Origin of the sequence: Variovorax stachyos, assembly GCF_051400855.1 — a bacterium.
In the GTDB taxonomy this organism is placed as follows: domain Bacteria; phylum Pseudomonadota; class Gammaproteobacteria; order Burkholderiales; family Burkholderiaceae_C; genus Variovorax.
Genome location: NZ_JBLFFN010000003.1, coordinates 220,428 through 332,859, shown reverse-complemented (window position 1 = coordinate 332,859; position 112,432 = coordinate 220,428). Strand labels below are relative to the sequence as shown.

The 112,432-nt window shown below is 68.2% G+C and carries 101 protein-coding genes (2 of these 101 only partly in view); 62 read left to right on the top strand and 39 right to left on the bottom strand.

Annotation, left to right across the window (positions count from 1 at the left end; genetic code table 11):
- Positions 1-282, bottom strand: the 5' portion of a protein-coding gene (gene tsaE / locus ACMGEZ_RS07675) for a tRNA (adenosine(37)-N6)-threonylcarbamoyltransferase complex ATPase subunit type 1 TsaE (RefSeq protein WP_436821666.1). Its footprint begins 216 nt before the window's first position; only the first 282 of its 498 coding nucleotides appear in the window; its start codon is at positions 280-282; the stop codon falls past the left edge of the window.
- On the opposite strand from tsaE, the gene queG reads away from it, so the two are divergent.
- Positions 268-1,335: a tRNA epoxyqueuosine(34) reductase QueG gene (gene queG / locus ACMGEZ_RS07670; protein ID WP_436821665.1), complete on the top strand. Its 1,068-nt coding sequence runs from the start codon at positions 268-270 to the stop codon at positions 1,333-1,335. The two genes, tsaE and queG, sit on opposite strands and share 15 nt — an antisense overlap.
- Before the next feature lie 3 nt (positions 1,336-1,338).
- Here queG and ACMGEZ_RS07665 read toward each other — a convergent pair whose 3' ends face one another.
- Together ACMGEZ_RS07665 and ACMGEZ_RS07660 are read right to left on the bottom strand one after the other, a co-directional pair.
- Positions 1,339-1,779, bottom strand: coding sequence for a hypothetical protein (locus ACMGEZ_RS07665; protein ID WP_436821664.1), 441 nt, complete (start codon positions 1,777-1,779; stop codon positions 1,339-1,341).
- Positions 1,776-2,687, bottom strand: a complete 912-nt coding sequence (locus tag ACMGEZ_RS07660; protein ID WP_436821663.1) for an AEC family transporter — start codon at positions 2,685-2,687, stop codon at positions 1,776-1,778. Before ACMGEZ_RS07660 ends, ACMGEZ_RS07665 begins: the two co-directional genes overlap by 4 nt.
- Before the next feature lie 106 nt (positions 2,688-2,793).
- Here ACMGEZ_RS07660 and ACMGEZ_RS07655 point away from each other — a divergent pair, with 106 nt between their 5' ends.
- The 4 genes from ACMGEZ_RS07655 to ACMGEZ_RS07640 all read left to right on the top strand — a co-directional run bounded on the left by ACMGEZ_RS07655 (position 2,794) and on the right by ACMGEZ_RS07640 (position 6,493).
- Entirely contained in the window at positions 2,794-3,765 is a 972-nt protein-coding gene (locus ACMGEZ_RS07655) for a tripartite tricarboxylate transporter substrate binding protein BugE (protein ID WP_436821662.1), read from the top strand.
- 64 nt (positions 3,766-3,829) lie between these two features.
- On the top strand, positions 3,830-4,744 hold the full coding sequence (xerD, locus tag ACMGEZ_RS07650; RefSeq protein ID WP_436821661.1) for a site-specific tyrosine recombinase XerD: 915 nt from the start codon (positions 3,830-3,832) through the stop codon (positions 4,742-4,744).
- Positions 4,719-5,516 carry a DUF72 domain-containing protein gene (locus tag ACMGEZ_RS07645; RefSeq protein ID WP_436821660.1) on the top strand — a complete coding sequence of 266 codons (798 nt, stop codon included), beginning with the start codon at positions 4,719-4,721 and terminating at the stop codon, positions 5,514-5,516. The genes xerD and ACMGEZ_RS07645 overlap by 26 nt, the downstream gene beginning before the upstream one ends.
- Entirely contained in the window at positions 5,513-6,493 is a 981-nt protein-coding gene (locus ACMGEZ_RS07640; RefSeq protein WP_436821659.1) for a Bug family tripartite tricarboxylate transporter substrate binding protein, read from the top strand. The genes ACMGEZ_RS07645 and ACMGEZ_RS07640 overlap by 4 nt, the downstream gene beginning before the upstream one ends.
- Before the next feature lie 100 nt (positions 6,494-6,593).
- On the opposite strand, the gene ACMGEZ_RS07635 is transcribed toward ACMGEZ_RS07640, so the two are convergent.
- A complete protein-coding gene (locus tag ACMGEZ_RS07635) occupies positions 6,594-7,004 on the bottom strand; it encodes a hypothetical protein (RefSeq protein WP_436821658.1) in 411 nt (136 codons plus the stop codon).
- A 161-nt stretch (positions 7,005-7,165) separates the two neighbouring features.
- Positions 7,166-7,972 (bottom strand): ferritin-like domain-containing protein, encoded by an 807-nt coding sequence (locus tag ACMGEZ_RS07630; protein WP_436821657.1) that lies wholly within the window; start codon positions 7,970-7,972, stop codon positions 7,166-7,168.
- A 37-nt stretch (positions 7,973-8,009) separates the two neighbouring features.
- Between ACMGEZ_RS07630 and ACMGEZ_RS07625 the strand changes: the two genes are divergently transcribed.
- A complete protein-coding gene (locus ACMGEZ_RS07625; protein ID WP_436821656.1) occupies positions 8,010-8,534 on the top strand; it encodes a gamma carbonic anhydrase family protein in 525 nt (174 codons plus the stop codon).
- Positions 8,535-8,555: 21 nt separating this feature from the next.
- Complete coding sequence (gene hslO / locus ACMGEZ_RS07620) at positions 8,556-9,554, top strand: Hsp33 family molecular chaperone HslO (RefSeq protein WP_436821655.1); 999 nt, start codon at positions 8,556-8,558, stop codon at positions 9,552-9,554.
- A 7-nt stretch (positions 9,555-9,561) separates the two neighbouring features.
- On the opposite strand, the gene ACMGEZ_RS07615 is transcribed toward hslO, so the two are convergent.
- The 6 genes from ACMGEZ_RS07615 to pyrG all read right to left on the bottom strand — a co-directional run bounded on the left by ACMGEZ_RS07615 (position 9,562) and on the right by pyrG (position 15,342).
- The gene (locus ACMGEZ_RS07615; protein WP_436821654.1) at positions 9,562-10,518 is read right to left on the bottom strand and encodes a hypothetical protein; all 957 of its coding nucleotides are present in this window, start codon (positions 10,516-10,518) and stop codon (positions 9,562-9,564) included.
- A 28-nt stretch (positions 10,519-10,546) separates the two neighbouring features.
- Positions 10,547-11,011 carry a hypothetical protein gene (locus ACMGEZ_RS07610; protein WP_436821653.1) on the bottom strand — a complete coding sequence of 155 codons (465 nt, stop codon included), beginning with the start codon at positions 11,009-11,011 and terminating at the stop codon, positions 10,547-10,549.
- A 93-nt stretch (positions 11,012-11,104) separates the two neighbouring features.
- Positions 11,105-11,380 (bottom strand): cell division protein FtsB, encoded by a 276-nt coding sequence (gene ftsB / locus ACMGEZ_RS07605; RefSeq protein ID WP_436821652.1) that lies wholly within the window; start codon positions 11,378-11,380, stop codon positions 11,105-11,107.
- A gap of 18 nt (positions 11,381-11,398) precedes the next feature.
- On the bottom strand, positions 11,399-12,682 hold the full coding sequence (gene eno / locus ACMGEZ_RS07600; RefSeq protein ID WP_436821651.1) for a phosphopyruvate hydratase: 1,284 nt from the start codon (positions 12,680-12,682) through the stop codon (positions 11,399-11,401).
- A gap of 55 nt (positions 12,683-12,737) precedes the next feature.
- A complete protein-coding gene (gene kdsA, locus ACMGEZ_RS07595) occupies positions 12,738-13,592 on the bottom strand; it encodes a 3-deoxy-8-phosphooctulonate synthase (protein ID WP_436821650.1) in 855 nt (284 codons plus the stop codon).
- Positions 13,593-13,671: 79 nt separating this feature from the next.
- A complete protein-coding gene (gene pyrG, locus ACMGEZ_RS07590; protein WP_436821649.1) occupies positions 13,672-15,342 on the bottom strand; it encodes a CTP synthase in 1,671 nt (556 codons plus the stop codon).
- Positions 15,343-15,537: 195 nt separating this feature from the next.
- Between pyrG and coaBC the strand changes: the two genes are divergently transcribed.
- The 4 genes from coaBC (at position 15,538) to ACMGEZ_RS07570 (ending at position 18,314) form a co-directional block, all read left to right on the top strand.
- Positions 15,538-16,761, top strand: a complete 1,224-nt coding sequence (gene coaBC / locus ACMGEZ_RS07585) for a bifunctional phosphopantothenoylcysteine decarboxylase/phosphopantothenate--cysteine ligase CoaBC (RefSeq protein ID WP_436821779.1) — start codon at positions 15,538-15,540, stop codon at positions 16,759-16,761.
- Positions 16,761-17,198: a hypothetical protein gene (locus ACMGEZ_RS07580; protein WP_436821648.1), complete on the top strand. Its 438-nt coding sequence runs from the start codon at positions 16,761-16,763 to the stop codon at positions 17,196-17,198. The genes coaBC and ACMGEZ_RS07580 overlap by 1 nt, the downstream gene beginning before the upstream one ends.
- Complete coding sequence (gene dut, locus ACMGEZ_RS07575; RefSeq protein WP_106554307.1) at positions 17,195-17,641, top strand: dUTP diphosphatase; 447 nt, start codon at positions 17,195-17,197, stop codon at positions 17,639-17,641. The genes ACMGEZ_RS07580 and dut overlap by 4 nt, the downstream gene beginning before the upstream one ends.
- Positions 17,642-17,822: 181 nt before the next feature.
- On the top strand, positions 17,823-18,314 hold the full coding sequence (locus ACMGEZ_RS07570) for a glycine zipper 2TM domain-containing protein (protein ID WP_436821647.1): 492 nt from the start codon (positions 17,823-17,825) through the stop codon (positions 18,312-18,314).
- A 56-nt stretch (positions 18,315-18,370) separates the two neighbouring features.
- Here ACMGEZ_RS07570 and ACMGEZ_RS07565 read toward each other — a convergent pair whose 3' ends face one another.
- Positions 18,371-18,895: an FKBP-type peptidyl-prolyl cis-trans isomerase gene (locus ACMGEZ_RS07565; protein WP_436821646.1), complete on the bottom strand. Its 525-nt coding sequence runs from the start codon at positions 18,893-18,895 to the stop codon at positions 18,371-18,373.
- 14 nt (positions 18,896-18,909) lie between these two features.
- Between ACMGEZ_RS07565 and ACMGEZ_RS07560 the strand changes: the two genes are divergently transcribed.
- The 3 genes from ACMGEZ_RS07560 (at position 18,910) to ACMGEZ_RS07550 (ending at position 20,931) form a co-directional block, all read left to right on the top strand.
- Positions 18,910-20,052: a JmjC domain-containing protein gene (locus ACMGEZ_RS07560; RefSeq protein WP_436821645.1), complete on the top strand. Its 1,143-nt coding sequence runs from the start codon at positions 18,910-18,912 to the stop codon at positions 20,050-20,052.
- Positions 20,039-20,548: a hypothetical protein gene (locus ACMGEZ_RS07555; RefSeq protein WP_436821644.1), complete on the top strand. Its 510-nt coding sequence runs from the start codon at positions 20,039-20,041 to the stop codon at positions 20,546-20,548. The genes ACMGEZ_RS07560 and ACMGEZ_RS07555 overlap by 14 nt, the downstream gene beginning before the upstream one ends.
- Positions 20,549-20,640: 92 nt before the next feature.
- Positions 20,641-20,931 carry a hypothetical protein gene (locus tag ACMGEZ_RS07550; protein WP_436821643.1) on the top strand — a complete coding sequence of 97 codons (291 nt, stop codon included), beginning with the start codon at positions 20,641-20,643 and terminating at the stop codon, positions 20,929-20,931.
- A 132-nt stretch (positions 20,932-21,063) separates the two neighbouring features.
- On the opposite strand, the gene ACMGEZ_RS07545 is transcribed toward ACMGEZ_RS07550, so the two are convergent.
- From ACMGEZ_RS07545 to ACMGEZ_RS07520, 6 genes are all read right to left on the bottom strand, one after another.
- A complete protein-coding gene (locus ACMGEZ_RS07545) occupies positions 21,064-21,846 on the bottom strand; it encodes an MBL fold metallo-hydrolase (protein WP_436821642.1) in 783 nt (260 codons plus the stop codon).
- Positions 21,847-21,858: 12 nt separating this feature from the next.
- Positions 21,859-22,944 (bottom strand): NlpB/DapX family lipoprotein, encoded by a 1,086-nt coding sequence (gene bamC / locus ACMGEZ_RS07540; protein ID WP_436821641.1) that lies wholly within the window; start codon positions 22,942-22,944, stop codon positions 21,859-21,861.
- A 108-nt stretch (positions 22,945-23,052) separates the two neighbouring features.
- Entirely contained in the window at positions 23,053-23,943 is an 891-nt protein-coding gene (gene dapA, locus ACMGEZ_RS07535) for a 4-hydroxy-tetrahydrodipicolinate synthase (protein WP_436821640.1), read from the bottom strand.
- Between the two features lie 60 nt (positions 23,944-24,003).
- Positions 24,004-24,513, bottom strand: a complete 510-nt coding sequence (locus ACMGEZ_RS07530; protein ID WP_436821639.1) for a class I SAM-dependent methyltransferase — start codon at positions 24,511-24,513, stop codon at positions 24,004-24,006.
- A 29-nt stretch (positions 24,514-24,542) separates the two neighbouring features.
- The gene (locus ACMGEZ_RS07525) at positions 24,543-24,683 is read right to left on the bottom strand and encodes a hypothetical protein (RefSeq protein ID WP_436821638.1); all 141 of its coding nucleotides are present in this window, start codon (positions 24,681-24,683) and stop codon (positions 24,543-24,545) included.
- A gap of 7 nt (positions 24,684-24,690) precedes the next feature.
- Positions 24,691-25,908: an MFS transporter gene (locus ACMGEZ_RS07520; protein WP_436821637.1), complete on the bottom strand. Its 1,218-nt coding sequence runs from the start codon at positions 25,906-25,908 to the stop codon at positions 24,691-24,693.
- 153 nt (positions 25,909-26,061) lie between these two features.
- Between ACMGEZ_RS07520 and ACMGEZ_RS07515 the strand changes: the two genes are divergently transcribed.
- On the top strand, positions 26,062-28,038 hold the full coding sequence (locus ACMGEZ_RS07515; protein ID WP_436821636.1) for a DNA topoisomerase IV subunit B: 1,977 nt from the start codon (positions 26,062-26,064) through the stop codon (positions 28,036-28,038).
- 24 nt (positions 28,039-28,062) lie between these two features.
- Here ACMGEZ_RS07515 and ACMGEZ_RS07510 read toward each other — a convergent pair whose 3' ends face one another.
- Positions 28,063-28,632, bottom strand: coding sequence for a ferritin-like domain-containing protein (locus tag ACMGEZ_RS07510; RefSeq protein WP_436821635.1), 570 nt, complete (start codon positions 28,630-28,632; stop codon positions 28,063-28,065).
- A gap of 40 nt (positions 28,633-28,672) precedes the next feature.
- Positions 28,673-29,389 carry an RNA polymerase sigma factor gene (locus tag ACMGEZ_RS07505; protein ID WP_436821634.1) on the bottom strand — a complete coding sequence of 239 codons (717 nt, stop codon included), beginning with the start codon at positions 29,387-29,389 and terminating at the stop codon, positions 28,673-28,675.
- A gap of 92 nt (positions 29,390-29,481) precedes the next feature.
- On the opposite strand from ACMGEZ_RS07505, the gene ACMGEZ_RS07500 reads away from it, so the two are divergent.
- From ACMGEZ_RS07500 to ACMGEZ_RS07485, 4 genes are all read left to right on the top strand, one after another.
- The gene (locus ACMGEZ_RS07500) at positions 29,482-30,405 is read left to right on the top strand and encodes a lytic transglycosylase domain-containing protein (RefSeq protein ID WP_436821633.1); all 924 of its coding nucleotides are present in this window, start codon (positions 29,482-29,484) and stop codon (positions 30,403-30,405) included.
- 152 nt (positions 30,406-30,557) lie between these two features.
- A complete protein-coding gene (locus ACMGEZ_RS07495; protein WP_436821632.1) occupies positions 30,558-31,319 on the top strand; it encodes a sulfite exporter TauE/SafE family protein in 762 nt (253 codons plus the stop codon).
- A 51-nt stretch (positions 31,320-31,370) separates the two neighbouring features.
- Complete coding sequence (gene parC, locus ACMGEZ_RS07490; protein WP_436821631.1) at positions 31,371-33,755, top strand: DNA topoisomerase IV subunit A; 2,385 nt, start codon at positions 31,371-31,373, stop codon at positions 33,753-33,755.
- Between the two features lie 12 nt (positions 33,756-33,767).
- The gene (locus tag ACMGEZ_RS07485; RefSeq protein ID WP_436821630.1) at positions 33,768-33,953 is read left to right on the top strand and encodes a hypothetical protein; all 186 of its coding nucleotides are present in this window, start codon (positions 33,768-33,770) and stop codon (positions 33,951-33,953) included.
- Positions 33,954-34,047: 94 nt separating this feature from the next.
- Here ACMGEZ_RS07485 and ACMGEZ_RS07480 read toward each other — a convergent pair whose 3' ends face one another.
- Both ACMGEZ_RS07480 and ACMGEZ_RS07475 read right to left on the bottom strand, forming a co-directional pair.
- Positions 34,048-36,120, bottom strand: coding sequence for a pentapeptide repeat-containing protein (locus ACMGEZ_RS07480; RefSeq protein ID WP_436821629.1), 2,073 nt, complete (start codon positions 36,118-36,120; stop codon positions 34,048-34,050).
- A 332-nt stretch (positions 36,121-36,452) separates the two neighbouring features.
- A complete protein-coding gene (locus ACMGEZ_RS07475; protein WP_436821628.1) occupies positions 36,453-37,547 on the bottom strand; it encodes an MBL fold metallo-hydrolase in 1,095 nt (364 codons plus the stop codon).
- A gap of 124 nt (positions 37,548-37,671) precedes the next feature.
- On the opposite strand from ACMGEZ_RS07475, the gene ACMGEZ_RS07470 reads away from it, so the two are divergent.
- Together ACMGEZ_RS07470 and ACMGEZ_RS07465 are read left to right on the top strand one after the other, a co-directional pair.
- Positions 37,672-41,238 (top strand): patatin-like phospholipase family protein, encoded by a 3,567-nt coding sequence (locus ACMGEZ_RS07470; protein WP_436821627.1) that lies wholly within the window; start codon positions 37,672-37,674, stop codon positions 41,236-41,238.
- 40 nt (positions 41,239-41,278) lie between these two features.
- On the top strand, positions 41,279-42,142 hold the full coding sequence (locus ACMGEZ_RS07465) for an SGNH/GDSL hydrolase family protein (protein WP_436821626.1): 864 nt from the start codon (positions 41,279-41,281) through the stop codon (positions 42,140-42,142).
- Here ACMGEZ_RS07465 and ACMGEZ_RS07460 read toward each other — a convergent pair.
- From ACMGEZ_RS07460 to ACMGEZ_RS07450, 3 genes are all read right to left on the bottom strand, one after another.
- Complete coding sequence (locus ACMGEZ_RS07460) at positions 42,085-43,335, bottom strand: acetate/propionate family kinase (protein WP_436821625.1); 1,251 nt, start codon at positions 43,333-43,335, stop codon at positions 42,085-42,087. The two genes, ACMGEZ_RS07465 and ACMGEZ_RS07460, sit on opposite strands and share 58 nt — an antisense overlap.
- Before the next feature lie 22 nt (positions 43,336-43,357).
- The gene (locus ACMGEZ_RS07455) at positions 43,358-44,770 is read right to left on the bottom strand and encodes a bifunctional enoyl-CoA hydratase/phosphate acetyltransferase (RefSeq protein WP_436821624.1); all 1,413 of its coding nucleotides are present in this window, start codon (positions 44,768-44,770) and stop codon (positions 43,358-43,360) included.
- 87 nt (positions 44,771-44,857) lie between these two features.
- Complete coding sequence (locus ACMGEZ_RS07450) at positions 44,858-46,561, bottom strand: magnesium transporter CorA family protein (RefSeq protein WP_436821623.1); 1,704 nt, start codon at positions 46,559-46,561, stop codon at positions 44,858-44,860.
- Between the two features lie 166 nt (positions 46,562-46,727).
- Here ACMGEZ_RS07450 and ACMGEZ_RS07445 point away from each other — a divergent pair, with 166 nt between their 5' ends.
- The 11 genes from ACMGEZ_RS07445 (at position 46,728) to ACMGEZ_RS07395 (ending at position 57,949) form a co-directional block, all read left to right on the top strand.
- Positions 46,728-47,399 (top strand): amino acid ABC transporter permease, encoded by a 672-nt coding sequence (locus tag ACMGEZ_RS07445; RefSeq protein WP_436821622.1) that lies wholly within the window; start codon positions 46,728-46,730, stop codon positions 47,397-47,399.
- A 5-nt stretch (positions 47,400-47,404) separates the two neighbouring features.
- On the top strand, positions 47,405-48,058 hold the full coding sequence (locus tag ACMGEZ_RS07440) for an amino acid ABC transporter permease (RefSeq protein WP_436821621.1): 654 nt from the start codon (positions 47,405-47,407) through the stop codon (positions 48,056-48,058).
- A 42-nt stretch (positions 48,059-48,100) separates the two neighbouring features.
- A complete protein-coding gene (locus ACMGEZ_RS07435) occupies positions 48,101-48,898 on the top strand; it encodes a transporter substrate-binding domain-containing protein (protein WP_436821620.1) in 798 nt (265 codons plus the stop codon).
- A gap of 46 nt (positions 48,899-48,944) precedes the next feature.
- On the top strand, positions 48,945-49,721 hold the full coding sequence (locus tag ACMGEZ_RS07430; RefSeq protein ID WP_436821619.1) for an amino acid ABC transporter ATP-binding protein: 777 nt from the start codon (positions 48,945-48,947) through the stop codon (positions 49,719-49,721).
- A gap of 190 nt (positions 49,722-49,911) precedes the next feature.
- Complete coding sequence (locus ACMGEZ_RS07425) at positions 49,912-50,652, top strand: glutamine ABC transporter ATP-binding protein (RefSeq protein ID WP_436821618.1); 741 nt, start codon at positions 49,912-49,914, stop codon at positions 50,650-50,652.
- Between the two features lie 10 nt (positions 50,653-50,662).
- Positions 50,663-51,613 carry a sugar kinase gene (locus tag ACMGEZ_RS07420; RefSeq protein WP_436821617.1) on the top strand — a complete coding sequence of 317 codons (951 nt, stop codon included), beginning with the start codon at positions 50,663-50,665 and terminating at the stop codon, positions 51,611-51,613.
- Positions 51,613-52,602 carry a 2-hydroxyacid dehydrogenase gene (locus tag ACMGEZ_RS07415; protein WP_436821616.1) on the top strand — a complete coding sequence of 330 codons (990 nt, stop codon included), beginning with the start codon at positions 51,613-51,615 and terminating at the stop codon, positions 52,600-52,602. Before ACMGEZ_RS07420 ends, ACMGEZ_RS07415 begins: the two co-directional genes overlap by 1 nt.
- Positions 52,603-52,633: 31 nt before the next feature.
- A complete protein-coding gene (locus ACMGEZ_RS07410) occupies positions 52,634-53,665 on the top strand; it encodes a LacI family DNA-binding transcriptional regulator (RefSeq protein ID WP_436821615.1) in 1,032 nt (343 codons plus the stop codon).
- A 137-nt stretch (positions 53,666-53,802) separates the two neighbouring features.
- A complete protein-coding gene (locus tag ACMGEZ_RS07405) occupies positions 53,803-55,014 on the top strand; it encodes a saccharopine dehydrogenase family protein (protein WP_436821614.1) in 1,212 nt (403 codons plus the stop codon).
- The gene (gene amaB, locus ACMGEZ_RS07400; RefSeq protein WP_436821613.1) at positions 55,011-56,522 is read left to right on the top strand and encodes an L-piperidine-6-carboxylate dehydrogenase; all 1,512 of its coding nucleotides are present in this window, start codon (positions 55,011-55,013) and stop codon (positions 56,520-56,522) included. Before ACMGEZ_RS07405 ends, amaB begins: the two co-directional genes overlap by 4 nt.
- A gap of 194 nt (positions 56,523-56,716) precedes the next feature.
- Positions 56,717-57,949: an MFS transporter gene (locus tag ACMGEZ_RS07395; RefSeq protein WP_436821612.1), complete on the top strand. Its 1,233-nt coding sequence runs from the start codon at positions 56,717-56,719 to the stop codon at positions 57,947-57,949.
- Between the two features lie 46 nt (positions 57,950-57,995).
- Here the strand turns inward: ACMGEZ_RS07395 and ACMGEZ_RS07390 are convergent, their stop codons facing one another.
- The 4 genes from ACMGEZ_RS07390 to ACMGEZ_RS07375 are packed head-to-tail and all read right to left on the bottom strand — an operon-like array spanning position 57,996 to position 62,619.
- On the bottom strand, positions 57,996-58,454 hold the full coding sequence (locus ACMGEZ_RS07390; RefSeq protein WP_436821611.1) for an Lrp/AsnC family transcriptional regulator: 459 nt from the start codon (positions 58,452-58,454) through the stop codon (positions 57,996-57,998).
- 18 nt (positions 58,455-58,472) lie between these two features.
- Positions 58,473-58,931, bottom strand: a complete 459-nt coding sequence (locus tag ACMGEZ_RS07385; protein ID WP_436821610.1) for a RidA family protein — start codon at positions 58,929-58,931, stop codon at positions 58,473-58,475.
- Positions 58,928-59,917, bottom strand: a complete 990-nt coding sequence (locus ACMGEZ_RS07380; RefSeq protein ID WP_436821609.1) for a transglutaminase family protein — start codon at positions 59,915-59,917, stop codon at positions 58,928-58,930. Before ACMGEZ_RS07380 ends, ACMGEZ_RS07385 begins: the two co-directional genes overlap by 4 nt.
- Positions 59,918-59,919: 2 nt before the next feature.
- On the bottom strand, positions 59,920-62,619 hold the full coding sequence (locus ACMGEZ_RS07375; protein WP_436821608.1) for a circularly permuted type 2 ATP-grasp protein: 2,700 nt from the start codon (positions 62,617-62,619) through the stop codon (positions 59,920-59,922).
- A 168-nt stretch (positions 62,620-62,787) separates the two neighbouring features.
- Here ACMGEZ_RS07375 and ACMGEZ_RS07370 point away from each other — a divergent pair, with 168 nt between their 5' ends.
- Genes ACMGEZ_RS07370 through ACMGEZ_RS07360 form a run of 3 tightly spaced genes read left to right on the top strand, consistent with a single transcriptional unit; the run spans position 62,788 to position 63,519 of the window.
- Positions 62,788-62,934: a hypothetical protein gene (locus tag ACMGEZ_RS07370; RefSeq protein WP_436821607.1), complete on the top strand. Its 147-nt coding sequence runs from the start codon at positions 62,788-62,790 to the stop codon at positions 62,932-62,934.
- Positions 62,931-63,275: a BrnT family toxin gene (locus ACMGEZ_RS07365; protein ID WP_436821606.1), complete on the top strand. Its 345-nt coding sequence runs from the start codon at positions 62,931-62,933 to the stop codon at positions 63,273-63,275. The genes ACMGEZ_RS07370 and ACMGEZ_RS07365 overlap by 4 nt, the downstream gene beginning before the upstream one ends.
- A 10-nt stretch (positions 63,276-63,285) precedes the next feature.
- Positions 63,286-63,519: a hypothetical protein gene (locus tag ACMGEZ_RS07360; RefSeq protein WP_436821605.1), complete on the top strand. Its 234-nt coding sequence runs from the start codon at positions 63,286-63,288 to the stop codon at positions 63,517-63,519.
- A gap of 45 nt (positions 63,520-63,564) precedes the next feature.
- On the opposite strand, the gene ACMGEZ_RS07355 is transcribed toward ACMGEZ_RS07360, so the two are convergent.
- Positions 63,565-67,062: a transglutaminase family protein gene (locus ACMGEZ_RS07355; protein ID WP_436821604.1), complete on the bottom strand. Its 3,498-nt coding sequence runs from the start codon at positions 67,060-67,062 to the stop codon at positions 63,565-63,567.
- 167 nt (positions 67,063-67,229) lie between these two features.
- Here ACMGEZ_RS07355 and ACMGEZ_RS07350 point away from each other — a divergent pair, with 167 nt between their 5' ends.
- The 8 genes from ACMGEZ_RS07350 (at position 67,230) to ACMGEZ_RS07315 (ending at position 76,928) form a co-directional block, all read left to right on the top strand.
- Positions 67,230-69,623: a DNA internalization-related competence protein ComEC/Rec2 gene (locus ACMGEZ_RS07350; RefSeq protein WP_436821778.1), complete on the top strand. Its 2,394-nt coding sequence runs from the start codon at positions 67,230-67,232 to the stop codon at positions 69,621-69,623.
- Positions 69,624-69,712: 89 nt separating this feature from the next.
- The gene (locus ACMGEZ_RS07345) at positions 69,713-71,239 is read left to right on the top strand and encodes a circularly permuted type 2 ATP-grasp protein (protein WP_436821603.1); all 1,527 of its coding nucleotides are present in this window, start codon (positions 69,713-69,715) and stop codon (positions 71,237-71,239) included.
- A 17-nt stretch (positions 71,240-71,256) separates the two neighbouring features.
- On the top strand, positions 71,257-72,213 hold the full coding sequence (locus ACMGEZ_RS07340) for an alpha-E domain-containing protein (protein ID WP_436821602.1): 957 nt from the start codon (positions 71,257-71,259) through the stop codon (positions 72,211-72,213).
- 156 nt (positions 72,214-72,369) lie between these two features.
- Positions 72,370-74,598 (top strand): type I secretion system permease/ATPase, encoded by a 2,229-nt coding sequence (locus tag ACMGEZ_RS07335; RefSeq protein ID WP_436821601.1) that lies wholly within the window; start codon positions 72,370-72,372, stop codon positions 74,596-74,598.
- Positions 74,595-76,037 carry an HlyD family type I secretion periplasmic adaptor subunit gene (locus ACMGEZ_RS07330; RefSeq protein ID WP_436821600.1) on the top strand — a complete coding sequence of 481 codons (1,443 nt, stop codon included), beginning with the start codon at positions 74,595-74,597 and terminating at the stop codon, positions 76,035-76,037. Before ACMGEZ_RS07335 ends, ACMGEZ_RS07330 begins: the two co-directional genes overlap by 4 nt.
- 32 nt (positions 76,038-76,069) lie before the next feature.
- Entirely contained in the window at positions 76,070-76,294 is a 225-nt protein-coding gene (locus ACMGEZ_RS07325) for a hypothetical protein (RefSeq protein WP_436821599.1), read from the top strand.
- Entirely contained in the window at positions 76,276-76,506 is a 231-nt protein-coding gene (locus ACMGEZ_RS07320; protein WP_436821598.1) for a response regulator transcription factor, read from the top strand. Before ACMGEZ_RS07325 ends, ACMGEZ_RS07320 begins: the two co-directional genes overlap by 19 nt.
- 131 nt (positions 76,507-76,637) lie before the next feature.
- Positions 76,638-76,928, top strand: a complete 291-nt coding sequence (locus tag ACMGEZ_RS07315) for a hypothetical protein (protein ID WP_436821597.1) — start codon at positions 76,638-76,640, stop codon at positions 76,926-76,928.
- 110 nt (positions 76,929-77,038) lie between these two features.
- Here the strand turns inward: ACMGEZ_RS07315 and ACMGEZ_RS07310 are convergent, their stop codons facing one another.
- Positions 77,039-77,998 carry an IS5 family transposase gene (locus ACMGEZ_RS07310; RefSeq protein ID WP_436821596.1) on the bottom strand — a complete coding sequence of 320 codons (960 nt, stop codon included), beginning with the start codon at positions 77,996-77,998 and terminating at the stop codon, positions 77,039-77,041.
- Positions 77,999-78,035: 37 nt separating this feature from the next.
- Between ACMGEZ_RS07310 and ACMGEZ_RS07305 the strand changes: the two genes are divergently transcribed.
- From ACMGEZ_RS07305 to ACMGEZ_RS07290, 4 genes are all read left to right on the top strand, one after another.
- Positions 78,036-78,719 carry a hypothetical protein gene (locus tag ACMGEZ_RS07305; RefSeq protein ID WP_436821595.1) on the top strand — a complete coding sequence of 228 codons (684 nt, stop codon included), beginning with the start codon at positions 78,036-78,038 and terminating at the stop codon, positions 78,717-78,719.
- 139 nt (positions 78,720-78,858) lie between these two features.
- Positions 78,859-79,707 carry a hypothetical protein gene (locus tag ACMGEZ_RS07300; protein ID WP_436821594.1) on the top strand — a complete coding sequence of 283 codons (849 nt, stop codon included), beginning with the start codon at positions 78,859-78,861 and terminating at the stop codon, positions 79,705-79,707.
- Between the two features lie 15 nt (positions 79,708-79,722).
- Positions 79,723-86,340 carry a calcium-binding protein gene (locus tag ACMGEZ_RS07295; RefSeq protein ID WP_436821593.1) on the top strand — a complete coding sequence of 2,206 codons (6,618 nt, stop codon included), beginning with the start codon at positions 79,723-79,725 and terminating at the stop codon, positions 86,338-86,340.
- Positions 86,337-87,281, top strand: coding sequence for a calcium-binding protein (locus ACMGEZ_RS07290; protein ID WP_436821592.1), 945 nt, complete (start codon positions 86,337-86,339; stop codon positions 87,279-87,281). The genes ACMGEZ_RS07295 and ACMGEZ_RS07290 overlap by 4 nt, the downstream gene beginning before the upstream one ends.
- A gap of 41 nt (positions 87,282-87,322) precedes the next feature.
- Here ACMGEZ_RS07290 and glpK read toward each other — a convergent pair whose 3' ends face one another.
- Positions 87,323-88,819, bottom strand: coding sequence for a glycerol kinase GlpK (glpK, locus tag ACMGEZ_RS07285; RefSeq protein ID WP_436821591.1), 1,497 nt, complete (start codon positions 88,817-88,819; stop codon positions 87,323-87,325).
- Between the two features lie 38 nt (positions 88,820-88,857).
- Entirely contained in the window at positions 88,858-89,628 is a 771-nt protein-coding gene (locus ACMGEZ_RS07280; RefSeq protein WP_436821590.1) for a DeoR/GlpR family DNA-binding transcription regulator, read from the bottom strand.
- Between the two features lie 99 nt (positions 89,629-89,727).
- Between ACMGEZ_RS07280 and glpD the strand changes: the two genes are divergently transcribed.
- From glpD to ACMGEZ_RS07240, 8 genes are all read left to right on the top strand, one after another.
- Complete coding sequence (glpD, locus tag ACMGEZ_RS07275; RefSeq protein ID WP_436821589.1) at positions 89,728-91,377, top strand: glycerol-3-phosphate dehydrogenase; 1,650 nt, start codon at positions 89,728-89,730, stop codon at positions 91,375-91,377.
- Positions 91,368-92,444, top strand: coding sequence for an ABC transporter ATP-binding protein (locus ACMGEZ_RS07270; RefSeq protein ID WP_436821588.1), 1,077 nt, complete (start codon positions 91,368-91,370; stop codon positions 92,442-92,444). The genes glpD and ACMGEZ_RS07270 overlap by 10 nt, the downstream gene beginning before the upstream one ends.
- 2 nt (positions 92,445-92,446) lie before the next feature.
- The gene (locus tag ACMGEZ_RS07265; RefSeq protein WP_436821587.1) at positions 92,447-93,517 is read left to right on the top strand and encodes an ABC transporter ATP-binding protein; all 1,071 of its coding nucleotides are present in this window, start codon (positions 92,447-92,449) and stop codon (positions 93,515-93,517) included.
- Positions 93,514-94,404, top strand: a complete 891-nt coding sequence (locus ACMGEZ_RS07260; RefSeq protein ID WP_436821586.1) for a carbohydrate ABC transporter permease — start codon at positions 93,514-93,516, stop codon at positions 94,402-94,404. Before ACMGEZ_RS07265 ends, ACMGEZ_RS07260 begins: the two co-directional genes overlap by 4 nt.
- Positions 94,401-95,213, top strand: coding sequence for a carbohydrate ABC transporter permease (locus ACMGEZ_RS07255; protein WP_068684468.1), 813 nt, complete (start codon positions 94,401-94,403; stop codon positions 95,211-95,213). The genes ACMGEZ_RS07260 and ACMGEZ_RS07255 overlap by 4 nt, the downstream gene beginning before the upstream one ends.
- Before the next feature lie 12 nt (positions 95,214-95,225).
- Positions 95,226-95,534 carry a DUF2160 domain-containing protein gene (locus tag ACMGEZ_RS07250; RefSeq protein ID WP_436821585.1) on the top strand — a complete coding sequence of 103 codons (309 nt, stop codon included), beginning with the start codon at positions 95,226-95,228 and terminating at the stop codon, positions 95,532-95,534.
- 87 nt (positions 95,535-95,621) lie between these two features.
- The gene (locus tag ACMGEZ_RS07245; RefSeq protein WP_436821584.1) at positions 95,622-97,352 is read left to right on the top strand and encodes an ABC transporter substrate-binding protein; all 1,731 of its coding nucleotides are present in this window, start codon (positions 95,622-95,624) and stop codon (positions 97,350-97,352) included.
- A gap of 88 nt (positions 97,353-97,440) precedes the next feature.
- Entirely contained in the window at positions 97,441-97,998 is a 558-nt protein-coding gene (locus ACMGEZ_RS07240; RefSeq protein WP_436821583.1) for a histidine phosphatase family protein, read from the top strand.
- Here ACMGEZ_RS07240 and ACMGEZ_RS07235 read toward each other — a convergent pair whose 3' ends face one another.
- Genes ACMGEZ_RS07235 through ACMGEZ_RS07215 form a run of 5 tightly spaced genes read right to left on the bottom strand, consistent with a single transcriptional unit; the run spans position 97,999 to position 103,623 of the window.
- Positions 97,999-98,613 (bottom strand): HD domain-containing protein, encoded by a 615-nt coding sequence (locus ACMGEZ_RS07235; RefSeq protein ID WP_436821582.1) that lies wholly within the window; start codon positions 98,611-98,613, stop codon positions 97,999-98,001.
- Entirely contained in the window at positions 98,613-99,671 is a 1,059-nt protein-coding gene (gene mltB / locus ACMGEZ_RS07230; protein ID WP_436821581.1) for a lytic murein transglycosylase B, read from the bottom strand. Before mltB ends, ACMGEZ_RS07235 begins: the two co-directional genes overlap by 1 nt.
- A gap of 25 nt (positions 99,672-99,696) precedes the next feature.
- A complete protein-coding gene (locus ACMGEZ_RS07225) occupies positions 99,697-101,715 on the bottom strand; it encodes a transglutaminase TgpA family protein (protein WP_436821580.1) in 2,019 nt (672 codons plus the stop codon).
- Positions 101,716-101,719: 4 nt separating this feature from the next.
- Positions 101,720-102,706 carry a DUF58 domain-containing protein gene (locus tag ACMGEZ_RS07220; protein WP_436821579.1) on the bottom strand — a complete coding sequence of 329 codons (987 nt, stop codon included), beginning with the start codon at positions 102,704-102,706 and terminating at the stop codon, positions 101,720-101,722.
- Complete coding sequence (locus tag ACMGEZ_RS07215) at positions 102,703-103,623, bottom strand: AAA family ATPase (protein WP_436821578.1); 921 nt, start codon at positions 103,621-103,623, stop codon at positions 102,703-102,705. The genes ACMGEZ_RS07220 and ACMGEZ_RS07215 overlap by 4 nt, the downstream gene beginning before the upstream one ends.
- Before the next feature lie 74 nt (positions 103,624-103,697).
- On the opposite strand from ACMGEZ_RS07215, the gene ACMGEZ_RS07210 reads away from it, so the two are divergent.
- The 7 genes from ACMGEZ_RS07210 to ACMGEZ_RS07180 all read left to right on the top strand — a co-directional run bounded on the left by ACMGEZ_RS07210 (position 103,698) and on the right by ACMGEZ_RS07180 (position 111,805).
- Entirely contained in the window at positions 103,698-104,651 is a 954-nt protein-coding gene (locus tag ACMGEZ_RS07210; protein WP_436821577.1) for a histone deacetylase family protein, read from the top strand.
- 4 nt (positions 104,652-104,655) lie between these two features.
- The gene (locus tag ACMGEZ_RS07205; protein WP_436821576.1) at positions 104,656-105,936 is read left to right on the top strand and encodes a mechanosensitive ion channel family protein; all 1,281 of its coding nucleotides are present in this window, start codon (positions 104,656-104,658) and stop codon (positions 105,934-105,936) included.
- Between the two features lie 136 nt (positions 105,937-106,072).
- The gene (locus ACMGEZ_RS07200) at positions 106,073-106,822 is read left to right on the top strand and encodes an electron transfer flavoprotein subunit beta/FixA family protein (RefSeq protein WP_436821575.1); all 750 of its coding nucleotides are present in this window, start codon (positions 106,073-106,075) and stop codon (positions 106,820-106,822) included.
- 12 nt (positions 106,823-106,834) lie between these two features.
- A complete protein-coding gene (locus tag ACMGEZ_RS07195; protein WP_436821574.1) occupies positions 106,835-107,770 on the top strand; it encodes an electron transfer flavoprotein subunit alpha/FixB family protein in 936 nt (311 codons plus the stop codon).
- An 82-nt stretch (positions 107,771-107,852) separates the two neighbouring features.
- On the top strand, positions 107,853-109,643 hold the full coding sequence (locus ACMGEZ_RS07190) for an acyl-CoA dehydrogenase (protein ID WP_436821573.1): 1,791 nt from the start codon (positions 107,853-107,855) through the stop codon (positions 109,641-109,643).
- Between the two features lie 58 nt (positions 109,644-109,701).
- On the top strand, positions 109,702-110,664 hold the full coding sequence (locus tag ACMGEZ_RS07185) for an NAD(P)H-dependent flavin oxidoreductase (protein ID WP_436821572.1): 963 nt from the start codon (positions 109,702-109,704) through the stop codon (positions 110,662-110,664).
- A 46-nt stretch (positions 110,665-110,710) separates the two neighbouring features.
- The gene (locus tag ACMGEZ_RS07180; RefSeq protein WP_436821777.1) at positions 110,711-111,805 is read left to right on the top strand and encodes an acyltransferase family protein; all 1,095 of its coding nucleotides are present in this window, start codon (positions 110,711-110,713) and stop codon (positions 111,803-111,805) included.
- Positions 111,806-111,811: 6 nt separating this feature from the next.
- On the opposite strand, the gene ACMGEZ_RS07175 is transcribed toward ACMGEZ_RS07180, so the two are convergent.
- Positions 111,812-112,432 carry the 3' portion of a glycosyltransferase family 4 protein gene (locus ACMGEZ_RS07175; protein WP_436821571.1) on the bottom strand. The gene runs 486 nt beyond the window's last position, so only the last 621 of its 1,107 coding nucleotides appear in the window; its start codon lies beyond the right edge, outside the window — the gene reads right to left on this strand; it ends in the stop codon at positions 111,812-111,814.

Sequence of the window (112,432 nt, the reverse complement as noted above, 5' to 3'; positions counted from 1 at the left end):
GTAGAAGTCGAAATGGAAGATGGCGAGCCCGCCGGGTGCCTCGTGCGGCTCGACCACTGCGTAGGTCGGGCTCTTGATGCGCGAGCCGATCCCCAGCGCCCGCAACAGGTGGCGAACGAAGGTGGTCTTGCCGGCGCCGAGGTCTCCATGCAATGCGATGAACGCGTCGCCCAGTGCTTGCGATGACGCGAGCTTGACCGCGAGCGCGTCGCAGTCGTCCTCGCTCAGCCAGCGCTGCACCAGGGTTCGCGTTTCTACAATCGGCAGGTGATCGGCAGCCATCAACTCGTGAGTCGGATTCGGGCAGAGGCCCGGGAGCTCGGATTCTCCCAAATCGGGATCGCGGGCGTCGATCTGTCGAGCGCGGAGGAAGGACTCGCGCAATGGCTGGCGCAGGGCTTCCACGGCGAAATGCACTACATGGCCGCGCACGGCACGCGGCGCGCGCGCCCGGCCGAGCTGGTGCCGGGCACGGTGTCGGTGATCACCGCGCGCATGGACTATCTGCCGCGCGGCACATCCGAGGACTGGCAGGCCGTCGAGTTCGACCGGCTGCGGCGTCCGGGCGAAGCCATTGTCTCCGTCTACGCCCGCGGTCGCGACTACCACAAGGTGATGCGCGGGCGCCTGCAGCGGCTGGCCGACCGCATCGCCGCGGCAGTGGGGCCCTTCGGCCACCGCGTGTTCACCGACTCGGCGCCGGTGCTCGAGGCCGAGCTCGCCTCGCGCAGCGGACAAGGCTGGCGCGGCAAGCACACGCTGGTGCTCGACCGCGAGGCGGGCTCGATGTTCTTCCTCGGCGAGATCTACGTCGACATGGCCCTGCCGGCGAGCGCGCCGGTCAGCGCCCATTGCGGCAGCTGCAGCGCCTGCATCGAGGTCTGCCCCACGCGCGCCATCGTGGCGCCCTACCGGCTCGATGCGCGGCGCTGCATCTCCTACCTGACGATCGAGCATGCCGGGCCGATCCCGCTCGAGCTGCGGCCATTGATCGGCAACCGCATCTACGGCTGCGACGACTGCCAGCTGATCTGCCCCTGGAACAAGTTCGCGAAGAAGAGCGCCTTGCCGGATTTCGATGCCCGCGACGGGTTGAGCGGGCGCCAGCTCGGCGAGCTCTTCGCGTGGTGCGAGGAGGACTTCCTTCGCTTCACCGAGGGCAGCGCGATCCGCCGCATCGGCCACGAGCGGTGGCTGCGCAACATCGCGGTGGCGCTGGGCAACGCGCTGCGCGCCGGCCACCGGGAGGCGCGCAGCGCGTTGGCCACGCGGCGCGACGATCCCAGCGCGCTGGTGCGCGAGCATGTGGCCTGGGCGCTGGCCCAGGGCGAGTGAGGCTCAGCGCCGCAGGATCGCCGAGACCTGGGCGGTGCCGGCATCGAGCGAGCGCATCGAGCTCAGCCGCAGCGAGGCGTACTTGAGGACCGGGTTGTTGATCAGCTTGCCGGCGAAGTGGCCGTTGAAGCGGATGTCCTTGCAGCCGCTCACGTCGAGCTCGAGCGAGGCGTTGGCCGGCGAGACGAAGTCGCTGCTGGAGCCGATCAGGGTGCAGGCCGCGTCGGGCAAGTGGCCGCGCACGCTGCCGTCGTCGGCGATCTGCAGGCTGCCGTCGTAGACCGCCGGAGGACCCTGCGCGCCGGTGTCCTGCTGCGTCACGTACAGCAGGAACGGCCCTCGCCACCCGCCGTGGTAGCGGGTGTATTCCTGCGCGTGCGCCAACGGGGCGAGCGATGCCGCGGCGAGAACCAGCAGGGTGCGCATCGGCGAGATGGTAGTCATCCCTGGCGGGTCAGGGAAAGAGCGAAGGGAAGGCTGGCAACGCCCAGCAGGGTGGAAAGCGTCACCAGCCCCGCGACGTAGGCGCCGTTGTAGCCCATCCGCGCCGCCAGCACGTAGGCGCTGGAAGCGGTGGGCACGGCAGAGAAGGTCATCAGCACGGCCGCCTGGGCTGCATCGAGCTGCAGGGCCATCGCCAGGCCCCAGGCGATCAGCGGCAGCACCAGGTGCCGGATCGCCAGCACCGAGACAGCCAGCGCCTTGCCGCGCGCCAGCGTGGCGAACTGCATGCCCGCGCCCGCGGCCATCAGGCCCAGCGCCAGCGAGGCGGCACCGATGCGCGTGAGCGTGGGCTCCAGCCAGCTCGGCACGCCGAAGCCCAGCAGATTGGCCACCAGCCCGCTCAGCGTCGCGATGATCAGCGGATTGCGCAGCAGCTGCCGCGCGAAACCGCTCTGCGCATGCCGCGCCATCGGCCAGACCGCGGCGATGTTGAAGAGCGGCACGCACACGCCGATCAGCACCGCGATCATCAGCAGGCCGGCCGGCCCCGCCATGCGGTCGGCCAGCGCCAGGCAGATGAAGGAGTTGAAGCGGAAGGCGATCTGCGCGCTGGCTGCATGATCGCTGCGGTCGATGTGCGTGCGCAGCCACGGAAGGAAGGGCAGGGCGTAGGCCAGCGCGATGCCGGAGAGTCCGACGCCCACGCCGGCGGTCAGCAGATGCGATGTGGCGCCGAAGTCGAGCGGGCTGCGCACGATCGAGTGGAACAGCAGCACCGGGAAGAGAAAGTAGTAGACCAGGCTCTCGACCTGGTCCCAGACGCGCCGGTCCAGCGGGGTGTAGCGGCACAACAGCCAGCCGCAGGCAATGAGGGAGAAATCAGGGAAGAGCAGCTGGGCATAGTTCACCGGCCGAGGATAAACGGCGCCTTCCCATGGGTTATCCACCAACTGGCGGGCGGGCCGAGCCGTTAGCATCCTGATTTCGATTCTCAGATTTTCAGGAGCCCCCTACATGCAACGTCGTCATTGGAACGCACTCGCCGGCGCCGCGCTGGCGCTGGTCGCCGCCCCGGTCTTGGCGCAGAGCTATCCGAACAAGCCCATCGAGCTGCAGGTGCCTTTCGCGCCCGGCGGCACCACTGACATCGTCGCCCGCGTGATCGCCGATCCGCTGGGCAAGCAATTGGGCCAGAGCGTGGTGGTGATCAACAAGGCGGGCGGCGGCGGCATCGTGGGCGCGGCCGAGACCGCGCGCGCCGCGCCGGACGGCTACAAGCTCGGCGTGGCCACCGTCTCGAGCACGGCCGCCAACCCGGCGATCAACCCGAAGGTGCCCTACGACCCCGTCAACGACTTCACGCCCATCGTCAACATCGCGGCCACGCCCAACCTGATCGCGGTGCACCCGAGCTTCCCGGCCAAGAACTACGCCGAGTTCGTGGCCGAGATCAAGAAGAACCCGGGCAAGTACTCCTACGCGTCGTCGGGGACCGGCGGTATCGGCCATCTGCTGATGGAGCTCTACAAGAGCCTGAGCAATACATTCGTGACCCACATCCCCTATCGGGGTGCTGGCCCGGCGCTCAACGATGTGGTGGGCGGCCAGGTGCCGATCATTTTCGACAACATTCCTTCCGCGCTTCCCTTCATCAAGAACAAGCAGCTGGTGCCGATCGTCGTCGCAGCTCCGCAGCGCCTGAAGGACCTGCCCAACGTGCCGACCTTCAAGGAGGTGGGCCTGGAGCCCGTCAACCGCATGGCCTACTACGGCATCCTGGGGCCCAAGGGCCTGCCGAAGGAAGTGGTCGACAAGATCAATGCGGGCGTGAAGAAAGCGGTCGAGGACCCGGCGGTGCGCAAGCGCATCGAGGACACGGGCTCGCTGATCGTCGCCAACTCGCCGGAGCAGTTCGCCGAGCAGATCAAGGCCGAGTTCGCGGTCTACAAGCAGGTGGTGGCCAAGCAGAAACTCACGCTGGAATAAGCGGCGCTTTCCGGTTCCAGGCCGCCCGCTACGGGCGGCCTTTCTTTTTGCTATCTTGCCTCCCATGACTGCGGCCCTCGACACGCTCACCGCCACGCCGGAGATCGACGAGTTCATCGACGCGCTCTGGCTCGAGGACGGGCTGTCGAAGAACACGCTGGCGGCCTACCGGCGCGATCTCGCGCTGTTCGCGCAATGGCTCCATGCGCAGTGCGGCCGGGCGCTGGACGCCGCGCGCGAAAGCGATCTGCAGGCCTACATGGGCGCGCGGCTCACTGCCCGGGGCAAGGCGACCTCGGCCAACCGCCGGCTCACGGTGTTCAAGCGCTATTTCCGCTGGGCGGTGCGCGAGCGGCGCATCGGCGCCGATCCGAGCCTCCGGCTGGTGCCTGCCCGACAGGCGCCGCGCGCGATCAAGACGCTGTCGGAGAAGCAGGTGGACGACCTGCTCTCTGCCCCGGACGTCGACACGCCGCTGGGCCTGCGCGACCGCGCGATGCTCGAGCTGATGTACGCGAGCGGGCTGCGCGTGAGCGAGCTGGTGGCGCTCAGGGTTTTCGAGCTGAGCCTCAACGACGGCGTGCTGCGCGTGCTGGGCAAGGGCAGCAAGGAGCGGCTGGTCCCCTTCGGCGGCGAGGCGCGGCGCTGGATCGAGCGGTACATGCACGAGTCCCGGCCGGCCATCCTCGACGGCCAGCAGACGCCCGACCTGTTCGTCACCGCGCGCGGTGCGGGGATGACGCGGGTGATGTTCTGGATCATCGTCAAGAAGCATGCACAGGCGGCCGGCATCGATGTGCCGCTGTCGCCCCACACGCTGCGCCACGCCTTCGCCACGCACCTGCTCAACCACGGCGCCGACCTGCGGGCGGTCCAGCTGCTGCTGGGCCATGCGGATATCTCGACCACCACCATCTACACGCATGTGGCGCGCGAGCGGCTGAAGCAACTGCATGCGAAGCACCATCCCCGTGGCTGAAAGCCTGCCGACCGCGCTGCATGTGGGCTGCGCCGGCTGGAGCCTGCCGCGCGCGGAATGGCCGCACTTTCCGGCCCAGGGCTCGCACCTGGAGCGCTATGCGGCGCGCTTCGACATCGCGGAGATCAATTCGTCCTTCTACCGGCCTCACCAGCGCGAGACCTATGCGCGCTGGGCTGCAGGGACGCCGGCGCATTTCCGCTTCTCGGCCAAGCTGCCGAAGAGCATCACCCACGAGAAGCGGCTGGTCGGCGCCATGCCGGAGCTCGAGGCCTTTCTCACGCAGGTGAAAGGCCTCGGCGACAAGCTGGGCTGCCTGGTCGTGCAGCTGCCGCCCAGCCTGCAATTCGACGAGCCCACGGTGTCGCGCTTCCTCCGGGCGATGCGTCGGCGCCATCAGGGCCCGGTCGCGCTGGAGCCTCGGCATCCGAGCTGGTTCGGGCAAGAGGCCGAGCGGCTTCTCGCGCGTTTCCGGACCGCGCGGGTGCTCGCCGATCCGGTGCTCCACGACGATGCGGCAGCGCCGGGCGGATGGCCCGGGCTGGTCTACCTGCGGCTGCACGGTTCGCCACGGCGCTATTGGTCTTCGTACTCCGACGCCGTGCTGCAGCAGCTCGCCCAGCGCCTGGCCCAAGCGCGGGAGGAGGGCGCGCAGTGCTGGTGCGTGTTCGACAACACCGCCAGCGGCGCGGCAGTCGCCAATGCCCTGACGCTCGCGGTGCTGATCGATGCCGCGCCAGAATGGCAGGGTCGCAAGGAAGCACGCCGATGAACTGGAAATCCTGCTTTGCTGCCCGAGCCGTGGCGCTGACCCTGGCCTGCTGCGCTCTCATTCCCGTCGCCCATGCACAGGTCGTGCCCAAGACCATCCGCCTCATCGTGGCCTACCCGGCGGGCGGCGTCAGCGATGTCGTGGCCCGCGCGCTGGCGGACAAGCTGGCCGCGCAGCTGGGCAGCACGGTGGTGGTCGAGAACAAGGCCGGCGCCAGTGGCACCATCGGCATGGACGCGGTCGCCAAGGCCGCGCCGGACGGCGCCACGCTGGGTTTCGCGGCCATCAGCCCGCTGGTGCTGAACCCGCACCTCGGCAGGTCGCCCTTCGACCCCTTGAAGGACATCGCGCCGGTGGCCAGCGTCATGTACTCGCCGGTGCTGCTGCTGGCCACCGAGGCCACGGGCACGCGCGATTTCCGCACGCTGATGGAGGATGCCCGGGCCCGGCCGGGGGCAGTGCGCTGGGCCACCTCGGGCCAGGCCTCGCTGGGCCACATCGTGCTGGAGCAATTGCGCAACGCGGCGCGGGTGGACATCACCCATGTGCCCTACCGGGGCGGCGCGCAGCAGATGAACGATGCGCTGGGCGCCCAGTTCGAGATCCTGTCGATCAACGCCGGCCCCGCAGTTGCGCCGCACATCCGGTCGGGCAAGCTGCGCCCGCTCGCGGTGGGCGCGCCGGAGCGGCTGCAGAGCCTGCCGAAGGTGCCGACGCTGGCCGAGCTGGGCTTTCCGTCGGCCAACCTGAGCTCCCTCTTCGGCGTGTTCGCGCCCGGCAAGACGCCCGAGATCCTGATCGCCAAGTACAACGTCGAGATCAACAAGGCGCTGGCGAGCCCGGACCTGCGTGCACGGCTGTTGGCCACCGACAACGTGCCCACGGGCGGCGGGGTGGAGGCCTTTGCCGACGAGATCGAGGCCGAGTACGAGAGCAATGCGCGCATCGTGAAGGCGGCGGGGATCAAGTCGGATTGACAGGGCAGCGCCACCCTGATCGAGGCATCGCATCGGCGTGTTGACGCGCCGGGGCTCATGATGCATCCCGCTCGACGCGCAGGCGCTCGCAGCGATTTGCTCATGAGAGCTTCTCCAGTTCGGCGAAGATCTTGCGGTAGTGCGCTTCGCGTTTCATCTTTCCCTCTGGCGTTCCTTCACGATCAATCACGTGCTTCGCCGCAGCCACCGTGGCGGGGAGCAAGTTCTTGTAGCAGGCCGGATGCCGCGATTTCCACCTTATGCACAATTCGATTGCTCTATCGGCGTGAGCCTCGGCGTCGATGTCTTGTCCGGAACGCTCGTCGACATAGGGAGACTCTTGCTTCAAGGCTCTGGCAAGGGCCTCGGCGAGGTATTGGGCCAGCTCAGGGGTCGCTTCCTTCGCGTCCCTCGGCGTAGTGGTTGCGTTTAATGCCAACCCGCTCGCAGCTTGCCATTCGTCGTGCCAGAAGGATGATGACAGCCGCTCCTGTGCAAACTTGTTGAGCAATGCGTGGGCAAGGCGGCGAGGGCGAGGTGAGACGGATCTACATAGTCGACAACCGCTTCGTAACCCGCAGGAACTCGCGGTTCCTGGGGCGAGCAGTCATGCCACGACGAACCGGCCGTCGTGCAGTGCCGCGCCGAAGCTCGGGAGCAGCCGGAGTGAAGCTACTCTTTCCGCAGATCGTCGATTTCTTCGTTCGTGAAGCCCGCGTGCGTTCGCGCCTCCAGGTTGAAGGGTGGGCGCAAGCGCGGCGCCTCGTGGCGCCGGTATAGAACGCGGTAGTGCGCGATCGGGTCCAGGCCCTCACGTTCGCACAGCCATCGGTACCAGCGGTTGCCAATCGCCACGTGGCCGATCTCGTCGCGCAGGATGATGTCCAGGATCTCGCAAGCCTTGTTCGCGTCCGGCGTGTTCACGCGCCGCAGCTTGGCCTGGATCAACGGGGTGGCGTCGAGGCCGCGCGCCTCCAGCGTGCGCGGCACCAGCGCCATGCGCGCCAGCACGTCGTGCCGGGTCTTCTCGCACATGGCCCACAAGCCGTCGTGGCCGGTGAAGTCGCCGTAGCGCCAGCCCATGCCGCGCAGGTGCTCGTGCAACAGGGTGAAGTGCAGTGCCTCCTCGTCGGCCACGCGCAGCCAGTCGCGGTAGTAGTCCTCGGGCATGCCGTCGAAGCGCCAGGCTGCGTCGAGGGCGAGGTTGATGGCGTTGAATTCGATGTGACAGATCGAGTGGATCAGCGCTGCCCGGCCTTCGGGCGTGACGGGCGATCGCTTTTCAACCGCTGTGGCCGCCACGCGCAATGGCCGTTCCGGACGGCCGGGCACCCCGGCTTCATCGCCTTCGATGCGTACCGCCGCGGCGGGCGCCGGATGCGCCCGCATCCGCGCCGCGGCGGCATGCGTCGCGGCCACCTTCTGCTCGGGGTCGGTGAGGCGCAGCGCGGCCAGGGCGTCGAGGCGGGGGTGCTGCATCCCTACAATTCTAGTTTTGCACTCTGGAGACTCGGCGATGGCCCTCTACGAACTCGACGGCGTGGCGCCGCAACTGGGGCAGGGCGCTTACGTCGCAGACAGCGCGCAGGCCATCGGCCGCGTCGTCATGGGCGATAACGCCAGCCTCTGGTTCGGCGTGGTGGCGCGGGGCGACAGCGACACCCTGACCATCGGCCGCAACAGCAACATCCAGGACCTCTCGATGCTGCATGCCGATGCCGGCGTGCCGCTGACGATCGGCGAGAACGTGACCGTGGGCCACCACGTCGTACTGCACGGCTGCACCGTGGGCGACAACTCGCTGATCGGCATCGGCGCGGTGGTCTTGAATAACGCGAAGATCGGCCGCAATTGCATCGTCGGCGCCGGTAGCGTCGTGACCGAGGGCAAGGAGTTTCCGGACAACTCGCTGATCATCGGCGCGCCGGCCAAGGTGGTGCGCACGCTCGACGAGGCTGCCGCCGAGCGCCTTCGGAAGAATGCCGATCACTATGTGGAAAACGCCCGCCGCTTCGCGAAGGGCCTGAAGAAGATCGGCTGAAACCCGATCGGAGAGACTGCCTTGAGCGAGTTGCACAAGTTCCTGTTCGACGGTTTGCCCGTGCGCGGCATGATCGTGCGCCTGACCGATGCCTGGCAGGAGATCCTGTCCCGTCGCGCCTCGAACACCGCCACCGGCGCCTATCCCGTGCCGGTGACCGAGCTGCTCGGCGAGATGACCGCGGCGGCCACGCTGATGCAGGCCAACATCAAGTTCAACGGCGCGTTGATTTTGCAGATCTTCGGTGATGGCCCCCTGAAGGTCGTCGTGGCCGAGGTCAAGCCCGACCTCAGCCTTCGTGCCACCGCCAAGGTGCTGGGCGAGCTCGATGCCGATGCGCATCTTTCCGACATGGTCAACGCGAACGGCAAGGGCCGTTGCGCGATCACGCTCGATCCCAGGGACAAGCTCCCGGGCCAGCAGCCCTACCAGGGCGTGGTGCCGCTGGTCGACCCGGACGGCCGCAAGCTCGATCGCCTCAGCGATGTGCTGCAGCACTACATGCTGCAGAGCGAGCAGCTCGACACCACGCTGGTGCTCGCCGCCGATGAGCAGGTGGCGGCCGGGCTGCTGATCCAGCGCCTGCCCGCCAAGGGCGAGGCCAACCTGGAGGGCACCGGACGCGGCGCGAGCGATCCGATCAACGTGGACCAGATCGGCCACAACGAGGACTACAACCGCATCGCCATCCTCGCGGCGAGCCTGACGCGCGAGGAACTGCTCACGCTGGATGTCGAAACCATCCTGCGCCGTCTGTTCTGGGAAGAGAAGCTGCTGCGCTTCGAGCCGCAGACCGGCATGCTGGGTCCGCACTTCGCCTGCACCTGCGGGCGGGAGCGCGTGGCGCAGATGATCCGCGGGCTCGGTCGGGAAGAGGCCGAGTCCATCCTCGCGGAGCGCGGCGACATCGAGGTGGGCTGCGATTTCTGCGGCAAGCAGTACCGATTCGACGCGGTCGATACGGCGCAGATCTTCACCTCGCCCGGCGACCAGTTGCCGGCGAGCCCGGTGGTGCAGTAACGCGCCTTCAGCGCACGCCGGTTTGGAAGCCGCCGAAGCGGATGTCCGGTGCGCTGGTGTTGTGGCGTGAAGGGATGCTGCGGCCGAAGCGCACGTCGGCCGCCTGCAGCGTCCTGATCTCGGGCAACGGTCTGCGCTGCTCGGCGCCGCCTGGCGTGGCTCGCCACGCCACCTCGCTCATGTCCGCGTTGTCCGGCGCCACGTACATCGAGCGCAGCACCGCGAAGCGCGGCCCCTGCCTGCGACCCGGCTTCAGGGCCACATCGAGCCTGGTGCGCGCCTCGCTGATCTCGCGCACGTCGACCTTCGCCTCGCCGCCGTTCGCAAAGCGGAGCTTGAAGGCGAGCGGCCGGGTCTCGATGGCGATCGACGCGATGCGGGCCACCGGGCGACCCGCCTGCTCGACCGGGCCCATCACGAAGGAGGAGCCGTACACGCCGTCGCCGAAGCGGGCCGGGGGCAGCGGCTTGATGCGCCAGTAGCCGTCGGACGGATACATCACCAGCGCCTCGAGCGGCTTGGCGCCGGTCTTGGCGAAGACCTGGATCATGTGGAAGCCGCGGTCGGGCCGGCCATCCACGCGCACCGGCACGCGTTCGGGCCGCCAGAAGGAGGGGAGGGTGATACCCACGATCTGCCATCGCGGACCGTCGTGCAGCACCGCGCGCCGCTCCTTGAAGGTGTAGCGCGGATCGGTCGGGTGCGCGCTGCCGTCGAAGTTGCAGCCCGAGAAATCGGGCGCCGTGCGGTCCTGCTCGATGGTGGCCAGGTAGGCGGGCGGCAGCGCCTCGACGCGGAAGCGGCGGATGCCGGCGCCGTCGAGGTTGAGCGACACGTTGTCTTCCTCGGCACAGGCGGTCGCATGGGTGTCGTTGCTCACGGTGGCTTGCGCCGGCGCGGCCGAGACCGCTGCCGAAGACAGCAGGGCGGACAGCAGGGCGGCCGCACGGAATGTGAAATGCATTTCTTGGGATCCTTTCCTCTAGGACGATCTAGGACGAGCGCCTGGCAACGAGGTCGGTGAACATCCTGTGTTCGCATGCAGGGTCGGAGCACTTCTCGCATGCCCAGGACCACGCGGCGGTGCCTGCCGGCGCGGCGGGACGGCGGTCGCCGGCATCCGCTGCGGCATTGATCGCGTTCCACGCGTTGGCCAATTGCTCATCGCCTTCGCCGTGTACCACCGCAAAGCTCAGCTTCGCGTCCATCAGCGCCTTGCGCAGCATGTCATCGATGGGAGTCGGGGAGGCGGATGCGATGAACAGGATGAGGGCGTCGCGGTGCAATTCGAGTGTGCCTGGATCGATCGAGCGGCCGGGCAGAGACTCGACCACGAGGGAGGCGGCGATGCCGCGTGCCCCAAGCCGTTGCGCGAGCGCTTCGGCGAGCCTGGTGTTGCCGCTGTCATCTGCGCCGATCAGCGCAATCGCGCAACCCGCCGGACGGACAGGCGTCATGAGACAAGGCCCCCACGCTCCCTCACTTCGTGTGGTCGCTGCCCCCCGAGGGGGCGTTTTTCATCTTGGGGCGGCCCGGCGATGAAAACACCTTCAGCGCGTGATCTGCACGAACACTTCGTTGGGCTTGACCATGCCGAGCTCCTGGCGGGCGCGCTCCTCGACCATCTCCAGCCCTTCCTTCAGGTCATTGACCTCGGAGTTGAGCCGCTCGTTGGCGAGCGCGGCCTTCGCGTTGTGCTCCTTCTGCTCGGCCAGCTTGTCCTTGAGCTGTGCCACGTCGCGCACGCTGCCGCGCCCGGTCCAGAGCTGCCACTGGAGGACCAGCAGCAGAAGGACCAGGATGACCGGAACGATGCGCGAGCGCATGGTGCCCCGTCCCGCGGGTCAGCGCAGGTTGTAGAAAGCCGCGCGGCCGGGATAGCTCGCGACGTCGCCGAGGTCTTCCTCGATGCGCAGCAGCTGGTTGTACTTGGCGATGCGGTCCGAGCGAGACAGCGAGCCGGTCTTGATCTGGCCGGCGTTGGTGCCCACCGCGATGTCGGCGATGGTGGAGTCCTCGGTCTCGCCCGAGCGGTGGCTGATCACGGCGGTGTAGCCGGCGCGCTTGGCCATTTCGATCGCGGCGAAGGTCTCGGTCAGCGTGCCGATCTGGTTGATCTTGATCAGGATCGAGTTGGCGATGCCCTTCTCGATGCCTTCCTGCAGGATCTTCGTGTTGGTGACGAACAGGTCGTCGCCCACCAGCTGCACGCGCTTGCCGAGGCGATCGGTCAGCAGCTTCCAGCCGTCCCAGTCGCCTTCGTGCATGCCGTCCTCGATGCTGATGATCGGGTACTTGTCGACCCAGGTCGCCAGCATGTCGGCCCAGTTGCCGGCCGACAGCGTGAGGTTCTCGCCGGCCAGCACGTACTGGCCGTCCTTGTAGAACTCGCTGGCGGCGCAGTCCAGGCCCAGCGCGATCTGGGTGCCGGCGGCATAGCCGGCCTTGTCGATGGCTTCGAGGATGAGCTGGATCGCGGCCTCGTGGTTCTCGACGCTGGGGGCGAAGCCGCCCTCGTCGCCCACGGCCGTGCTGATGCCGCGGTCGTTCAGGATCTTCTTGAGTGCGTGGAAGACCTCGGCGCCGTAGCGCACCGCCTCGCGCAGGCTGGATGCGCCCACGGGGATGATCATGAACTCCTGCAGGTCCAGGCTGTTGTTGGCGTGCGCGCCGCCGTTGATGACGTTCATCATCGGCACCGGCAGCTGCATGCCGCCCATGCCGCCGAAGTAGCGGTACAGGGGCAGGCCCGACTCCTCGGCCGCGGCGCGGGCCACGGCCATGGAGACGGCCAGGGTCGCGTTGGCGCCCAGGCGGGCCTTGTTCTCGGTGCCGTCGAGGTCGTTGAGCGTGCGGTCCAGGAAGGCCTGCTCGCTGGCATCGAGGCCCAGCACGGCTTCCGAGATCTCGGTGTTGATGTTCTCGACCGCCTTCAGCACGCCCTTGCCCAGGTAGCGGCCCTTGTCGCCGTCGCGCAGCTCGATTGCCTCGCGCGAACCGGTGGACGCGCCCGATGGGACCGCGGCGCGGCCCATGGTGCCCGACTCGAGCAGCACGTCGCATTCGACGGTGGGGTTGCCGCGGCTGTCGAGGATCTCGCGCCCGACGATGTCAACGATTGCACTCATTCAATTTCCTTCTGCAGGTTCTGGATCTTTGGGGTGGTGTCATTCGGGTGCGCGCTCATTGAAAAGAGTTCTCCAGGAACGCGCTCTTCTTGGTCACGCGGTCGAGCGCCAGCAGCGTCTCGAGCAGCGCCTTCATGTGCTTGAGCGGCACGGCATTGGGGCCGTCGCTCAGGGCATTGGCCGGGTCGGGGTGGGTCTCCATGAAGAGGCCCGCCACGCCCACCGCCACCGCAGCGCGCGACAGCACCGGCACCATCTCGCGCTGGCCCCCCGAGCTGGTGCCCTGGCCGCCGGGCAGCTGCACCGAGTGCGTGGCGTCGAACACCACTGGCGAGCCGGTCTCGCGCATGATCGCCAGCGAGCGCATGTCCGACACCAGGTTGTTGTAGCCGAAGCTGGCACCGCGCTCGCAGGCCATGAAGCTGTCTTCCGGCAGGCCCTTTTCCTTGGCGGCGGCGCGCGCCTTGTCGATCACGTTCTTCATGTCGTGCGGCGCGAGGAACTGGCCCTTCTTGATGTTGACCGGCTTGCCCGACTGCGCCGCCGCGCGGATGAAGTCGGTCTGGCGGCACAGGAAGGCCGGTGTCTGCAGCACGTCGACCACCAGGGCGGCAGCCGTGATGTCCTCTTCGGTGTGCACGTCGGTCAGCACCGGCAGGCCCAGCTCGCGCTTGACCTTGGCCAGGATCTCCAGGCCCTTGTCGCGCCCCGGGCCGCGGAAGCTGGTGCCTGATGATCGGTTGGCCTTGTCGAAGCTGCTCTTGAAGATGAAGGGGATGCCGAGCGAGCCGGTGATTTCCTTCAGCGTGCCGGCGGTGTCCATCTGCAGTTGCTCGGACTCGACCACGCATGGTCCCGCGATCAGGAAGAACGGCTTGTCGAGCCCGATGTCGAATCCGCAAAGCTTCATAGATCCCCCCACGCTTGCCACTGCGTGTGCTGCGCTGCCCCCCAGGGGGCCTTCGCGGCTTGGAGCGGTCCGGCGCCGCTCATGCAACCACCTTCAACGCCTGCTTGTCGGCGACCTGATGCTCCAGCGCCGCCTTGATGAAGGCGTTGAACAAGGGGTGACCGCTCCACGGCGTGGACTTGAACTCGGGGTGGAACTGCACCCCGATGTACCAGGGGTGCACGTCCCTCGGCAGCTCGACGATTTCGGTCAGGTGCTCGCGCTGCGTCAGGGCCGAAATCACCAAGCCGGCGCGGCGCAGCTCGTCGAGGTAGTTGACGTTGGCTTCGTAGCGGTGGCGATGGCGCTCGGTCACCACGTCGCCGTAGATGCTGTGGGCCAGCGTGCCGGGCGCCACGTCGGAACTCTGCGCGCCCAGGCGCATGGTGCCGCCGAGGTCGGACTTCTCGTCGCGCAGCTTGATGGTGCCGTCGCGGTCTTTCCACTCGGTGATCAGCGCGATCACGGGGCAGCTGGTGTCGGGGTCGAACTCGGTGCTGTTGGCGTTCTTCAGGCCGGCCACGTTGCGCGCGTACTCGATGGTCGCGACCTGCATGCCCAGGCAGATGCCGAGGTAGGGGATCTTGGTCTCGCGGGCGAAGCGCGCCGCGGCGATCTTGCCCTCGACGCCGCGTTGGCCGAAGCCGCCGGGCACCAGGATGGCGTCGTACTTGCCGAGCCGGGCCACGTCCTGCGGCGAGATGGTCTCGGAGTCGATGTAGTCGATCTTCACCCGTGCATGGTTCTTCAGGCCGGCGTGGCGCAGCGCCTCGTTGAGCGACTTGTAGCTGTCGGACAGGTCGACGTACTTGCCGACCATCGCGATGCTCACTTCCTTCTGCGGATGCTCGACCTCGTAGACCAGGTCGTCCCAGCGCTTGAGCTTGGCTGGCGGCGTGTTGATGCGCAGCTTGTCGCAGATCAGGCCGTCGAGGCCCTGCTCGTGCAGCATGCGCGGGACCTTGTAGATGGTGTCCACGTCCCACATCGAGATCACGCCCCACTCGGGCACGTTGGAGAAGAGCGAGATCTTCGCGCGCTCGTCGTCGGGAATGGGGCGGTCGGCGCGGCACAGCAGGGCATCGGCCTGGATGCCGATGGCGCGCAGTTCCTTGGCCGTGTGCTGGGTCGGCTTGGTCTTGAGCTCGCCGGCCGCCGCGATCCACGGCACATAGCTCAGGTGCACGAAGGCCGAGTTGTTGGGGCCCATGCGCAGGCTCATCTGGCGCACGGCCTCGAGGAAGGGGAGGGACTCGATGTCGCCCACGGTGCCGCCGATCTCGACGATCGCCACGTCGACCTCGTGCGGCGTGCCGATGCCGGCGCCGCGCTTGACGTACTCCTGGATCTCGTTGGTGATGTGCGGAATCACCTGCACCGTCTTGCCGAGGTAGTCGCCCCGGCGCTCCTTCTCGAGCACGGACTTGTAGATCTGGCCGGTGGTGAAGTTGTTGGCCTTGCGCATGCGCGTCGTGATGAAGCGCTCGTAGTGGCCGAGGTCGAGGTCGGTTTCGGCCCCGTCGTCGGTGACGAAGACCTCACCGTGCTGGAAGGGCGACATCGTGCCGGGGTCGACGTTGATGTAGGGGTCCAGCTTGATGAGGGTGACTTTGAGGCCGCGGGACTCGAGGAGCGCGGCGAGCGAGGCGGAGGCGATTCCCTTGCCGAGGGAAGACACCACACCACCGGTGACGAAGACGAATTTGGTCATGCCAGTTCCGAACGTGCAGGTCCGGGCAGTGGGAAATGCAGATTATAGGTGCCGCCTCATGAGCCGCACGGCCGCTCCGAAGGCGAATAGCACCGCAGCCGAAGGCGAAGGTGCTCCAGTTGCGCCTCGAAGGCGAAGGGGCAGCGCGTGAACGCGCGCGTAGTGGGGCTGCTACATTGCCGGCATATGCAAGATCTGCAAGACCTCGCCGGCAAACACATCGTCCTCGGCCTCACGGGGGGCATCGCCTGCTACAAGTCGGCGGAGCTGTGCAGGCTGCTGGTCAAGGCGGGCGCCACCGTGCAGGTGGTGATGACCGAGGCCGCGACCCAGTTCATGACGCCGGTCACGATGCAGGCGTTGTCGGGGCGGCCGGTCTACACCTCGCAGTGGGACGCTCGCGAGCCCAACAACATGCCGCACATCAACCTGAGCCGCGAGGCCGATGCGATCGTGCTGGCGCCCGCCAGCGCAGACTTCATCGCGCGGCTGGTGCAGGGGCGTTCGGACGAGCTGCTGAGCCTCCTGTGCCTCGCGCGCCCCGCGGATCGCGTGCCGCTGCTGATCGCGCCCGCCATGAACCGCGAGATGTGGGTCCATCCGGCGACCCAGCGCAACCTGCGCCAGGTCGATGCCGACGGCGCCCGCGTGCTGGGCGTGGGCAACGGCTGGCAGGCCTGCGGCGAGACCGGCGACGGCCGCATGCTCGAGCCCCTGCAGCTGTTCGAAGAGATCGTGTCGCAGTTCCAGCCGAAGGTGCTGGCGGGGCGGCAGGTGGTGGTCACGGCGGGGCCGACCTTCGAGGCGCTCGATCCGATCCGCGGCATCACCAACCACTCCTCGGGCAAGATGGGCTTCGCGATCGCGCAGGCCGCGCGCGAGGCGGGCGCCCAGGTCACGCTGGTGGCGGGCCCGGTGCATCTGCCCACGCCGCGCGGCGTTGCGCGCATCGACGTCACATCCGCCCGGGAGATGCTGGAGGCCAGCCGACAGGCCACGCAGCAAGCGTCGGTGTTCGTCGCCACAGCGGCGGTGGCCGACTGGCGGCCGGCGTCCCACAGCGAGCACAAGATCAAGAAGGACGGCAGCGGCAGCGCGCCGACCCTGCAGTTCGTCGAAAACCCGGACATCCTGCTGACCATCGCGCAGGGCGAGCGGGCCAGGGCCGGCAAGCTCTTCTGCGTGGGCTTCGCGGCCGAGAGCGAGAACCTGGTCGCGCATGCCAAGGCCAAGCGCGAGCGCAAGGGGATTCCGCTGCTGGTGGGCAACATCGGCCCGCTGACCTTCGGACAGGACCACAACAGCCTGCTGCTGGTCGACGACAAGGGCGTTCGGGAGCTGCCGCGTGCGCCCAAGCTTGCGCTGGCGCGCGAGCTGGTGGCCGAGATCGCGGCACGCCTGCCGCCGGGGAGTCCGTGATGAATCCGCAATGGAACACGCCGCCCAACGGCGATTTCGCAAGCTACGTCGAGCGCCTGGCGGAGCAGGCACTGCAGCCGGCGCGTCCGCCCCAAGAGGGCGAGCACGGGCTCGATGTCGGCATGACCCAGCGATCCGACGCGCAGCCGGCCCATCGGCCGCAGGCGGAGGCACGCCCGGCCGGCGCAGGCACAGGCCCGGGCCGCAACCTGCTCAAGGGGCTGGGCATCGCCTGGCTGCTGGCCCTCATGGTGCTGCTGGCGGCCGACGCGCCCTTGGGCATCGTCCTGGGCCTGTTCGCAGCCGGCCTGTGGCTGGGCTACAAGCTCAAGCACCTCGTGTTGCCGCCCGGCGTGGAGAACTGGAAGGAATGGCTTGAAGAAGCCGCCAAGAGACAACAGCACCTGCAGCAGCAACGAAAGCGCAATTCCAAGTGAACGTCGACGTCCGAATCCTCGATCCCCGCATGCAGGACCAACTGCCTGCCTACGCCACCCCCGGCAGCGCCGGGCTGGACCTGCGCGCCTGCCTGGATGCCCCCATCACCCTGGCGCCCAACGCCTGGCAGCTGGTGGGCACCGGCATCGCGATCCACCTGGCCGACCCCGGCTATGCCGCGCTGATCCTGCCGCGCTCGGGGCTGGGCCACAAGCATGGCATCGTGCTGGGCAACCTGGTGGGCCTGATCGACAGCGACTACCAGGGCGAGCTCAAGATCAGCGCCTGGAATCGCAGCGACACGGCCTTCGTCCTGCAGCCGATGGAGCGGCTGGCGCAGCTGGTGATCGTGCCGGTCGTGCAGGCGCAGTTTCGGGTGGTGGCGGAGTTCCCGCCCAGCGAGCGCGGCGAAGGTGGCTACGGATCGACCGGCAAGCATTGAGCGCGGGTTTGTAGGCCGGCGCCTGCGAGGCCGGGGCCGAGTGGCTCACAGGTAAAGAACGGAACCGGCGATATAGCCGTCGCATCGAAGTTTCAACATGTGTTCACGTCATCGTGCCGCGGCGCGATGCGTTTGGACCATGGAGAGCGCATCGCGCCGACCTGTTCGAGGAGTACACATCATGAAAACCCCAACTCGCCTTCTCTCTGTCACCGCTTCCGTGCTTGCGCTGGCCGCGCTGACCGCGTGTGTAGCGCCACAGCCCATCTACGAGACCTCGCGCTACCCTTACCAGCCGACCTACCCGGCAGCCCCATCGGCCTACGTCGAGTACGGCCGCGTTGCCAACATCGAGGTGATCCGCAGCCAGACGTCCGGCGCCGGCACGAGCGGCGGCGGTGCCGTGGCGGGCGGGGTCCTCGGCGGCGTGGTGGGTAACCAGTTCGGCCATGGCAGCGGCCGTGCCGCGGCCACCGCACTGGGCGTCATTGGCGGGGCCCTGCTGGGCAACAGCGTCGAAGCCAATGCGAACGCACCGAGGGTCTACGAGAGCTACCGCATCTCGATCCAGACCGAGCACGGCGCCTATCGTTCCTTCGACGTGCCGAGTCCGGGCGACCTGCGCATCGGCGACCGCGTGCGCATCGAGGGCGGGCAGATCTCGCGCGTCTGAGCGGATGAAACAAAAAGGCCGGGCAGTGCCCGGCTTTTTTTTCGTTTGTCGAACCGTCAGTGCAGCGTGTCGCTGCCCGGCGCGATCGGCGACACCTTGAAGAAGCCGGTACCGGCCGTCCCGCGGCCGATCTCCTCCTCGGTGGCTTCCCGCACCGAGCGCACGGTCAGGTCGAGCCGCAGCGCGATGCCCGCGAGCGGGTGGTTGCCGTCGAGCACGAGGTGCTCGGGGTAGATCTCGCTCACGGTGTAGATCGCGTCCCTGGGGATGTCGGGATTCACGCCGGCCGGCAACGCGGCGCCATCGAAGGTCATGCCTTCCTCGATGCCTTCGGGAAAGAGGGTGCGGGGCTCGAGGAAGAGCAACTGGTCGTTGAAGTCGCCGAAGGCCTGCTCGGGTTCGAGCTGCAGCTGCACGCGCGCCCCGGGCTCATGCCCGAGCAGCGCGGACTCGATCACGGCGAAGAGGTCGTCGCCGCCGACCAGGAACTCCACCGGTTCCTCGAGCACGTCCAGCACGTCGCCGAGGGTGTCCTTCAGCGTCCAGGTCAGGCCGACCACGCATTGTTCAGAGATTTCCATTGCAGAATTCTCCCATGGAGATTGAACGACCCCTGGCCCTGCTCGGAGGCCTCAGCGCCTCGCAATTCATGCGGCGCCATTGGCAGAAAAAGCCCTTGCTCGTGCGCCAGGCAATCCCCGGCATGGTGCCACTGATCGAGCGCGAGGCGCTGTTTTCGCTGGCCGGCCGCGAGGAGGTCGAGTCGCGGCTGATCCGCCACGGCAAGAGCGGCTGGGCGCTCAAGCACGGCCCTTTCGCGCGCCGCGCGCTGCCTTCGCCGAAGCAGGCAGCGTGGACGCTCCTGGTCCAGGGCGTGGACCAGCATGACCAAGCCGTGCATCAACTGTTGCAGCAGTTTCGTTTCGTTCCCGACGCGCGGCTCGACGACCTGATGATCAGCTATGCGAGCGACACCGGCGGCGTCGGCGCGCATTTCGACAGCTACGACGTGTTCCTGCTGCAGGCGCACGGACGCCGTCGCTGGTCCATCGGCAGGCAGCGCGACCTGCGCCTCGAGCCCGGCCTGCCGCTCAAGATCCTGGCGCATTTCGAACCCGAGCAGAGCTTCGTGCTCGAGCCCGGCGACATGCTCTACCTGCCGCCGCGCTATGCGCACGAAGGCGTGGCCGAGGGCGGCGACTGCATGACCTATTCCATCGGGCTGCGCGCACCCGCGGCCGCGCCGCTGGGCGCCGACCTCCTGGCCCGCATTGCGGAGGCGCACGCCGAGCTGCTGCAAGACGCGCCTGCCGGATCTGCCGTCCACTACAAGGACCCGTCGCAGCCCGCGGTGCCCACGCCGGCCGAGATGCCGTCCGCACTGCAGGCTTTCGCGCGCGAGGCTGTGCTCGCTGCCCTGCGCGATCCCGATGCCGTCGACCGTGCGCTCGGCGAATCGATGACCGAGCCCAAGCCCACCGTGTGGTTCGAACAAGGCGAGCCGCCGGCCGCGTTGACCGGCGTGTCGCTCGACCGGCGCACGCGCATGCTCTACGACGCGCGCCATCTCTACATCAACGGCGAGAGCTTCCGTGCCTCCGGCCGCGATGCCCGGCTCATGCGTCGCCTGGCCGACCAGCGCGTGCTTGGGCCGCGCGATCTTGCGACGGCGAGCGAGGACGCGCGCGCATTGCTGGAAGACTGGTGCGAAGCGGGGTGGCTGCATGCCGACGAATGAAATGCCCAGCGACAACGCGTTGCCCGAGGGCGCCTTCGATGGCCGCCGTGCGTTCGAGGCGCACCTGCACGCAGCGCTGGCCGCCGCCGCACGCGAGAACTGGCGCGAGATCGTGTTCGCCGATCCGTCCTTCATCGACTGGCCGCTCGGCGAACGTGCCATGGCCGAGGCCCTGCAAGCATGGTCGGCCGCGGGGCGCAGCTTCGTGATGCTGGCGCAGCGCTTCGACGTGTTCGAGCGCGAGCATGCGCGCTTCGTGACATGGCGGCGCATGTGGAGCCACATCATCGATTGCCGTGCCTGCGACGGACCCGGCCTGCCGCAGGTGCCGAGCGGCATCTGGACGCCGGGCTGGTTCCTGGCGCGCATCGACGTGGAGCGCGTGCGCGGCGTCTGCGGCCGCGATCCCGAGCGTAGGCGCGCCTTGCGCGAGCGCATGGACGAATGCTTGCGCCATGCGAAACCTTCGTTTCCGGCCACGACGCTGGGCTTGTAAGCCAATGCCGCGAATCGTGGCGCAACAGGCGGTCCACAGAGGGTACAGGTCTAGAATTTTTCTTCGAGACCACCATCCAAAGGAGCCCTGTAATGAGAAAGTCCGCCCTGCTCGCCTCGTTGACCGTCGCGGTGGCCCTTGCCGCCTGCGGCAAGAAAGAGGAGTCCGCGCCGGCCGTCGTGACCCCACCGCCTGCCGCAACAACGCCGGCGCCAACCCCAACGCCGACGCCTGCACCGGCGCCTGCACCCGACACTTCTTCGTCTTCGTCGTCAACGCCTTCTGCCACGCCAGCACCGTCGCCGGGTGCGTCATCGGCTCTCGACGCAGCCAATGCAGCTACCGACGCAGCCAAGAAGAAGGAAGAAGCACCCAAGCAGTGATGCTGTGATGCAGCTTCGCTAGGAGGCCGCCCGAGGGCGGCCTTTTCTTTTCATCGCCGGGCCGCCCCGAGATGAAAAGCGCCCCCTCGGGGGGCAGCGATCACACGAAGTGAGGGAGCGTGGGGGCTTGTTTCATGCGCGGAGCTCCAGCCAGCCCGAGCCTTCGGCGGCGTTGGCCGTCAGCATCTCGTGCTCGCTCGCGCCGAGCGCCCCGGCCATCGCGCGTCGCACGAGTTCGGGCCGGTTGTTCTGCTCGCTGAGGTGCGCGCCCAGGATGTACTGCAGGCCGTCATGACGCAGCGCCTGCGCGATGGCTGCTGCGGCGGCATTGGACAGGTGGCCGTAGTTGCCGCCCACGCGCAGCTTGAGGAAGGGTGGATAGGCCGAGCGCGCCAGCATGTCGCTGTCGTGGTTGAACTCGAGCATCAGGGCGTCGATTCCCGCCAGGCGCGCGAGCACATGGGGCGTCGCATGCCCCAGGTCGGTCAGCACGCCGAGGCTGCGCGCGCCATCGCTGCAGCGCAGTTGCAGCGGCTCGCGCGCATCGTGCGGCACCGTGAAGGGCTGGACCAGGAGGTCGCCGATCGTTATGTCGGTGCCGTCCCGCGCAAGGTGCAGGCGCCCCTCGAAATCGTGCCCGCCGGATGCGAGCCAGGTCCCCTCGCTCATCCAGACGGGAATGCGCTCGCGCCTTGACAGCGCACGGGCGCAGCCGATGTGATCCCCGTGCTCGTGGGTGATGAAGATCGCGTCGATGTCACAGGCCGCGAGGCCGGCACGCGCCAGGCGTACATCGAGGTGCTTGAGCCCGAAGCCGCAATCGATCAGCAGCCTCGAGCGGCGCCCGCCGCTGGTCGCCTCGACCAGCGTGGCATTGCCTGTGCTGCCGCTGCCCAGGCTGCGGAAGCGCAGCATGCGGGGCCCGGCTTACTTGAGATCGTCGGCGATGACCTGGACGATGCGCTGCGCGTTGGCCGAGGTTTCAGCGGCGCCGCTGTCGCTCTGCACCGATACCGTGCTCGTCTCGCCCTGACCCTTGACCAGGATGCGGAACTTGAGAGGCGCCTCGGTCTTGCCCGAGCTGAAGATCTTGGAGAAGAAGCCCGGCTCCTTCTTGTCGGGGTTCGGCGGAACGTAGCGCACGAAGTACACGCCCGCGGCGCGGTCGCGGTCTTCGACGGTGAAGCCGGTGCGGTCCAACGCGAGGCCGACGCGGCGCCAGGCGCGGTCGAAGTTCTCGTTGATCTGCACGACGGGCTGGCCGCCGACATGGGACACGCTTGCCGTCCGTGCCGGCGTGCTGGTTTGCGCAACGAGCTTCGCCTGCTCCTGCGACACGCCCAGCTTCACCATCAGGCGGCGCAGGAATTCGGTCTCGAGTTCGGGGTCGCTGGGGCGCGGCTGCCAGACGGTCTGGTCCTGGCGAACGTTGGTGTAGACCTCCTGCATGCCGCGGTGGCTGACGAAGATCTCGGTGGTGCCGTTGGCGCCGCGTTCGATGCGGGTGCGGAAGCGGTCGAGCTCGCCGGTGGAGTAGATCGCGTCGACCAGCTTGCCCAGCGTGCCGCGGATCACGTCCTGCGGCAGCTTGGCGCGGTTCTCCGCCCAGTCGGTTTCCATGATGCCGAGGTTGCGCTGCTCGGTCGTCAACAGGAAGCCGCTCTCCTGCCAGAAGTCCTTGATCGGGTCCCAGAGCTGGTCGGCCGGGCGGTTGACCACGATCCAGCGCTGCGTGCCCGAGCGCTCCATGCGCACGTCGCCGAGGTTCGAGACCGCTGTCGGAATGCTGGGCGCGTTGGCGGCGCCGGCCTGGTAGGCATTGGCCGAAACCGCATTGCCGGGCACCGCGTAGCGGTTCTCGCGCGACAGTTGCGTGAGGTCCGGCGGCACTTCGAGCGACGGGGCCTTGCCGGCGCTCTTGTAGTCGATCTTGTCGCTCTCGAGGACCGAGCAGGCGGCGAGGCTGGCCACCAGGGCCAGCAGTGCGAATCGCGAAAGGGTATTCAACGTCATCTTCCTTGTGGAATGTTTAGCGCAATCGTCAGGCTGCAGCGCCGCTGTGTGAGAGCGCCGGCCCTGCAAAAGGTTGCCGGCGTCGAGCTGCGGCAGGTAAAGATGGAATCAGTCCTTGAGGAGGCCGGTGGCACGCAGCGCGGATTCGACGACGGGCCGGGCGGGCTCGGCGAGTTCCGTCAGTGGCAGGCGCAGCGCACCGCCGCACAGGCCGAGCCGCGCCATGGCCCACTTCAGCGGAATCGGGTTCGGCTCGACGAACAGATGGCGGTGCAGCGGCAGCAGCTCGAGCTGGATCTGCATCGCGCGCTTCGCGTCGCCGGCGATGGCCGCCACGCACAGCTCGTGCATCTTGCGCGGGGCCACGTTGGCCGTCACGCTGATGTTGCCCTGGCCGCCGCACAGCATCAGCGCGACGGCGGTCGGGTCGTCGCCCGAGTACACGGCGAAGTGCTTGGGCACCTCGCGGATCAGCCACTGCGCACGCTCGATGTTGCCGGTAGCTTCCTTGATGCCCACGATGCCGGGCACCTGCGCCAGGCGCAGCACGGTGTCGTGCGCCATATCGGCGACCGTGCGGCCGGGCACGTTGTAAAGCACGACGGGGAGGTCGCCGACGGCCTCTGCGATGGCCTTGAAGTGCCGGTACTGGCCTTCCTGCGTCGGCTTGTTGTAGTAGGGCACCACCTGCAGCTGCGAATCGGCGCCGACGCCCTTGGCGAAGCGGGCGAGCTCGATTGCCTCCTGCGTGGAATTGGCGCCGCAGCCGGCCATCACGGGCACGCGGCCCCGGGCCTGCTCGACGGACACCCGGATGATCTCGCAGTGTTCCTCGACGTTCACCGTCGGCGACTCGCCGGTGGTGCCGACCACGCCCAGGCAATCGGTGCCTTCGTCGATGTGCCAGTCGATCAGCCGGCGCAAGGCGGGATAGTCGACGCTGCCGTCGTCATGCATCGGCGTGACGAGCGCGACGATGCTGCCTGTCAGTTGCTCCAAGGGGGTCTCTTTGTCGGTTGCGGAAAGGCAGCCATTCTACTGACTGGCTTGACGGGCCACTCAGAGGGGGTAGCGCAAAGGGTTGCGAGCCGGGCCTTCCGGCGGCCGGACGGCCGCGATCCGCTGCACGAAGCGTTCCGGGTCGGCGAGAAATCCGTCTTCGTAGGCGACCACCCGCAGCCCGGCGCAGGCGGCCAGCAGCTCGCCCGGCTGCAGCAGGAAATCGGGCCGCGAGGGCTTGCCGACGGTCTCATTGCCGGCGGCGAAGGTCTCGTAGAGCAGCACGCCGCCGGGCGCCACTGCCGCCACGATGTCGGGCAGCCGCGAGCGCCAGAGATAGTTCGTCACGACCACCGCGCCGAAGAGCTGGCCCGCGAAGGGCCAGGGCCCGTCCTCGATGTCGGCCAGCAGGGCCCGGCCGAAGCGGGCCGCCGACGCGATCGCCTCCACGGAGCGATCGACGCCCGTGACCGCATGCCCGCGTTGCGCGAACCAGCCCATGTGCCGGCCGGCGCCGCAGGCGACGTCGAGCACGGTGGCGCCCGGGGCAAGCAGGTGCGACCAGCGCACGACCCAGGGGGAGGGCGGGAGATCGTGGCTCAGAAGCAGGCCCAGAGCTGGTCGACCAGCGTCACCAGGAACGCAGGGCGCGTGTAGAGGCCGAACACCGCCACGAGCGCCAGCACCGCGGCCGACAGCCAGCCGGCGTGCACGAGGTGATGGCGAGTGCTCGGTCGCATGGCGGCCTCAGGCAGGCTGGGCGGTGGGGCGCACGATCGCGTTTTCCTTGACCGGCAGGTTGACCACCGCCGCGAACAGGCCCAGCGCGATCGCGATGTACCAGACGACGTCGTAGCTGCCGGTGCTGTCGTAGAGATAGCCGCCCAGCCACACGCCGAGGAAGGAGCCGACCTGGTGGCTGAGGAACACGAAGCCGCCCAGCATCGACAGGTGCGCCACGCCGAAGATCTGCGCCACGATGCCGCTGGTCAGCGGCACGGTCGAGAGCCAGAGGAAGCCCATCACGCTCGCGAACACATACACCGACAGCGGGGAGATCGGCGCCACCAGGAAGACCGCGATGGCGACTGCCCGGCCGAGGTAGATTGCCGCCAGCAGCTTGCGCTTGGCCAGCCGCGCGCCGAGGGCGCCCGCGATGTAGGTGCCGAACACGTTGAAGAGCCCGACCAATGCCAGCGCGTAGCTGGCGACCTCGGGCGAGAGCCCCTGGTCGCGCAGGTAGCTGGGCAGATGCACGCCAATGAACACCACCTGGAAGCCGCAGACGAAATAGCCGGCCGTCAGCAACACGAAGCTGGGATAGCGGAAAGCCTCGCGCACCGCCTGCATGATGGTCTGGTCGCGGTGCGCGAGCGTGCCCGTGCCATGGCGCGGCTCGCGCAATCCGATGGCGAGCGGCACGATCAGCAGCACCAGCGCGGCCAGCACGAGAAGTGCGGTGTGCCAGCCCAGGCCCGCGATCAGCTGCCCCTCCACCGGCACCATCAGGAACTGGCCGAAGGAGCCCGCCGCGGCCGCGACGCCCATGGCCCAGGATCGCCGCTCGACCGGGATCTGCCGTCCGATCACGCCGTAGATCACGGCGTAGGTGGTGCCGGCCTGCGCCGCGCCGATCAGCACGCCGGCCGTCAGCGCGAACATGAGCGGCGTCGGCGACAGCGCCATCCCAGCCAGGCCCAATGCGTAGAGCACGGCGCCGGCCACGAGCACGCGGAAGGCGCCGAGCTTGTCGGCCAGCATGCCCGCGAAGACGCCGATCACACCCCAGGCGAGGTTCTGGATGGCGAGTGCCAGCGAGAAGCTCTGGCGCGACCAGCCCTGCTCCTGCGTGATCGGCTGGAGCCACAGCCCGAAGCCGTGGCGGATTCCCATCGAGAGAGTGACGATCATCGCGCCGCAGAAGAGGACCTGCTTGAGCGAGAGCGGCTGGGATTGAGCGTGCATCCGGCGACTGTATCCAAAAGCGAGGGAACGCACAGGCAACCGCTGCGACACGGATTGTTGATATTTCGGGCTGCGTTGATGCGGCGGACGCATCAACGCAGCTCTGTATGCGCATACAGGTTTTCAGAAGTGCCACGCATACAATCCGCCCCCATGGCGACCCTCACCAAGACTCCCCCGGCCTATTCCGAAGGCTCCATTCGCGTCCTCAAGGGCCTCGAGCCCGTCAAGCAGCGTCCGGGCATGTACACCCGCACCGACAACCCGCTGCACATCATCCAGGAAGTGCTGGACAACGCCGCCGACGAGGCGCTGGCCGGCTACGGCAAGAAGATCAAGGTCACGCTGCACGCCGACGCCTCGGTCAGCGTCGAGGACGATGGCCGCGGCGTCCCCTTCGGCCTGCATCCCGAGGAGAAGGCGCCTGTGATCGAGCTGGTTTACACCCGCCTGCACGCGGGCGGCAAGTTCGACAAGGGCGCGGGCGGCGCCTACAGCTTCTCCGGCGGCCTGCACGGGGTGGGCGTGTCGGTGACCAATGCGCTGTCGAAGCGGCTCGAGGTCCAGTCCTTCCGCGAAGGCTCCGCCGCGCGCATCGTGTTCGCGGGCGGTGATGTGGTCGAGCCGCTCCAGGTTCGTCCGATCGAGACCGGCGAGCGCCGCCAGGGCACCACGGTGCGCGCCTGGCCCGACCCCAAGTACTTCGAGTCCGGCACGCTGCCGGTCAACGAGTTGACCCATCTCCTGCGCAGCAAGGCCGTGCTGATGCCCGGCGTGACCGTCACGCTGGTGATCGAGAAGACCAAGGAGACCCAGCAGTGGCTCTACAAGGGCGGCCTGCGCGACTACCTCATGCAGACGCTCAACGCCGACCCGGTGATCCCGCTGTTCGAAGGCGCCGGCCATGCCGACAAGAACGCCGACAACTTCGCCGAAGGCGAAGGCGCCGAGTGGTGCGTGGCCTTCACCGAGGACGGCCAGCCGGTGCGCGAGAGCTACGTCAACCTGATCCCCACCAGCGCCGGCGGCACCCACGAGAGCGGCCTGCGCGACGGCCTGTTCAACGCGGTCAAGAGCTTCGTCGACCTGCATTCGCTCCTGCCCAAGGGCGTGAAGCTGCTGCCCGAGGACGTGTTCGCGCGCGCCTCGTACGTGCTCTCGGCCAAGGTGCTGGACCCGCAGTTCCAGGGCCAGATCAAGGAGCGGCTCAATTCGCGCGACGCGGTGCGGCTGGTCTCCAGCTTCGTGCGCCCGGCGCTGGAGCTCTGGCTCAACCAGCACGTCGACTACGGCAGGAAGCTCGCCGAACTGGCCATCAAGGCCGCGCAGACGCGCCAGCGCGCCGGCCAGAAGGTCGAGAAGCGCAAGGGCTCGGGCGTGGCGGTGCTGCCGGGCAAGCTGACCGATTGCGAGAGCAAGGACATCGCGCACAACGAGGTCTTCCTGGTCGAAGGCGATTCGGCCGGCGGCAGCGCGAAGATGGGCCGCGACAAGGAAAGCCAGGCCATCCTGCCGCTGCGTGGCAAGGTGCTCAACACCTGGGAGGTGGAGCGCGACCGCCTGTTCGCCAACACCGAGATCCACGACATCTCGGTCGCCATCGGCGTCGACCCGCACGGGCCGGAAGACACGCCCGATCTCTCCGGCCTGCGCTACGGCAAGATCTGCATCCTGTCGGACGCCGACGTCGACGGCTCGCACATCCAGGTGCTGCTGCTCACGCTCTTCTTCCGGCACTTCCCCAAGCTCATCGACACGGGCCATGTGTACGTGGCCAAGCCGCCGCTGTTTCGCGTCGATGCGCCGGCGCGCGGCAAGAAGCCCGCGTCCAAGGTGTATGCGCTCGACGAGGGCGAGCTCACCGCCATCCTCGACAAGCTGCGCAAGGACGGCGTGCGCGAGAACGCCTGGAGCATCAGCCGCTTCAAGGGCCTTGGCGAGATGAGCGCCGAGCAGCTGTGGGAGACCACCCTCAACCCCGACACCCGCCGCCTGCTTCAGGTGCGCCTGGGCCGTTTCGACCTGCTGGGCACGCAGGGCGAGATCACCAAGCTGATGGGCAAGGGCGAGGCCGCCGCGCGGCGCGAGCTCATGGAGCTGCGCGCCGACGACGTCGAAGTCGACGTCTGAGAAAGGTCGGGCGCGCCGGTCCGTTCAGGACACGAAGGCCGCAGGCACCGGGGCCTCGCCCAGCGCGTGGCGCAGCACCGCCCAGTGCATCGCCTCGTCCCCGAGGATGCTCGCCGCGGCCTTGGACAGTGCACGGTCGTCGAACATCGGCACCGCGCCCAGGTAGGCGCTGACGGCGCCTTGCTCCAGCTTGGCGGCAAAGCGCAGCACGTCGGCCTGCGTCTTCAGCTGCGAGGTCGGAAAGTCGTACTTCGCCTTGGCGCTCACGGCCTTGCCGCCGAGCTTCTCGACCGTCGCCGCGAGCAGCGCGGCATGGGCCCGGTGATGGCCCTGGAAGGTCAGGGCCAGGTCGAGGACGGGCTTGTCGAGCAGCTTGCTCTCGGCCCCGACCTGGTAGGCCGCGATGGCCTCGAGCTCCGAGCCGAGCGCGGTGTTGAGGATCTGCACGTCGCCGGGCCCGTCGCCCCCGGTCTTGGCCGCCAGCGCGTCCTGGCCCGCAAGCAGGGCGATCGCCGTGCCCGAGAGCAGGAGGCCGGAACGGCCGAGGAAGAGGCGTCGCGCGGCGACGGGCGTGGGCATCCGAAGGAAGGACATGGAAGTCTCCTCAATCAAGGTTGGGGGTGGTTGGAAAGGATCAGGCGGGCCGGCCCGGCGGCGCTCCGTCGACGACGGACATCACGCGCGCGACGATCCGGTCGCAGCGTGCGCCGTCGAAGCAGAAGGCATCGCCGATCGCGACATCGATCTCGCGCGACAGGGCTTCGCGCAGCAGGCCGCGCGCGCGGAAGAAGCGGGTGCGAACGGTGGCCTCGGGGATGTCCAGCGCGGCAGCCACTTCCTCGATGCTCATGTCCTCGACCGCGCGAAGGACGAAGACCGTGCGAAACACCTCCGGCAGCGCGTCGATGCCCGCCTCGATCAGCTTGCGCGTCTCGCCACGCATCGCATGGCCCTCGGGTTGCTCTGCAGACTCCGTGTGCATCGACGTTCCCTCCTGGGCACTGCCCGTTTCAACGGCCGTGTCGAAGGGGATGACCTGCGCGCCTGCCCGCCGCCGCAGCCGCCCGAGGGCTTCGTTGGCCACGATGCGCACCAGCCAGGTCGAGAGCCGGGCCTCGGCACGAAAGGTGCCCAGCGCGCGCCACGCGCGCAGATAGGCGTCCTGCAAGACGTCCTGTGCGTCGTCGTCGTTCTTCAGGATGCTGCGGCCGGTGCGAAAGAGCAGCCGGTTGTGGCGCCGCATGATGAGCTGGAAGGCGAGGGCGTCGCCTTGCGCGGCTCGCGCGGCGAGCTCGGTGTCGGTCGGCGCCGAAGGATCGCCGGCGTCCTGGAAGTGTTCGAGCTTCTGCATGGTGATGTCGTCGTGTTGTCCATTGGATGGAGGGGGATGCATTCCTGTTCCCAGACGTAACTCGGCGGGCATGCACGACAATCCGCCCGGCGATGAACTTCCGACATGCTCCCGGCCGCTGGTGGCGGCTCCCGCTCCTGCTGCTGGCACTGTGCGCATGGCAGCCGCTCGTGCATGCGTCCGACATCTTCGGCTACGTCGACGACAAGGGCGTGGCCCACTTCGCCTCCGAGAAGATCGACGAGCGCTACCAGCTCTTCTTTCGCGGCGGCCAGGCCTTCGATACGGCCCAGGGCGTCGGTCCGCTCGCGCGTGGCCGCGCGGGCCGCATCGACGGCAAGGTGCCCCGCGCGTCGCAATCGCTGCTCGCGCTGTTCGAGGCCTCGCCGCACTACAAGCCCGCACAGAAGGCGCTGCGCGAAGCGGCTCGGCGCCATGACATCGACTACGAGCTGCTCCAGGCGCTCGTCGCCACCGAGTCCGGCTTCGATGCGCAGGCCGTCTCACCCAAGGGCGCGCGCGGCCTGATGCAGCTCATGCCGGCGACCGCGCAGCGCTACGGCGTCGGGGCCGACAAGCGCGGCTCGATCGAGAAGAAGCTCTTCGATCCGCAGATCAACATCGCCGCAGGCGCGCGCTACCTGCGCGACCTGATCGCGATGTTCCCCGGCGACATCGAGCTCGCGCTCGCGGCCTACAACGCGGGCGAGGGTGCGGTGCAGCGCGCGGGCAACAAGATCCCGAACTACCGCGAGACGCAGAACTACGTGAAGACCGTGCTGCAGCTCTATGCCTACCTCAAGCCCTCGACGGCTGCCGGCCGGGGCAACCCGCCGGGCCGCGTGCGCATGGAGCTGGCGGCACCGCGCGGCGGTGCGCTGGGGCGCGGGAACATGCCCCCGCCATCGGGCGCGATGCCGGTGTTGCCGACTGTGGCCGAGGCGCCGGACGCGGCCGAGGCGGATGCGGGTGCCGTGCCGCTGAAACTGTCGGACCGCATCTCGAAGAAGCCCTGAGGTCAGCCTTCACGCTGGGCTGAGGTCTCAGGCACCGCCTGAGGCAGGGTTTGCAACTTCCGCATTTCCTGCGGTCATGGCTTTGGAGAGACTGGGCGCATGCCCAAGTCCTTTTCCTTGCCTGCGCCCCCTGGTCGTTGCCGGAGGTGCTCATGAGCGCGCTGCCCTCGGACAGCGCCGCCGTCTGGGCGGCCGTCGCTGCCGTCTTCATCCTGGCCGGTGCGGTCAAGGGCGTCATCGGGCTCGGTCTCCCGACCCTGTCGATGGCACTGCTGGCGGTGTGGATGTCGCCGGCGACCGCCGCGGCGCTGCTGATCGTGCCCTCGCTCGTCACCAACGTGTGGCAGTTGCAGCCGTGGGGCGGCCTGGCCAGCCTGGCGCGCCGGCTCGGCGGCATGCAGCTGGGCATCGTCGCCGGCACCTTGCTGGGTGCCTGGTTGTTCGGCGCGCCGGACGGCGCAGGCGCGAGGATGGCACTCGGCATTGCGCTCGTCGCATATGCCGCGTGGCTGCTGCTGGCGCCGCCGCTGGCGCTCGATGCGCGGCACGAGCGCTGGCTGGGGCCGCTGGTGGGCGCGGTCACCGGCGCGATCACGGCGCTGACCGGCGTGTTCGTGCTGCCGGCCGTCGTGTACCTGCAGTCCTTGTCGCTGTCGCGCGACGGGCTGATCCAGGCGATGGGCCTCTCGTTCACCACCTCGACCCTTGCGCTGGCCATGGCCTTGGCCGGTCGCGACAGCTATTCGACGCCGCTGTTCGGCGCGTCGCTGGCGATGCTGCTGCCGGCACTCGCGGGAATGGCCTTCGGCCAGTGGATTCGCGTGCGCATGCCGCTGCCGGTGTTCAGGCGATGCTTCCTTGCCGGGCTGGCGCTGCTGGGGGTCTACATGGTCGCGCGGGAGTTGACCCGATGAGGGGGCGGGCACGGCCACTACACTTGCCGCTCTCACAAAGTCTCTCTCGCAATGGATTCCCAACCGCCCCTCGATTTCCAGAACCCCGAAGACGACGGAGCCCTCACGCTGGCCGATTACGCGCAGACCGCGTACCTCGAATACGCGCTTTCGGTCGTCAAGGGCCGCGCGCTGCCCGATGTCAGCGACGGCCAGAAGCCGGTGCAGCGACGCATCCTCTATTCGATGTCGCGCATGGGCCTCGGCTTCGGCGGCGCCAACGGCACCGTGGGCGCCAAGCCGGTCAAGAGCGCCCGCGTGGTGGGCGACGTGCTGGGCCGCTTCCACCCGCATGGCGACCAGGCTGCCTACGACGCGCTGGTGCGCATGGCGCAGGACTTCTCGCAGCGCTACCCGCTGGTCGACGGCCAGGGCAACTTCGGCAGCCGCGACGGTGATGGCGCCGCGGCCATGCGCTACACCGAGGCGCGGCTGTCGCGCATCACCAGCCTGCTGCTCGACGAAATCGACGAGGGCACGGTCGACTTCATCCCCAACTACGACGGCTCCACCGAGGAGCCGCGCCTGCTGCCCGCGCGGCTGCCCTTCACGCTGCTCAACGGCGCCAGCGGCATCGCGGTCGGCCTCGCCACCGAGATCCCCAGCCACAACCTGCGCGAGATCGCCGACGCCTGCGTGGCGCTGATCAAGTCCAACGGCAAGCTTTCGGACGAGGAGTTGCTCGCGCTGGTGCCCGGCCCCGACTATCCGGGCGGCGCGCAGATCATCAGCGGCCCGGCCGAGATCGCCGAGGCCTACCGCACCGGCCGCGGCTCGCTCAAGGTGCGCGCGCGCTGGAAGATCGAGGAGCTCGCGCGCGGCCAGTGGCAACTGGTGGTCAACGAGCTGCCCCCGGGCGTCAGCACGCAGAAGGTGCTGGAGGAGATCGAGGAGCTCACCAACCCCAAGGTTCGCGCCGGCAAGAAGGCGCTGACGGCCGAGCAGACGCAGCTCAAGGCGGCCGTGCTTTCGGTGCTGGACGTGGTGCGCGACGAGTCCAGCAAGGACGCGCCGGTGCGCCTGGTCTTCGAGCCCAAGACCTCGCGCATCAGCCAGGAGGAGTTCATCACGACGCTGCTGGCGCAGACCTCGCTGGAGAACTCCGCGCCCATCAACCTCACGATGGTGGGCATCGACGGCAAGCCGACACAGAAGTCGCTGCGCCAGATGCTCAACGAGTGGATCGCCTTCCGCGAGATCACCGTCGAGCGCCGTTCGCGGCACCGGCTCGGCAAGGTACAGGACCGCATCCACATCCTCGAGGGCCGGCAGCTGGTGCTGCTCAATATCGACGAGGTGATCGCGATCATCCGCGCTGCCGAAGACCCGAAGGCCGCGCTGATCGCGCGCTTCGACCTCAGCGAGCGGCAGGCCGAGGACATCCTCGAGATCCGGCTGCGCCAGCTGGCGCGGCTGGAGGCGATCAAGATCGAGCAGGAGCTCAAGGGCCTGCGCGAGGAGCAGAAGAAGCTCGAGGACATCCTCGCCAGCCCGGCCGCACTGCGCCGTCTGCTGGTCAAGGAAATCGAGGCCGATGCGAAGAGCTTCGAGGACCCGCGCCGCACGCTGATCCAGGCCGACAAGCGCGCCGTGGCCGAGGTACGCGTCATCGACGAGCCGGTGACGGTGATCGTCTCGCAGAAGGGCTGGGTGCGCACGCAGAAGGGCTGGGCCAGCGAGCGCGCCGCGGGCGCCGCCGCACCCGAGTACAGCTTCAAGTCCGGCGATGCGCTCTACGGCGCCTTCGAGTGCCGCTCGGTCGACACGCTGCTGGTCTTCGGCACCGCCAAGGACAAGAGCGTGCGCGTCTACAGCGTGCCCGTCGCTTCGCTGCCGGGTGGGCGCGGCGACGGCCAGCCGGTCACCACGCTGATCGACCTCGAGAGCGGCACGCACGTCGCGCACTACTTCGCAGGGCCGTCGGGTGCGGCGCTGCTGCTGTCCAACACGGGCGGCTATGGCTTCATCGCCTCGGTCGAGAACATGATCTCGCGGCAGCGCGGCGGCAAGGCCTTCATCGACGTGGGCGAGGGCGAGCAGCTGTGCCGGCCCTCGCTGGTCGGCGGCGCGAGCGGCGCGGAGCCGATGCCGCCCGCGACCCACGTGGCCTGCGCCTCGACGGGCGGGCGCATCCTGACCTTCGAGATCCTCGAGATGAAGGCGCTGCCCAAGGGCGGCCGCGGGCTCACGCTGATCGACCTCGACCCCAAGGACACGCTGGCGGGCGCCGCGGCCTATACGCGCAGCGTGCGGATCGTGGGCATCGGCCGCGGCGGCAAGGAACGCGAGGAGACGCTGGAGATCCGCACGCTCAACAACGCACGCGCCAGCCGCGCGCGCAAAGGCAAGGCAGCGGACCTGGGCTTCAAGCCGACCGACGTCGTGCGCGTGCTCTGAGGAAGACGGCGCATGATGGATTTCGGGCCGGTCGGCATCTTCGTCCTGGTCGTGACCAGCGCCGCGAGCTTTCTGCTTGCGCGCTGGCTGTCGAAGCGGCGGCGCGATTCGAAGCGCGAGCGCGAGCGGCAGGCCCGGGAGGCGTCGGACAGCCGGCAGGTGCGGCGCGCGCGCGAGCGGCGGCGCGCGGGGCGGTAGTGCGCTAGAACTAGCGGGCGGTTTGCGCCTGCCCATTCCGCGCCCATCGCGAGCCCGCCCACGGTTTTCCGTCGGGCGGATTTCTCAAAGAGCCTCAAATAAATTGGGGCTGATGGTCGAGCATCGGATAGAGGTTCTTCTGGGTGAGGCACCGCAGGCCGCCTAAGTACCGGTCGATAAAGTCTGCAGGCGACGGTACGTCGCCAGTCCAATGTTCATCGGCCATGAACTCGACATGGTGAATGCCCTGACCGGCGAGCACTTCGCAAAAGTACTGTTTGTGCGTCGTCATGCCCTTTGCGCCGAGGGTGACGTAGGTCCTCTCACCATCGTTGTCCTCGATCATCAAGCCGTTGCCAAGCAGGGAGCTCAGCTGACCGAGACCCTGTTGCCAGTTGGGCCCCTTGATAGGGCCAGCCAGCAATGACAGAGCCGCCTTGGTCGCCTTCAAGCCGGCCGCTTCCATTCGACGGATGGTTTCGTCGACCAGTCGTTCCTCGCCGGCTGCCTCCACCTGCGCCCGAGCCGTGGCAAAGGCATTGGCAAATTGCGTCTCGCCGAACTGGCGGACCATCTCCTCCCGATTCGCCCTCAAGTACGCCAGCAGCGCGGTTGCGTCGTCGACACTGGCCTCGTCTTGGCGGGCGTCGATGACCGACTGAGCTTTTTGGCAGGCTCGTTCGTAGCCTTGCTCGCCGAACTCGGTGGTGAACGCCGCTTGGTTCTCCTTCAGCAGCCTCAGCGTCTCCGAAAAACTGTTGACCAGGAACCGGCTTCCTCCGGTGTAGGTCACCTGCAGATCGTGGTGGAAGAGATATTGTGGAATGATCACAAGCTTGCGCGCACCCAGAACCTTTTGTACACGCGCGGTCTCGTGCACTCCCGCGGTCCACAAGGCGATTGCCTTGCCTGGGTCAACGCCGGGGTACAAGTTCACGACGAGGCGCAACTGCTCTTCGTCCACCGGACCTTCCGGTTCTTTCCGGCCGTGCCGGATCTCGTCATGCCCAACGACTGCCACTCCATCCGACGTGATGGTGATGTTGCCGCCTTCCAGGAAGTGCCCCTCGACGGCGCGCATCCTTTTGAGCCTGTCGTCCTTGATGTCAGCTTTGTCCCGAACTCTGTAGTGGCCCTCGAATTCGGCTGGAGGGTCGAGACTGAGGTGCGGGCGCGAGAGTGGGTTGCGCTGGAAGGAGTCCACATGCGCTCCGGCAAGCGAGCTGAACTTTGGCCGGTCAATGTCGTCTGTCGGGGCAATGAAGACGGCCTGGGGCGGATGCGCCGCGCGAAAATAGGCGTCGCGTGTCCACAGGTCGAAGCTCACTTCTTCATAGCGCAGCCCCTTGGCTACGCACATCTCCCTGATGACATGCTTGTACTTGCAAGTCGCATTGACGAACAAGGAGTCACCCGGCCGAAGAATGTCATCCGACTTCAGCTTTGAAGTCAACGAGGCAGGCAGTTCCGCGTTCAGGATCGGGCATCGTACGAAGCGCGCAGATTCGGCGTTCCTCATCGAGCCAGCCTGCACGTCGACCAACTCCGTGCAGTTCCAATGCGACCCGGCAACGTCGCAATCGTCGAGCTTGGAGCGGCTAAGGTCGACTTGGTCGAACGATGCTTGTTCGAGCAGCGCCCCTCGCAGGTCCGTGCCAACCAAGCGCGTCGATCGGAAGCTCGCGCCCGACAGATTGGCGTTGCGCAAGTCCAGCCTGGGACAGGAGGCCAGATCGTGCCACCTGCTGTCGGAGAAGTCAGAACCGGAGAAGTCGACTTGCTCAAGGCCACCGAATCGAGGGAGTTCCTCTGCCATATCCACCCCCGGCCAGGACATTGCGTGTGCCTGCAGCGTTTTCAGCCACAACTCGGACGTCCAAGGCGGGAGGTCGTCCATTCCGTCCGGCAGGATAAGGTCGAATACGATGTTGTTGTGCCGCTTGCACAGCTGGTGGAAATCCCTCACCAGGTAGGCGTCGAGGTTCGATACCGTGGCTCGGTTGCACTTGCTCAGATCCAAGATCGGATTGCGATGATCCAGGTGTCGGACCAGCGCCTCAGCGGCGTCTGAGGAGGAGGCACTCAGACACTTCCGACGGAACGATTCGAATGGATCGTTGGCGCCGTCATTGAGGCGCAGGGACGGCTGGGAGCTGATGTGATGCATGGGTACCACCTTTGGGCCGAATCAGTCGGACCAAAACGTTTTTTGTGTACTCCCCGAAGGCTGAGTAACAGCGTATTGCCGGTGGTTCCTGGGGCTCAAATCATGTGCCCCCGGCCTCGACTGGGGCGGCTGGAGGCGCAACGACCTCGACGCCAAGGACGCCCTGACGAGTGCGACGGCCTACACGCGCAGTGTGAAGTTCCCGCACGCACGCATCCTCTTCACGCAGGCTGGTCTTACTCCCTCCCCTTCCGGGGGAGGGCTGGGGGCACCGGGCCTCGGAGGTGCACACAACGCCCGCACCGCTTGCCGGGCGTGCATCCAACGGCGCCTTACCTCAGGCCCTCCCACCAAAGCGCATTGCTCCGCGGCCGCCCGATCGTCAGCACTTCCCCGATCATCGGCGTCGCCAGCTCGATCTTCTTCGCCCGCGCCAGCTTCGCGATGCGGTCCAGCGGATCGCGCCACGTGTGGAAGGCAAGGTCGAAGGTGCTGTTGTGCACCACGTACAGCACCTTGCCCCGCAGGTCCTCGAAGGCGCGCACGCTCTCTTCGGGCGTCATGTGCACCGAGGGCCAGTAGGTGTCGTAGGCGCCGTTCTCCATCAGCGCCAGGTCGAAGCCGCCGAAGCGCTCGCCGATCTGCTTGAAGCCTGCGAAGTAGCCCGAATCGCCGCTGTAGAAGATGCGCTTGCCGCCACTCTCGACGATCCACGATGCCCACAGCGTCTTGTTGCGGTCGGTCAGCGTGCGGCCCGAGAAATGCTGGGAAGGCGCGGCCGTGAGCCGCACGCCGTCGTGCTCGGTGGCCTGCCACCAGTCGAACTCGGCCACGCGCTCGGGCGGCACGCCCATCTCCAGCAGCCGGGCGCGCACGCCCAGCGGGACGAAGTAGCGCTGCACGCGCTGCGCCAGGTACTCGATGGTCGGGACGTCGAGGTGGTCGTAGTGGTCGTGCGAGAGGATCAGGCCCTCGATGGGCGGCAACTGCTCGAGCCGCAGCGGCGGCTTGTGGAAGCGCTTCGGCCCGATGAACGAGAAGGGCGAGGCGCGGTCGCCGAACACAGGGTCGATCAGCCAGTACTTGCCGCGCAGCTTGAGCAGGTGCGAGGAATGGCCGAGGCGGATCACATGATTGGCGTCGCGGTCCAGCGCATCGAGCTGGGCCGCGTCGAGCTCCTGCACGGGGATGGGATCGACCGGCACCGTCCCGGTCTTGGTGGCGGTGAGAAAGCGCGACCAGATCTTCCATGAGCTGGCCGAGGGCAGGGCCTGCGGGTTCGGCAGGTTCTGGAAGTTGCAGTCCTTGAACTGCGGGGAGGCCGCGTAGGCCGTTTCGCAGGCGCTGCTCGCGGTGCTGGCGCAGCCGGCGACCAGGCCGAAGGACGCGGCCAGGATGAGGCTCTTGCAGAGGAGGGCGGTGGTCATCGGTGGCAGGGAGGGAGGGCTGTTGCGGCGCGCCGAGCTTACCTGCGATCCGGCATAGGCCGTTCGCGGCATTGCCGCCCCCTGCCAAGCGTGAAATATTCCGTGCGGAACGACGAGGAGCCGCATGGACGAAGCGATCCGCAAGCTGGTCACGGCCCGCCGCGAGGCGCTCTCGGGCGCCGATGACGGCCGTCGGCCCTGGGGCCTGGCGCTGTCGGGCGGCGGCATCCGCAGCGCGACCTTCTGCCTGGGCCTGCTCAAGTCGCTGGCCGCGCGCCGGCAACTGCTCGCCTTCGACCTGGTCTCCACCGTCTCGGGCGGCGGCTATGTCGGCGCCACGCTGGGGCGGCTGTGCTCCAACGCGAAATCGGCCGACGAGGTGCGCGAGATCGAGCGCGCCTTCGGCGACGTCGACCGCGCGCGCTTCGGCTGGTGGCTGCGCGGCAACGGCCGCTACCTGATTCCGGGCGGCCTGCGCGACACCCTGTTCGCGGGCGCGCTCTACCTGCGCAACCTGCTGGGCACGCACATCGAGATCGCGATCGCCGCCAGCCTGATCGGCATGGTGCTGGCCGCCATCAACCTGCTGCTGTGGGACTCGGTGTTCCGCGCGGTCGATCTCAACAGCGTGCCGCCCGATTCGGTGGTCGGCGTCAGCGACCTGGGCAGCGTGCATTCGCTGCGCCTGCTGGTCCAGTGGGCGACGCAATGGCCCACGCTGTGGTTCACGCTGGTGGGGCCCTTCATCGCCTCGGTGGTGTTGGCCTGCGCGTATTGGTCGGTGCGCGACAGGAAGTCCATCGGCTCGATGCTGCTGCAGCTTGCGATGTGGTGCGCGCTTGCCGTCGGCGCTTGCTGGGTCGGGCCTCAGCTGGTGCGCCACTACAGCGGGCCGCTGTGGCTGGCGCCGGCCTTCGTCGGCTTCGCGCTGTGCTGGGTGGTGGCGCTGCTGTGGGTGCTGTGGCGCAGCCGGAAGCGCTCGCCCGCGCAGTTGCGCAACGACCTGACCGACGGGCTCGCCTCCGTGATCAACGCCGCGCTGCTGATCGTGATGCTGGGCCTGCTCGACCGCGTCGGCTGGTGGATCGCGGCCGAAAGCCAGGACCTGCGCGCCTCGTACGGCGCCGCGCTGCTGGTGGTGGCGGCGGGGCTGCGCGGCGTGCTGCCGATGCTGCTGTCGCAGAAAAGCCAGGCACCCGGCATCGGCAAGACGCTGATGCTCAGCGTCGCCAGCCTGGCAGGCCTGCTGCTGGCCTTCTGCCTCGCGGCCTGGTGGGTGGGCGTGGTGTATGCGGCGACGCTGCTGCCGGTGTTCACGCCGGCAGGGCTGGACTTCTCGCGCGGCTGGGTCTGGCTGGGCACCATCTTCGTCATCGTCTTCAGCTACGCGCTGGTGACCGGGCGCAACTTCGGCTTCCTCAACGTCTCCTCGCTGCACATGTTCTACAAGGCGCGGATCGTGCGCGGCTACCTGGGCGCGGCCAATGCGCGCCGCCTGGGCGCCAGCCCGACCGAGCAGGTCTCGGGGCTGGAGCCGCCCCAGGTGCCGGTCGGGGAGGTCGACCCGCAGGACGACGTTTCCCAGCTGCACTACGCGCCGCACGTGCACGGCGGGCCGGTGCACCTGGTCAACGTCTGCATCAACCAGACGCACGACACGAAGCAGAAGCTCTTCAACCGCGACCGGCGCAGCCTGCCGCTCACCATCGGACCGCTGGGCTGGATGCAGGCCGGCGGAGCCGGCTGGGCGCAGGCGCACGGCGATGGCGCGCTCACCCTGGGCGCATGGTCCGCGATCTCGGGCGCCGCCTTCGCGCCCGGCCTCGGCCGCCTGACCAAGCGCGGCATCGCGGCGCTGTCGGTCTTCGCGGGCCTGCGCCTGGGCTACTGGTGGAACAGCGCCGAGGCCGGCATCGTGCAGAGCGGCGCCGCGGTGCACGGCAGCCCGCTGCTGATGAAGACGCGCTTCATGCTGCTCGAATGCTTCGGCGTCTTTCCCGGCAGCAGCTCCGCCAACTGGTACCTGAGCGACGGCGGGCACTTCGAGAACACCGGCGCCTACGCGCTGCTGCGCCAGGAGGCCGCGCTGATCGTGATCGCCGATTGCGGCGCCGACCCGGACTACCGCTTCTGCGACCTCGAGGTCCTGATCCGCCGCGCGCGCATCGACCTCAACGCCGAGATCACCTTCATGAAGCCGCGGCCCGGCGCCGACTGGGCGCACCTGGGCGCCTTCGGTTCGCTCAACGACCTGGCCTCGACCCACAGCCAGGCCTGCCTGGCGCTGGCGCAGGTGCGCTACGCCAGCGGCGCGACCGGGCAGATCGTGCTGGTCAAGCCCAATGTGTCGGCGGCGCTGCCGGTGGACCTGGTGAACTTCAAGGCCGCCAATCCGCTCTTTCCGCAGCAGCCCACCACCGACCAGTTCTTCGACGAGGCGCAGTGGGAGAGCTATTTCCGCCTGGGCGCCGAGATCGGCACGCGACTGGAAGGCGACATGCTGGCGCAGGTGGCGATGGGCGCCCCCGGCATGTTCGTGCCGGACGACGGCCAGACGCACGCGGCTGCGAAGCCCGCGGTGCAGCGCGACGCCGAGGCGGCGGACAAAGACAGCGCCGCCGCCGCTGCCGCCGTGGGCTCGATGAGCCGCCTGCAGGCGCGCGTGATGCGGGCGGGCGCGGTCACTGCCTCGGTGGGCATCGGCACTGCCGCGACCTTCGCGGTCGCGGCCTGGCAGGGCATCGACAGCTGGCGCGCGCAGCGCGTCGAGACGGAGAAGGCCGAAAACAGCTCCTTCAAGGAACTGACCGAGCGCTGGGCCCGCCTGCAGGCGAGCGCATCGAGCGGCGAGGCTTCCGCCCAACTGGCCGCCGAGCTGCTGCGCACCGGCGACCTGCTGTGCCGCGACGGCCGCGAGAACTTCATGGCGAAGTTCCGGCTGTCCGTGCGCATCGTGGACGATGCCAAGCAGGCCTGCGCCAGGGAGCCCGCCGAGCAGCGCGCGCCGGCCTGCGCGCGCCTGCTCGATGCCGGCAACGGCATCGACTGCCTGCAGCCCGCGCAGGCACGGCCCTGCGCGCCGCGCTACTGGGCGCGCGACTACACCGGCCAGGTCGGCTCCAAGCAGAACTGCAGCGGGACCCTGCCGGCGCCATGGCCCGCGGTGGTGTGGCTGCGCGACCGCATCCAGGACCTGCGCCCCGGCGAGGTGGACGTGGCGTCGTTCCCCTCGCCAGTGGGGAGGCCGGCACCGCCGTCCTATCCGGTGCCGGCGCCCGGGCCGGGCGTCGTGCCGTCGAACGGGATCGAGGCGCCCCGGCCGCCGCCGCCGCCCGCAGCCGATGTCTGCGACGGCACGGTGGTCTACATCCAGCTCTACGGCCCCGCGCTGCGCGACCGGGCGCGCAGCTGGCGCGGCCCCTGGCGCACGCTGGGCGCCTCGGTGCCGCCCATCGAGGACGTGCTGAGCACTTCCCGCCGGGCCGGACGCTCGCCGCCGGTGGGCCATCCGGAGCCCACCGTGATCATCCGCGACGAGAAGACCCGCCCCTGTGCCGAGGCCCTGATCCAGACCGCCCCCTCGCCCACCGGCCAGCCCTGGGCCATCAAGCTGCGGCCGCAGGGCGGCGCCGAGACGAAGAACAACATCGAAGTCTGGTTGCCGCGCACCGGCGGGCCGCTGGCGAACTGAAGAGGGTGGGAGTGCTGGTCTCCCAACAAGGAGAAGAACCATGGCGACCCTCGGCAAGCCCGTCGTGATCGTGCGTCCGGAGCAACTCGGCTTCGGCGAGCGCAGCGTGAGCCCCTCGGACTTCGGCTGGCACATGCTGGCCGAAGGAGACTCGTGGTTCTCCTTCGGCGCGCTCCTGGGCAACAACCTGCTCAACAAGCTGGCCTTCACGCGCAGCACGCTGGTCACGAACACGGCGCGCCCGAGCGACTCGCTGGCCCACGTGGCCGACTGGTGGCGCGACCCCGCCTTCGCGACCCTGATCACGGGCGGCCGGCGCGGCCGCCAGGGCTGGGCCTTCGATGCGATCCTGCTGAGCGGCGGCGGCAACGACCTGATCGATGCGATCAACGATCGCCTGGTAGACCAGCAGCTACTGCGTCGGCTACCGCCCGGCAGTGACCCGGCTTCGCCCGTCGACTGCATTCATCCAGAAGCCTGGGCGGCCTTCGAGACCTACCTGCGCACCAACTTTGCGATGGTGTCGCAGCTGGCCGCGGGGAGTGCGCAGAACGCCGCCACGCCGATCTTCGTCCACACCTACGACTACCCCACGCCCAACGATGCACCCGCTGCGCCGGGCCGTGGGCCGTGGCTGCTGCCGGCCCTGGAGGCGCACCGAATTCCCGAGCCGATGCACCAGCCCTTGGCCGATCACCTGATCGACCGCCTGGCCGGCGTCGTGCGCACGCTGGCCCACCCGAACGTGCATGTGATCGACACCCTCGGCACGCTGACCCGCGCGGCCGCCGGCGCCAAGGGCGACAGCAACGACTGGCTCAACGAGATCCACCCCAATTCGCAGGGCTACGGCAAGCTGGCGTCGGTATGGCGCGCTGCGATCGAGGGCGTGATTGCTCCCTGAGCACCCGCGCGGACCACGCGCAGCGCGTGGCGGGCGATCATCGCTTCCTCATCGGTCGCGATCACCCAGGCGCTGGCTTGCGAGCCGGGGGCCGAGATCACGCGGTCCTCGCGGCCCTCGGGCTGCGCGTCGCGATCGAAGGCGATGCCGAGCCACTCCAACCCTGCCAGCACTTCGGCGCGCACCCGGGCCGAGTTCTCGCCGATGCCGCCGGTGAAGACCAGCGCATCGAGACCGCCGAGCGATGCTGCGAGCGCACCGACCTCGCGCCGGATGCGGGCGCAGAAATACGCGATGGCCTCGGCGGCGTGCGGGTCCTCCGAGGTCTCCAGCTCGCGCATGTCGTGCGAGATGCCCGACAGGCCCTTGAGGCCCGACTCCTTGTAAAGCAGGTCGGACAGCCGCGCCGCGTCGTAGCCGTGCGTCTCGATCAGGTGCAGCAGCACGCCCGGGTCGATCGCGCCGCAGCGCGTGCCCATCGGCAGGCCGTCGAGCGCGCTGAAGCCCATCGTCGTGTCGATCGATCGCCCGCCGCGCAGCGCGCACATCGAGGCGCCGTTGCCGAGGTGCGCGACGATCACCCGCCCCGCCGCCTCGCGTGGCGCCAGCTCGGCCAGGCGCCCGGCGATGTACTCGTAGGAAAGGCCATGGAAGCCGTAGCGGCGGATGCCCGCGTCGAAGTAGTCGCGCGGCAGCGCGTAGGCATCTGCCAGGAAGCCGCCGCCGCGGTGGAAGGCGGTGTCGAAGCAGGCCACCTGCGGCACGCGGGGGAAGGCGCGGCGCGTGGTTTCGATGCCGGCGATGTTGCTCGGCAGGTGCAGTGGCGCCAGCGGTATCAGGGCGTGCAGCGCTGCCAGCATTGCATCGTCGATCAAGGTCGCGGTACTGAAGCGGGAGGCACCGTGCACCACGCGGTGGCCGATGGCCGCGAAGCGCAGCTGCGGGAACTCGGCTTGCACCAGCTCGAGAATCGAGGCGAGAGCGTCGCCATCGTTGCGCAGCTTGCCCGCGGGCAGGGCTGCGTCATGCAGCATGCGGCCATCCGCGGCCTTGGCCTTGAGCCGCGCGTCGCCGCCGAGCCCATCGACCTGGCCCGCGGCCGTCCGTTGCAGCAATCCGTTGTCGCCGACCGAGAACAGCGCGAACTTGATCGACGAGGAGCCGGCGTTGAAGGTGATGATGTGGTCGGACATGAGGCTTGCTCGTTGGGGCCTGTCAACCGGCCTTCGCGGCGCTCTCGCCGTGCCGCATCCAGTGATCGTGGAGCAGCGCCAAGGCGCACGAGGCCAGGCGGGCCCTGTCGTTGTCGGCGCGGCTGGTCAGGATCACCGGGACTTTTCCGCCCACCACCAGCCCGGCTGCTTCTGCCCGCGTGACGAAGGTGAACTGCTTGGCCAGCATGTTGCCCGCCTCGATGTTGGGCACCACCAGCACGTCGGCCCGGCCGGCGACCGAGGACACGATGCCCTTGGTGCGCGCCGCCTCGAGGTCCATGGCGTTGTCCATGGCGAGCGGGCCGTCGACGATGCCGCCGCGGATCTGGCCGCGGTCGGCCATCTTGGCGAGCACCGCGGCGTCGAGCGTCGAGGGGATGTTCGGGTTCACCGTCTCCACCGCAGAGAGCACGCCCACGCGCGGCTGAACGACGCCGCAGGCGCGCGCGAGCTCGATCGCGTTCTGCACGATGTCGACCTTGGCCGCCAGGTCGGGCGCGATGTTGATCGCCGCGTCGGTGATGAAGACCAGGTTCTGCAGCGTCGGTGCGTCCATCGCGAAGACATGGCTCAACCGGCGCCTGGCGCGCAGGCCGCCGTCCTTCTTCACCACTTCGGCGAGCAGCTCGTCGGAATGCAGGTTGCCTTTCATCACCGCGCCGGCCTTGCCCTGGTGGACGAGGGCGACCGCGTGGGCCGCTGCGTCGTGCGGCTGCGGCATGTCGATCAGCGGGTACGCGCCGATGTCGGCGGCCAACGCTTCGGCGGCCGCGCGGATCTTCTTCGCGTCGCCGATCAGCAGCGGCTGGATCAGGCCGCGCTGCGCCGACAGCAGCGCGCCGGCGAGCGAGTTGCGGTCGTCGGGGCAGACCACGGCCGTGGCCAGCGCGGGCAGGGTGGCGGCGCTCTCGATCAGGCGCCCGAAGTGGTCGTGCTGGTCGAGGATCAGGCTGGGGAGGTCGCGCGCCTCGGTGTGTCGCACCTCGGTCGGCGCCAGCACTTCGGCGCTGCCGCTGCACACCACCGTGCCGTCGCGCCGGTTGACCATGGTCTCGAAGCTCGCGAGCGGCGCTTCGCCCTTGCCGGTGCAGCGCACCGACACCCGCAGCGACTCGCCCAGATGCACGCGCTCATCCTCGAAGCGCAGGGTCTGGCTGCGGTACAGCGTGCCCGAGCCGGGCAGCAGGTTGCCGAGCACCGCGGAGATCAGCGAGGCGACCCACATCGAAGGCGCGACCACGGCGGAGGCGTCGCGCCCGTCGAAGTCGGGCAGCGTCAGCGGGTTGGTGTTGCCGGACGCGTAGGCGAACAGGAACAGGTCCTGCTCCGTGCAGACGCGTTCGATGGCGGCACTCTGCCCGGGCTCGAGCTCGCTCCAGGTGACGTTGCGGATGGTGGCGTTGCTGTTGTGCATTCGATGAAGGAAGAAGGGGCCTGCACAGGGTAGGTGCGCCGCATGGCGGCAGCGCGACGTGACATGGCGCGGCGCTGGGGCCTGGCTTCAGTCCGACCCCGGCCTCCACACCCGCCCCAGCACCGCGAGCCGGCTCCTGAAGCTGTGCCTTTCGTCCGAGAGCGCGTCGATGAAATCCGAGAGCCGCTTGGACTTGATCATGGTGTAGAAGGTCAGCCACGTCGTGAAGGCGCCCACCACGCCGAACCATAGGAGTTTCTCCCAAAGCGGCGAGTCTGCCTCGGCCAGCAGGTTCATGCCGAGGAAGCCGGTCGTGACGGTGCCGATCAGACCGAAGAGGGTGACCACCGTGAGGCGCACCACCGTGTTGGCTTGCCGCCGCAGGCTGTCCGCATCGAGGTAGGTGTTCATGTCCGCGATGCGTTCCTTGACCTCGTCGTACAGCGGATCGAGCCCCAGGTGCGTGGTGCACAGGCGCGACAGCGCGCGCACCTGCGCCTGCTCCGAGATCTCGTGGAACCAGTAGCGGTGCGTGAAGCGCAGGAAGCCCTCGAAGCTCGCGCGGATGGCGCGCTTGAAGAGCTTGACGCTGGCCACGTCGTGCACGTCGAGCCGGCGCAGGGCCTCGACCAGGCGGTCGGAGAACATCAGCAGCGCCGCCTTCTGGAAGTGCGCGATGAGGAACACCAGGAAGTGCTGGTGCCGGAACTGCGCGAGCACGCCGCGGTCGCGGCAGCAGAAGAACTCGGAATGCGCCGTGCCGACCACCACCATCGAGCGTCCGCTGCAAAGGTAGCGCGTGTTCGGTGCGCTGCCGGCATCGACCCAGAAGCGGTCGTAGCAGTAGCGCTGCTCGAAGTCCGTGAGGTGCTCCTCGGCGAAGGGCAGGGGGCCGCTGCCGCCGACCGCGGGCTCGGCGGCGCCCGTGACGAGCGCCAGGCGGATGAAGTCGTTGCGCGAGAGACGGCGCGGATCGTCGAGCGCGAGATAGGCCATCAGCGGCATGCGGTAGTACTCGAGCTGCCGGAAGCGCAGCGCGCCGGCCTCGCCCGAATGGTCGCTCACCAGGGGCTGCATCAGCCAGGCCCAGTGCGCGGCCATGCGCGGCGCCCGGTGCTCGGCCACGTGCGCGAGGAAGAGGTCGCGCTGCTGCGCGTCGGAGCTCGCGAGCACGCGCCCGCCGGCGTCCAGCCACTCGACGCTGGCCATGCAGTGGAGCGCCGCGCCCTGCGCATCCCAGCCGCCGGGGTAGGCACGGCCGAAGCGGTAGAGCACCTCCTGCGCCTGCGACAGGCTCAGGTCGTCCACGCCGACCTCCATGTTGAGCATCACCACGTCGACGTCGAAGAAGAAGTAGAGGTCCGTGTGAACGACCTTCAGCGTGATGGGCGCATCGCCCGGCCGCGCGACCACGCGCACGGCCGCAAGGTCGCGACGCCGGAAGACGCGCATCGGCGACTCTCCGCCCGTGCCCCCGGCCTCGCGGCCGCGGCGGCCTTCGCCGTAGAGGAAGCGCTGCACGTAGGGCAGGAAGCTCACGAACTCGTTGTAGTGGCGCTCGTGGAAGCCTTCGTTGCTGCCGGTGTATTCGTCGACCTCTTCGCGCCAGGGCGAGGCATCGCCCATCTCCTTCAGCAGTTGCCAGGGACTGCGCCGGTGTTGGTGCTGTCCCTGCACCGGCATCAGGCGCAGCGGCCACAGCAGCGTGGCGCGCAAATGGCGCACGGCGGGCGCCGTGCCAGCGTTCGCCGCCTGCGCCGCAGCTTCTAACGTCGGAGTGATCTGCTGCATGCCGCGAGTGTAGGCATGCGTATGCCCGCGAGGAACCGGGCAGGGGTGTCTAGGGAAATCCCTGATTGGTTCTGAAACCGGTTTCAGTACACTGACGCAAGCCTGTCAAAAAGCCAACCTGGTGCCATCGCAACGGCGAATGCACCAGCCCCGAACCCTCATCCCCGTGAACTATCAATTCCAGTTCGACGCTGTCTTCGCCGCCTGGCCGCTGCTGCTGAAGGGCACCTGGATCACCATCCAGCTCTCGCTCGTGGCCACGCTGCTGGGCCTGGTGGTGGCGATCTTCTGCGCCTGGGGCAAGACCTCCGGGCCGGGCTGGCTGCGCTTCATTGTCAATGCCTACATCGAGGTGATCCGCAACACGCCCTTCCTGGTGCAGCTGTTCTTCTTTTTCTTCGCGCTGCCGGCCATCGGACTGCGCTGGTCTCCCTACACGGCCGCGCTCACCGCCATGGTGGTGAACCTCGGCGCCTACGCCACCGAGATCATCCGCGCCGGCATCGAATCCATTCCCAAGGGGCAGATCGAGGCCGGCCGCGCGCTCAACCTCAAGCCGTGGGAGATCTTCCGCTTCGTGATCATCAAGCCCGCGCTGAAGGCCATCTATCCGGCGCTCACCAGCCAGTTCATCCTGCTGATGCTGAGCTCGGCCGTGGTGTCGGTGATCTCGGCCGACGACCTCACTTCGGTCGCAGCCAACCTGCAGTCGCAGACCTTCCGCAGCTTCGAGATCTACATCGTCGTGGCCGGCATCTACCTGGCGCTGGCGATGTCGTTCTCGGCGCTGTTCAAGCTGATCTACCGGCGCACGCTCAACTACCCCGACCGGCGCTGAACACCATGCGTACCTTCGGCTTTCCCGATTTCCTCTTCATCCTCGAGGCCGCCAGGTGGACCCTGGCGCTGTCGCTGATCGCCTTCATCGGCGGCGCAATCCTGGGCCTTGTGATCGCGCTGGCGCGCACGTCCGAGAGCAGGACCGCCCGGCTGCTGTCGACGGGCTTCATCCAGATCTTCCAGGGCACGCCGCTGCTGCTGCAGCTGTTCCTGATCTTCTTCGGCGCGCCGGTCGTCGGCTTCGACATCAACCCGTGGGTCGCCGCCGGCGTGGCGCTGGTGCTCAACAGCGCGGCCTTCCTCGGCGAGATCTGGCGCGGCTGCATCGAGGCCATCCCGCGCGGCCAGACCGAGGCCGCGCACGCGCTCAACCTGGGCTACGCGAGCCGCATGCGTGACGTGGTGCTGCCGCAGGCCTTCAAGATCGCGCTGCCGCCGACCGTGGGCTACGTGGTGCAGATCATCAAGGGCACCTCGCTGGCCGCGATCATCGGTTTCACCGAGGTCACGCGCGCCGGGCAGATCATCAACAACGCCACCTTCCAGCCCTTGTACGTGTTCACCACCGTGGCGGCGATCTATTTCGCCATCTGCTGGCCGCTCTCGTTGATGGCCGCGCACATGGAGCGCAAGCGCGCCCGGGCATTGGCGCGCTGAGCCTGCTTCCTTCTTTTCCATCCAATCCAAGGAGACCCTTCCATGAACTTCTTCACCACCCGCCGCGCCGCCATCGCCGCGCTCGGCCTCGGCGCCGCGCTCACCGCCTTCGCACCGCTCGCCTCGGCCCAGACCCTGGCCGACATCAAGAAGAAGGGCGAAGTCACGATCGGCATGCTGGTCGACTTCCCGCCCTACGGCACCACCAATGCGCAGAACCAGCCCGACGGCTACGACGCCGACGTGGCCAAGCTGCTGGCCAGGGACTGGGGCGTCAAGGCCAACATCGTGCCGGTCACCGGTCCCAACCGCATCCCCTTCCTGCTGACCAACAAGGTCGACCTGCTGGTGGCATCGTTGGCGGTGACGCCCGAGCGCGCGAAGCAGGTGCAGTTCTCGCAGCCCTATGCCGCGGCCACCATCGTTCTCTACGGCAAGAAGGGCAGCAACATCAAGAGCGCGGCCGACCTGAAGGGCGTGCGCGTGGGCGTGGCCCGTGCCAGCACCCAGGACGTGGCCGTGACCAAGGCGGCGCCCGAGGGCACCGAGATCCGCCGCTTCGACGACGACGCCTCGGCGATGCAGGCGCTCATCTCGGGCCAGGTCGACGCCATCGGCTGCTCCGTCACCGTGGCCGCGCAGATCGCCAAGCGCGTGCCCGCCGACACCTTCGAGAACAAGTTCACCCTGGTGCAGCAGGCCATGGCCATCGCCATGCGCCCGGGCCAGGACGACCTGCTGAAGAACGTCAACGAGTTCGTGTCGAAGAACACGGCCAACGGCGAGCTCAACAAGCTGTACAACAAGTGGCTGCAGACGGACCTGCCGAAGCTGCAGTAAGCCCTGGCCGGGTGTCCGACTTCCTGATTCAACGAAGCAAACTCCAATGAGCGAACCCGTCGCAACCCACGCCGGCGCCGAATCGATCATCCGCATGGAAGGGGTGAACAAGTGGTTCGGCACTTTCCAGGTGCTGACCGACATCGACCTGTCGGTGCGCACCGGCGAGCGCATCGTGATCTGCGGGCCCTCGGGCTCGGGCAAGTCCACGCTGATCCGCTGCATCAACCGGCTCGAGACGGTGCAGAAGGGCAAGATCGTGGTCGACGGCATCGAGCTCACGGCCGGCGGGAAGAACGTCGACGCGGTGCGCGCCGAGGTCGGCATGGTGTTCCAGCAGTTCAACCTGTTCCCGCACCTGACTATCCTGCAGAACTGCACCCTGGCGCCGATGCGTTCGCGCGGCATGTCGAAGGAGCAGGCGGAGGAGGTCGCGATGAAGTACCTCACGCGGGTGCGCATCCCGGAGCAGGCCCACAAGTACCCGAGCCAGCTCTCCGGCGGCCAGCAGCAGCGCGTCGCCATCGCGCGGGCGCTGTGCATGTCGCCCAAGATCATGCTGTTCGACGAGCCCACCTCCGCGCTCGACCCCGAGATGGTCAAGGAAGTGCTGGATACCATGATCGGCCTTGCCGAGGACGGCATGACCATGCTGTGCGTGACGCACGAGATGGGCTTCGCGCGCAGCGTGGCCGACCGCGTGATCTTCATGGCCGATGGCAAGATCGTCGAGCAGGCGCCGCCGGCGGAGTTCTTCGGCAGCCCGAAGCACGAGAAGACGCGGCAGTTCCTGGGGCAAATTCTCAGTTCGCATCAGGCATGACCAGCTCTCCCCCAGGTTGGCCCACTTCGTGTGGCCGCCCAGCGTGCTGCGGCCAGAGGCCTTGCTCTTCAGGCCGTCCAAGCCTGCGCAGGCAGGCTTGGAGCCGCGGCCCTCAGCCCCCTCACCGGGAGCAACACCAGTGGCCCGGCGGAGCCGGTTCCGCGGTGTTCCCCGAAGGAGAGGTATCGATATGAACGTCCTCATTTCCCTGTCGTCGTTCGGCGCGGCCGAAGTGGGGCGGCATGGGCAGCTGTGGTGTACGCGACTGGCGCTCGAGGCAGGGGCGGACAGCGTGGAGGTGCGCGGGGAACTGTTGCGTGACGCGGCGGCCGAGTTGCCTGCATTGGCCGGGCTGGCGTCGGTCTACTCGAGTCCCGAGGGGCTGTGGGCGGACGACGGTTCCCTGGACGAAGGGGCGCTCGCGCGCGGCCTGGCTGCGGCGAGCGTCTTGCGCGCGCCTCGGCTGAAGATGTCGATCGGCGGCTACGGTGCGGGCTCGCAGGGCTCGCTGGCGCGGCTCAAGGCACTGCTCGATGACCGGGCGTTCGAGGTCGAGCTGTTGATCGAGAACGACCAGACTGCGAAGGCCGGCACGCTGCCCGCGCTGCAGGCCTTCTTCGGCGCGGCCGATGCGGCCGGGCTCGACCTGGGCATGACCTTCGACATGGGCAACTGGCACTGGCTGGGCGAATGCCCGCTCGCGGCGGCCGAGGCGCTGGCGCCGCGGGTGCGCTATGTGCACTGCAAGGGTGTGCAGCGCCTGCCGGCCAAGTGGGTGGCGGTGCCGCTGGCCGAATCGCTGGCGCCCTGGCGCGCGGTGCTGCGGGCCTTGCCCGCGGACGTGCCGCACGCCATCGAATACCCCCTGGTCGGGGACGACCTGCTTGCCGTCACGCGCGAGCAGGTCGCGCAGATCCGTTCCGTTCACTGAAAGCCGCGCGATGACGCATCCAGCCTTCGATGTCGCGCTCTTCGGCGAAGCCATGCTGCTGCTGGTGGCCGACCAGCCCGGCCCGATCGAGAACGCGACCGGCTTCCACAAGCGCACCGCCGGCGCCGAGACCAACGTCGCGATCGGCCTCTCGCGGCTGGGCCTCAAGGTCGGCTGGGCCAGCCGGCTCGGCACCGACTCGATGGGCCGCTCGCTGCTGGCCACCATGCAGGCCGAGGGCATCGACTGCTCGCACGTGATCAGCGATCCGACGCAGCGCACCGGCTTCCAGTTCAAGGGCCGCGTGACCGACGGCAGCGACCCCCCGGTCGAGTACCACCGCAAGGGCTCGGCCGCGAGCCACATGGGGCCGGCCGATGTCGACGAGGCCTGGCTGCGCTCGGCGCGGCACCTGCATGCGACCGGCGTTTTCGCCGCCATCTCCGACACCAGCCTGCAGGCTGCGCTGAAGAGCATGGACGTGATGCGCGCGGCCGGCCGCACGATCTCCTTCGACCCCAATCTGCGGCCCACGCTGTGGTCCTCGACCGAGACCATGCGCCACTGGATCAACGAGCTCGCCTCGCGCGCCGACTGGGTGCTGCCCGGCATGGAAGAGGGCCTGCTGCTCACCGGCCAGACCACGCCCGAAGGCGTGGCGCGCTTCTACCGCGAGCGCGGTGCGAAGCTGGTGGTGGTCAAGCTCGGCGCGCAGGGTGCCTACTACGACAGCGATTCGGCGGGCACCGGCCGTGTCGACGGTTTTCCCGTGGCGCAGGTGGTCGACACCGTCGGCGCCGGCGACGGCTTCGCGGTGGGCGTGATCAGCGCGCTGCTCGAAGGCAAGCCGGTGCCCGAGGCCGTGCGCCGCGGCGCCTGGATCGGCGCCCGCGCCGTGCAGGTGCTGGGCGACACCGAAGGCCTGCCGACGCGGGCCCAACTCGACGAAGCGAGGTTGTGATGCGCAAGAAAAAAGTCCTGGTGTTTCGCGAGCTGCCCGATGACCAGCTGGCGCGCCTGCAGGCCGCGCACGAGGTCACGGTCGCCAACCCGCGCATCGCCGCGCAGCTCGGCGCCTTCGAGGCCGCGCTGCCCGAGGCCCAGGGCCTGATCGGCTCCAGCTTTCCGGTCGACGAGGCGCTGCTCGCGCGCGCGCCCAGGCTGGAGGTGATCTCCAGCGTTTCGGTCGGCGTGGACAACTATGCGCTGGCAGCCCTGCACGCGCGCGGCATCCTGCTGTGCCACACGCCCGGCGTGCTCGACGAGACGGTGGCCGACACCGTCTTCGCGTTGCTGATGGCGACCAGCCGCCGCGTGGTCGAGTTGTCGAACCTGGTGCGCGAAGGCCGCTGGACGAAGAACATCGACGAGGCGCTGTTCGGCTACGACGTGCACGGCAAGACGCTGGGCCTGCTCGGCTTCGGACGCATCGGCCAGGCCATCGCCCGGCGTGCGGCCCTGGGCTTCGGCATGCCGGTGCTCTACCACGCGCGGCGCGCTGTCGACCTGACAGCGCAGGCGCCCGAGCTGCTGGGCCGGGCCGCGCACACGCCGCTCGACGAACTGCTGGCGCGCGCCGACATCGTGGTCGCGATGCTGCCGCTGTCGGACAGCACGCGCGGCATGATCGATGCGCGCGTGTTCGGCCGCATGAAGCCTGGGGCGATCTTCATCAACGGCGGCCGCGGCGCCACCGTGCAGGAGCCCGCGCTGCTGGCCGCGCTCGATCGAGGTACGCTGCGGGCGGCCGGCCTCGATGTGTTCGCCACCGAGCCGCTGCCCGCTGATTCGCCGTTGCGCACGCATCCGCGCGTGACGCCGCTGCCGCACATCGGCTCGGCCACTTTCGAGACGCGGCATGCGATGGCCGAGCTGGCGACCACCAACCTGCTGAAGGCGCTTGCTGGCGAGCGGCCGCTGGCGGTTTATGACACTGCGGGCGTTGCGTGAGCTGCCGTTTGATTGGTTTGGCACAGTACAAATGAGCCCCAGGAAGCCTGTTCGACCGACCATCGCCGACGTGGCAAAGGAAGCCGGCGTCTCCAAGGCCACCGTCTCCCGCTTCCTCAACCACCGCGACCGCCTGCTGAGCGCCGACATAGCAACCCGCGTCGAGGCCGCCGTCGCCAAGCTGGCCTACACGCCGAGCCCGATGGCGCAGGCCCTGAGCCATGGCCGCTCGCGCCTGATCGGCCTGATCGTGGCCGACATCACCAACCCGTACTCGGTGGCCGTGCTGCGCGGCGCCGAGAAGGCCTGCCAGGAGGCCGGCTACCTGGTGATGCTGTTCAACCTCGGCAACGACGTCGACCGCGAGCGCGAGGCCATCGATGCGCTCGCCGGCTACCAGGTCGACGGCTTCATCCTCAACACGCTGGGCCGCGGCGCCGGGCTGGTCGATGCCGACGCGCTGCATGGCAAGCCCGCCGTGCTGGTCGACCGCCGGCATGCCGGCATGCACACCGACTTCGTCTCGCTCGACAACCCGGCCGCGATGAAGGCCGCCTGCGGCCACCTGGTCGATGGCGGCTATCGCGAGCTGCTCTACATCACCGAGCCGCAGAAAGGCGTGAGCTCGCGGCGGGAACGGACCGCGGCCTTCGGCGACTGCGTCGCGGCGCACCAGGCGCGCGTGGCCGGCGAGGTGTTCGAAAGCAACGGCGAGGACAACGATGCGCTCGACGCCGCCTTGCGGGCCCTGCGCAAGCGTGCCAGGGGCGCGCGCCGCGCTGCCGTGCTGTCCGGCAATGCCGTCGTGACCCTGCGCGTGGCCTCGGCGATGGCGCGCCTGGGCTGGCACTTCGGCGTCGAGCTCGGCTTCGTGGGCTTCGACGATCCCGAATGGGCGCCGCTGATCGGCCCGGGCCTCAGCGCCATCGCCCAACCCACCGATGCCATCGGCCGCACTGCAGCGACCTGCCTGATCGAGCGCCTGCGCGGGCTCGAAGGGCCGCCGCGGCAGATGCTGCTGCCGGGGGAACTGGTGGTGCGCGGGTCCTCCACCGGGCCGTGAGCCAGGCCAACGCCGGACGATTCGACGCGCGCGGCCCAACGTTCCGACTGGCTCGACGCGCTTTCCTGACGCATTGGCGGCTTCCGCCTGCCAGCGCTCCCTTCTAAAGTTTCCGCACGACTGCAAAGGAGTGCGCGATGACCCCGATCGAGAACGAGAACGACAGGATCCGCAGGGTCCTGGTGCTGGGCGCCGGCAAGGTGGGCAGCACGGTGGCCGACATGGTGGCCGAGTACCACCACCTGCCCGTGACACTGGCGGACCGCACGCTCCCGCCCGCGGAGCCCGGCGACCGCGGGGTCGCGCGCATCGTGCTCGACGTGGAGGAGGGCGCCGCGCTGGCGGCGGCGATGGCCGGTCATCAGGTCGTGATCAATGCCTTGCCCTTCCACCTGGCCGCGCATGTCGCCGCCGCTGCCTGTGCGCAGGGCCTGCACTACTTCGACCTGACGGAGGACGTGACCGCCACCGCCGCCATCCGCGCACTCGCGCAGAACGCCGCCACGGTGCTGATGCCGCAATGCGGCCTGGCGCCGGGCGTGATCGGCATGCTCGGCATGCAGCTGGCCGGCCGCTTCGACACGCTGCGCGACCTGCAGCTGCGCGTGGGGGCACTGCCGCGGCATGCGACCAACCGCCTGCGCTACGCCTTCACCTGGAGCATCGACGGCCTCATCAACGAGTACTGCAATCCCTGCGCCGCCATCGAGCAAGGCCTGCCGATGTCGGTGCAGCCGCTGGAAGGGCTGGAGACGCTGCTGCTCGAAGGCGAGGCGTATGAAGCCTTCCACACCTCCGGCGGCCTGGGCACGCTCGCGGAGACGCTGGCGGGCCACGTGCGCAACCTCGACTACAAGACGCTGCGCTACCCCGGTCATCGCGACGCAATGGATTTCTTGCTGCACGACCTGCGGCTGGTCGAGCGGCGCGAGCTGCTGCGCCAGGTGCTCGAGCATGCGGTGCCCCACAGCCGCGACGATGTCGTGGTTGTCTTCGCCTCCGCGACCGGCGAGCGCCATGGCCGCTTCGAACAGCTGACGCGCATGGCGCGCATCCACGGCGGCCGGCTGCGCGGCGTGGACCGCACCGCCATCGAGCTCGCGACTGCCGCCGGCGTGGTCGGGGTCTTCGAGCTGCTGCGCACCGGACGCCTGCCGGCGCGCGGCTTCGTGGGGCAGGAACAGGTGAGGCTGGAAGCCTTCCTGAGCACGCGCGTGGGCAACTGCTTTGCGGCGCTGGGCGAGGCGGTGTCGACGACGTCGCAGCCGGTCTCGCGCCAGGGCCATGCGTCCGTCCATACTTGGCCATCGCCGATCCGGCATCGCAGACCGAAGGAGGCCCGCCCATGAAAGACGAAGAACGCTCGGCCCTGTTCGAGCGCTGCGGCATCGCCGCCGCACAGCGATCGGGCGGCAGCCTGCGCGTGCGCTCGCCCATCGACGGCGCAGAGATCGCCCGCCTGCACGAGACGCCGATGGCCTCGATGCCATCGATCATCGAACAGGCGCAGGCGGCCTTCCGGCAATGGCGCGAGGTGCCCGCACCGGCGCGCGGCGAGCTGGTGCGGCTCTGGGGCGAGGAGCTGCGCGAGGCCAAGGCGTCGATCGGCCGCGTGATCTCCATCGAGGCCGGCAAGATCGCGCAGGAAGGCCTGGGCGAGGTGCAGGAGGGCGTGGACATCTGCGAGTTCGCGCTCGGCCTTTCGCGCCAGCTCTACGGCAGGACCATCGTCTCGGAGCGCCCGGGCCATCGGATCATGGAGCAGTACCACCCGCTGGGGCCCGTGGCGGTGATCACCGCCTTCAACTTTCCTAGCGCGGTGTTCGCATGGAATGCCGCCATCGCGCTGGTGTGCGGTGATCCGGTGATCTTCAAGCCCTCGGAGAAGGCGCCGCTGTCGGGCCTGGCGACCTTCCGTGCGCTGGAGCGTGCCATCGCCCGCTTCGGCGAGCGTGCGCCCACAGGGCTGGCGCAGATCGTGATCGGCGGTCGTGCCCAGGCCGAAGCGCTGGTCGACAGCCCACTGGTGCCGCTGGTCTCGGCCACCGGCTCCACCCGCATGGGCCGCGAGGTGGGGCCACGCGTGGCGGCGCGCTTCGGGCGACGCATCCTCGAGCTGGGCGGCAACAACGCGATGATCGTGACGCCCGAGGCCGACCTCGACATGGCGGTGCGCGCCATCCTGTTCAGCGCGGTGGGCACCGCGGGCCAGCGCTGCACCTCGCTGCGGCGGCTGATCGTGCATCGCAGCGTCAAGGAAGCGCTGCTCGGCAAGCTGCTGCCGGCCTACCGCAGCCTGCGCATCGGCCATCCGCTGGAGGAGGGCACGCTGGTCGGGCCGCTGATCGACGAGGCTGCCTTCGGCGCGATGCAGGCCGCCATCGCCGAGGCGAAGGCGCAGGGCGGGCGCATCCTCACCGGCGGCGAGCGCATGCACGCGGAGCTGTTCGCGCAGGCCTGGTACGCGCGCCCGGCCATCGCCGAGATGCCGGCGCAGACCGAGGTGGTGCGCCGCGAGACCTTCGCGCCGCTGCTCTACGTGATGGACTATGAATTGCTCGATGAAGCGATCGCGATGCACAACGATGTGCCGCAGGGGCTGTCTTCCTGCATCTTCTCGAACAACCTGCGCGAGATCGAGCGCTTCCTCTCGGCCGCCGGTTCCGACTGCGGCATGGCCAACGTCAACATCGGTCCCAGCGGCGCCGAGATCGGCGGCGCCTTCGGCGGCGAGAAGGAGACCGGCGGCGACCGCGAGAGCGGCTCGGATGCATGGAAGCAGTACATGCGCCGCAGCACCAACACCATCAACTACTCGACCGAGCTGCCGCTGGCACAGGGCATCCGCTTCGGGTGAAGCCTGCGTGCGAACACGCCTTCGTCGCTTCGCGCATGAGCTTCTTCGCGGGGCATTGTTAGCAATCGGGAAACGGACAAGTTCCCCGGGCCGTCTTTGACGAAGGGCGGAGCGCCTTCAGACTCGGTGCTCAGCTCATTCAACAAGCCCGGGCCTTCGAAAGGCCCAGGCTTTTTTGTTTCAAAGAACCGCCCATGAATGCTCCTTGCACCACCTGCGACGGCGCCGTGCTCGCGCCCGCGCGCACGGAAGAAGTCTCGCGTTCCACCTGGCTCGCGGTCGGCTCCATCGCCGTCGGCACCTTCGCCATGGTCACGACCGAGTTCCTGCCCATCGGCCTGCTGACCGACATCGCGGCGGGCCTCGGCGTCTCGGACGGCACGGCCGGCCTGATGGTGACCATGCCCGGCGTGCTGGCCGCCTTCGCCGGACCGGCCCTGATCGTGGCCTCGGGCCGGCTCGACCGGCGTACCGTGATGATCGCCCTCAGCGCGCTGCTGGTGGCCTCGAACTTCCTCGCCGCGCTGGCGCCCAACTTTGCGACCATGCTGGTGGCGCGGCTGCTGCTGGGCCTGTGCATCGGCGGCTTCTGGACCTTCGCGCCGGGTGCCGGCACCCAGCTCGTGCCGGAGGTCTCGAAGGCGCGCGCCATGTCGATCGTGCTGGCCGGCATCTCGGGCGCGACGGTCTTCGGCGTGCCGATCACCGCCTTTCTCGGCAACCTGGCCGGCTGGCGCGCAGCCTTCGCAGCGACCGGCGTGCTCGCGGCCGTGGTGCTGCTGATGCAAATCTGGCTGCTGCCTTCGATGCCGCCGGCGCGCGCGATCCGGCCGCGCGACCTGCTGACGCCGCTCACGCGCCGCATGGCGCAGGTGGGCCTGCTGGCGGTGCTGTTCCTCATCGCCGGCCACTTCGCGGCGTACACCTACCTCAAGCCGCTGCTGCAGCAGAGCTTCGGCCTCGGTCCGGATGCGGTGACGACCTTGCTGCTGGTCTATGGCGCGACCGGCTTCGTCGGCACCTTCTTCGGCGGCAGCCTGGTGGCGCGCAGCGTGCGCCTGGCCACGCTGACAGCGGCGCTGCTGCTGGCCTCGGCCCTGGTGCTGTCGACGCTGGTCGGCAGCGGCATGGTGGCGGGCGCGCTCGTGGTCGTGGTCTGGGGCGTAGCCTTCGGCCTGATCCCGGTGGCGCTCACAGGCTGGATGATGCAGGCCGTGCCCGATGCGCCCGAAGCCGGGCAGGCCCTGCTGGTGAGCGGCTTCCAGGTCGCGATTGCCAGCGGCGCGCTGGCCGGCGGGGTGGTGGTGGACGGCTACGGCATCGCGAGCACCATGCTGATGAGCGCCGCGCTGGTCATGGTGGCGGCGGCCGTCATCGCGACGCTGGGGCGGGCGCCGCGCGCGCTGGCCCTTGAACGCGTCGGCTGAGCGGGGTTGGCAGGGGAGGGTCTGTCGGCCCATTTCCCCCCTGGATTCAGAGGGATTGCCGCATCTCGCCCACCGCGCTGCGCCGATCGATCTTGCGGCTCAGCACCACCGAAGTGTGGGTGTGCTGGATGCCTTCGATCAGCCCGATCCGGTCGAGCAGGGCGTCGAGCTGCTCGTTGGTCTCGCAGCGCAGGGCGAGCATGTAGTCGTACTCGCCGCTGACGGCCGAGAGCTCTTCCAGTTCGGGCAGCCGCTCCAGTGCACGGATTACGCCCTGCGCCATCTTCGGCGCGACGCTCAGGCCGCAGTAGGCGCGCACGGCGGCCTGCTCCAGGCGCTGGCCGAGGCGCACGCCGTAGCCGGCGATCACGCCCTCGCGCTCCAGGCGGGCGATGCGCGCGACAACCGTCGTGCGTGCCACCTTGAGCTTGCGCGCCAGGTCGGCCGCAGGGGCACGGGCGTTGGCCTGCAGCAGGCTCAGCAAATGGCGGTCGGTGTCGTCCAAGCTACAGGCGGGACGGCGTCATTCGACTTCGGCGATGAGCTCGATCTCGACGCAGGCCCCCAAGGGGACCTGCGCCACGCCGAAGGCGCTGCGCGCATGCGCGCCCTTCTCGGGGCCGAAGACCTCGGCGAAGAAGTCGCTGGCGCCGTTGGTCACCAGGTGCTGCTCGGTGAAGGTGGGCGTCGAGTTGACCAGGCTCATCACCTTGACGATGCGCTTGACCTTGTTCAGGTCGCCGACGGCCGCCTGCAGCGTGCCCAGCAGGTCGATCGCGATGGCGCGCGCGGCCTGCTTGCCTTCCTCTGTGCCGAGGCCGGCGCCGAGCTGGCCGACCCAGGGCTTGCCGTCCTTCTTCGCGATGTGGCCGGAGAGGAAGACCAGCTTGCCGGTCTGCACGAAAGGCACGTAGGCGGCGGCGGGGACCGCGACGGGCGGCAGGGTGATGCCGAGGCTCTTGAGTTTGTCGTCGATGCTCATGAGGGTTCCTTGTCTGGATCTTGGAGAGGCGATTGTGTCTGTGTCTGCGTCTGGGTTTGCGCCTGCCGCGCCGCCTGCGCTGCCTCGGCCCGCAGCTCCTCCAGCGGCTGCACCGTGACGCGGACGTCCAGGGTGTGGCGTGCGCCTCCGTGCAGCACGCCGCGCATCGGCGAGATGTCGGAGTAGTCGCGGCCGATGGCCAGCGCGACATAGTCCTCGCCGGGCTGGCGGCCGTTGGTCGGATCGAACTCGGCCCAGTCGCCCGGACCCTCGGCGCCCGGGATGTAGACCGAGACCCAGGCGTGCGAGGCATCGGCGCCGATCAGCCGGGGCCGGCCCGGCGGCGGCTGGGTCAGCAGGTAGCCGCTGACGTAGCGCGCCGGCAGGCCCAGGGTGCGCAAGCAGGCGATCATGATGTGCGCGAAGTCCTGGCACACGCCGTGCCGCTGCGCGAGGGCCTCGAGCGCCGGCGTGCTGATCTCGGTGCTGCCGCTGTCGTAGCGGAAGTCGGCGTGCATGCGCAGCGCCAGGTCCATGGCGGCGTCGAAGACCGGCCGGCCCGGCGCGAAGCTGGGCCGCGCGTAGGCGGCGAAGTCGTCGTGCCGCGGCACGTAGTGCGAGGGGAAGACGAATTCGGCCGCGGGGTCGAATCGCGCGTCCTTGGCGTAGCGGAAGCGCTCGCGCACCTCTTCCCACGGCAGCTCGGGCGCCGCGGCCGGCGAGAGCCGGGGCGCGGAGGTCTCGACCACGCTCTCGGCCGTGACCACCAGTTCGTCGTGGGTCGAGTCCAGCGCGAAGAAGGCGCGTGCATTGCCGTAGACGTCGGGCGATTCGCTGCGCTGCGCCGGCTCGGGGCTGACCGTGAGCGCGTGGCTCACCAGGCGCTGTGCCGGCGTGGTTCGCGGCTTGAGGTGTGCGAGGTGCTGCGCGGTTTCGACGGGTGGCGAATACGCGTATCGGGTCTCGTGAGTGACGTGCAGGAGCATGGTCAGGCGCCAACCGAGCGGAGCGATTCCGAAGTCAGGGTGAAGTAGCGGATGCCGATCGCATCCGACACATGGTAGGCCGCGGTCTCGCAGGTCTCGAGCAGCTGCATCAGCTCGCCGTAGTCCGCATCGGGCCCGGGCTCGCACAGGTGCTCGAGCGTCCAGGTGGCCGGATCGGGCAGCTCGTGCGAGAGCGCCGTGAGCTTGCCCGGCGCGCTGCCCGCGAGCCGCGCGATGCGCCCGCGCAGCGTTTGCGTGACCCAGGCGAGCGAACGGGGGTTGTCGCCGTCGAGCACCAGCAGGTCGACCAGGGTCGCGACGTCGCGTCGCTGCTGGTAGCGCGCGTGGAAGGTGATCGTGCTGTCGAACAGGCCGACCATGGCCTCGAAGCCGCTCACGTCGTGCACCGAGCCGATCTCGAAGCCGGCGGCCAGCGAGCTGGACAGGAAGGCCAGGCGCTCGATGTGGCGGCCGATGGAGAGCAGGCGCCAGGCGTCGTCGCGCGTCATGCGGTCGGTCTGGGCGCCGGTCATCGCGGCGAGCGCGGCGCTGGTGGACTCGAGCATGCGCAGCGCCGCGGCGCTGGCGTAGCCGCCGTCGACGCGCTCGCCGGCCTGCTCGGCGCTGCGCCGCATGAATTCGCCCTCGGCGCGCACGATCTGGTTCCAGTGGTCCGGCGACAGCCGCTCGCGCACCGCGGCCGCGGCCTGGCGCACGCAGCGCAGGCTGTAGCCGACGCTGCCGCCCTCGTCGATGTCGGCCAGCTCGGCGATCAGCGAGCGCTCGAAGACGCGCCGCGAGCGCGGCAGGCTGGGCACGTCGCGCGGCACCAGCGCGTTGCGCCAGGCCATGTGGTGCAGCCAGCTCAGCAGCGCGGGCGAGGATGGATCTTCGCCACTGAGCAGGTCGAGCGTGAGCCGCGCCAGGCGCACTGCGTTCTCGGCGCGCTCGGTGTAGCGGCCCAGCCAGTACATGTTCTCGGCCGCGCGGCTGGTGACCGGCGCGCGGTGGCGGGCGAGCGAGGCCGGCGTGGTGTGCACCTGCAGCCGGGTGGTGCGGTCGACCTCGCCCTGCGTCTGCACCCACACGTCGGCACTGCTGCCGCCTCGCTGCATCGAGGCAATCTGCGCATCGGCCCCCGCCAGCCGCGCCAGGCCGCCGGGCAGCACGCGCCAGGACTGCGGGCCGACGCAGACCGCGAACACGCGCAGCAGCACCGAGCGCGGCACGATGTGGCCGGGGCCGAGGTCCTGGGCCCAGGTCGGCATCTGAGAGATCGGCAGGTAGTTCTGCACGGTGTATTCCCCGCCCTCGCGCACGATGCGGCCGGCCCATTCGTCGAGCTCGCGCCGGCTCAGGCGGCTGCCGAGCAGGGTCTCGAAGCCGGCATGCCCTTCCTCGCCAGCGTAGGTGGGCTTGATGGTGCAGCCGGCCAGCTGCGGCAGCACCGCCTCCATGGCGGCGCGCTCGCCGCACCACCAGGTGGGCAGGGCCGGCAGCAGCAGCTTTTCGCCGAGCAGGCGGCGCGACAGCGCGGGCAGGAAGCCGAGCAGCGCGGGCGATTCGAGGAAGGCCGAGCCGGGCGTGTTGGCCAGCAGCACGTTGCCGGCGCGTATCGCCTGCAGCAGGCCGGGCACGCCCAGCGTGGAGTCGGCCCGCAGCTCCAGCGGATCGAGGAACTGGTCGTCCAGCCGCTTGATGAGACCGTGCACCGGCCGCAGGCCCTGCAAGGTCTTGAGGTAGAGCCGCTGGTCGCGCACCGTGAGGTCGTTGCCCTCGACCAGCGTGATGCCCAGGTAGCGCGCGATGTAGGCGTGCTCGAAGTAGGTCTCGTTGTAGGGCCCGGGCGTCAGCAGCACGATGTGCGGCGGCTGGCCGGCCGGGCACATGCTCTGGAGGCCTTCCATCATCGCGTTGTAGGTGGCGGCCAGGCGCTGCACGTTCAGCGCCTCGAAAGCCTGCGGGAACTGCCGGGCGATGGCCAGCCGGTTCTCCAGCAGGTAACCCAGGCCGGAGGGTGCCTGGGTGCGTTGCGACACCACCCACCAGTTGCCGTCGGGACCGCGCGCGAGGTCCAGGGCGGCGATGCGCAGCCAGGTGTCGCCGGGCGGGCGCACGCCGTGCATCGGGCGCAGATAGCCCGGATTGCCCTGAACCAGGGCAGGCGGCAGCAGGCCTTCGGCCAGCAGCTGCTGCGGCCCGTAGACGTCGGCCAGGATGCGGTCGAGCAGGCGCACGCGCTGCAGCGCGCCGGCCTCGATCGCGGCCCAGCTCTCGGGCGGGACGATCAGCGGGAAGAGGTCGAGCGACCAGGGCCGCTGCGGGCCGCCGGCGTCGGCATACACGTTGTAGGTGACGCCGTTGTCGCGGATCTGGCGCTCCAGGCTGATGGCGCGCCGGGGCAGGTCGCTGAAGCCTTCGGTGCCGAGCTGCTCGAAGAACGCGGCCCAGTGCGGCGCAAGCGGGCCGCGCTCGCCGGCATCGGGCTCGGGCCGCGCAGCCGGGGGCGGGGAAGTGGCGTCATGCAGCGGCGCCGGCTGCGAGGGGACGCCGAGCCGAGGCACGGCTGCGGGGGTGGGAGTGGCAAGGCCGCGCAGCTCGTCGAAGTGCCCCGGCGCGGCCGGCGGCGCAAGCGACGAGGCCAGGTCGGCCGGCGACTCGAGCGCCTGGGCGTCGAAGAGGGATTCGTTCAAGGGGTCCACGGTGCGTTGATTGTCACACCGTGAGCGCGAACTACTCGCCGATTGCGCGCGCCCGAGCCCTTTGGAGCATTGAATTCAGGCCTTTGCGATACAGGTTGAGCAGGTTGAATCAAACCTGCGGTACAACCGACGAATCAGCCTACGGACACATGAGTGCACCATCTTGCTATGACCGCCGTCGAGATTCGCCTGATCGAACGCCTAGAGCATCTACCAGCCGTCCGCGTGTCCGAGGCGCTGGACTTGGTGGACTTTCAAACCGAGCGCGAGCAACGTGCCACCTCGGGCCATGCAATCAACGAGGTTGAGGCGTGAGCACCCCCGAACCACCCGCCGCCAGCCCGACGCCCGCCGACCCGCATCTGGAAGTCACATGGGATCCAAACAAGGCGCAATCGAACTTGGCCAAGCACGGCGTGTCGTTCGCGCAGGCCGCGAGCGTCCTGCTCGATGCACTGGCCTTGAGCGTGTACGACGAGGCGCACAGCGACTTCGAGGAACGCTGGTTCACGCTGGGCGTGTCCGGCGAAGGCAAGCTGTTGGCGGTGTCCCACACCTACAGCGCTACCGGGCCGGCCAGCGCCAAGGCCCGGATCATTTCGGCGCGCGAGGCCAGCCGGGCCGAGCGCCGGCAGTACGAAGACGAACCCCGTTGAGGTCAGCACCATGAACCAAGCATCCACCCCAGCCGACGACGACATGCCCACAGAGATTGACTTCGCCAAGGGCCAGCGCGGCAAGTTCTACCGCCCCGGCATGCGCGTGGCCTTGCCCGTCTACCTCGATGACCAGGTGCAGGCCGCGCTCACAGCGCTGGCCAGCGCCAAGGGAGTGGACTTGTCCAACCTCGTAAACGATCTACTGCGCAAGGACATTGAGCTGATTGCACTCGGGCACTGAACAGCCGCCCAAGGCCTGAGGGCGCAGTCCGCACGGCCTCGGCGGTCAGCCTCTGCGCAGATCGAGCGTGAACGGGAACTCGCGACTGCCCGCGATCTCGATGTTGGCCGGCGGCGTGCGCATCAACCCAGGCGAATGGCCCATGCGCGAGAAGCGCGACATGCGCCGGCTCTCGGCCTCGTAGGCATTGACCGGGAAGGTCTCGTAGTTGCGGCCGCCCGGATGAGAGACGAAGTACTGGCAGCCGCCGAGCGAGCGCTTCATCCAGGTGTCGACGATGTCGAAGGTCAGCGGCGCATGCACGCCGATGCTCGGGTGCAGCGCCGAGGGCGGGTTCCAGGCCTTGTAGCGCACGCCGGCCACGAACTCGCCGGCGGTGCCGGTGGGCTGCAGCGGCAGCGCCTGGCCGTTGACGGTGATGGCGTAGCGGCTTTCGTTGAGGCCGGTCACGCGCACCTCGATGCGCTCCAGCGAGGAGTCCACGTAGCGCACCGTGCCGCCGGCCGAGCCTTCCTCGCCCATCACGTGCCAGGGCTCGAGCGCGTTGCGCAGCGAGAGCTCCACGCCCATGGCCTGCACCTGGCCGACCAGCGGAAAGCGGAACTCGAAGTGCGGCGCGAACCAGGCGGCATCGAAGGCGAAGCCGGCCTGTCGCATCTCGCTGATCACGTCCTCGAAGTCCATCCTGACGAAGGTGGACAGCAGGAAGCGGTCGTGCAGCTCGGTGCCCCAGCGCGTCACGGGCGCGCGGTAGGGCGCGTCCCAGAAGCGCGCCACCAGCGCGCGCAGCAGCAGCTGCTGCGCGATGCTCATGCGCGCATGCGGCGGCATCTCGAAGGCGCGCAGCTCCAGCAGGCCCAGGCGGCCGGTGGCGGTGTCGGGCGAGTAGAGCTTGTCGATGCAGAACTCGCTGCGATGCGTGTTGCCGGTGACGTCGACCAGGATGTTGCGCAGCGTGCGGTCGACCAGCCAGGGCGGCATGTCCTCGCCATGCACCTCGCGGCTGCGGGCGATCTGGGCCAGCGCGATCTCGAGCTCGTAGACCTGGTCGTTGCGCGCCTCGTCCACGCGCGGCGCCTGGCTGGTCGGGCCGATGAACATGCCCGAGAACAGGTAGCTGAGCGAGGGATGGTTGTGCCAGTAGAGCAACAGACTCGCGAGCAGCTCGGGCCGGCGCAGGAAGGGGCTGTCGGCGGGCGTGGCGCCGCCCAGGACGAAGTGGTTGCCGCCGCCGGTGCCGGTATGGCGGCCGTCGGTCATGAACTTCTCGGCCGACAGCCGGGTCTCGAAGGCCGCGCCGTAGAGGAACTCGGTGTGTTCCACCAGCTCGCGCCAGTTGTGGGCCGGATGGATGTTGACCTCGATCACGCCCGGGTCGGGCGTGACCTGCAGCAGCTTGAGGCGGGGGTCGCGCGGCGGCGGGTAGCCTTCGATCACCACCCGCAGGTCCAGCTCGCCCGCCGTGGCTTCGACCGCGGCGAGCAGGTCGAGGTAGTCCTCCAGCCGCGCCAGCGGCGGCATGAAGACGTACAGCACGCCAGAGGCGCTGCCGACCTTCTCGGCCGTCGGGCCGTTTGCGCGGCGCGGGTCGCGCACCTCCACGCACAGTGCGGTGCGCGTGACCCAGTGGGCCGACTCGCCGCGGTTTGGAGGGCGCACCGTGCCCGGCTCCAACGCCGCCTGGGCACGCGCCGCCACGGGATTGCCGTGCGAAGCCTGGAAGCGCACCGCGGCCGGTGCCTGCTGCGGCATGCCGAAGTCGTAGGGCACGTCGGCGAGGTCGGGCGCATTGCCGAGCGTGCCCTCGTAGCGCTCGTGGAACAGGGCCGAGGCCGGCAGCGGCGCACGTGGGGCGTTGGGATCGCGCTCGATGAGGTAGGGGTAGTCGCCCTTGCTGGCCCAGGGCTGCGAATCCAGCGGCAGGCGATAGCCCATCGGTGAATCGCCGGGGATCAGGTACAGGCGGTCGTCGCGCAGGAACCAGGGGCCGGTTTTCCACCCCGGGCCGGCGAGGGCGGGCGCATCGGTCTCGGCGTTCGCGGCCTCGATGGGCAGCACGTAACCGATCACGGCATCGAGCTTCTGCGTGAACACGCGGCGCAGGCGCACGCGCTCCATCTCGTCGTCGAGCTTGGAATCGAAGGGATCGACATTCACCGGCAGGCGGCGCTCGCGCCAGAGGTAGTAGTAGACGTCCTCGTGGCCGGGCTGCACGAAGCGGTCGGTCAGCCCCAGCTTGCGCGCGAGCGCGCGGGTGAAGCGCTGCGCGTCCTCGCTGGTGTAGTGGGTGGGGTGGCGCTCGTCCGCGAAGAGCTCGGGCCGCTGCCACACGGCCTGGCCGTCGGCGCGCCAGAAGATCGACAGCGCCCAGCGCGGCAACTGCTCGCCCGGGTACCACTTGCCCTGCCCGAAATGCAGGAAGCCGCCCTGGCCGTATTCGTCGCGCAGGCGGTGCACCAGCTCGGTCGCGTAGCCGCGCTTGGTGGGGCCGAGCGCATCGGTGTTCCATTCGGCCGCGTCGCGGTCGGTCGTGGCAACGAAGGTGGGCTCGCCGCCCATGGTGAGGCGCACGTCGCCGGCGGAGAGGCGCGCATCCACCGCGTCGCCGAGCGCCAGCACCTCGGCCCACTGGTCCTCGGTGTAGGGCTTGGTCACGCGCGGCGATTCGTGGATGCGGGTGACCTTCATCTCGTGGCCGAATTCCACCTCGGCCTCGTCGACCGCGCCTTCGATCGGCGCCGCGCTCGATGGCGTGGGCGTGCAGGCCAGCGGAATATGGCCTTCGCCGGCCATCAGGCCGGAGGTGGCATCGAGCCCGATCCAGCCGGCGCCGGGCAGGTACACCTCGCACCAGGCGTGCAGGTCGGTGAAGTCGACCGTGGTGCCGCTCGGGCCGTCGAGTGCCTTCACGTCGGGCGTGAGCTGGATGAGGTAGCCCGAGACGAAACGCGCCGCCAGGCCGACGTTTCGCAGCAGCTGCACCAGCAGCCAGCCCGAGTCGCGACACGAGCCGGAGCCATTCGCGAGCGTCTGCTCGGGCGTCTGCACGCCGGGCTCCATGCGGATCAGGTAGTTGACGTCATGCTGCACCTGCTGGTTGAGGCCGACCAGGAAATCGATGGTGCGCTGCGTCTTGCGATCGACCTTCTCGAGGTAGGCCGCCACGAGTGGCGTGGCGGGGTCGGCCACCAGATAGGGCGCGAGCTCCTGCGCCTGCGATTCGGTGTACTTGAAGGGGAAGTTCTCGGCTTGCGGCTCGAGGAAGAAGTCGAAGGGGTTGTAGACCGCCATCTCGACCACCAGGTCGACCGTGACCTTGAACTCGCGCGTCTTCTCGGGGAACACCAGCCGCGCGAGGTAGTTCGCGAAGGGATCCTGCTGCCAGTTGACGAAGTGCTGCTCGGGCTCGACCCGCAGCGAATAGGAGATCACCTTGCTGCGGCAATGCGGAGCGGGACGCAGGCGCACCACCTGAGGCCCCAGCTGCACCGGACGGTCGTACTTGTAGTGGGTGACGTGGTGAAGAGCGGCGTGGATGGACATTTTTTTCGATGGCGTGGAAGCGCCCCTGAACGAGGACGCATACTAGCCCACAGGCATAGCAATTAGCGCGCCACAGAGCGCAGCAAGGGGAGGGATTGCAGCATGTCATCCGTGAGTGTTTCGTGACGGCCGACGCGCAGAACCGCGGCCTGGGTTTCTTCGCGCTGATGGGCGGCTCGGTGCTGGGCGCGGCCCTGCAGCTTCAACAGCCAACGTTGTGGGAGCGCGCCGCGTATGCCGGCTTGCTGCTGGCCGCAGCGGCGGGCTGGCTGTTGCTGCGCCGTGAGCACCGGTGGTTCTTGCCGCGCCTGCTGCTGCCTGCACTGATGCTGGTCGGCGCGATGGCCGGGGCGGGTCTCGCGGGCTGGCGTGCCTGCGCCTATGCGGCCGAGGCACTCGATCCCGCACTCGAGGGGCGCGACCTGGAGCTGCTGGGCGTGGTCTCGCAGATGCCGCAGCATGGCGATGGAGCGGTGCGTTTTTTCTTCGATGTCGAGAGCGCCCGCTGGGCCGGCGATGCCGGGCCCCGCCCGCTCCGCACGCCCTCGCGCATCGCGCTGGGCTGGTACGCGGACAACACCGGCCTCTGGGGCCGCGCGCCCGAGCAGGCCTCGCGCGTCGAGCCCGCCGCGGCGCCTGGCCTCGTGCATGCGGGCGAGCGCTGGCGCATGACAGTGCGACTGAAGGCACCGCACGGCAATCTGAACCCGCATGGCTTCGACCAGGAACTGCGACTCTGGGAGCAGGGCGTGCGGGCCAGCGGCAACGTGCGCACGGGCGCGCGGGATGCGCGGCCGCAGCCGCAGGGCCAGACCTGGCGCCATCCGGTCGAGCGCGCGCGCGAGGCCGTGCGCGACGCGGTCTTCGAGCGCGTGCCCGAGCGCCGTCAGGCCGGCGTGATCGCGGCGTTGGTCACGGGCGACCAGAACGCGATCGAGCGTGCCGACTGGGACGTGTTCCGCGCCACCGGCGTCGCGCACCTGATGTCGATCTCGGGCCTGCACATCACGATATTCGCCTGGCTCGCCGCGTGGGTGGTGGGGGCTGCGTGGCGGCGCAGCGGCCCGCTGATGCTGTGGCTGCCGGCACCGCATGCGGCATTGATCGGGGGCGTGCTGCTGGCGGCGCTGTATGCGCTCTTCAGCGGCTGGGGCCTGCCTTCGCAACGCACGGTGTGGATGCTGGGCACGGTCGCGCTGCTGCGCCTCTCGGGGCGGCAGTGGCCCTGGCCCTTCGTCTGGCTGTGCGCCTGCGCGGTGGTCGTGAGCGTCGACCCGTGGGCGCTGATGCAGGCCGGCTTCTGGCTCAGCTTCGTTGCGGTGGGCGTGCTGTTCGCCACCGGCGCCGCAGATGAAGGCGGCACGGGCATCGCGGCGCGCCTGGCCCGCATGGCGCGCGAGCAATGGGCGGTGACGCTGGCGTTGACGCCGCTCAGCCTGCTGCTGTTCCAGCAGGTCTCGAGCGTCGGGCTGCTGGCCAACGCCATCGCCATTCCCTGGGTCACGCTGGTGCTCACGCCGCTCGCCATGCTCGGCGTATTGCTGCCGCCGCTGTGGGACCTGGCCGCCTGGGCGGTGCAACTGCTGGCACTGGTGCTGCAGTGGCTGGCCGAACTGCCGTTGGCCACGCTGTCGGCGCCGGCGCCCGCGCTCTGGGCCAGCATCGCCGGCGTGGCGGGCGGGGTGCTGCTGGCCATGCGCCTTCCATGGGCGCTGCGAGTACAGGGGTTGCCGCTGCTGTTGCCCGCGCTGCTCTGGCAGGCGCCACGGCCGCCGGCAGGCGAGTTCGAGCTGCTCGCCGCGGACATCGGGCAAGGCAATGCGGTGCTGGTTCGTACCGCCACCCACAGCCTGCTGTATGACGCCGGCCCGCGCTACAGCCTGGAAAGCGATGCCGGCCACCGGGTGCTGGTGCCCTTGCTGCGCGCGCTGGGCGAGCGGCTGGACACCGTCGTCCTGAGCCACCGCGACAGCGACCACACCGGCGGCGCGCCCGCGGTGCTGGCGATGCAGACCGGGGCGGAGCTGCGCAGCTCGGTCGAGGCCGGGCATCCGCTGCAGCAGTTGCGGCCGGTGCAGCGCTGCGTGGCCGGCCAGGCCTGGACGTGGGACGGCGTGCGCTTCGAGATCCTCCATCCGCAAGAGGCCGACTATGCCGGCTTCACCAGGCCGAACGCGGTCTCCTGCGTGCTGCGCATCGGCAATGGGCGCGCCACCGCGCTGCTGGCCGGCGACATCGAGCGCCTGCAGGAAGCCGCGCTGACCGCGCGCGCGCCCGACCTGCGCGCCGATCTGCTGCTGGTCCCGCACCATGGCAGCAAGACCTCGTCGAGCCCCGCGCTGCTCCAGGCCGTGCAGCCGCGCATCGCGCTGGTCCAGGCCGGCTATCGCAACCGCTTCGGGCACCCGGCCGCGGAGGTGACGGCGCGCTATGCGGAGCGCGGCATTGCGGTCGTCGACTCCGCGCATTGCGGCGCGGGCCTCTGGTCCAGCGTGCATCCTGAGGCCGTGCGCTGCGAACGGCAGGAAGGCCAGCGCTACTGGCATCACCGCCTGCCGTGAATGCAGTGTCGGCGCCCGTGTTGGGGTTAGCGTGAGCACGGAATCTGGCCTTGAACTTGCTAAGCTACGGCCAAGGAGATCGGTGCCCCATGCACAAATTCGACGAGATGTACGAGCAGCTGCCCTATCAAGGCGCCGCGATCCGGGAACACTACAAGCGCTATGACCAGTGGCTCGCGAAGCAGCCCCCCGAGGTGATGCGTTCGCGGCGCGAGGAGGCGGAAATGATCTTCCGCCGGGTCGGCATCACCTTTGCCGTCTACGGCGCGAAGGACGAGGACGGCTCGGGCACCGAGCGCCTGATTCCCTTCGACCTGCTGCCGCGCATCATCCCCGCCCACGAATGGGAGCGCATGGAAAAGGGCCTGGTGCAGCGCGTGACGGCGCTCAACCGCTTCATCCACGACGTCTACCACGGGCAGGAAATCATCAAGGCCGGCGTCGTGCCTTCCGAGCAGATCTTCAACAACGCGCAGTACCGGCCCGAGATGGTGGGCGTGAAGGTGCCCAACGACGTCTACTCGCACATCGCAGGCATCGACATCGTGCGCGCACCCGACGCCAGCGGCAACGGCGAGTACTACGTGCTCGAAGACAACCTGCGCGTGCCCAGCGGCGTGAGCTACATGCTCGAGAACCGCAAGATGATGATGCGGCTCTTCCCCGATCTCTTCAGCCAGAACCGCGTCGCGCCGGTCGCGCACTACCCCGACCTGCTGCTCGAGACCCTGCGCGCCTCTGCGCCGCCGGCCACCGCCGAGCCCACGGTGGTGGTGCTCACGCCCGGCATGTACAACAGCGCCTACTTCGAGCACGCCTTCCTCGCGCAGCAGATGGGGGTGGAACTCGTCGAGGGGCAGGACCTCTTCGTCAAGGACGACTTCGTCTACATGCGCACCACCCGCGGGCCGCGGCGCGTGGACGTGATCTACCGCCGCGTGGACGACGACTTCCTCGACCCCGAAGTGTTCCGCCCGAGCTCCACGCTGGGCTGCGCCGGCCTCATGCGCGCGTACCGCGAGGGCAACGTGGTGATCTGCAATGCCGTCGGCACCGGCGTGGCCGACGACAAGTCGATCTACCCCTATGTGCCGAAGATGATCGAGTTCTACCTCGGCGAGCAGCCGATCCTCAAGAACGTGCCGACCTGGATGTGCCGCAACAAGGAGGACCTCGACTACACCCTGGCCCACATGAAGGACCTGGTGGTCAAGGAAGTCCACGGGGCAGGCGGCTACGGCATGCTGATCGGCCCGGCCGCGACGCAGGCCGAGATCGAGGACTTCAAGAAGGCCGTGCTGGCCAAGCCCGACGGCTACATCGCGCAGCCCACGCTGAGCCTGTCGACCTCGCCCACCTTCGTGGAATCGGGCATTGCACCGCGGCACATCGACCTGCGGCCCTTCGTGCTCTCGGGCAAGGAGGTGCAGATGGTCCCGGGCGGGCTCACGCGCGTGGCGCTCAAGGAAGGCTCGCTGGTGGTCAACTCGTCGCAGGGCGGCGGTACCAAGGACACCTGGGTGCTCGAGGCCGAGCGGCGGGGCAAGCCGCGCAACGGGGATTCGGGCCAGGCCGAGCCCCAGACGCAGACCCAGACGCAAACCCAGTCGAGCTGATCAGGAGAGCACCAGTCATGTTGTCACGCACCGCCGATCACCTCTACTGGATGTCGCGCTACACCGAGCGGGCCGAAAACACCGCCCGCATGCTCGACGTCAACTACCAGACCTCGCTGCTGCCGCAATCGGCCGAGGTGGCCGAGTACGGCTGGCAGGGCCTGCTGTCGATCAGCGAACTGCTGCCGGCCTTCAACGAGAAGTACGACCAGATCACGCCCGACCGCGTGATGGAGTTCATGGTCAAGGACGAGTCGAACCCTTCGTCCATCGTCTCCTGCCTGCGTGCCGCGCGCGAGAACGCGCGGGCCGTGCGGGGTGCGCTCACCACCGAATCGTGGGAGACGCAGAACACCACATGGCTCGAAGTCAACCGCATGCTGCGCGCCGGCGAATTCGAGCGCGACCCGGGCCAGTTCTTCGAATGGGTCAAGTTCCGCTCGCACCTGTCGCGCGGCGTGACGGTGGGCACCATGCTGCAGGACGAAGCCTTCCACTTCTCGCGCCTGGGCACCTTCATCGAGCGTGCCGACAACACGGCGCGCCTGGTCGACGTGAAGTTCCACGCGCTCAACAGCGAGTTCTTCGGCACCGCCACCGAGGAAGACCAGGAGTACGACTTCTATCACTGGAGCGCGATCCTGCGCAGCGTCTCGGCCTTCGAGGTCTACCGCAAGGTGTACCGCGACGTGATCAAGCCCGAGCGCGTGGCCGAGCTGCTGATCCTGCGCGCCGACATGCCGCGCTCGCTGCACGCCAGCCTGATCGAGGTGGTGAACGACCTCGAGAAAGTGAAGAACGACCAGAGCGCCGAGACCCAGCGGCGCGCCGGCAAGCTGCTGGCCGACCTGCAGTACGCGGTCGTCGACGAGATCCTCGCGACCGGGCTGCACGCGTACCTCACGCAGTTCCTCGACCGGGTGAACGAGCTGGGATGGCGCATCAGCCAGGACTTCCTGGTGCCGGGGCACTGAAGGGATTAATCCCAACCCGGCGGCTGCTCCGCCTGCGGTAAGGCGCAAGTCTTACCGAATTCCAGCTCCCCACTTCTGAGGAGGCACCTGCACAACCACTCCGCCAAGCTTCGCGGGTTTTTACCCGAATAACACCGAGCTTCAGGGAGTTGATTCATGCAGGAAGTACAGGGCGCCGCCGCATGCGCGGCCGGCTCGCGCGCGGGCGTCGAGGAAGCGCACGCGCGACGTGCAGGCCATGCGCTGCAGGCGTTGTGCGCCGTGGCGCGCGTTCATCGCATCGCGGCCGATCCGGCGACGCTCGCCCACCAACTCGGCATCAGCCCCGCCGACCGCGCCGACACGCATCTGCTCTTGCGCGCGGCCCGGCATCTGGGCCTGAAGGCGAGGCGATCGAGCCCGCCAATCGAGCGCCTCGCCACCACGCCATTGCCGGCACTCGTGCAGATGCGCGACGAGGAAGGGCAGACGCGCTGGATGGTCCTCGCGCGGGGCGATGCCCAGCGGGTGCTGCTGCATGATCCGGCGGCCGCGCCACCGGTGCCCAGCACCATCGTGCCCTTCGACGATTTCGCGCGCCAATGGACCGGCGAGCTCATCCTCGTCGCCAGCCGTGCCAGCCTGGCCGCCGAACTGCAGAAGTTCGACTTCTCGTGGTTCGTGCCCAGCCTCGTCAAATACCGCCGCCTCCTCGGCGAGGTGCTGGCCATCTCCTTCATGCTCCAGCTCCTCGCGCTGGTGAGCCCGATGTTCTTCCAGGTCGTCATGGACAAGGTGCTGGTGCACCGCGGCCTCACCACGCTGGATGTGCTCGTCATCGGCCTGGTCGTGGTGGTCGTGTTCGAGAGTGTGCTCAACGGACTGCGCAGCCATGTCTTCAGTCACACGACAAGCCGCATCGATGTCGAGCTCGGCTCGCGATTGTTCCGTCATCTGGTGCAACTGCCCCTGGCCTACTTTCAGGCCCGCAGGATCGGCGACTCGGTGGCACGCGTGCGCGAGCTGGAGAACATCCGCAGCTTCCTCACCGGCAATGCGCTCACCGTCGTGCTCGATGTCGTGTTCTCGGTGGTGTTCATCGGCGTCATGCTGTTCTACAGCGTGTCATTGACCCTCATCGTGCTGGTCGGCTTGCCGCTCTACTTCGGCCTGAGCCTTGCCATCGTGCCCGTCCTGCGCCGTCGGCTGGACCAGAAGTTCGCCCGCGGCGCGGAGAACCAGGCCTTGCTGGTGGAGACCGTCGGCGCGATCCAGACCGTGAAGGCCACGGCCCTCGAGCCCGTCTTCGGCCGGCACTGGGACGATCAGCTCGCAGCCTATGTCTCGGCCAGCTTCAAGACCCAGAGCCTGGCGAGCTGGGGCCACGAGGGCATCAACCTGATCGGCAAACTGGTCAACGCCGCGACGCTCTGGTGGGGCGCCCATCTGGTCATGGACAACCAGCTCAGCGTCGGCCAGTTCGTCGCCTTCAACATGTTCGCGCAACGCGTGGCACAGCCCATCATGCGCATGGCCCAGCTGTGGACCGACTTCCAGCAGACCGGCATCTCCATGGCCCGGCTGGGCGACATCCTCGACACGCGCACCGAAGTCGCGCCCAGCGCTGCCGCGCAGCTGCCCGCCCTCAAGGGCCAGGTCACGCTGGACCAGCTGAGCTTCCGCTACCGGGCCGAAGCGCCGCCTGTACTGCAGGGCGTCAGCCTCGATGTCCGCCCCGGCGAGGTGATCGGCATCGTCGGGCGCTCCGGCTCCGGCAAGAGCACGCTGACCAAGCTGATCCAGCGGCTCTATTCGCCCGAGCAGGGGCGGGTGTTGGTCGACGGCATCGACATCGGCCTGGTCGACGCAGCACAGCTGAGAAGGCAGGTCGGCGTGGTGTTGCAGGAAAGTGTGCTCTTCAACCGCAGCGTGCGCGAGAACATTGCCATTGCCGACCCGGCAGCGCCGATCGAAGCCGTGATGCACGCCGCCCGGCTGGCGGGCGCCCACGCCTTCATCAGCGAGCTGCCCGAGGGCTACGACACCGTGGTGGGCGAGCAGGGCGCCTCCTTGAGCGGCGGCCAGCGCCAGCGGATCGCGATTGCCAGGGCGCTGTTTTCGCAGCCGCGCATCCTGATCTTCGACGAGGCCACCAGTGCGCTGGACTACGAGAGCGAAGCCATCGTCCAGCGCAACATGGCGCACATCTGCCAAGGGCGCACCGTCTTCATCATCGCCCACCGGTTGAGTGCCGTGCGGCATGCGCATCGCATCATCGTGATGGAAAAGGGGGCCATCGTCGAAGAGGGCGCGCACGAGGCGCTGCTGGGCCGCCCGCAAAGCATCTACGCACGGTTGTGGGCCATGCAGGCGGGCGGCCACTCGACCGAAGGAGCCGAGGCATGAACACGCCAGACCCTTCGATGCGGCATCCTTTGCGCGACCTGCTCGTGCGCTACCGCACCGTCTTCCACGCCGCCTGGCAAGCCCGCCACGAGCTCGCCGGCCCCACGCGGCTGGCAGACGAACTGGCCTTCCTGCCCGCAGCCCTGAGCCTGCAGGAAACCCCGGTGCATCCCGCCCCGCGCCGCCTCGCAGGCGCCATCGTCGCCTTGCTCCTCATCGCGTTGCTGTGGTCGCTCATCGGCCAGATCGACATCGTGGCCATGGCGCCGGGCCGCATCGTGGTGAGCGAACGCACCAAGCTCGTCCAGCCGCTGGAGCGCAGCGTCGTGCGACGCATCCTGGTGAAGGACGGCGACCGCGTCGAGGCCGGCCAGGTGCTGGTGGAGCTGGACCCCACCACCGCCAGCGCCGATCGGACCAGCACCGACGAGCAGTTGAAGTCGGCGCAGTCGGAGCTGCTGCGTACGCGCACGCTGCTGCAAGCCATCCACCTGCCGGCGCACCCGCCCGACCTTGCCGGCAGCCTGCCTGCCGGCTGGTCCGCGGCCGATGCGCGGGCTGCACGAACCCACCTCGCCGACGAATGGAGCGACATCACCGCCAAGCTGGCCCGCGCCGGTGCCGAGATCCAGCGGCGCCAGGCCGAGATCGTCACCGTGCGCGAGATGGTCGCCAAGCTCGAGACCACGCTGCCCATCACCCGGCAGCGAGAGGCCGACTTCCGACAACTGGCGGAACAGGGCTTCATGTCCGCCCATGCCAACCAGGACCGCACCCGCGAGCGCATCGAGCTGGAACGCGACCTGGCCACCCAGCGCGCGCGGCTCGCCGAAACCGCTGCCGCCTTGAAAGAAAGCGAGAACGCCCGCGCTGCCTTCGTGGCCGAGACCCGTCGCGGCCTCAGCGAGCGCGAGGCGGCCGCCGAGCTCCGGGAGCGCCAAGGCTTGCAGGAACAGGCGAAGGCCGCGCAGCGTGAGCGACTGACCCGTCTCAAGGCGCCGGTGGCCGGCACCGTGCAGCAACTCGCGGCGCACACCGAGGGCGGCGTCGTCACCGAGGCCCAGCCGCTCATGGTCATCGTGCCCGAGGGCGCGCAAGTCATGGCCGAGGTGACCTTGGAGAACAAGGACATCGGCTTCGTGCACGAAGGCCAGCGTGCAGAGATCAAGTTCGAGACCTTTCCGTTCACGAGATACGGCACCGTGGCAGCCGTGGTGCGCACGGTGACGGCCGATGCGGTGAACGACGAGAAGCGCGGCGCGATCTTTCCGGTAACGCTGGTGCTGGAGCACAGCCATATCGACATCGACGGCAAGGCCATCAAGCTGGGCCCGGGGATGAACCTGACGGCGGAGGTCAAGACGGGCAAGCGGCGGATCATCGAGTACCTGTTGAGCCCGGTGCAGCGGGCGGCCAACGAGAGTCTGCGGGAGCGCTGAGGTCACGCGGGGAAAGGGAAGAGGAGGCGGATATGGATACGGCTATGGATATGGGCGATGTTCCCCTCGGCCTGTGGCTGAGCGTGGCGGTGACGATCCTTGTCGTGGCGTGGTTTCTCGGCGAGGACGCGGCCGGGGAGCGACGGCATCGGCAGCTTGTCTGGCTGGAGAGGATGCTGCTCTGGGTCGTCGCCTTTGCGGCGGTGGCAGCGGTGCTGGGGGCGATTGGATTTGCCTTGTGGAAGTGGGTGACGTGACCTCCAACCCATCGTCGCCGATTGCCCCGCTCAGCGCTCATGAGATCACCCTGCTGCGCGCGATGGCAGCAGGAAGCACCAACGCGCAGCTTGCTGCGCTGGTGGGCCGCAGCGAGAAAACGATACGCAACCAGCTGAGCCGTCTCTACCTGAGGCTGGGCGCGCGCAATCGCACTGAAGCGGTGGCGATCTACCTGCGCATGAACAAGTGAAATCTGATCAATTGTCGCGGAGTGCAAATCGGGACATTCGGCCCATTGAGTTGGGACGAGTGAGTCGGTAACGTGGCGCCCCTTGTGCAGCGCGAAATGCACTTCCAAGAAAAAGACCAGGGAACCAAGAAATGACAACTGCCCCAAACGTCGCCGACGACCTCGCGCACGCCCATCTGCAGATGGCGTCGGGCGCGTTCCTCAAGGTGTTCGATCTGCTGCGCGGACCCAAGGCATCGGTGGCGGATCAGGCCGGCGTCGACCAGGCCGTTAACTTCACCGACGACCTGACATGGATCGTGGACTCGCTCAATGTCCAGTATGTCTTGCTGCAGATGCTGCCCGCCAGCCAGCGTAAAAGCCAGGAGGCCGTTCGGACACTTAGGGAAGGTCTGCAGAACGCGAATCGCGACTGCTATTGATCGACATAAAGCGCAAACACGCCACCCGGGGCGTTGTTTCTCGTTCCGATGGTTGCTGGGCGCGGCGGCTTGAGGCCACTTCTGGCGCATTCGCTGCGCCGCGGACGCACTCATCCCTGGGCCGCCAGCAATTGCCGGCGCGCCATCCACAGGTTCGACAGCGTGAACAGCGTGACGAGCTGCGCCGTGTTCTTCGCCAAGCCTCGGTAGCGCACCTTGGTGAAGCCGAACTGGCGCTTGAGTACGCGGAACGGGTGCTCGACCTTGGCGCGGATGCTCGCCTTCATCTTCTCCAGACGCTCGGCGATGAACTCCGGCTCGATGAACGGGTTGAGCTTCCTGCGCAGGCCCGGGCGCATGGCCACGTGCCACGTCGGACCCGCGGCCTCGGGTCGCTTGTGCACGCCCTGATAGCCCGCATCGCCGAAGGCCGCGTGCTCTTCCCCGTGCAGCAGTTGTCCAGCGACGTTGAGGTCATTGATGTTGGCCGCCGTGCCAACGACCGTGTGAACCAGGCCTGAGGCGGCGTCCACGCCGATGTGGGCCTTCATCCCGAAGTACCAGTTGTTGCCCTTCTTGGTCTGCTTCATCTCCGGGTCGCGCTCGCCGCTGGCGTTCTTGGTCGAACTCGGCGCCGAGATCAGCGTCGCATCAACCGCCGTGCCGGTGCGCAGCATCAGACCCTTGGCCTGCAGGATGTCGTTCACCAGGCGCAGCATGTCGGGCGCCAGGTTGTGACGCTCGAGCAGGTGGCGGAAGCGCAAGATCGTCGTCTCGTCGGGCAGCCTAGCCATGGCGCCGTCGCACTTGGCAAACTCGCGGTACAGCGGCACGTCATGCAGCGCCTCTTCCATCGCCGGGTCGCTCAAGCCGAACCATTGCTGCAAGTAATGAATGCGCAGCATGGTCTCCACCGGTATCGGCGGCCGGCCGGTCTTCGCGCGCGGGCAGTGCGGCTCGACGATCTGCACCAGCGCGGCCCACGGCACCACGCGTTCCATCTCTTCGAGGAACTCGCGCTTGCGCGTCTTCTTCGTCGATAGGCTCAGGCCAAGTCCAAGTTGCTTCATGGCTTCAGGTCATGCAAGGCGTGGGCCTGTTTTGCAGATGTTCCTTAGCAGCATCCTGCGCTGTGCGTCCAATCTTGAGTTGGCCGATGCGAGTGTTCATTGCGAACTTGCGCAGAAGAAGATGGAAGGCGATGTGCTGGAGAACGTGCTCAATGCGCTGACCGGCCTCGCCTTTGGGCCCCTTGGCCAACCGCGCCTGAAGGGCTCGCGGGACAGCGACGGTTGGCATCTGATGGAGGACCAGGGAGGCTTTGCGAGGCGGAACGCGCTCTACGCGATGCTTCAGCTGATCGAGCAGAGTGAGTTGTTCAAGAAGGCCGTTGTCGGAGAGGTGTCGCTAGGGCCGATTGCAAGCGCCACCGATCTGGCGCAGAGCGCACGCATCGACTTCGGCGCATTCGCAGCCCTGTACGGTCTAACTCCGTTTGTGTTTACGTCTTCCACGCCGGACGCGTTCGACGCGATCGCCGGCAGAAGTTGGGGCTCGATCTACGACGACTGGCAGATGGACCGGGCAGCACTGATGGCGGGTGCCACGGCGGATCAGCTGCATGTCACGGACCAATGGCTGCAAGACCGTGCACTGCTGCTGGAGCGCAAGAGTCGCTTCGATGGCGGCAATGCTGGCGCAGGCGGCAACACGCTGCTCGAGCCTTCGTATCTGTCTGCTTGTTCGCTGTGCGGGGAGTGCCCGCATGCCAGGAGGTCAAGCCGTGCTTGAGTTGGGGGCGGCCCCGACTGTCGTTGCAGCTCGTCGGACCGTGAGCAAGGGCCTGATCTCAGTAGCGCGCTCTCTACGGCAACGGCCTCCAGAGAGTCGGCGCTTAAGAAAAAACTTCAAAACAACTACGGAGTTACGTATGACCTTCTGTTTCGCAGATCCTGTCCTGCATCGCTGGCTGCCCGCAGTCCTGCTGGGCTTGAGCATGCTCGTGAGCGCATGTGGCAATGGGCCCGGCACATCTCGTCTGAACGAGCGCCAGATGAAAGCCCAGGCCATGTTTGCCGAGCGCTGCAAGACGGCGGGCGAGAAGATTCACAAGATCGTGGAGAGTGTGGAAGGTGTTTACCTTCTGAAGATCAGGTCCAACGAGATCAACTACGGGGATCAGTTCAAACTGGACGATCCATATGGGAGTGACCTGTTGGGCAACGGGTATATCGTGAGTTTCATTAGAGGCAGTTACGAGGCCAATATTCGAAGCGCCGAAAACTCACCGCCGCCCCCAGGGGGATATATGTACGTTGAAGCCTTAGACCCTCAGGATGGACGGCGATACAGATACACGGGCGCAAAGAAGGCGGTCCGCAAGAAAGAGAGCAATGCGCCCGGAGTGCAGTTCGAACTCAAGCGCAACCCAAATTACGACCTTAATGTCTATGAATTCGTGCTCGACAAGACAGCCGCCACGGGTCTTGCGCCGCGCTACGGCGTGATCTACGACGATATCTCCACGCCCGAGGAGCGTGAGTACTGGATTGCGGGCAGCTCGTTGAGGGTGATTGATCTTCAGACCGATGAGGTCATCGCCGAGCGTGTTGGCTACATGATGGATTCGGCGCAAGGTAGCCGTGTTGGCGGGCGATCGCCTTGGTTGCTGGCAGCCAATAACGCCTGTCCAGAGTTCGCCCCACGTCACGGATCTGCTCGGCAAGCCCGCCAAGCTCAAAGGTTCGTTGAGAAAGTTCTCAGACCAGCACAGAAATAAACAAGGGAAGATGAAATGACTGAAACGACGAGCGCGCCGTCAATTGCCGACTACCTCAAATACGCCGATCTCCAGATGGCCGCAGAGGCATTCATTCGTGATGCCGCTGCCAATACGTTCTCCGGCTCAGGGGAAGACCTGATCCGAGCCCTCGTTCGCGGCAACGACCATGCCAGTGTCTTCACAAGGCAGCAGGCAATCGAATTTGAGAAGCACTGGAAGGTCGAAGACCAGATCGCAAACACCGCCACCGGCTTCAGCGGCACGCTGTTTCGCAACAAGGACACCAACGAACTGGTCATGTCCTTCCGCAGCACCGAGTTCATCGACGATGCCGCACGCGACAACCAGGCCACCAACGCCCTGGAGATTGCGGCCACAGGCTATGCGTGGGGCCAGATCCGCGACATGGAGGCTTGGTATCAAGATCTCAAGGACCGCGGCCTGCTGCAGCCCGGCCAGACCTTCGCCGTCACCGGCTACAGCCTGGGCGGGCATCTGGCCACCGTCTTCAACCTGCTGCATGGCCCTGACGCTCCCGCGGCCGATCAAGCGAGCATCAGCCAGGTTGTCACCTTCAACGGCGCGGGCGTGGGTGGCTTCGACGAAAGCATCGGCCTGAAGTCGCTGGTGCAGCAGTTCAGCGCTGCCTCCACCCGCAGCCCCGTCCTTTCGGATGACGGGCTCGCACAGATCTATGCGCGTGCCAAGGCTTCGCTGGCAGCGGGCCAGGAGGTCAGCAATGCCGACCGCGCCGCCCTCGATGCGCTCGCGCATCCACCGCCCGACAGCGGCATCGCGGTCGATGCCCAGACCAAGAAGCAGGCGCAGATGGTGAGCGATGCCATTGATCGCGTCGAGCTTATTCTTGGCGAGGTCGATCGCCTGACGCGCATCGGCAGCGGCGACGGCAAGACCCCGGCGCAATGGCTCAACAGCCAGATTGCGCAGGAAAGCCTCGACTATCAAATGGCGCTGCTGGAGGTCAGCGCGCACACCGATGCCGCCAGTCTGCTGAAAGGCGTAGCGCTGACCATTGGCGAGAAGGCGTACCTCACCACAGGACTGACCAATCAGTTCGACGTGGTCGGCGACACCAGCCCCTCGGCCGTGTCGAACTCTCAATGGCACATCGGCAAAGACGTCAAGGTCTTCATCGAAGACCAGCCGCTGGTGCGAGGCGACATGCTCAGCGCCACCGTGGCGGAGTCCTTCAAGTACGCCAACGTCAAGCTGCTGGTCGATGGCTACGCGACGAAGGACTTCGGCGATACGCACAGCCTCGTGCTGATCGTGGATTCGCTCAATGTCCAGAACGCCTTGCTGCAGTTGCTGCCTGCTGGTCAGCGCACCGGCGACCAAGCTGCCCAGACCCTCAACAGCATCCTTCGCAGCGCCTCCAATTTGAGGAAGGTCGACGGCGATGCGGTGTTCGGTGGCAGCCAGGGCAGGGCCGAAGGCGACGTGCTGGAGAGGGTGCTCAACGCGCTGGCAGACTTGGCATTGGGGCCGGCCAGCCAGCAGCGCTTGAAGGGGTCGCCAGATGGCAATACATGGCACAAGGTGGAAGACCCCGCCGGCTACAGCGGCCGCGACAAGTTCTACAGTGTGCTGCAGCAGATTCAGGGCAGCGATCTCTACAAGAAGGCCATTGCCGGGGAGGTGTCGCTGACGCTGGCTGCAAGCGGCAACGGCCTGGCATCCAACGCGCACACCGACTTCGGCGCATTCGCTGCCTTGTACAGCTTGAGCCCCTTCGTGCTGTCGTGCAGCACGCCGGGCGCGCTCGAATCCGCCGTGGGCGGCGCATGGGGTTCCGTCTACGCCGATTGGAAGGCGGACAAGGCCGCGCTGGAGGCGGGCGCTGCGACGAGCGAGCTTCGCATCACCGACCGGTGGCTGAGCGACCGCGCGGCGCTTCTGGAGCGCAAGAACCACTTCAACAGCCTCAATGCCAGCTATGACAGTTCGAGTACCGAAGCCTATGGCAAAGATGCGGCCAGTCTGTATGACGGCGAAGGCATCGTTTGGGAGGATCGGCAGAGCCAGCTCAAGATCCAGCGCGGCAGCGTCACCGAGAGTACGAGATACGTGCGGTTCGGCAGCGCTGAAGATGATGCCGATCTTGTTGGCGGTCGGCGAGATGACCGGCTGTATGGCGGCGGCGGTGCCGATACCCTCGGCGGCTTGGGTGGCGACGACTACCTCGAGGGCGGCATCGGCGCCGACACCTACCGTTTCGAAGGCATCTTCGGCAAGGATGTCATTACCGACTGCGACGCCCTCGGCAGCATCGTCCTCGACGAACAAACCCTCACTGGCGGCGCAGGCACCGGCAAGCGCAACACCTGGTGCGCAGAGGACGCCGCAGGAAACCGCATCGACTACCTTGTCCAGGACGACGCCACATCCGCCACCGGCAAGGCCCTCCTCATCGCCAGGCAAGGCGACAGCGCCCACACCATCACCCTGCGCGACTTCGACTTGGAGCAGGCCCGCTCCGAGGCCGGCTACCTGGGCATCCGGCTGCAAGGCCCGCGCCTCGTCCTGCAGCAGGCTGGAGGCGGCAACCCCTTTGCCGACCCCGACTTCGAGCCCGAGCAGGGCACCAGCCGCATCGAGGAAGGAGGCGCGGCCGGCTACGTCCTGTACCTCGACCAAGCCGCGGCGGCGGGCGACACACTGACCTTGAGTCTGTCCGCCCTGGCGGACCAGTTCCAGCTGTTCCACGGCGGCACATCGATCCCTGCCGCCGGCGCAGTCATCACCCTGGCCGAGGGGCAAAGCGAAGTTCACTTCGCCCTCGCGCAGCAGGGAGAGATCTCAGCCGATGCTTTGGCACAACTGTCGGCCACCTACCGCAGCGGGGACATCACCGCCGACTCGAACGCATGGGAGCTCACCGTCGAGGACGCAGGCGAGCGGGAGCGGGTCTATCTGGGCGACCAGCGCCCGTCCTTGAACCCGGCAGGCGCCTACGACTGGAGCACCGTGCGCTATGTGCCGGACGGCGCCTTGAGCGGCGGCGTGGTCGACCCTGACTTCAACGACGTCATCATCGGATGGACCGAGAACAACCGCATCGAGGGATTCGGCGGCAATGATGCGCTGGATGGCGCAGGCGGCAACGATGTCGTCGACGGCGGCGAGGGAGACGACCTGCTCGCGGGCGGCGCCGGCAGCGATCTCATCCGTGGGGGCAGCGGCAACGATTGGATCCTGAGCGCCCACACGCTGGGGGTTCCTCCGCGCCGCAGTCCGGACCAGACCTGGAATCCGCCATCGGGCACCACCACCTGGATCAAGGGCAACACCTGGGGCGTCTACGAGATCGACGATGCCTATGTGCTGGAGGGCGGCGCTTCCCGCACGCCGGACGACCAGGCCGACGCGGTCTACGCGGGCGATGGCCTCGACTATGTCATCGGGGGCAGAGGTGACGACCTTCTGGACGGGGAAGCCGGCGACGACGATCTCTGGGGCAACGGCGGTGCCGACGTTCTCGTCGGATCGGCGGGTAACGACTGGCTGACGGGGGACGGTCTCACGGAGGCGGGCCACCTCAACAGCACCCCGGAGGCGCTGCACGGCAACGATGTTCTCGATGGCGGTGACGGCAACGACCATCTGCTGGGCGACGGCGGCGCGGACGCTCTGTATGGCGGTGCCGGCGAAGACACCCTGCGGGGCGACCGTCCCGAGCTCGAACTCGCTGGCGCGGCGCACGGCGAGGACTATCTGGATGGCCAGGAAGGCAACGACCAGCTCATCGGCGGCGGCAAGGACGACACCCTCCTGGGCGGCTCGGGCAATGATCTCTTGTTGGGCGACGACACCGAGCAGAAGCTCGCCGGCGCCTACCACGGCAAAGACACCCTCGATGGTCAGGACGGTGACGACGACCTTCTTGGCGGCGGCAGCGACGACACCCTCCTGGGCGGAGCCGGCAACGACTCCCTCCGCGGCGACGACGCCATCGCGCAACTCACGGCCCCATCGCACGGCAATGATTTGTTGGATGGCGGCGACGGCGACGACACCCTCCTGGGCGATGGGGGAGACGACATCCTCGTGGGCGGTGCCGGCAATGACTGGCTCGCCGGCGAAGACCAGCTCAGCAGCGGTGCCGTGAGCTCCCTCACAGGAAACGACCAGCTCGATGGGCGCGACGGTGCCGACACCCTCGTCGGCGGCAACGGCGATGACCGCCTGGACGGCGGCAGCGGCAACGACGCCCTGTACGGCGGTGCCGGCGCGGACACCCTCGAAGGCGGCGCGGGCAGCGACACCCTGGACGGTGGTGGCGGTAGCGACACCTTCCGCTTCGCTCGTGGCTGGGGCCGGGACATCATCAACAACCAGAGCGGCAGCACCACGGACGCGATCGAGTTCGCTGCGGGCATTGCCGCCAACGACATCGCGCTGAGACGCTCGGACAACGACCTGATCCTGAGCCTCAAGGCCAGCACCGACACGATCACCGTCAGCGCCTATTTCTCCGGCTACGGCAGCAATGCCGTCGACAACAAGATCGGCCAGCTGCGCTTTGCCGATGGCACCACCTGGGACCTCGGCACCGTCAAGGCGCTGCTCCAGCAGGGCTCCGACGGCAACGACCAGACCTATGGCGATGCCGCCGCCGACACCCTCTCGGGCGGCGCGGGCAACGACACCCTGGCCGGCAACGCCGGGGACGACACCCTGGACGGAGGCGTCGGCAACGACTCCCTCGATGGCGGCGATGGCGCCGACCTGCTGCTGGGCGGGGCCGGCAACGACATCCTCTACGGATACAGTGGCAACGATCGGTTGCTGGGCGGCGAAGGCAGCGACGCCCTCAATGGCCAGGCTGGCGACGACCTCCTGGAAGGCGGGGCTGGCAACGACACCCTCATGGGTACCACGGGCAATGACATCCTCGACGGCGGTGCCGGCAACGACACTCTCGATGGCGGCTCAGACAACGACACCTACCGCTTCGCCCGAGGCTGGGGCCAGGACACCATCAACAACTACGACCAGAACGCGCCGGGCCGCATGGATGCGATCGAGTTCGACGCGGGCATTGCGGCAGGCGACATTGCGCCAGCCCGCCTGGCCAACGACCTTGTCCTCAGCCTCAACGGCAGCACCGACGCGATCACGGTCACCTCCTATTTCCAAGGCGATGGCACCAGCGGCCGGCAGGTCGACCAGATCCGCTTCGCCGATGGCACGCGTTGGGACCTGTCCACCGTCAAGGCCCTGGTCCAGCGCAGCACCGGTGGCAGCGACCGGCTCTATGGCTATGGCGTGGCCGATGCGCTCTCGGGCGGTGCGGGCAATGACAGCCTGTACGGCAATGCCGGAGACGACACCCTGGACGGCGGGACCGGCTCCGACTACCTCGATGGCGGCGATGGTGCCGACCTGCTCCTGGGTGCCCAAGGCATGGACAACCTGTATGCAGGCAACGGCAACGATCGGCTGCAGGGAGGCGATGACAGCGACATCCTCAATGGAGACAGCGGCGATGACATCCTCGAGGGGGGTGCTGGCAACGACAGCTTGGGCGGTGGTGCCGGCAGCGACACCTACCGCTTCGCCCGTGGCTGGGGCCAGGACACCATCTACACCTACGACGCAAGCCCAGGCCGGATGGATGTGATTGAGTTTGATGTAGGCATTGCGGCAAGCGACATCGTGGTGTCGCGCTCGGACGTTGGCCATATGACACTCGGGTTGAAGGGCGGCACTGACAGGATCACGGTCAACTACCAATTTGGATCTGGCGAGATCATCCGCGGCTACCGGATCGACCAGATCCGCTTCGCGGACGGAACCACCTGGAACACGGCGCAGATCGAAGCCCTTGCCAGCGCAGCCTCGGGCCAGCCAGTTTGCGGCACGGAGGCAGACGACACTTTGAACGGCACCTCTGGCAACGACACCCTGGAGGGCCTTGCCGGCAATGACACCCTCGACGCAGGCGCCGGTGCGGACGTCATGGTGGGCGGCCTGGGCAACGACCTCTACCACGTCGACAACACTTCCGACGCAGTGACTGAGCTGGCCAACGAAGGCATAGACACGGTTCGCAGCACCATCACCCACACGTTGGCCGCCAACGTCGAGAACCTGATGCTCAACACGACCGCTGCCATCGACGGCACCGGCAATGCGCTGGACAACACCCTGTACGCCGGGGCCGGCAACAACGTGCTCGACGGCCAGGGCGGCAGCGACTACGTTTCCTACACCTATGCCAACGCCGCCGTGACCGTCAGCCTGGCCGCCACCGGCGCGCAGGACACGGGCGGCAGCGGCTTCGACACGCTGTGGAATGTAGAGAGTCTCTACGGCAGCAACTACGGCGATGTCCTGATCGGCAGCCCCATTGCCAACATGCTCAACGGCGGGATCGGCACGGACACCCTGATCGGGGGCGCGGGCAACGACATCTACTTCGTCGACACCAGCACCGACGTAGTGACCGAGCTCGCCAACGAAGGCACGGACCTCGTGCAAAGCACCGTGAGCTACACGCTCTCGGCCCACGTCGAGAACCTCACCTTGACCGGCACGGCCGCGATCGACGCCGCCGGCAACGCCCTGGACAACCTGCTGACAGGCAACGCGGCCACAACATCTTGACCGGTGGTGCAGGCAACGACAGCCTCAACGGGAGCGCCGGTGCCGACACCATGGCAGGCGGTCTGGGCAACGACATCTACTTCGTCGACAACACCGCCGACGTGGTGACCGAGCTGACCGGCGAAGGCACCGATACGGTCCGCACCACCATCACCCACACGCTGGCTGCCAACGTCGAGAACCTGATGCTCAACACCACAGCGGCCATCGACGGCACCGGCAATGCACTGGGCAACGTCCTCTACGCCGGGGCCCGCGACAACGTGCTCGATGGCCTGGGCGGCAACGACTGGGTTTCGTATGTCTATGCCGGCTCCGCCGTGAACGTCAGCCTGGCGGCCACCGGTGCACAAGCCACGGGCGGCTCCGGCACCGACACGCTGCGAAACGTCGAGTACCTGTTCGGCAGCAACTACAACGACATCCTGACGGGCAGCAGCAGGGCTGATGTGCTCAGCGGCGGGCTCGGCGATGACACGCTCGACGCAGGCGCCGGGGCCGATACGCTGATCGGCGGCGCGGGCAACGACACCTACCGCTACCGCTCGGGCGACGGCAACGACACGGTGTCGGAAGCAGGCGGCGACGACACGGTCGAGCTGCTGGACCTCAACCCGGGCGATGTGCGCATCGTGCAGGGCCTCAACGGAAACCCCGACCATATCGTCGATGCACTCACCGGCTACACCATCACGCTGGACCTGAACATGGTGTCTCCCGGCTGGTCAGCAGATGGTTCGCAGGTGGAGCATCTGCGCTTCGCCGACGGCACGGTGTGGAACAGCGAGCAGATGCGTGCCGCCGCGGAGATCGAAAGAAGCGTGAGCCTCATGGTGCAGGCGATGGCCACCTTCGCAGTGCCCGCGCCTGGCCTGGTGACGGCGACGCAACTGGATGATCCATCCAGGCTGACGCCCGTTCTCGCTGCCAGCTGCGGATAGCCGAGCCGCGGCGCTGCGTTCCTCGCGACGCCCGGGTTCGTTCAAACCAGCGTCGCCCTCCGCACCGCCAATTCCCAGCGCCCCATCTTCTCCTCGGCCTTCTCCCGGCTCAAGGTCGGGATGAAGCGACGCTCCACCCGCCATTGCTTCGACAGCTCGCCCGTGTCGCGGTACACGCCGGTCGAAAGCCCCGCCAGGTATGCGGCGCCGAGGGCCGTGGTCTCGATGACCTCCGGCCGCACGACCGGAATGCCCAGCAGGTCGGCCTGGAATTGCATCAGCAGATCATTGACGGCCGCGCCGCCATCCACCCGCAGTTCCGCCACCGGCGTGCCGCCCGCGGCCACCGCGTCGCGGCTCATCGCCTGCAGCAGCGCAGCGCTCTGGTAGGCGATGCTCTCCAGCGCCGCGCGCGCAATGTGCGCGACGGTGGTGCCGCGCGTCAGGCCGGTGATGGTGCCGCGCGCATCGGCGTTCCAGTAAGGCGCGCCGAGGCCGGTGAAGGCCGGCACCATCATCACGCCGCCGGCGTCGGGCACGCTCTCTGCGAGCGCCTGCACCTGCGCGCTGCCCTGGATGGCCTTCAAGCCATCGCGCAGCCACTGCACCACGGCGCCGCCGACGAAGACGCTGCCCTCCATCGCGTACTGCGGCGGCATGCCCGCCGTCTGCGCGGCGCTGGTCACGAGCAGGCCGTTGTGCGAAGGCTGGAAGTCGCCGCCCGTGTGCATGAGCAGAAAGCATCCGGTGCCATAGGTGTTCTTGGCCATGCCGGCCTCGAAGCAGGCCTGGCCGAAGAGGGCGCTCTGCTGGTCGCCGGCCACGCCGCCGATGGGCAGCGGGCGGTCGAACAGCCCCATGTCCGTATCGGCGAAATGCGTGCTCGACGGCTTGACCTCCGGCATCAGCGAGGCGGGGATGTCCAGCACCTTGAGCAGGTCGGCGTCCCACTGATGCGTGTGCACGTTGAAGAGCATGGTGCGCGAGGCGTTGGTAACGTCGCTCACATGCTGCTTGCCGCCGGTCAGCTGCCAGATGAGCCAGCTGTCGACGGTGCCGAAGGCCAGCTCGCCGCGCTCGGCCGCGGCGCGCACGCCGGGCACGTTGTCGAGCAGCCAGCGCAGCTTGGTGGCGGAGAAGTAGGCGTCGATGACGAGGCCGGTCTTCTCCTGGATGGTGCCGGTCATGCCGTCCTCGCGCAGCTTCGCGCACAGCGGCTCGGCGCGCCGGTCCTGCCAGACGATGGCGTGATGCACCGGCTGGCCGGTCTTGCGGTTCCACAGCACGGTGGTCTCGCGCTGGTTGGTGATGCCGATGGCGTGGATGTCGCTCGCCTTCAGCTTCGCCTTGGCCAGCACCTCGTGCGCGGTGGCCAACTGGCTGTGCCAGATCTCCATCGGGTCGTGCTCGACCCAGCCGGGCTGCGGGTAGATCTGCGTGAGCTCCTTCTGGGCGAGGGCGACGATGCGCCCCTCCCGGTCGAACACGATGCTGCGGGAACTGGAAGTGCCCTGGTCGAGGGCGAGCAGGTAGGTCATGGGCAATGTCCTTGATAGAAGGTGTGAATGGACCTTCTTTAGTGGTCGCGCGCGATCTCGCAGCGGACCTGCGCCTGCGCCAGCAGCTCGGGGAAGGGCGGCGGCGGCTCCGCGTCGGTGAAGAGGCAGTCGATCTGCGACAGCTTGGCCAGCTCGATCATGGCCGGGCGGTTGAACTTGCTCGCGTCAGCCGCGAGCCAGACCTCGCGCGCCTGCGCAATGATGGTCTGCGCCACCTTCACCTCGCGCAGGTCGAAGTCGCGCAGCGTGCCGTCGGCCTCGATGCTGGAGACGCCGATCAGCGCGATGTCGACCTTGAACTGGCGGATGAAATCGACCGTGGCCTCGCCCACGATGGCGCGGTCGCGCAGCCGCACCGAGCCGCCGGCGACGATCACCTCGCAGTTCGGGTTGTCGCTCAGGATGGTCGCGACATTGAGGTTGTTGGTGATCACCCGCAGCCCGGTGTGCTGCAGCAGCGCCTTGGCGATGGCCTCGGTGGTGGTGCCGATGTTGAGGATCAGCGAGCAGTCGTTCGGCACCCGCGCCGCCACGGCGCGCGCGATGCGCGCCTTGCCTTCCGCATGCAGGTTCTCGCGCTGCTGGTAGCCGATGTTCTCGGTGGTCGAGCTCGGCACCCGCACGCCGCCATGAAAGCGCCGGAGCAGCCCCTCGTCGGCCAGGCGCTGGACGTCGCGCCGCACCGTCTGGAGCGTCACGCCGAGCATGTCGGCCAGCTGTTCGACCGTGACCGAGCCGCGCGTGCGCACGGTGTTGAGGAGCTTGAGTTGGCGGGGATTCGAATTCACGCGAATGGAACAGAGCGCATGGCGCGCTACTTTAGAACGAAAGAAAACGAATGGACTTAAGGGTTAACGACTAGCAAAATCGCGCCTTAAGGAACCAAAATGAAAAAAACCGAAAACGCCTCGAGCGTGGTTCGAACAATCCACACCCAGACAGTGAGCGAAACCCCACCATCCTCGTCGGCCGCCGTGGCCGCCTGCGACGTGCTGATCGTCGGCGGCGGCATCAACGGCTGCGGCATTGCGCGCGACCTGGCCGGCCGCGGCTGGCGCGTGCTGCTGTGCGAGAAGGACGACCTCGCGGCGCACACCTCTTCTTCCTCCACCAAGCTGATCCACGGCGGGCTGCGCTACCTCGAGTACTACGAGTTCTCGCTGGTGCGCAAGGCACTGCAGGAGCGCGAGGTGCTGCTGCGCAGCGCGCCGCACATCATGTGGCCGCTGCGCTTCGTGATGCCGCACGACCCCTCCATGCGGCCGGCCTGGATGGTGCGCATCGGCCTCTTCCTGTACGACCACCTGGCCCGGCGCGAGGTGCTGCCGGGCTCGCGCTCGGTGGACCTGCGCGCGCACGCGGCCGGCGCGCCGCTCAAGCCTCAGTTCAAGCGCGGCTTCGTGTATTCGGATGGCTGGGTCGACGATGCCCGGCTGGTGGTGCTCAATGCGCTCGATGCGCGCGCCAGGGGCGCCGAGGTGCTGACGCGCACGCGCTGCCTCAGCGCGCAGCGCGACGCCGATGGCTGGACCGCAGTGCTCGAGGGCCCGGGCGGGCAGCGCACGGTGCGGGCCCGCGCGGTGGTCAATGCGGCGGGGCCCTGGGCCGAGTCCTTCTTGCGGGGCGTCGCACGGCCTGCGCAGGGCGAGGCGCTGGCCACCAAGCACCTGCGCCTGGTCAAGGGCAGCCACATCGTGGTGCCGCGCCTCTTCACCCACGACCACGCCTACATCTTCCAGAACCCCGACAAGCGGATCATCTTCGCGATTCCCTACCAGGACGCCTTCACGCTGATCGGCACCACCGACATCGAACTCAGCGGCGACGACCCCGGCGCGGCGCGCATCGGCGCGGACGAGATCGACTACCTCTGCACCCAGGCCAGCCGCTATCTGGAGAAGCCGGTCGTGCCGGCGGACGTGGTCTGGACCTACTCGGGCGTGCGGCCCTTGCTCGACGATGCCGCGGGCGACCCTTCCGCGGTGACGCGCGACTACATGCTCGAATCGAACACCACCGCGGCGCCGCTGCTGTCGGTGTGGGGCGGCAAGATCACGACCTTCCGCAAGCTCTCGGAGGATGCGGCCGACGAGATGGGCCGCATGCTCGGCGAATCGCGCGCGGCCTGGACCGAGGGCGCCTTCCTGGCTGGCGGCGACCTGTCGGGCTGGATCGGCGCCGCCACGCGGCCCGACTCGGACTTCGAGCGCTTCGTGGAGGCCGTCCGCGCGAAGCACCCCTGGCTCGAGGGCGCCCTGGCGCGCCGGCTCTCGCGCGCCTACGGCTCGCGCATTGCCACGGTGATCGGCGATGCGCAATCGATGAATGACATGGGCCAGGCCGTCGCGCCCGGCCTGCACGAGCGCGAGCTGCGCTACCTGCAGGACGAGGAATGGGCGTGCAGCGGCGACGACGTGTTGTGGCGGCGCTCCAAGCTGGGCCTGCACTACACGCCGGAAGAACGTGAACGTGTCGGTGCCTGGATGCAGCAGCAGGCCCACACCCCCAGGCAGCAGGAAGGAGTTGCATGCAGTTGACACTCGAGCGCGTCACCAAGAAGGTGGGCGCACAGACCTGGCTCTACGAGCAGAGCATCGCGCCGAGGCACGGCGCGGTGACGGTGCTGCTCGGCGCCACGCAAGCCGGCAAGACCAGCCTGATGCGGCTGATGGCCGGGCTCGACACGCCCAGCTCGGGCCTGGTCCTGGTCGACGGCAAGAACGTGACGGGCGTGCCGGTGCGCGAGCGCAACGTGGCCATGGTGTACCAGCAGTTCATCAACTACCCCTCGCTGAAGGTGGCCGAGAACATCGGATCGCCGCTGAAGCTGCGCGGCGAGAAGAACATCGAGGCCCGCGTGCGCGAGCTGGCCGACAAGCTGAGCATCGGCATGTTCCTCGACCGCTACCCGGCCGAGCTCTCCGGTGGCCAGCAGCAGCGCGTGGCGCTGGCGCGCGCGCTGGCCAAGAACGCGCCGCTGGTGCTGCTCGACGAGCCGCTGGTCAACCTCGACTACAAGCTGCGCGAAGGCCTGCGCGAGGAACTCACGCAGCTTTTTGCCACCGGCGACTCGACCGTGATCTATGCCACCACCGAACCCGGCGAGGCCTTGCTGCTCGGCGGCTACACGGCGGTCATGGACGACGGCGAGCTGCTGCAGTACGGCCCGACCGCCGAGGTCTTCCATGCGCCGCAGTCGCTGCGCGTGGCCCGTGCCTTCAGCGACCCGCCGATGAACCTGCTGGCCGGGCGCGTGGCGGCCGGCGGCGTGCAGCTGGCCGGCGGCCCGCTGGTGCCGGCGACCTTGTCGGCCGGCGTCGACGGCGCGGTCACCGTCGGCCTGCGTGCCAGCGCGCTGGACGTGCGCCCCGGCGAGGGCGATATCGCCATCCCCGGCAAGGTCGAGCTGGCCGAGATCTCGGGCTCCGACACCTTCGTGCACGTCGAGACCCTGGTGGGCGACCTGGTGGCCCAGCTGACGGGCGTGCACCGTTTCGAGCTCGGCGCCGCCATCACGCTCTACTTTTCGGCCGCGCAAGCCTATGTGTTCGACAGCACCGATCGGCTGGCCGTCGCGCCCGCCTGGCGCAGACAAGGAGCCTGAAGGTGGCACGCATCGACCTCGACCTGGCCCATGCCTACCGGCCCAATCCCACGCAGGACAGCGACTATGCGCTGCTGCCGCTCACGATGAGCTTCCGCGACGGCGGCGCCTACGCCTTGCTCGGCCCCTCCGGCTGTGGCAAGACCACCATGCTCAACATCATCTCGGGGCTGCTGGTGCCCTCGCGCGGCACCGTCAGCTTCGACGGGCGCGATGTCACGCACGCGTCGCCGCAGGAGCGCAACATCGCGCAGGTGTTCCAGTTCCCCGTGATCTACGACACCATGACGGTTGCCGAGAACCTCGCCTTCCCCCTGCGCAACCGGAAGATGCCTGCCGAGCAGATCAGGAAGCGCGTGGGCGAGATCGCCGAGATGCTCGACATGAGCGGCCAGCTCAATCAGCGCGCCGCCGGGCTCGCGGCCGACGCCAAGCAGAAGATATCGCTGGGCCGCGGGCTGGTGCGCAACGACGTGTCGGCGGTGCTCTTCGACGAGCCGCTGACGGTGATCGACCCCAACCTCAAGTGGCAGCTGCGGCGCAAGCTCAAGCAGATCCACCGCGAGCTCAAGCTCACGCTGATCTACGTCACGCACGACCAGGTCGAGGCGCTGACCTTCGCCGAGGAGGTGATGGTCATGACGCGCGGCAAGGCGGTGCAGGTGGGCAGCGCCGACGCGCTCTTCGAGCGGCCCGCCCATACCTTCGTCGGCCATTTCATCGGCTCGCCGGGCATGAACTTCCTGCCGGTGCAGAGCAGCGGCTGGTCGCTCGAGGTCGCGGGCATGCGGCTCGCGACGCAGCGCACGCTGCCGGAGGGCGCGCTCAAGCTGGGCATCCGGCCCGAGTACGTCACGCTGGCCGAGCCGAACGCGCCCGGTGCGCTGGCGGCAAGCGTGGTGCAACTGCAGGACGTGGGCACGCACCAGATGCTGACCGCGCGGGCAGGGGAGAGCGTCATCAAGGCGCGGCTTCCATCCGACATGCAGGTGCCGCCGATCGGCGCGCCGGTGTGGCTGAAGGTGGTGGACGAGCACACGTGCTTCTACCGGGATGAGGAACTGGTCGCATGAACGGAACAATCAAGCCCATCAACCAGAAGGCCTGGTGGCTGGTGCTGCCGGTGCTGCTGTGCGTGGCCTTTTCGGCCATCGTGCCGCTGATGACGGTGGTCAACTATTCGGTGCAGGACATCATCTCGCCCGAGCGCCGCGTCTTCGTGGGCACCGAATGGTTCGCCTCGGTGATGCGCGACGACGAGCTGCATGCGGCGCTCTGGCGCCAGCTCGGCTTCTCGCTGGCGGTGCTGCTGGTGGAGATCCCGCTCGGCATCTGCCTGGCGCTGTCGATGCCGGCGACCGGATGGAAGTCCTCCGCCGTGCTGGTGATCGTCGCGCTGTCGCTGCTGATTCCCTGGAACGTGGTCGGCACCATCTGGCAGATCTACGGCCGCGCCGACATCGGCCTGCTCGGCTGGACCCTGCAGAAGCTGGGCGTCGACTACAACTACACGGGCAGTGCGGCCGATGCCTGGATCACGGTGCTGGTGATGGACGTCTGGCACTGGACACCGCTGGTCGCGCTGCTGTGCTTTGCCGGGCTGCGCTCCATTCCCGACGCCTACTACCAGGCCGCGCGCATCGACGGCGCCAGCCGCTTCGCCGTGTTCCGCTACATCCAGCTGCCCAAGATGCGCGGCGTGCTGATGATCGCGGTGCTGCTGCGCTTCATGGACAGCTTCATGATCTACACCGAACCCTTCGTGCTCACTGGCGGCGGGCCGGGCAACGCCACCACCTTCCTGAGCCAGTACCTCACGCAGAAGGCCGTCGGCCAGTTCGACCTGGGCCCGGCGGCGGCGTTTTCGCTGATCTACTTCCTGATCATCCTGCTGTTCTGCTTCGTGCTCTACAACTGGATGCAGCGGGTGGGAACGCAAGTGGTGGAGGAGACGAAATGAACGAAAGGCGCTTCCGCAAGCGCAGCATCTTCCTGCTGCTGTACATCCTGTTCGCCCTGTTGCCCATCTACTGGATGGTCAACATGAGCTTCAAGACCAACGAGGAGATCCTTTCGAGCTTCTCCTTCTTCCCGCAGCAGTTCACCTGGGCCAACTACGCGCGCATCTTCACCGACGAGTCCTGGTATTCCGGCTATATCAACAGCCTGATCTACGTCGGCATCAACACTGTCGTTTCGCTCACGGTGGCGCTGCCGGCGGCCTATGCCTTCTCGCGCTATTCCTTCCTCGGCGACAAGCATGTCTTCTTCTGGCTGCTGACCAACCGCATGACGCCGCCGGCGGTGTTCCTGCTGCCCTTCTTTCAGCTCTACACCACGGTCGGGCTGATGGACACGCACCTGGGCGTGGCGCTGGCGCACCTGCTCTTCAACGTGCCGCTGGCGGTGTGGATCCTGGAGGGCTTCATGAGCGGCATCCCGCGCGAGATCGACGAGACGGCCTACATCGACGGCTACTCCTTCCCGCGCTTCTTCCTCACCATTTTCCTGCCGCTGATCAAGGCCGGCGTCGGCGTCGCGGCCTTCTTCTGCTTCATGTTCAGCTGGGTCGAGCTGCTGCTCGCGCGCACGCTGACCAGCGTGAATGCCAAGCCCATCGTCGCGACGATGACGCGCACGGTGAGTGCGTCCGGCATGGACTGGGCGACGCTGGCGGCGGCGGGCGTGCTGACGATCGTGCCCGGCGCGATCGTGATCTGGTTCGTGCGGCACTACATCGCGAAGGGCTTCGCGATGGGCCGGGTCTAAAGGAGACGAGAGATGCTCGATTGGATGGTCTGGACCACCCCGGTGGCCGTTTTCTTCAGCTGCATCGCGCTGATGCTCGTCGGCATGACCGTGTGGGAAGTCAAGTCGCCCACCACCTTGCGCCGCGGCTGGCTGCCGATGGAGACCACGCGCGGCGACCGGCTCTTCATCGGCCTGCTGATCGCTGCCTACATCAACCTGGCCTTCATCGGCATCGCCGGCAAGCTCCAGGAGTGGCTGGAACTGGAGGCCGAGCCCTCGATCTGGATCAGCTTCGTGCTGTCGATGCTCGTGCTGGCGCTGGTCATGCGCAAGGGCTGAGCACGCCATGTTTTCACGCTGTCCGGCTCTCCGCTTTCCCGGGGCCGGGATCTGCACAACACCGGGAAGCACCTTGAGGAGACATCCATGAAGATTCGCCACACAGCGCTGGCACTGGCAGCCGCAGCGCTCGCCATGCAGAGCGCCTCGGCCGGGGAGGCCGAGGCCAAGAAGTGGATCGACAGCGAATTCCAGCCGTCGACCCTGAGCAAGGACCAGCAGACCGCGGAGATGAAATGGTTCATCGACGCCGCGAAGAAGCTGCAGGCCAAGGGGGTGCGTGAGATCTCGGTGGTGTCGGAAACGATCACCACGCACGAGTACGAGTCGAAGACGCTCGCCAGGGCCTTCGAGGAGATCACCGGCATCAAGGTCAAGCACGACCTGATCCAGGAAGGCGACGTGGTCGAGAAGCTGCAGACCTCGATGCAGTCGGGCAAGTCGATCTACGACGGCTGGATCTCCGACTCCGACCTGATCGGCACGCACTACCGCTACGGCAAGGTCATGAACCTGACCGACTACATGGCCGGAAAGGGCAAGGAATACACCAACCCCGGCCTGGACCTGAAGGACTTCATCGGCACCAAGTTCACCACCGCGCCCGACGGCAAGCTCTACCAGCTGCCCGACCAGCAGTTCGCCAACCTGTACTGGTTCCGCGCCGACCTGTTCGCGCGCCCGGACCTGAAGGAAAAGTTCAAGGCCAAGTACGGCTACGACCTGGGCGTGCCGCTCAACTGGAGCGCTTACGAGGACATCGCCGAGTTCTTCAGCGTCGACGTGAAGACCATCGACGGCAAGCCCATCTACGGCCACATGGACTACGGCAAGAAGGACCCGTCGCTGGGCTGGCGCTTTACCGATGCCTGGCTGTCGATGGCCGGGACTGCCGACATCGGCACGCCCAATGGCTTGCCGATCGACGAATGGGGCATCCGCGTGGCCGACGACAAGTGCACGCCGGTGGGCGCCAGCGTTTCGCGCGGCGGCGCGACCAACTCGCCGGCTGCCGTCTATGCGCTGACCAAGTACGTCGACTGGATGAAGAAGTACGCACCGCGCGAAGCCACCGGCATGACCTTCGGCGAGGCCGGCCCGGTGCCCGCGCAGGGCCAGATCGCGCAGCAGATCTTCTGGTACACCGCCTTCACCGCCGACATGACCAAGCCCGGGCTGCCCGTGGTCAACGCCGACGGCACGCCCAAGTGGCGCATGGCGCCCGGCCCGAACGGGCCGTACTGGAAGCAGGGCATGCAGAACGGCTACCAGGACGTGGGCTCGTGGACCTTCTTCGCTGCACACGACGAGAACCGCACCGCGGCCGCCTGGCTCTACGCGCAGTTCATCACCGCCAAGACCACCTCGCTGAAGAAGACCATCGTGGGCCTGACGCCGATCCGCGAGTCCGACATCCAGTCCAAGGCGATGACCGACATGGCGCCCAAGCTGGGCGGCCTGGTCGAGTTCTACCGCAGCCCGGCGCGCGTGGCCTGGTCGCCTACAGGCACCAACGTGCCCGACTACCCCAAGCTCGCGCAGCTCTGGTGGAAGAACGTGGCCGAGGCGGTGACGGGCGAGAAGACGCCGCAGAAGGCGATGGACAACCTGGCCGACGAGATGGACAACGTGATGGCCCGCCTGCAGCGCGCCGGCATGGCCAAGTGCGCGCCCAAGCTCAATGCCAAGGGCGATTCCAACAAGTGGCTGAGCGACCAGCACGCGCCGTGGAAGAAGCTGGCGAACGAGAAGCCGAAGGGCGAGACCATCGACTACGAGAAGCTGCTGACGGCGTGGAAGGAAGGCAAGGCGCGCTGAGCGTCCGAGCGTTCCTGCAAGGGCTGTCGTGCCGCGGGCATGGCAGCCCTTTTTGCATTGGGGTCTGCGGCTTTGCTAGCCTCGCGCCATGTTCGGACGACGCGAATTCATCCTTCTGCCCGCCGCCCTGCTCGGCCCCGCCCATGCCCGGCAGGGGGAAGACGCGATGGCCGAGCGCTTGCGCGCCGGCCGCTGCGCGCTGATGTGGCGCCACGCGCAGACCACGCCGGGCGTCGGCGATCCAACCGGATTCAGGCTCGACCAGTGCGCCACCCAGCGCAACTTGAGCGATGCAGGTCGGGCGCAGGCGCGTGCCGCCGGTGAATGGTTCCGCAGCCGCGGCCTGCGGCCACGGGCCGTGCGCTCCAGCGCGTGGTGCCGCTGCAAGGACACGGCGGACCTGGCTTTCGGAGCACACGAGCCGTGGGCGCCGCTCAACTCGACATTCGGCAATGCGCAGGTCGCGCCCGAGAACCGGAAGCTGCTGCTGGAGGGCCTGGCGCGCATTCCGGCCGGCGCCTTCGAGGTGTGGGTCACGCACCAGGTGAACATCACCGCGTTCACCGGCGAGTCGGTGTCGATGGGGGAGGCTGTCGTGGTGGACCGCGCCGGCCAGGTGGTGGCGCGCGGCGGCTTCGGCGTTTGATCAAGCGATCGCGCGCTGCAGGTTGAGGCGGGCCTGGGCCTCGAGCCGCGCGCGGATCGACGGCGTGAGATAGAGCGGGTCGCGTGCGAGGAAGCTGCCGAGGATCTCGCGCCGGCGGGGCTCGAAAACCTCGGGCGGCACGTGCGCGTACTCGAAGCGGATCTGCTGCTCGTACTCGGCGAAGCGCGGCGCCGGCGCACCGAGGATCGACAGGTCGATGTCGACCAGCAATTGCGCATCGGCTTCCTCGGGCTGCGCCTGGTGACGCGTGGCCATTACCAGCGCGTGCACGCGCTGCGCCGCATCGGCATCCGCGCCCGCATCGCGCAATGCCTGCTGCGCCCAGTCGGCGCTGCGTTCCTCGTTGTCGTGGCGGTGCACGTCGTAGATGGCGTCGTGGAACCAGAGCGCCAGCGTGATCTCGGCAGGACGCTTTGCACGGCTGCGCTCGAGCGCGAGGCCTTCGAGGCATTCGTCCAGGTGCTGCAGCGTGTGGTAGGCGCGATGCGGTTCGCCGTAACGCGCCAGCAGTGCATCGAGGAGCGCGTCGGGCGCTTCGACGCCCAGCGCTCCCCAGGCGGCGGCCCATTCGGCGCGGCGCGCATCGGCCTGCATCAGTGCTCCATTGCCGCGTGGACCTCGCGCCCGAGCTCGATCACCGACATCGCGTAGTAGCTGCTCCAGTTGTAGCGGGTGATGACGTAGAAGTTCTGCGTGCCTGCCACGTAGGTGGGCGCATCGTCGCCGTTCTGCAGCTCGATCAGCGCAAGCAGCCCCTTGTGCCGCAGCGCCTCGCCCTCGAGCACCGCGCCGCCGGCCACGAAGGCGTCGGCACTGAAGGTGGGAACGATGTCGGGCGCCAGAAGCACGTCTTTCTTGAGCCGCGCGGGGTCGAAGCTCACCGGGTAGATCGGTGGCATGCCGGGCTGCCAGCCGAAGGCCTTGAAGTAGCTGGCCACCGAGCCGATCACGTCGGCCGGGTTGTTGACCAGGTCGATGCGGTCGTCGCCGTCGAAGTCGATCGCGTACTTGGCGATGCTGCTGGGCATGAATTGCGGCATGCCCATCGCCCCGGCATAGCTGCCCACCGGCACCATCGGGTCTTCGGCGGTGCGGCTCTCGGTGCTGAGGAAGCTTTCGAGCTCGCTGCGGAAGAAGGCCTGGCGCTCGGCCGCGCGCGGATGGGCTTGCGGGAAGTCGAAGGCCAGCGTGGCCAGCGCGTCGATCACGCGGAAGTTGCCCATGGTGCGCCCGTAGATGGTCTCGACCCCGACGATGCCGACGATGATTTCCGCCGGCACGCCGTACTCGGCCTCGGCGCGCGCCAGCGTGGCGGCATTGGCACGCCAGAAGCGCACGCCGGCGGCGATGCGTACCGGGTCGATGAAGCGGCTGCGGTAGACGCGCCAGTTCTTCGCCGTGCCGCGGGGTGCCGGCACCATCAGGCGCGGCACGTTGGGCAGGAAGCGCGCATTGCCGATGGTGGCGCGCACCCACGCGCGGTCGAGGTTGCGCCGCGTGGCCACGTCGTCGGCGAACTCCATCGCGTCGGGGCGAGTGGCGTAGGGCGTTTCGCCGCGCACGACTTTCTGCGCGGAAGCGGGGAGGGGGGGAAGGGCGGCGCCCAACAGGACGAGGGCCAGCGAGAAAGCGGTCGGGAGAAGGCGTCGCATGGGTTCCGATTGTGCAGGCCGTGCGCTAGGGCCTGGCGCGCGACACATGTGGTTTCAGTGGCCAGGCGAGATGCCGGAACTCGGCGCGCAAGGCGGGCAGCGTGAGCCTGGGTGAGGCGGCGTAGCGCTGGGCCTCGAGCTGCAGCAGCCAGTCCTGCACGGGCTGCGAGCCGTCGCCGAAGCGCTCGGCGAGCCGCTTCGCCATCTCGCGGGGCGGGGTGCCCTCGGGCAGTTCGATGCCGGCCTGCGCGAGGCGCATGCGTGCCTGGCCGAGCAGCCGCAGCCACGGGTCGTGCCGGCTGCGCTCCCACAAGGTCCAGCCGGCGCCGCCGAGGCTCGCGACGACGAGCAGGGCCAGCAGCACGGTCGCGAGGTCCTGCAGGCTGGGCGCGTCGAAGCCCAGGTGCTTCAGCAGGTCGAGCTGACGGCTCTGCGTATAGCTGAGCACCCATTGGTTCCAGCCGTTGTTCAGTGCCTCCCAGGCGGCACGCAGGTTCTGCGCGAGGGTGGGGCTCATGGCGCCCACCGCACCGGCGAACAGGCCCGGCTGAGGCACCAGGCGCTGGAACTGGCCGACGCGGTCCGGCGAGATGGCGCCGGTCGGGTCGACGCGCACCCAGCCCGTGTTCTCCTCCCACACCTCTGCCCAGGCATGGGCGTCGCTGTGGCGCAGCGTCCAGTAGTTGTCGACGCCGTTGATCTCGCCGCCCTGGTAGCCGGTCACGATGCGCGCGGGGATGTCGAGCGCGCGCATCAGCACCACGAAGGCCGAGGCGATGTGCTCGCAGAAGCCGGCCTTCCTGTCGAACCAGAATTCGTCCGCCGTCTCGTTGCCGTAGACGCCGGGCTCCAGCGTGTAGCTGTAGCCGCCGGTGCGCAGCCGCCGCAGCGCGGCCTGCACGAAGGCGCTGGTGTTCGCGTTGGCGAGGGCGGGATCGCTCTTCATCTGCGCGGCCAGCGCGACGGTGCGCGGGTTGGAACCCGCCGGCAGGGACACGTACGGGCGCAGGGCCACGCCGCGGCGCTGCGGACCGGTCTGGAACTGCGTGTAGCTCTCGGCCCGATAGCGCACCAGGTCGCTGATCGGCCGGGTTGCGACCCATTGCAGGTCGGCCGTGCCGAAGACCTCGTAGCCGGGCAGCTCGGGCCTTTGCGGCGTGGCATCGAGCGTCAGCAGCCAGGACCGGTTGCTCGGTTCCAGCGTGACCTGGTAGCCGACGGGCTGGCCCTGCACGCGCACGTTCGGGGCGCCGCGCGTGAGCAGCGGCGAGGCCGTCCATTCCCGGCCGTCGAAGCGCGACAGCACCGGGCCGCGGAAATACAGGTCGCGTTGTGCCGGCACGCGGTCGCCGTCGAACTTGATGCGCGCGGCGATGCCGTCGTCGAGCGCGAGCTGCGCAATGCTGCCCACGCGCATCGTGTTCGACAGGCCGCTGCGCCCCGCCATGGCATCGCTGGGCGTGCCCCAGAGCGGCGCCATGCGGGGGAAGAGCAGGAACAGCACCAGCATGATCGGCGCGCCGAGCAAGGCCATCCAACCGGCCGTGCGCGCCGCCTGCATCAGCGGTGGCCGGCCGACCGGCATGTGGGCGTTGACCAGCGCGGTCAGCAGGCCCAGCAGCGCCAGCAGCATGGCTAAGGCCGTCAGCAGCGACTGCGAGTAGAAGAAGTTCGTGAGCATCGTGAAGAAGCCCAGGAAGAAGACCACGAAGGCATCGCGGCGCGCGCGCAGCTCGAGGGTCTTGAGCGCCAGCAGGATCACGATCAGCGTGACCCCGGCGTCGCGCCCCAGCAGGGTGCGGTAGGTGGCGTAGGTGGCGAGCAGCGTGACCGCGAGCAGGCCGGCGCGCCACCACTTGCTGGGCAGCGGGCGGGCCTGCACCGCCAGGCTGCCGCGCCAGAGCAGCACCACGGCGGCGAGGGTGCTGCACCACCAGGGGATGTTGCGCAGCTGGGGCAGGAGGATGAGGGCGATCACGCCCAGCAGGAAGAGCGTGTCCCTGGCTTCGCGGGGGAGGGCCTGGAGCTTGACTGCCGGCTTCATGTCGTCAACATAGTGCCAGCACCTCCAGGCAACGCCGCCTGTGCGCCTCGCCCTGCGATGGTGCGATCGTCCGCCCCGCGATGCGCAAACCGTAGTCCACGCCCAGCCGGTCTGCCATCAGCACCCACGCGCAAAGCCGCGACAGGCGCCCCTCGGGATCGGCCACCCCCGTGGCCTGGGCATCCAGCCAGAGTTCGTGCCGCTGCGCCTGCTGCGTATCGCGGCTCACCAGGTCTTCCGACCCCGTGGCCTGCGCCTGCGCGGCCCGCTTCCAGACCACGAGCTTCAGCGGGTCGCCGCGCCGGTAGGCGCGCACGCCGTCGTACTCGCCGGCCACGCTGGCCCGCAGCGGGGAGGACGCGGCCTGGCCGGCCAGCGGCTCGCCCGGCGGCAGCGGCGGCGGATGCGGCTCGGGCGCAGGGTAGACCAGCACCTGCGAGGCCGGCCGCCACACGGTCCAGACGCGGAAGGTGCCCAGCGGGAAGCGGGTCTCTGCCGTGAGCGTAGGGACCGGATGGAGCCCGCGCCGATCGGGCTGGAACGCAACCTCGACGGTGGAGCTGCCTTCCGCGGGCACGTCGCTCCACGCCCACTGGCCGCTGTGGCGCACCGCCAGCCCGATGCCGTAGCGCGTGCTGCGCCGCGCGTTGTGCAGCACCACGCGCAGCACGGCCGCGGCGCCTGCGAACTGCGGATCGGGCGCCATCAAGCGCAGTTCCAGCCCGCGCAGCGTGCCGTGGCCCACGTGCATGCCGACGGCCACGCTGCCGGCCAGCAGGAAGGTCAGCAGGTAGCCCAGGTTGAGCTGGTAGTTGATCGAGCCGATCAGCAGCAGCAGCAGCGTGGCGGCCAGCATCCAGCCCGCCTTGGTGGGCACGATGTACACGTTGCGCTGGGTGAGCTCCAACGTGTCCGAGGGCGGCCGGCGCGACAGGAACCAGCCGTCGATGCGCGAACGCACCGGGGCGAAGAGGCGCGCAGCCTGGTTCACGGCAGGGGCACGGCGGCGATCATCGCGCGGACCTGCTCGGTCGCGCCGCGCCCGGCATCGCCGACCGGCGTGAGGCGATGCGCGATGGTCTGCGGCAGCACGGCCTGCACGTCGTCGGGCGCCACGTAGTCGCGGTTGGCCAGCAGCGCCTGCGCCTTGGCCGCGCGCAACACCGCGATGCCCGCGCGCGGCGACAGGCCCTGCAGGAACCAGCGGCCCGAGCGGGTCGCGGCGATCAGGTCCTGCACGTAGTTCAGCAGCGGGTCGGCCGCATGCACCTGCAGCACGCGCTGCTGCAGCGCCGTGAGCTCGCCGGCGGTCAGCAGGGCTGGCAGGCCGGCCAGCATCTCGCGGCGGTCGGCGCCGGCCAGCAGCTCGCGCTCGGCCGCGCGGTCGGGGTAGCCCAGCGAGATGCGCATGAGGAAGCGGTCGAGCTGCGATTCGGGCAGCGCGAAGGTGCCCAGCTGGTCGTGCGGGTTCTGCGTCGCGATCACGAAGAAGGGACTGGGCAGCGGGCGGGTCTCGCCTTCGACCGTGACCTGCTTCTCCTCCATTGCCTCGAGCAGCGCGCTCTGGGTCTTGGGACTGGCGCGGTTGATTTCGTCGGCCAGCAGCACCTGGGCGAAGATCGGCCCGGGGTGGAAGACGAAGGCCTGCTGCCCGCGGTCGTAGATGGCCACGCCCGACAGGTCGCCGGGCATCAGGTCGGCCGTGAACTGGACACGCGAGAACTGCAGCCCGAAGGTGTGCGAAAGGGCGTGGGCGAGGGTGGTCTTGCCGACCCCCGGCACGTCCTCGATCAGCAGGTGCCCGCCGGCCAGCAGGCACGCCACGCAGTCGCGCACGTGCGCCTCTTTGCCCACGATCACCGTGTTAAGCTGACCGAGCAAACTGGCGAGCTTCGCGGCGACGTCCATTTTTGTATCCATATGCAAACAATACCGTAAGCCTTGCGGCCCCATGCCGCGGAGGCCTACGACGCGAGTCGATCATGGGCAAAACCGGCTACTTCTCACACCGCGACTGCTGGAAGCATGACATGGGCGCGGGCCATCCCGAATGCCCGCAGCGGCTCGATGCCATCGAGGACCGCCTGCTCCTGACCGGCGTCGCCGATGCGCTCGAACGTGGCGATGTGCCATTGGCCACGCTGCCGCAGATCACGCGGGCGCATGCCGTCGAACACATCGAGAACCTCGAGGCGCTGAACCAGCGGCTGGTGGCCGACGAGCCTGCCGGCGGCCCGCGCTATGCGCAGCTCGACCCCGACACCGCGCTCATGCGCTTCAGCCTGCTGGCGGCCCGTCGCGCGGCGGGCGCGGCCATCGCGGCGACCGACGCCGTGATCTCCGGCGCGCTGGACAACGCCTTCTGCGCCGTGCGACCGCCCGGCCACCATGCCTGCCACGGCAAGGCCATGGGCTTCTGCTTCATCAACAACATCGCGGTGGGAGTGCGCCATGCGATCGAGGTGCATGGGCTGGAGCGTGTCGCGATCGTCGACTTCGACGTCCATCACGGCAACGGCACCGAAGACATCTTCAGCGGCGATCCGCGGGTGCTGATGGTGGGCATCTTCCAGCACCCCTTCTATCCGTACAGCGGCACCGACCATCCGGCGCCCAACATGCTCAACCTGCCGGTGCCGGCCTACACCAAGGGCATGGACGTGCGCGAGCTGATCGAGGCCTGCTGGATGCCGCGGCTGGAGGAATTCCGGCCTCAGATGATCTTCGTCAGCGCGGGCTTCGATGCGCACCGCGACGACGACCTCGGGCAGCTGCGGCTCAACGAGAACGACTTCGCATGGATCACCGAGCGCATCCGCGAGGTGGCGCGGCGCCATGCCGGGGGGCGCATCGTCTCCATGCTGGAGGGCGGCTACAACCTCGACGCGCTGGCCGCCAGCGTCGAGGCCCACGTGCGGGTGCTGGCAGACCTGTAGGCCGATGACTCTGGACGACTTCCGCCAGCGGCTCAGCCAGATCCATGCCGAGACCCTCTGGGTCGAGATTGCCGCGCTGATCGCCTGCGTCGCGCTGGCCTGGGGCCTCTCCCGCTGGTTCGGCCGTGACCAGCCCAAGGACTCGATCTGGTTCGGCGAACGTACCTTCGACGGTTTGCTGTTCCCGCTGCTGGCGCTCGTGCTGACCGAGCTCGCGCGCCGCTTCGTGCTCGATTTCCAGCCGGTGCTGGTGCTGCGCATCGCGGTGTCGGTGTTCCTCTCGCTGGCCGCGATCCGCCTGGTCGCGCGCGTGCTGCGGGCCGTCTTCCCGAGTTCGGCGCTGGTTCGGCTGGTCGAACGCACCGTCTCCTGGCTGGCCTGGATCGCCGCGGTGCTGTGGATCGTCGGCCTGCTGCCGGCAGTGCTGGCCGAGCTCGACAACATCACGCTGGCCTTCGGCAAGAACCAGGTCAGCCTGCGCACGATGCTCGAGGGCACGTTGTCGGCCGCGCTGGTGCTGGTGATCGCCCTGTGGATCGCCTCGACGGTGGAGAAGCGCGTCCTTCGAACCGCGCTGACCGACCTGTCCATGCGCAAGGTGGCCTCGAACGCCATCCGTGCCATCCTGCTGCTGGTCGGCCTGCTGTTCGCACTGTCGGCCGTGGGGGTGGACCTGACGGCGCTGTCGGTGCTGGGTGGTGCGCTGGGCGTCGGCCTGGGCTTCGGCCTGCAGAAGCTCGCCGCCAACTATGTGAGCGGCTTCGTGATCCTGCTGGAGCGCTCGATCCGCATCGGCGACAACGTGAAGGTGGACGGCTTCGAGGGCCGCATCACCGACATCAAGACCCGCTACACGCTGGTGAGGGCGGGCAACGGGCGCGAATCGATCGTGCCGAACGAATCGCTGATCACGAGCCGGGTCGAAAACCTCTCGATGGCCGATCTCAAGTTCAACATCACCACCAGCATCGTGGTGGGCTACGACAGCGACGTGGCGAAGGTGATCGGCATCCTCTGCAGTGCGGCAACCGCGCAGCCGCGCGTGATGCAGGACCCGGCACCCGTGGCCTATCTCGCGAACTTCGCGCCCGACGGGCTGGAGTTCAGCCTCAACGTCTGGGTCGCCGACCCTCACAACGGCAAGGACAACCTGCGCTCGGCGATCAACATCGCCATCCTCGAGGGCTTGCGGGCGGCAAAGATCGACATTCCCTTTCCGCAACGCGTGCTGCGCGTCGAGTCGCTGCCGGCTGGCTTCTCGCAGCCGGCCGATGCTCGCCTATAATCCCTGAAAAAGCACGACCGTTCGTTTTCTTGCGGCCCGGCGCCCTGATTGAAATGGACAGCTCGCGCGGAGGCCGGCGCCTAAAATCTTCGGATCCCCTGCACCCCCAGTTTCACAATTCAATGGAGTCAAGCCAATGAAGGTCCTGGTCCCCGTCAAGCGGGTTGTCGACTACAACGTCAAAGTGCGCGTCAAGAGTGACGGCACCGGTGTCGATATCGCCAACGTCAAGATGAGCATGAACCCCTTCGACGAGATCGCCGTCGAAGAAGCGGTGAGGCTCAAGGAAAAGGGCGTGGTCACCGAGATCATTGCCGTGTCCTGCGGCGATGCCAAATGCCAGGAGACGCTGCGCACCGCCATGGCCATCGGCGCCGACCGCGGCATCCTGGTCGAGACCTCCGAAGAGCTCCAGCCCCTGGCGGTGGCCAAGCTGCTGAAGGCGCTGATCGACAAGGAGGCTCCCCAACTGATCATCCTGGGCAAGCAGGCCATCGACGACGATGCCAACCAGACCGGCCAGATGCTCGCCGCATTGGCCGATCTGCCCCAGGCCACCTTCGCATCGAAGGTCGAAGTGTCCGGCGACAAGGTCAACGTCACCCGCGAGGTCGATGGCGGCCTCGAGACGATTTCGCTCACGCTGCCCGCGGTCATCACCACCGACCTGCGCCTGAACGAGCCGCGCTACGTCACCTTGCCCAACATCATGAAGGCCAAGAAGAAGCAGCTCGACACCTTCAAGCCCGAGGACCTGGGCGTGGACGTCAAGCCGCGCCTGAAGACCCTGAAGGTCAGCGAGCCCCCTAAGCGCGGCGCCGGCATCAAGGTGCCCGATGTCGCCACGCTGGTGGACAAGCTCAAGAACGAAGCCAAGGTGATCTGAGGAGGAACCGACATGACCGTACTCGTTATCGCAGAACACGACCACGCCACCGTCAAGCCGGCGACCCTGAACACCGTGACCGCGGGCATCGCCTGCCAGAGCGGCGATGTGCACGTGCTGGTGGCCGGCGCCAATGCCGCCGAAGCGGCCGCCGCGGCGGCCAAGATTGCCGGTGTGACCAAGGTCATCGCTGCCGACAGCCCGAGCCTGGCCGAGAACCTGGCCGAGAACGTCGCTGCCCAGGTGCTGGCCATCGCCCAGAACTACAGCCACATCCTGTTCCCCGCCACGGCCAACGGCAAGAACGTCGCGCCTCGCGTCGCGGCCAAGCTCGACGTGGCGCAGATCAGCGACATCACCAAGGTCGACAGCCCTGACACCTTCGAGCGCCCGATCTACGCGGGCAACGCCATTGCCACCGTGCAGAGCAGCGATGCCATCAAGGTCGTCACCGTGCGCACCACCGGCTTCGACGCGGCCGCTGCCACGGGCGGCAGCGCCACGGTGGAGAACGCCGAAGGCGTGGCGGACAGCGGCAAGTCGAGCTTCGTCGGCCGTGAAGTCACCAAGAGCGACCGCCCCGAGCTCACCGCCGCCAAGATCATCGTGAGCGGTGGAAGAGCCCTCGGCAGCGCGGAGAAGTTCACCGAGGTGATGACGCCGCTCGCCGACAAGCTGAACGCAGGCCTGGGTGCGAGCCGCGCCGCCGTGGACGCGGGCTACGCCCCCAACGACTGGCAGGTCGGCCAGACCGGCAAGATCGTGGCGCCGCAGCTCTACATCGCCTGCGGCATCTCGGGCGCGATCCAGCATCTGGCGGGCATGAAGGACTCGAAGGTGATCGTGGCCATCAACAAGGATCCGGAAGCACCGATCTTCAGCGTGGCCGACTACGGGCTGGAGGCGGACCTGTTCACGGCGGTGCCGGAACTGGTCAAGGCACTCTGAGCACCTTCGACGAACCGACAGCCGAAGCAACCAGGGCATCGTTCGCGATGCCCTTTTCATATCTGCCGCATTGGAGACAGCCATGAGCTACACCGCCCCGGTCAAGGACATGCTCTTCGACATCGAGCATCTCGCCGACATCGCGCAGATCGCGCGCATGCCGGGCCTCGAGGACGCCGGCCTCGAGACCGCGCAAGCCGTGCTCGAGGAGTGTGCGCGCTTCAACCAGGACGTGGTCGCGCCGCTCAACGTGGCGGGCGACAGGCATCCCTCGACCTTCAAGGACGGCAAGGTCGCGACCACGCCCGGCTTCAAGGAAGCCTTCGCGCAGTACGCGGCGGGCGGCTGGCAGGGGCTGCAGCACCCGGCCGAGTTCGGCGGCCAGGGCCTGCCCAAGACCATCGGCGCGGCGTGCGGCGAGATGCTCAACTCGGCCAACATGAGCTTCGCGCTGTGCCCGCTCCTGAGCGACGGCGCAATCGAGGCGCTGCTCACCGCCGGCTCCGACGAGCTGAAGGCCGCCTACCTCCAGAAGCTGGTGAGCGGGCAATGGACCGGCACCATGAACCTGACAGAGCCGCAGGCCGGCAGCGACCTCGCGATGGTGCGCAGCCGCGCCGAGCCGCAACCCGACGGCAGCTACAGGATCTTCGGCACCAAGATCTTCATCACCTACGGCGAGCACGACATGGCCGAGAACATCGTGCACCTCGTGCTTGCGCGCGTGACCGGCGCGCCCGAAGGCGTGAAGGGCATCAGCCTGTTCGTGGTGCCAAAGTTCCTCGTCGACAAGGACGGCACGCTCGGCGAACGCAACGACGTGCACTGCGTCAGCATCGAGCACAAGCTGGGCATCAAGGCCTCGCCCACGGCTGTCCTTCAATACGGGGACCACGGCGGCGCTGTGGGATACATCGTCGGCCAGGAGAATCGCGGCCTCGAATACATGTTCATCATGATGAACGCGGCGCGCTATGCCGTCGGCGTGCAGGGCATCGCGATTGCAGAGCGGGCCTACCAGCAGGCAGTGGCCTATGCGAAGGACCGGGTGCAGAGCCGCCCGGTGGACGGCTCGATCAATGCGAGCGCGCCCATCATTCACCACCCCGACATCAAGCGCATGCTGATGACGATGCGCGCCTACACCGAGGGCTGCCGCGCCATGGCCACGACCGCGGCGGCGGCCTACGATGCGATGCATCACCACCCCGATGCCGAGACGCGCAAGCAGAACCAGGCCTTCTACGAATACATGGTGCCGCTGGTCAAGGGCTACAGCACCGAGATGAGCCTGGAGGTCGCATCGCTGGGCGTGCAGGTGCACGGCGGCATGGGCTTCATCGAGGAGACCGGCGCGGCGCAGTACCTGCGCGACGCCAAGATCCTCACCATCTACGAAGGCACGACCGCGATTCAGGCCAACGACCTCGTCGGCCGCAAGACGGCGCGCGACGGCGGGCAGGTCGCCAAGGCCATCGCGGCACAAATCGAGAAGACCGAGGCCGAGCTCTCCAGGCGAGACAGCGCCGAGGCACAGGCGGTCGCCAGGCGGCTGAAGGCCGCGCGCGAGGCCTTCGTCGACGTGGTCGAGTTCGTCGCCGGCCGGACCAAGGCAGCGCCCAATGCGGTGTTCGCGGGCAGCGTGCCCTACCTGATGCTGGCGGGCAACCTCGTCGCGGGCTGGCAGCTCGCGCGCTCGCTGCTGGTGGCCGAAGACCAGCTCAAGGCCGGCAACGACGTCGCCTTCATGCAGGCCAAGATCGCCACCGCCCGCTTCTATGCCGAGCACATCCTCGTCAAGGCACCCGGGCTGCGCGACAGCATCGTCGAGGGGGCCGAGAGCGTGACCGCGTTGCCGATCGAGGCCTTCTGAAATCGGACAGCCGGCTGTCCGCTCCCGTTTTTCACAACCTTCAAGAGACGACCGAACCATGTCCAAGCTCCCTCCCGTGCTCGCCAACCTCCCGCTGCCGATCATCGGCTCGCCGCTGTTCATCATCAGCAACCCCAAGCTCGTGATCGCGCAATGCAAGGCCGGCGTGGTGGGGGCGATGCCCGCGCTCAACGCGCGCCCGGCCTCGCAGCTGGAAGACTGGCTGGCCGAGATCACCGAGGCACTGGCGGCTCACGACAAGGCGAACCCGGACCGGCCCGCCGCGCCCTTCGCGATCAACCAGATCGTGCACAAGAGCAACGACCGGCTCGAGCACGACATGGAGATGGTCGTGAAGTACAAGGTGCCGATCGTCATCACCTCGCTGGGCGCGCGCACCGACGTCAACGACGCGGTTCACAGCTATGGCGGTGTGACGCTGCACGATGTCATCAACAACGCCTTCGCCCGCAAGGCGATCGAGAAGGGCGCCGACGGCATCATCGCGGTGGCGGCCGGCGCCGGCGGGCATGCGGGCATCAAGAGCCCCTTCGCCCTGGTGCAGGAAATTCGGCAGTGGTTCGACGGCCCCATCGCGCTGTCGGGCGCTATCGCCACCGGCGGAGCGGTGCTGGCAGCGCAGGCCATGGGCGCCGACTTCGCCTACATCGGCACCGCCTTCATCGCGACGCAGGAGGCGCGCGCGAGCGACGAGTACAAGCAGGCCATCGTCGACGGCAACTCCGACGACATCGTCTACTCGAATCTCTTCACCGGCGTGCACGGCAACTACCTCGCGCCGAGCATCGTGGCCGCGGGCATGGACCCGGCCAACCTGCCGCAGGGCGACCTCAAGACGATGAACTTCGGCGGCGGGGAGGGCAGCAAGACCAAGGCCTGGAAGGACATCTGGGGCTCGGGGCAGGGCATCGGCGCCGTCACCGAGGTCGGCACCGCCGCCGCCTTCGTCGAGAAGCTCAAGCGCGAGTACCAGGAAGCGCGGCAACGCCTTGCCCTCTGATCCGGCCGCGGCGCGCACGCCCGCCGCGCCTGCGGCCGCGGCGCGCATGCCGCTGCTCGACGTGGCAAAGGGGCTCGCCTGCGCGGTGATCGTCGGGCATCACCTCGCGCGCTACGGCCCGCTGCCGGTCAGTGCGTCCACGCTGGCGCCGGCGCTTTTCGAATGGCTGGCCGACAACGGCCGCCTCGCCGTGCAGGTGTTCCTGGTGATCGCAGGCTTCCTGGCGGCGGGCAGCCTCGCGCCCGATGGCGTGTTGCGGATCGACCGTCCCATGCTGCGCGTGTTCCAGCGCTACGGCCGGCTCGCCATGCCCTACCTGGCGGCGCTTGCCGTCAGCGTGCTGGCCGCCGCGCTGGTGCGGCCCTGGCTCGTCGACGAGGCCGTGCCGGCGGCGCCCGGACTGGCGCAGCTGGTGGCGCACGGGCTGCTGCTACAGGACCTGCTCGGCTACGAAGCACTCTCCACCGGCGTGTGGTACGTGGCGATCGACTTCCAGCTCTTCGTGCTGGCGCTGATGGCTATCGGCCTCTCGGAGCTGCTGCAGCGCCGGTGGGCGCTGGAGCCGGGGCGCTCGCGCTGGCTGGCGGTGGGCCTGGTGCTGGTGCTGGCGGTTGCGTCGCTCGCGGTGTTCAACCGCAACGCAGGGCTGGACGACACGGCGCTCTATTTCTTCGGCGCCTACGGCCTGGGCATGCTGGTGTTCTGGATCGGCCGCGCCACGCGGCGCAGCACCTGGCGGTTCGCGGTGGCGCTGCTGGCGCTGGTCGGCGCCGCCGCCCTGGCGCTCGACTGGCGCAGCCGTATCGCCACCGCGCTGGTCACGGCGCTGCTGTTGGTGGCAGCGCAGCGGCGCGGCGATCTGGCGCTGGGCGCCTGGCCGCCGCTGCTGCGGCTGGGGCGCATCTCGTATTCGCTGTTCCTGATCCACTTCCCCGTGCTGCTGCTGGTGAGCGCGGTGATGGCGCGGCTGGTGCCTGTCGGCCCCTGGACCGGTCTGCTCGGCCTCATCGCCGCCTTCGGGTTGTCGGTCGCCGCGGCGACGCTCCTGTACCGCTGGGTCGAGTCGCGGCCGGTGACGTGGCCGAGGGTGGTGGGGCTCTTCGCGGCGCTGCTCGCCTGCGGGGCGATGACCGCGGGCTGAAGAGGCTCAGCGACCGTTCGCCAGGGCGTCCTGGTAGTGGCGCGAGAAGGTCTGAGCGATCACGTCCCAGTCGTAGTGCTTGGCCCGCTGCTGAGCGGCCGCCGACATCGCGGTGCAGCGCTCGCTGTCGAGCCCCGCGATCTCGCGCACCACCGCGGCGTCCGCAGCACTCCCGTCGAAGCCCAGGAAGAAGCCGTTGACGCCGCGCTCCACGAAGCCGTTGATCGGCGCGATATCCCGGCACAACACGATCTTGCCCGCCGCCATCGCCTCCAGGATGCCGACGCCGAAGCCCTCGTACTCGCTGCCGGTGACGAACACGGTGCGCTGCTGCAGCTCGTGCATCAGCGCGGCATCCTCGATGTAGGGATGCAGCCGGACTGCGGCATCGAGCTTCAGCGCGCGGATCTGGTTGTCCAGCGATTCACGCAGGTTGTCGAAGTCCGGCCCGGCGATCAGCAGGTCGATCGCGATGCCCTGGTCGCGGGCCATCGCGACCGTGTCGATCACCGCGTCGATGCGCTTGTTGCGCGACCAGCGGCCCCAATAGATCCATTTGGCCGGATCAGGCGTGCCGGTGAGTCGCCCCTGCTGGAACTTGGCATAGGCGATGCCGTTCTCGCACTT

Excerpts from the sequence above, each read along its gene's own strand:
- ACMGEZ_RS07440 (WP_436821621.1), top strand. The coding sequence starts at position 47,405 with ATGCGTACCTTCGGCTTTCCCGATTTCCTCTTCATCCTCGAGGCCGCC.
- ACMGEZ_RS07480 (WP_436821629.1), bottom strand. The coding sequence starts at position 36,120 with ATGCATCACATCAGCTCCCAGCCGTCCCTGCGCCTCAATGACGGCGCC.
- ACMGEZ_RS07565 (WP_436821646.1), bottom strand. The coding sequence starts at position 18,895 with ATGGAAATCTCTGAACAATGCGTGGTCGGCCTGACCTGGACGCTGAAG.
- ACMGEZ_RS07325 (WP_436821599.1), top strand. The coding sequence starts at position 76,070 with ATGGATACGGCTATGGATATGGGCGATGTTCCCCTCGGCCTGTGGCTG.
- ACMGEZ_RS07560 (WP_436821645.1), top strand. The coding sequence starts at position 18,910 with ATGGAGATTGAACGACCCCTGGCCCTGCTCGGAGGCCTCAGCGCCTCG.
- ACMGEZ_RS07435 (WP_436821620.1), top strand. The coding sequence starts at position 48,101 with ATGAACTTCTTCACCACCCGCCGCGCCGCCATCGCCGCGCTCGGCCTC.
- ACMGEZ_RS07525 (WP_436821638.1), bottom strand. The coding sequence starts at position 24,683 with ATGCGACCGAGCACTCGCCATCACCTCGTGCACGCCGGCTGGCTGTCG.
- ACMGEZ_RS07515 (WP_436821636.1), top strand. The coding sequence starts at position 26,062 with ATGGCGACCCTCACCAAGACTCCCCCGGCCTATTCCGAAGGCTCCATT.
- ACMGEZ_RS07410 (WP_436821615.1), top strand. The coding sequence starts at position 52,634 with ATGAGCCCCAGGAAGCCTGTTCGACCGACCATCGCCGACGTGGCAAAG.
- ACMGEZ_RS07470 (WP_436821627.1), top strand. The coding sequence starts at position 37,672 with ATGGACGAAGCGATCCGCAAGCTGGTCACGGCCCGCCGCGAGGCGCTC.
- ACMGEZ_RS07185 (WP_436821572.1), top strand. The coding sequence starts at position 109,702 with ATGTCCAAGCTCCCTCCCGTGCTCGCCAACCTCCCGCTGCCGATCATC.
- ACMGEZ_RS07385 (WP_436821610.1), bottom strand. The coding sequence starts at position 58,931 with ATGAGCATCGACGACAAACTCAAGAGCCTCGGCATCACCCTGCCGCCC.
- ACMGEZ_RS07665 (WP_436821664.1), bottom strand. The coding sequence starts at position 1,779 with ATGACTACCATCTCGCCGATGCGCACCCTGCTGGTTCTCGCCGCGGCA.
- amaB (WP_436821613.1), top strand. The coding sequence starts at position 55,011 with ATGAAAGACGAAGAACGCTCGGCCCTGTTCGAGCGCTGCGGCATCGCC.
- glpD (WP_436821589.1), top strand. The coding sequence starts at position 89,728 with ATGAAAAAAACCGAAAACGCCTCGAGCGTGGTTCGAACAATCCACACC.
- ACMGEZ_RS07580 (WP_436821648.1), top strand. The coding sequence starts at position 16,761 with ATGAATCCGCAATGGAACACGCCGCCCAACGGCGATTTCGCAAGCTAC.
- ACMGEZ_RS07310 (WP_436821596.1), bottom strand. The coding sequence starts at position 77,998 with ATGAAGCAACTTGGACTTGGCCTGAGCCTATCGACGAAGAAGACGCGC.
- ACMGEZ_RS07645 (WP_436821660.1), top strand. The coding sequence starts at position 4,719 with ATGCGAAGCACCATCCCCGTGGCTGAAAGCCTGCCGACCGCGCTGCAT.
- ACMGEZ_RS07405 (WP_436821614.1), top strand. The coding sequence starts at position 53,803 with ATGACCCCGATCGAGAACGAGAACGACAGGATCCGCAGGGTCCTGGTG.
- ACMGEZ_RS07425 (WP_436821618.1), top strand. The coding sequence starts at position 49,912 with ATGAACGTCCTCATTTCCCTGTCGTCGTTCGGCGCGGCCGAAGTGGGG.
- kdsA (WP_436821650.1), bottom strand. The coding sequence starts at position 13,592 with ATGAAGCTTTGCGGATTCGACATCGGGCTCGACAAGCCGTTCTTCCTG.
- ACMGEZ_RS07300 (WP_436821594.1), top strand. The coding sequence starts at position 78,859 with ATGACCTTCTGTTTCGCAGATCCTGTCCTGCATCGCTGGCTGCCCGCA.
- ACMGEZ_RS07520 (WP_436821637.1), bottom strand. The coding sequence starts at position 25,908 with ATGCACGCTCAATCCCAGCCGCTCTCGCTCAAGCAGGTCCTCTTCTGC.
- ACMGEZ_RS07270 (WP_436821588.1), top strand. The coding sequence starts at position 91,368 with ATGCAGTTGACACTCGAGCGCGTCACCAAGAAGGTGGGCGCACAGACC.
- ftsB (WP_436821652.1), bottom strand. The coding sequence starts at position 11,380 with ATGCGCTCGCGCATCGTTCCGGTCATCCTGGTCCTTCTGCTGCTGGTC.
- ACMGEZ_RS07505 (WP_436821634.1), bottom strand. The coding sequence starts at position 29,389 with ATGCAGAAGCTCGAACACTTCCAGGACGCCGGCGATCCTTCGGCGCCG.
- ACMGEZ_RS07260 (WP_436821586.1), top strand. The coding sequence starts at position 93,514 with ATGAACGGAACAATCAAGCCCATCAACCAGAAGGCCTGGTGGCTGGTG.
- ACMGEZ_RS07205 (WP_436821576.1), top strand. The coding sequence starts at position 104,656 with ATGACTCTGGACGACTTCCGCCAGCGGCTCAGCCAGATCCATGCCGAG.
- ACMGEZ_RS07335 (WP_436821601.1), top strand. The coding sequence starts at position 72,370 with ATGCAGGAAGTACAGGGCGCCGCCGCATGCGCGGCCGGCTCGCGCGCG.
- ACMGEZ_RS07545 (WP_436821642.1), bottom strand. The coding sequence starts at position 21,846 with ATGCTGCGCTTCCGCAGCCTGGGCAGCGGCAGCACAGGCAATGCCACG.
- ACMGEZ_RS07415 (WP_436821616.1), top strand. The coding sequence starts at position 51,613 with ATGCGCAAGAAAAAAGTCCTGGTGTTTCGCGAGCTGCCCGATGACCAG.
- ACMGEZ_RS07655 (WP_436821662.1), top strand. The coding sequence starts at position 2,794 with ATGCAACGTCGTCATTGGAACGCACTCGCCGGCGCCGCGCTGGCGCTG.
- ACMGEZ_RS07345 (WP_436821603.1), top strand. The coding sequence starts at position 69,713 with ATGCACAAATTCGACGAGATGTACGAGCAGCTGCCCTATCAAGGCGCC.
- ACMGEZ_RS07210 (WP_436821577.1), top strand. The coding sequence starts at position 103,698 with ATGGGCAAAACCGGCTACTTCTCACACCGCGACTGCTGGAAGCATGAC.
- ACMGEZ_RS07485 (WP_436821630.1), top strand. The coding sequence starts at position 33,768 with ATGATGGATTTCGGGCCGGTCGGCATCTTCGTCCTGGTCGTGACCAGC.
- ACMGEZ_RS07430 (WP_436821619.1), top strand. The coding sequence starts at position 48,945 with ATGAGCGAACCCGTCGCAACCCACGCCGGCGCCGAATCGATCATCCGC.
- ACMGEZ_RS07570 (WP_436821647.1), top strand. The coding sequence starts at position 17,823 with ATGAAAACCCCAACTCGCCTTCTCTCTGTCACCGCTTCCGTGCTTGCG.
- ACMGEZ_RS07225 (WP_436821580.1), bottom strand. The coding sequence starts at position 101,715 with ATGAAGCCGGCAGTCAAGCTCCAGGCCCTCCCCCGCGAAGCCAGGGAC.
- ACMGEZ_RS07380 (WP_436821609.1), bottom strand. The coding sequence starts at position 59,917 with ATGCTCCTGCACGTCACTCACGAGACCCGATACGCGTATTCGCCACCC.
- ACMGEZ_RS07460 (WP_436821625.1), bottom strand. The coding sequence starts at position 43,335 with ATGTCCGACCACATCATCACCTTCAACGCCGGCTCCTCGTCGATCAAG.
- ACMGEZ_RS07330 (WP_436821600.1), top strand. The coding sequence starts at position 74,595 with ATGAACACGCCAGACCCTTCGATGCGGCATCCTTTGCGCGACCTGCTC.
- ACMGEZ_RS07295 (WP_436821593.1), top strand. The coding sequence starts at position 79,723 with ATGACTGAAACGACGAGCGCGCCGTCAATTGCCGACTACCTCAAATAC.
- ACMGEZ_RS07450 (WP_436821623.1), bottom strand. The coding sequence starts at position 46,561 with ATGCAGCAGATCACTCCGACGTTAGAAGCTGCGGCGCAGGCGGCGAAC.
- pyrG (WP_436821649.1), bottom strand. The coding sequence starts at position 15,342 with ATGACCAAATTCGTCTTCGTCACCGGTGGTGTGGTGTCTTCCCTCGGC.
- ACMGEZ_RS07195 (WP_436821574.1), top strand. The coding sequence starts at position 106,835 with ATGACCGTACTCGTTATCGCAGAACACGACCACGCCACCGTCAAGCCG.
- ACMGEZ_RS07420 (WP_436821617.1), top strand. The coding sequence starts at position 50,663 with ATGACGCATCCAGCCTTCGATGTCGCGCTCTTCGGCGAAGCCATGCTG.
- ACMGEZ_RS07610 (WP_436821653.1), bottom strand. The coding sequence starts at position 11,011 with ATGACGCCTGTCCGTCCGGCGGGTTGCGCGATTGCGCTGATCGGCGCA.
- ACMGEZ_RS07475 (WP_436821628.1), bottom strand. The coding sequence starts at position 37,547 with ATGACCACCGCCCTCCTCTGCAAGAGCCTCATCCTGGCCGCGTCCTTC.
- ACMGEZ_RS07630 (WP_436821657.1), bottom strand. The coding sequence starts at position 7,972 with ATGCAGCACCCCCGCCTCGACGCCCTGGCCGCGCTGCGCCTCACCGAC.
- ACMGEZ_RS07305 (WP_436821595.1), top strand. The coding sequence starts at position 78,036 with ATGTTCCTTAGCAGCATCCTGCGCTGTGCGTCCAATCTTGAGTTGGCC.
- ACMGEZ_RS07615 (WP_436821654.1), bottom strand. The coding sequence starts at position 10,518 with ATGCATTTCACATTCCGTGCGGCCGCCCTGCTGTCCGCCCTGCTGTCT.
- ACMGEZ_RS07200 (WP_436821575.1), top strand. The coding sequence starts at position 106,073 with ATGAAGGTCCTGGTCCCCGTCAAGCGGGTTGTCGACTACAACGTCAAA.
- ACMGEZ_RS07190 (WP_436821573.1), top strand. The coding sequence starts at position 107,853 with ATGAGCTACACCGCCCCGGTCAAGGACATGCTCTTCGACATCGAGCAT.
- ACMGEZ_RS07395 (WP_436821612.1), top strand. The coding sequence starts at position 56,717 with ATGAATGCTCCTTGCACCACCTGCGACGGCGCCGTGCTCGCGCCCGCG.
- ACMGEZ_RS07640 (WP_436821659.1), top strand. The coding sequence starts at position 5,513 with ATGAACTGGAAATCCTGCTTTGCTGCCCGAGCCGTGGCGCTGACCCTG.
- ACMGEZ_RS07355 (WP_436821604.1), bottom strand. The coding sequence starts at position 67,062 with ATGTCCATCCACGCCGCTCTTCACCACGTCACCCACTACAAGTACGAC.
- xerD (WP_436821661.1), top strand. The coding sequence starts at position 3,830 with ATGACTGCGGCCCTCGACACGCTCACCGCCACGCCGGAGATCGACGAG.
- ACMGEZ_RS07235 (WP_436821582.1), bottom strand. The coding sequence starts at position 98,613 with ATGCAGGCCGATGCGCGCCGCGCCGAATGGGCCGCCGCCTGGGGAGCG.
- ACMGEZ_RS07550 (WP_436821643.1), top strand. The coding sequence starts at position 20,641 with ATGAGAAAGTCCGCCCTGCTCGCCTCGTTGACCGTCGCGGTGGCCCTT.
- ACMGEZ_RS07350 (WP_436821778.1), top strand. The coding sequence starts at position 67,230 with ATGGGCGGCTCGGTGCTGGGCGCGGCCCTGCAGCTTCAACAGCCAACG.
- ACMGEZ_RS07315 (WP_436821597.1), top strand. The coding sequence starts at position 76,638 with ATGACAACTGCCCCAAACGTCGCCGACGACCTCGCGCACGCCCATCTG.
- ACMGEZ_RS07180 (WP_436821777.1), top strand. The coding sequence starts at position 110,711 with ATGCCGCTGCTCGACGTGGCAAAGGGGCTCGCCTGCGCGGTGATCGTC.
- ACMGEZ_RS07240 (WP_436821583.1), top strand. The coding sequence starts at position 97,441 with ATGTTCGGACGACGCGAATTCATCCTTCTGCCCGCCGCCCTGCTCGGC.
- ACMGEZ_RS07495 (WP_436821632.1), top strand. The coding sequence starts at position 30,558 with ATGAGCGCGCTGCCCTCGGACAGCGCCGCCGTCTGGGCGGCCGTCGCT.
- bamC (WP_436821641.1), bottom strand. The coding sequence starts at position 22,944 with ATGACGTTGAATACCCTTTCGCGATTCGCACTGCTGGCCCTGGTGGCC.
- ACMGEZ_RS07455 (WP_436821624.1), bottom strand. The coding sequence starts at position 44,770 with ATGCACAACAGCAACGCCACCATCCGCAACGTCACCTGGAGCGAGCTC.
- ACMGEZ_RS07510 (WP_436821635.1), bottom strand. The coding sequence starts at position 28,632 with ATGTCCTTCCTTCGGATGCCCACGCCCGTCGCCGCGCGACGCCTCTTC.
- ACMGEZ_RS07625 (WP_436821656.1), top strand. The coding sequence starts at position 8,010 with ATGGCCCTCTACGAACTCGACGGCGTGGCGCCGCAACTGGGGCAGGGC.
- ACMGEZ_RS07370 (WP_436821607.1), top strand. The coding sequence starts at position 62,788 with ATGACCGCCGTCGAGATTCGCCTGATCGAACGCCTAGAGCATCTACCA.
- ACMGEZ_RS07465 (WP_436821626.1), top strand. The coding sequence starts at position 41,279 with ATGGCGACCCTCGGCAAGCCCGTCGTGATCGTGCGTCCGGAGCAACTC.
- parC (WP_436821631.1), top strand. The coding sequence starts at position 31,371 with ATGGATTCCCAACCGCCCCTCGATTTCCAGAACCCCGAAGACGACGGA.
- ACMGEZ_RS07360 (WP_436821605.1), top strand. The coding sequence starts at position 63,286 with ATGAACCAAGCATCCACCCCAGCCGACGACGACATGCCCACAGAGATT.
- glpK (WP_436821591.1), bottom strand. The coding sequence starts at position 88,819 with ATGACCTACCTGCTCGCCCTCGACCAGGGCACTTCCAGTTCCCGCAGC.
- ACMGEZ_RS07500 (WP_436821633.1), top strand. The coding sequence starts at position 29,482 with ATGAACTTCCGACATGCTCCCGGCCGCTGGTGGCGGCTCCCGCTCCTG.
- ACMGEZ_RS07340 (WP_436821602.1), top strand. The coding sequence starts at position 71,257 with ATGTTGTCACGCACCGCCGATCACCTCTACTGGATGTCGCGCTACACC.
- ACMGEZ_RS07245 (WP_436821584.1), top strand. The coding sequence starts at position 95,622 with ATGAAGATTCGCCACACAGCGCTGGCACTGGCAGCCGCAGCGCTCGCC.
- eno (WP_436821651.1), bottom strand. The coding sequence starts at position 12,682 with ATGAGTGCAATCGTTGACATCGTCGGGCGCGAGATCCTCGACAGCCGC.
- ACMGEZ_RS07250 (WP_436821585.1), top strand. The coding sequence starts at position 95,226 with ATGCTCGATTGGATGGTCTGGACCACCCCGGTGGCCGTTTTCTTCAGC.
- ACMGEZ_RS07215 (WP_436821578.1), bottom strand. The coding sequence starts at position 103,623 with ATGGACGTCGCCGCGAAGCTCGCCAGTTTGCTCGGTCAGCTTAACACG.
- ACMGEZ_RS07555 (WP_436821644.1), top strand. The coding sequence starts at position 20,039 with ATGCCGACGAATGAAATGCCCAGCGACAACGCGTTGCCCGAGGGCGCC.
- mltB (WP_436821581.1), bottom strand. The coding sequence starts at position 99,671 with ATGCGACGCCTTCTCCCGACCGCTTTCTCGCTGGCCCTCGTCCTGTTG.
- ACMGEZ_RS07255 (WP_068684468.1), top strand. The coding sequence starts at position 94,401 with ATGAACGAAAGGCGCTTCCGCAAGCGCAGCATCTTCCTGCTGCTGTAC.